At 52.7% G+C, this 115,079-nt stretch carries 85 protein-coding genes; 40 read left to right on the top strand and 45 right to left on the bottom strand.

Annotated features, from left to right (window positions below; translation table 11 throughout):
- Nucleotides 1–163 precede the first annotated feature (163 nt).
- From tmcA to tmcD, 4 genes are all read right to left on the bottom strand, one after another.
- Entirely contained in the window at nucleotides 164–547 is a 384-nt protein-coding gene (tmcA, locus tag B5D23_RS12550) for an acidic tetraheme cytochrome c3 TmcA (RefSeq protein ID WP_078685818.1), read from the bottom strand.
- 63 nt (nucleotides 548–610) lie between these two features.
- Complete coding sequence (tmcB, locus tag B5D23_RS12545) at nucleotides 611–2,035, bottom strand: electron transfer complex ferredoxin TmcB (protein ID WP_348980893.1); 1,425 nt, start codon at nucleotides 2,033–2,035, stop codon at nucleotides 611–613.
- A 36-nt stretch (nucleotides 2,036–2,071) separates the two neighbouring features.
- Nucleotides 2,072–2,734, bottom strand: a complete 663-nt coding sequence (gene tmcC / locus B5D23_RS12540) for a TmcC family electron transfer complex membrane anchor subunit (RefSeq protein ID WP_078685795.1) — start codon at nucleotides 2,732–2,734, stop codon at nucleotides 2,072–2,074.
- An 11-nt stretch (nucleotides 2,735–2,745) separates the two neighbouring features.
- Entirely contained in the window at nucleotides 2,746–4,005 is a 1,260-nt protein-coding gene (gene tmcD, locus B5D23_RS12535; RefSeq protein WP_078685794.1) for an electron transfer complex subunit TmcD, read from the bottom strand.
- Nucleotides 4,006–4,655: 650 nt separating this feature from the next.
- On the opposite strand from tmcD, the gene B5D23_RS12530 reads away from it, so the two are divergent.
- The 13 genes from B5D23_RS12530 (at nucleotide 4,656) to B5D23_RS12470 (ending at nucleotide 23,809) form a co-directional block, all read left to right on the top strand.
- On the top strand, nucleotides 4,656–5,855 hold the full coding sequence (locus B5D23_RS12530; protein ID WP_078685793.1) for a GAK system CofD-like protein: 1,200 nt from the start codon (nucleotides 4,656–4,658) through the stop codon (nucleotides 5,853–5,855).
- Nucleotides 5,856–6,019: 164 nt separating this feature from the next.
- Nucleotides 6,020–7,117, top strand: coding sequence for a radical SAM protein (locus B5D23_RS12525; protein ID WP_159445997.1), 1,098 nt, complete (start codon nucleotides 6,020–6,022; stop codon nucleotides 7,115–7,117).
- A 106-nt stretch (nucleotides 7,118–7,223) separates the two neighbouring features.
- Entirely contained in the window at nucleotides 7,224–8,414 is a 1,191-nt protein-coding gene (locus B5D23_RS12520) for a glycosyltransferase family protein (RefSeq protein WP_078685791.1), read from the top strand.
- Nucleotides 8,414–9,709, top strand: coding sequence for a glycosyltransferase family 4 protein (locus tag B5D23_RS12515; RefSeq protein WP_078685790.1), 1,296 nt, complete (start codon nucleotides 8,414–8,416; stop codon nucleotides 9,707–9,709). Before B5D23_RS12520 ends, B5D23_RS12515 begins: the two co-directional genes overlap by 1 nt.
- Before the next feature lie 10 nt (nucleotides 9,710–9,719).
- Nucleotides 9,720–10,856, top strand: a complete 1,137-nt coding sequence (locus tag B5D23_RS12510; RefSeq protein ID WP_159445996.1) for a glycosyltransferase family 4 protein — start codon at nucleotides 9,720–9,722, stop codon at nucleotides 10,854–10,856.
- On the top strand, nucleotides 10,853–11,452 hold the full coding sequence (locus B5D23_RS12505) for a histidine phosphatase family protein (RefSeq protein WP_078685788.1): 600 nt from the start codon (nucleotides 10,853–10,855) through the stop codon (nucleotides 11,450–11,452). The genes B5D23_RS12510 and B5D23_RS12505 overlap by 4 nt, the downstream gene beginning before the upstream one ends.
- Nucleotides 11,452–12,666 (top strand): glycosyltransferase family protein, encoded by a 1,215-nt coding sequence (locus B5D23_RS12500; RefSeq protein ID WP_078685787.1) that lies wholly within the window; start codon nucleotides 11,452–11,454, stop codon nucleotides 12,664–12,666. The genes B5D23_RS12505 and B5D23_RS12500 overlap by 1 nt, the downstream gene beginning before the upstream one ends.
- Entirely contained in the window at nucleotides 12,663–13,478 is an 816-nt protein-coding gene (locus B5D23_RS12495) for a polysaccharide deacetylase family protein (RefSeq protein ID WP_078685786.1), read from the top strand. The genes B5D23_RS12500 and B5D23_RS12495 overlap by 4 nt, the downstream gene beginning before the upstream one ends.
- Nucleotides 13,479–13,543: 65 nt before the next feature.
- On the top strand, nucleotides 13,544–14,230 hold the full coding sequence (locus B5D23_RS12490; RefSeq protein ID WP_078685785.1) for an ABC transporter permease: 687 nt from the start codon (nucleotides 13,544–13,546) through the stop codon (nucleotides 14,228–14,230).
- Nucleotides 14,231–14,305: 75 nt separating this feature from the next.
- On the top strand, nucleotides 14,306–15,010 hold the full coding sequence (locus B5D23_RS12485) for an ABC transporter ATP-binding protein (protein WP_078685816.1): 705 nt from the start codon (nucleotides 14,306–14,308) through the stop codon (nucleotides 15,008–15,010).
- Complete coding sequence (locus B5D23_RS12480; protein ID WP_078685784.1) at nucleotides 15,007–19,893, top strand: FtsX-like permease family protein; 4,887 nt, start codon at nucleotides 15,007–15,009, stop codon at nucleotides 19,891–19,893. Before B5D23_RS12485 ends, B5D23_RS12480 begins: the two co-directional genes overlap by 4 nt.
- Nucleotides 19,883–21,841: a DUF6785 family protein gene (locus B5D23_RS12475; protein ID WP_078685783.1), complete on the top strand. Its 1,959-nt coding sequence runs from the start codon at nucleotides 19,883–19,885 to the stop codon at nucleotides 21,839–21,841. The genes B5D23_RS12480 and B5D23_RS12475 overlap by 11 nt, the downstream gene beginning before the upstream one ends.
- A gap of 12 nt (nucleotides 21,842–21,853) precedes the next feature.
- Nucleotides 21,854–23,809, top strand: a complete 1,956-nt coding sequence (locus tag B5D23_RS12470) for an OPT family oligopeptide transporter (protein WP_078685782.1) — start codon at nucleotides 21,854–21,856, stop codon at nucleotides 23,807–23,809.
- Nucleotides 23,810–24,301: 492 nt separating this feature from the next.
- On the opposite strand, the gene B5D23_RS12465 is transcribed toward B5D23_RS12470, so the two are convergent.
- Both B5D23_RS12465 and B5D23_RS12460 read right to left on the bottom strand, forming a co-directional pair.
- Entirely contained in the window at nucleotides 24,302–24,832 is a 531-nt protein-coding gene (locus B5D23_RS12465) for a Crp/Fnr family transcriptional regulator (RefSeq protein WP_078685781.1), read from the bottom strand.
- Complete coding sequence (locus tag B5D23_RS12460; RefSeq protein WP_078685780.1) at nucleotides 24,813–27,335, bottom strand: ABC transporter ATP-binding protein/permease; 2,523 nt, start codon at nucleotides 27,333–27,335, stop codon at nucleotides 24,813–24,815. The genes B5D23_RS12465 and B5D23_RS12460 overlap by 20 nt, the downstream gene beginning before the upstream one ends.
- A gap of 152 nt (nucleotides 27,336–27,487) precedes the next feature.
- Between B5D23_RS12460 and B5D23_RS12455 the strand changes: the two genes are divergently transcribed.
- The 3 genes from B5D23_RS12455 to B5D23_RS12445 are packed head-to-tail and all read left to right on the top strand — an operon-like array spanning nucleotide 27,488 to nucleotide 30,449.
- Nucleotides 27,488–29,656, top strand: coding sequence for a SpoIIE family protein phosphatase (locus B5D23_RS12455; RefSeq protein ID WP_078685779.1), 2,169 nt, complete (start codon nucleotides 27,488–27,490; stop codon nucleotides 29,654–29,656).
- Nucleotides 29,653–30,105, top strand: a complete 453-nt coding sequence (locus B5D23_RS12450) for an ATP-binding protein (protein ID WP_078685778.1) — start codon at nucleotides 29,653–29,655, stop codon at nucleotides 30,103–30,105. Before B5D23_RS12455 ends, B5D23_RS12450 begins: the two co-directional genes overlap by 4 nt.
- A gap of 2 nt (nucleotides 30,106–30,107) precedes the next feature.
- Nucleotides 30,108–30,449, top strand: a complete 342-nt coding sequence (locus B5D23_RS12445; RefSeq protein ID WP_078685777.1) for an STAS domain-containing protein — start codon at nucleotides 30,108–30,110, stop codon at nucleotides 30,447–30,449.
- Here B5D23_RS12445 and B5D23_RS12440 read toward each other — a convergent pair.
- Nucleotides 30,397–31,911, bottom strand: a complete 1,515-nt coding sequence (locus B5D23_RS12440) for a PP2C family protein-serine/threonine phosphatase (protein WP_348980892.1) — start codon at nucleotides 31,909–31,911, stop codon at nucleotides 30,397–30,399. The two genes, B5D23_RS12445 and B5D23_RS12440, sit on opposite strands and share 53 nt — an antisense overlap.
- A 166-nt stretch (nucleotides 31,912–32,077) precedes the next feature.
- Here B5D23_RS12440 and B5D23_RS12435 point away from each other — a divergent pair, with 166 nt between their 5' ends.
- Genes B5D23_RS12435 through B5D23_RS12415 form a run of 5 tightly spaced genes read left to right on the top strand, consistent with a single transcriptional unit; the run spans nucleotide 32,078 to nucleotide 35,952 of the window.
- Complete coding sequence (locus B5D23_RS12435) at nucleotides 32,078–32,692, top strand: hypothetical protein (RefSeq protein WP_144012620.1); 615 nt, start codon at nucleotides 32,078–32,080, stop codon at nucleotides 32,690–32,692.
- Nucleotides 32,693–32,703: 11 nt separating this feature from the next.
- Complete coding sequence (locus tag B5D23_RS12430) at nucleotides 32,704–33,663, top strand: hypothetical protein (protein ID WP_078685774.1); 960 nt, start codon at nucleotides 32,704–32,706, stop codon at nucleotides 33,661–33,663.
- Nucleotides 33,581–34,021 (top strand): PqqD family protein, encoded by a 441-nt coding sequence (locus B5D23_RS12425; protein WP_078685773.1) that lies wholly within the window; start codon nucleotides 33,581–33,583, stop codon nucleotides 34,019–34,021. Before B5D23_RS12430 ends, B5D23_RS12425 begins: the two co-directional genes overlap by 83 nt.
- On the top strand, nucleotides 34,018–34,905 hold the full coding sequence (locus B5D23_RS12420) for a hypothetical protein (protein ID WP_078685772.1): 888 nt from the start codon (nucleotides 34,018–34,020) through the stop codon (nucleotides 34,903–34,905). Before B5D23_RS12425 ends, B5D23_RS12420 begins: the two co-directional genes overlap by 4 nt.
- Before the next feature lie 9 nt (nucleotides 34,906–34,914).
- A complete protein-coding gene (locus tag B5D23_RS12415) occupies nucleotides 34,915–35,952 on the top strand; it encodes an acyltransferase (protein WP_078685771.1) in 1,038 nt (345 codons plus the stop codon).
- Nucleotides 35,953–35,993: 41 nt separating this feature from the next.
- On the opposite strand, the gene B5D23_RS12410 is transcribed toward B5D23_RS12415, so the two are convergent.
- Entirely contained in the window at nucleotides 35,994–37,838 is a 1,845-nt protein-coding gene (locus tag B5D23_RS12410; protein WP_078685770.1) for a UbiD family decarboxylase, read from the bottom strand.
- 233 nt (nucleotides 37,839–38,071) lie between these two features.
- On the opposite strand from B5D23_RS12410, the gene B5D23_RS12405 reads away from it, so the two are divergent.
- Nucleotides 38,072–39,178 (top strand): M20 family metallopeptidase, encoded by a 1,107-nt coding sequence (locus B5D23_RS12405; RefSeq protein ID WP_159445995.1) that lies wholly within the window; start codon nucleotides 38,072–38,074, stop codon nucleotides 39,176–39,178.
- A gap of 202 nt (nucleotides 39,179–39,380) precedes the next feature.
- Here the strand turns inward: B5D23_RS12405 and B5D23_RS12400 are convergent, their stop codons facing one another.
- A complete protein-coding gene (locus B5D23_RS12400; protein WP_078685768.1) occupies nucleotides 39,381–39,827 on the bottom strand; it encodes a VOC family protein in 447 nt (148 codons plus the stop codon).
- 161 nt (nucleotides 39,828–39,988) lie between these two features.
- Between B5D23_RS12400 and B5D23_RS12395 the strand changes: the two genes are divergently transcribed.
- Genes B5D23_RS12395 through B5D23_RS12385 form a run of 3 tightly spaced genes read left to right on the top strand, consistent with a single transcriptional unit; the run spans nucleotide 39,989 to nucleotide 43,278 of the window.
- Nucleotides 39,989–40,960, top strand: a complete 972-nt coding sequence (locus tag B5D23_RS12395) for a metallophosphoesterase (protein ID WP_078685767.1) — start codon at nucleotides 39,989–39,991, stop codon at nucleotides 40,958–40,960.
- Nucleotides 40,957–41,304 (top strand): PAS domain S-box protein, encoded by a 348-nt coding sequence (locus B5D23_RS12390; RefSeq protein WP_078685766.1) that lies wholly within the window; start codon nucleotides 40,957–40,959, stop codon nucleotides 41,302–41,304. Before B5D23_RS12395 ends, B5D23_RS12390 begins: the two co-directional genes overlap by 4 nt.
- A gap of 24 nt (nucleotides 41,305–41,328) precedes the next feature.
- Nucleotides 41,329–43,278 carry a SpoIIE family protein phosphatase gene (locus B5D23_RS12385; protein ID WP_078685765.1) on the top strand — a complete coding sequence of 650 codons (1,950 nt, stop codon included), beginning with the start codon at nucleotides 41,329–41,331 and terminating at the stop codon, nucleotides 43,276–43,278.
- Nucleotides 43,279–43,311: 33 nt separating this feature from the next.
- On the opposite strand, the gene B5D23_RS12380 is transcribed toward B5D23_RS12385, so the two are convergent.
- Genes B5D23_RS12380 through B5D23_RS12295 form a run of 18 tightly spaced genes read right to left on the bottom strand, consistent with a single transcriptional unit; the run spans nucleotide 43,312 to nucleotide 66,185 of the window.
- Complete coding sequence (locus B5D23_RS12380; protein ID WP_078685764.1) at nucleotides 43,312–44,727, bottom strand: sugar transferase; 1,416 nt, start codon at nucleotides 44,725–44,727, stop codon at nucleotides 43,312–43,314.
- On the bottom strand, nucleotides 44,727–45,161 hold the full coding sequence (locus B5D23_RS12375) for an ATP-binding protein (RefSeq protein WP_078685763.1): 435 nt from the start codon (nucleotides 45,159–45,161) through the stop codon (nucleotides 44,727–44,729). Before B5D23_RS12375 ends, B5D23_RS12380 begins: the two co-directional genes overlap by 1 nt.
- Nucleotides 45,162–45,899, bottom strand: a complete 738-nt coding sequence (locus B5D23_RS12370; protein ID WP_078685762.1) for a sugar transferase — start codon at nucleotides 45,897–45,899, stop codon at nucleotides 45,162–45,164.
- The gene (locus tag B5D23_RS12365) at nucleotides 45,896–47,386 is read right to left on the bottom strand and encodes a WecB/TagA/CpsF family glycosyltransferase (protein WP_159445994.1); all 1,491 of its coding nucleotides are present in this window, start codon (nucleotides 47,384–47,386) and stop codon (nucleotides 45,896–45,898) included. Before B5D23_RS12365 ends, B5D23_RS12370 begins: the two co-directional genes overlap by 4 nt.
- Before the next feature lie 10 nt (nucleotides 47,387–47,396).
- Nucleotides 47,397–48,593, bottom strand: a complete 1,197-nt coding sequence (locus B5D23_RS12360) for a glycosyltransferase family 2 protein (RefSeq protein ID WP_078685760.1) — start codon at nucleotides 48,591–48,593, stop codon at nucleotides 47,397–47,399.
- Nucleotides 48,593–49,819: a glycosyltransferase family 4 protein gene (locus B5D23_RS12355; protein WP_078685815.1), complete on the bottom strand. Its 1,227-nt coding sequence runs from the start codon at nucleotides 49,817–49,819 to the stop codon at nucleotides 48,593–48,595. The genes B5D23_RS12360 and B5D23_RS12355 overlap by 1 nt, the downstream gene beginning before the upstream one ends.
- Nucleotides 49,820–49,827: 8 nt before the next feature.
- A complete protein-coding gene (locus B5D23_RS12350) occupies nucleotides 49,828–51,234 on the bottom strand; it encodes a hypothetical protein (protein WP_078685759.1) in 1,407 nt (468 codons plus the stop codon).
- A complete protein-coding gene (locus B5D23_RS12345; protein ID WP_078685758.1) occupies nucleotides 51,231–52,520 on the bottom strand; it encodes a glycosyltransferase family 4 protein in 1,290 nt (429 codons plus the stop codon). Before B5D23_RS12345 ends, B5D23_RS12350 begins: the two co-directional genes overlap by 4 nt.
- Nucleotides 52,517–53,731, bottom strand: coding sequence for a glycosyltransferase family 4 protein (locus B5D23_RS12340; protein ID WP_078685757.1), 1,215 nt, complete (start codon nucleotides 53,729–53,731; stop codon nucleotides 52,517–52,519). The genes B5D23_RS12345 and B5D23_RS12340 overlap by 4 nt, the downstream gene beginning before the upstream one ends.
- A complete protein-coding gene (locus B5D23_RS12335) occupies nucleotides 53,728–56,124 on the bottom strand; it encodes a hypothetical protein (protein ID WP_078685756.1) in 2,397 nt (798 codons plus the stop codon). Before B5D23_RS12335 ends, B5D23_RS12340 begins: the two co-directional genes overlap by 4 nt.
- 2 nt (nucleotides 56,125–56,126) lie before the next feature.
- Nucleotides 56,127–57,113, bottom strand: a complete 987-nt coding sequence (locus B5D23_RS12330; protein WP_078685755.1) for a hypothetical protein — start codon at nucleotides 57,111–57,113, stop codon at nucleotides 56,127–56,129.
- Nucleotides 57,114–57,137: 24 nt separating this feature from the next.
- Nucleotides 57,138–59,306 (bottom strand): GumC family protein, encoded by a 2,169-nt coding sequence (locus B5D23_RS12325; RefSeq protein ID WP_144012619.1) that lies wholly within the window; start codon nucleotides 59,304–59,306, stop codon nucleotides 57,138–57,140.
- A gap of 1 nt (nucleotide 59,307) precedes the next feature.
- The gene (locus tag B5D23_RS12320) at nucleotides 59,308–61,098 is read right to left on the bottom strand and encodes an MATE family efflux transporter (RefSeq protein WP_078685753.1); all 1,791 of its coding nucleotides are present in this window, start codon (nucleotides 61,096–61,098) and stop codon (nucleotides 59,308–59,310) included.
- 17 nt (nucleotides 61,099–61,115) lie between these two features.
- Nucleotides 61,116–63,239 carry a polysaccharide biosynthesis/export family protein gene (locus tag B5D23_RS12315; protein ID WP_078685752.1) on the bottom strand — a complete coding sequence of 708 codons (2,124 nt, stop codon included), beginning with the start codon at nucleotides 63,237–63,239 and terminating at the stop codon, nucleotides 61,116–61,118.
- A complete protein-coding gene (locus B5D23_RS12310) occupies nucleotides 63,236–63,742 on the bottom strand; it encodes a serine O-acetyltransferase (RefSeq protein WP_078685751.1) in 507 nt (168 codons plus the stop codon). The genes B5D23_RS12315 and B5D23_RS12310 overlap by 4 nt, the downstream gene beginning before the upstream one ends.
- Nucleotides 63,743–63,751: 9 nt before the next feature.
- A complete protein-coding gene (locus B5D23_RS12305; protein WP_078685750.1) occupies nucleotides 63,752–64,732 on the bottom strand; it encodes a glycosyltransferase family 2 protein in 981 nt (326 codons plus the stop codon).
- A 16-nt stretch (nucleotides 64,733–64,748) separates the two neighbouring features.
- Nucleotides 64,749–65,072: an STAS domain-containing protein gene (locus tag B5D23_RS12300; RefSeq protein ID WP_078685749.1), complete on the bottom strand. Its 324-nt coding sequence runs from the start codon at nucleotides 65,070–65,072 to the stop codon at nucleotides 64,749–64,751.
- Between the two features lie 27 nt (nucleotides 65,073–65,099).
- Entirely contained in the window at nucleotides 65,100–66,185 is a 1,086-nt protein-coding gene (locus B5D23_RS12295) for a two-component system sensor histidine kinase NtrB (RefSeq protein ID WP_159445993.1), read from the bottom strand.
- A 448-nt stretch (nucleotides 66,186–66,633) separates the two neighbouring features.
- Here B5D23_RS12295 and B5D23_RS12290 point away from each other — a divergent pair, with 448 nt between their 5' ends.
- Complete coding sequence (locus B5D23_RS12290) at nucleotides 66,634–66,846, top strand: hypothetical protein (RefSeq protein WP_078685747.1); 213 nt, start codon at nucleotides 66,634–66,636, stop codon at nucleotides 66,844–66,846.
- Between the two features lie 75 nt (nucleotides 66,847–66,921).
- Here the strand turns inward: B5D23_RS12290 and B5D23_RS12285 are convergent, their stop codons facing one another.
- The 3 genes from B5D23_RS12285 to B5D23_RS12275 form a co-directional block, all read right to left on the bottom strand.
- Nucleotides 66,922–68,700, bottom strand: coding sequence for a class I SAM-dependent methyltransferase (locus tag B5D23_RS12285; protein WP_078685746.1), 1,779 nt, complete (start codon nucleotides 68,698–68,700; stop codon nucleotides 66,922–66,924).
- Between the two features lie 319 nt (nucleotides 68,701–69,019).
- Nucleotides 69,020–70,435, bottom strand: a complete 1,416-nt coding sequence (gene gltA / locus B5D23_RS12280; protein WP_078685745.1) for an NADPH-dependent glutamate synthase — start codon at nucleotides 70,433–70,435, stop codon at nucleotides 69,020–69,022.
- Nucleotides 70,435–71,289, bottom strand: a complete 855-nt coding sequence (locus tag B5D23_RS12275) for a sulfide/dihydroorotate dehydrogenase-like FAD/NAD-binding protein (RefSeq protein ID WP_078685744.1) — start codon at nucleotides 71,287–71,289, stop codon at nucleotides 70,435–70,437. The genes gltA and B5D23_RS12275 overlap by 1 nt, the downstream gene beginning before the upstream one ends.
- 707 nt (nucleotides 71,290–71,996) lie before the next feature.
- Here B5D23_RS12275 and B5D23_RS12265 point away from each other — a divergent pair.
- The 4 genes from B5D23_RS12265 to B5D23_RS12250 are packed head-to-tail and all read left to right on the top strand — an operon-like array spanning nucleotide 71,997 to nucleotide 90,160.
- Nucleotides 71,997–73,661: an ABC transporter transmembrane domain-containing protein gene (locus B5D23_RS12265; protein ID WP_159445992.1), complete on the top strand. Its 1,665-nt coding sequence runs from the start codon at nucleotides 71,997–71,999 to the stop codon at nucleotides 73,659–73,661.
- The gene (locus B5D23_RS12260) at nucleotides 73,658–75,775 is read left to right on the top strand and encodes a peptidase domain-containing ABC transporter (protein ID WP_078685741.1); all 2,118 of its coding nucleotides are present in this window, start codon (nucleotides 73,658–73,660) and stop codon (nucleotides 75,773–75,775) included. The genes B5D23_RS12265 and B5D23_RS12260 overlap by 4 nt, the downstream gene beginning before the upstream one ends.
- Before the next feature lie 9 nt (nucleotides 75,776–75,784).
- Nucleotides 75,785–77,104, top strand: a complete 1,320-nt coding sequence (locus B5D23_RS12255; RefSeq protein WP_078685740.1) for an HlyD family type I secretion periplasmic adaptor subunit — start codon at nucleotides 75,785–75,787, stop codon at nucleotides 77,102–77,104.
- A gap of 15 nt (nucleotides 77,105–77,119) precedes the next feature.
- Entirely contained in the window at nucleotides 77,120–90,160 is a 13,041-nt protein-coding gene (locus B5D23_RS12250; RefSeq protein WP_078685739.1) for a beta strand repeat-containing protein, read from the top strand.
- A 73-nt stretch (nucleotides 90,161–90,233) separates the two neighbouring features.
- Here B5D23_RS12250 and B5D23_RS12245 read toward each other — a convergent pair whose 3' ends face one another.
- From B5D23_RS12245 to wtpA, 7 genes are all read right to left on the bottom strand, one after another.
- Nucleotides 90,234–90,794 (bottom strand): RNA polymerase sigma factor, encoded by a 561-nt coding sequence (locus B5D23_RS12245; RefSeq protein ID WP_078685738.1) that lies wholly within the window; start codon nucleotides 90,792–90,794, stop codon nucleotides 90,234–90,236.
- A gap of 4 nt (nucleotides 90,795–90,798) precedes the next feature.
- Nucleotides 90,799–91,290: a hypothetical protein gene (locus B5D23_RS12240; protein ID WP_078685737.1), complete on the bottom strand. Its 492-nt coding sequence runs from the start codon at nucleotides 91,288–91,290 to the stop codon at nucleotides 90,799–90,801.
- Between the two features lie 9 nt (nucleotides 91,291–91,299).
- Complete coding sequence (locus B5D23_RS12235) at nucleotides 91,300–91,626, bottom strand: hypothetical protein (protein ID WP_078685736.1); 327 nt, start codon at nucleotides 91,624–91,626, stop codon at nucleotides 91,300–91,302.
- 175 nt (nucleotides 91,627–91,801) lie between these two features.
- Nucleotides 91,802–92,506: a molybdopterin-guanine dinucleotide biosynthesis protein MobB gene (locus tag B5D23_RS12230; protein ID WP_078685735.1), complete on the bottom strand. Its 705-nt coding sequence runs from the start codon at nucleotides 92,504–92,506 to the stop codon at nucleotides 91,802–91,804.
- Nucleotides 92,507–92,607: 101 nt separating this feature from the next.
- Complete coding sequence (locus B5D23_RS12225) at nucleotides 92,608–93,648, bottom strand: ABC transporter ATP-binding protein (RefSeq protein WP_078685734.1); 1,041 nt, start codon at nucleotides 93,646–93,648, stop codon at nucleotides 92,608–92,610.
- Nucleotides 93,645–94,484: an ABC transporter permease gene (locus B5D23_RS12220; protein ID WP_078685733.1), complete on the bottom strand. Its 840-nt coding sequence runs from the start codon at nucleotides 94,482–94,484 to the stop codon at nucleotides 93,645–93,647. Before B5D23_RS12220 ends, B5D23_RS12225 begins: the two co-directional genes overlap by 4 nt.
- 8 nt (nucleotides 94,485–94,492) lie before the next feature.
- Nucleotides 94,493–95,476 carry a tungstate ABC transporter substrate-binding protein WtpA gene (gene wtpA, locus B5D23_RS12215; protein WP_348980891.1) on the bottom strand — a complete coding sequence of 328 codons (984 nt, stop codon included), beginning with the start codon at nucleotides 95,474–95,476 and terminating at the stop codon, nucleotides 94,493–94,495.
- A 484-nt stretch (nucleotides 95,477–95,960) separates the two neighbouring features.
- Between wtpA and B5D23_RS12210 the strand changes: the two genes are divergently transcribed.
- From B5D23_RS12210 to B5D23_RS12175, 8 genes are all read left to right on the top strand, one after another.
- Entirely contained in the window at nucleotides 95,961–96,842 is an 882-nt protein-coding gene (locus B5D23_RS12210) for a formate dehydrogenase accessory protein FdhE (RefSeq protein WP_078685732.1), read from the top strand.
- A gap of 15 nt (nucleotides 96,843–96,857) precedes the next feature.
- Nucleotides 96,858–97,598 carry a formate dehydrogenase accessory sulfurtransferase FdhD gene (locus tag B5D23_RS12205; protein WP_078685731.1) on the top strand — a complete coding sequence of 247 codons (741 nt, stop codon included), beginning with the start codon at nucleotides 96,858–96,860 and terminating at the stop codon, nucleotides 97,596–97,598.
- Nucleotides 97,599–97,609: 11 nt separating this feature from the next.
- Nucleotides 97,610–98,233: a molybdenum cofactor guanylyltransferase gene (gene mobA / locus B5D23_RS12200; protein WP_078685730.1), complete on the top strand. Its 624-nt coding sequence runs from the start codon at nucleotides 97,610–97,612 to the stop codon at nucleotides 98,231–98,233.
- Nucleotides 98,234–98,322: 89 nt separating this feature from the next.
- Nucleotides 98,323–99,318 carry a GTP 3',8-cyclase MoaA gene (gene moaA, locus B5D23_RS12195; protein WP_078685729.1) on the top strand — a complete coding sequence of 332 codons (996 nt, stop codon included), beginning with the start codon at nucleotides 98,323–98,325 and terminating at the stop codon, nucleotides 99,316–99,318.
- 9 nt (nucleotides 99,319–99,327) lie between these two features.
- Entirely contained in the window at nucleotides 99,328–100,197 is an 870-nt protein-coding gene (locus B5D23_RS12190; RefSeq protein ID WP_078685728.1) for a transposase, read from the top strand.
- A gap of 172 nt (nucleotides 100,198–100,369) precedes the next feature.
- Nucleotides 100,370–100,579, top strand: coding sequence for a hypothetical protein (locus tag B5D23_RS12185; RefSeq protein ID WP_078685727.1), 210 nt, complete (start codon nucleotides 100,370–100,372; stop codon nucleotides 100,577–100,579).
- Nucleotides 100,580–100,610: 31 nt separating this feature from the next.
- Nucleotides 100,611–103,628, top strand: a complete 3,018-nt coding sequence (gene fdnG, locus B5D23_RS12180) for a formate dehydrogenase-N subunit alpha (protein WP_078685726.1) — start codon at nucleotides 100,611–100,613, stop codon at nucleotides 103,626–103,628.
- A gap of 10 nt (nucleotides 103,629–103,638) precedes the next feature.
- Nucleotides 103,639–104,373, top strand: a complete 735-nt coding sequence (locus B5D23_RS12175) for a 4Fe-4S dicluster domain-containing protein (protein WP_078685725.1) — start codon at nucleotides 103,639–103,641, stop codon at nucleotides 104,371–104,373.
- A gap of 519 nt (nucleotides 104,374–104,892) precedes the next feature.
- On the opposite strand, the gene B5D23_RS12165 is transcribed toward B5D23_RS12175, so the two are convergent.
- Genes B5D23_RS12165 through B5D23_RS12155 form a run of 3 tightly spaced genes read right to left on the bottom strand, consistent with a single transcriptional unit; the run spans nucleotide 104,893 to nucleotide 108,902 of the window.
- Entirely contained in the window at nucleotides 104,893–105,612 is a 720-nt protein-coding gene (locus tag B5D23_RS12165; RefSeq protein ID WP_078685723.1) for a response regulator, read from the bottom strand.
- A 15-nt stretch (nucleotides 105,613–105,627) separates the two neighbouring features.
- A complete protein-coding gene (locus B5D23_RS12160) occupies nucleotides 105,628–107,661 on the bottom strand; it encodes an ATP-binding protein (RefSeq protein WP_234985093.1) in 2,034 nt (677 codons plus the stop codon).
- 8 nt (nucleotides 107,662–107,669) lie between these two features.
- A complete protein-coding gene (locus tag B5D23_RS12155; protein WP_234985092.1) occupies nucleotides 107,670–108,902 on the bottom strand; it encodes an ABC transporter substrate-binding protein in 1,233 nt (410 codons plus the stop codon).
- A gap of 222 nt (nucleotides 108,903–109,124) precedes the next feature.
- Between B5D23_RS12155 and B5D23_RS12150 the strand changes: the two genes are divergently transcribed.
- Entirely contained in the window at nucleotides 109,125–110,030 is a 906-nt protein-coding gene (locus tag B5D23_RS12150; protein WP_078685721.1) for a substrate-binding domain-containing protein, read from the top strand.
- Between the two features lie 28 nt (nucleotides 110,031–110,058).
- Here B5D23_RS12150 and B5D23_RS12145 read toward each other — a convergent pair whose 3' ends face one another.
- From B5D23_RS12145 to B5D23_RS12120, 5 genes are all read right to left on the bottom strand, one after another.
- Nucleotides 110,059–110,361: a hypothetical protein gene (locus B5D23_RS12145; protein ID WP_078685720.1), complete on the bottom strand. Its 303-nt coding sequence runs from the start codon at nucleotides 110,359–110,361 to the stop codon at nucleotides 110,059–110,061.
- A 104-nt stretch (nucleotides 110,362–110,465) separates the two neighbouring features.
- Nucleotides 110,466–110,894 carry a hypothetical protein gene (locus tag B5D23_RS12140; RefSeq protein WP_078685719.1) on the bottom strand — a complete coding sequence of 143 codons (429 nt, stop codon included), beginning with the start codon at nucleotides 110,892–110,894 and terminating at the stop codon, nucleotides 110,466–110,468.
- Nucleotides 110,895–111,342: 448 nt separating this feature from the next.
- Complete coding sequence (locus B5D23_RS12130) at nucleotides 111,343–112,143, bottom strand: hypothetical protein (protein ID WP_078685717.1); 801 nt, start codon at nucleotides 112,141–112,143, stop codon at nucleotides 111,343–111,345.
- 88 nt (nucleotides 112,144–112,231) lie between these two features.
- Nucleotides 112,232–113,260 carry an OmpA family protein gene (locus tag B5D23_RS12125; protein ID WP_078685716.1) on the bottom strand — a complete coding sequence of 343 codons (1,029 nt, stop codon included), beginning with the start codon at nucleotides 113,258–113,260 and terminating at the stop codon, nucleotides 112,232–112,234.
- A gap of 474 nt (nucleotides 113,261–113,734) precedes the next feature.
- Nucleotides 113,735–114,121: a DUF3568 family protein gene (locus tag B5D23_RS12120; RefSeq protein ID WP_233815235.1), complete on the bottom strand. Its 387-nt coding sequence runs from the start codon at nucleotides 114,119–114,121 to the stop codon at nucleotides 113,735–113,737.
- Nucleotides 114,122–114,295: 174 nt separating this feature from the next.
- Here B5D23_RS12120 and B5D23_RS12115 point away from each other — a divergent pair, with 174 nt between their 5' ends.
- The gene (locus B5D23_RS12115) at nucleotides 114,296–114,880 is read left to right on the top strand and encodes a phosphate-starvation-inducible PsiE family protein (RefSeq protein WP_078685715.1); all 585 of its coding nucleotides are present in this window, start codon (nucleotides 114,296–114,298) and stop codon (nucleotides 114,878–114,880) included.
- Nucleotides 114,881–115,079: the final 199 nt, after the last annotated feature.

The following is a 115,079-nucleotide window of genomic DNA, read 5'->3' as shown; positions in this document are numbered from 1 at the left end:
CATACGTCCCATACGTCCCATACGTCCCATACGTCCCATAAAGGGAACGACTCCTCTCCCCTCTTTTCGTCAAGCTCTTTTCATCAGACACAAAAAAAGGACGCCCCTTTCGGGGCGTCCCAAGACAGTCTTTCACCTCAGCATCACGCTGAGTTGTCAAAACTTATTTTTTCTGATGGCAACCAGCACACGTCACAGGGCCTACGCCCTTCGCAACGTGACAGGACTTGCACTGCTTATGATAAGCAAGCATCAGTCCGGGCTGTTTGCCCTGATTTTTCAGAGTATGGCACTCGGAGCAAGATGTTCCTACGGAATCCTCGTCTTCGAGCTTCTGTCCATTTTCATAGACATGATGACATGCGGCGCAGTCATCAATCTCTGCTTTTTCGTTATGCATATCATGCTGAAACACTGCTGCCGGGCGCTGGTTCTGGCCAAAGGCAGGGTCTTTCAGCTGCATGATATCTTCCTGTGAAAAGGCTGTTGCCACACAAAGCAGGCCAGCAAGCGCTGCCAAGGTGATCAACAGTCCCAGCTTTTTCATGCTCATGATTGTATCCCCCTGTTGCGGACAGCATCCGCAACTCCTTGCTTGACGTGGCTTGATTTACTCAACAGCCCCAGGCTTTTCCATGAATTCATAGATAAGATCGCCAAGGAACTTCAACTCCATCTCAAGGCCGTAATGATGGATGATGTCTTCAAGCCCGCCATGGCAGTTATGGCAGGGACATACAACCGTATTTACACCCATGTCTTTCACACGGGCAAGCTGTTCAGCCTTAGCACGGTTGGACAGCACGCGCTTGGTTTTCCACGGCGGTCCACAGTTAATGACACCACCACCTGCGTTACAGCAGAGGTTATGTTCTCTGTTCGGCTCCATCTCGACAACACCCTGCGTGAAGGCATTGGCAACATAGCGACCGCACTCATGAAGACCGCGTCCACGAACCGTATTACACGGATCATGGAAGGTCACCTTTTCAGGGAACTTCTCACGGACCTTGATCCGGCCGTCCTTGATAAGCTGCTCAAAGAACTCAAGGGAGTGAACCATCGGAAGCGGTGGCATTTTCCAGCCAAGCCAACGGTTACCCACGTCATACACGCTTCGGAAAGCGTGACCACATTCACCCATAACGATGTACTTGGAGTGCAGGCGCTGAGCGGCTTCATAATGAGCCTTCTTGACGCGACCCATCGTCTCAAAGTCACCGGTGAACATAGCCATATCGGAGTTATCCCAACCGGGTTCTTCGGGCATGGTCCAGTCAAGGCCAGCTGCATGGAAAATCGCAGCAGCCTGATAGATCAGGTGCGTTCTGAACTTCGGCTCAGGGGCAATAACAGAGTACATGAACTCTGCACCATCTTTGCCCACAGGAATACGAATGTTCGGGAACTCGTCTCGAGCTTCGTCTTCCTGCCACTGCAAGGTATCAATCCACTCATCTTCCTTGACCCACATCTGGTTCATGGTCGAAGCGTGGCTGTTTACCGTATCCTGAATGTACTGAGGGGACATATCCAGCTTGGAACAAACCCGGCGTACAGTCTGGAGCATGTAGGCAATGTCGATGCCAAACGGACAATACTGCTGGCAACGGCGGCAGAGGTTACACTCTGTCGAAGAAACAACAGAACACTCACGAATTTCTTCGGGGCTGAGTTTGCCGTTCTTCTTGATCATTTTCCACATGGTGCGCTTGACTTTGCCCACCGGGGAAAACTTAGGATCTTTATCATTAGAGAGATAGTGATGGCAGGCCTCGGAACACAGACCACAGTGCACACATGTCTCCACGTATGCGCGCAGCCGTGCGCCACACTCGCCCTTCACAACCTCATTCACGGTATTTTCAATGCGCTCTGGCGTGAGCTTTTTCATGCCCTCGTCGAGCCCGAGGTCCTCGATGCTGTCGTAGTCGTAACGGCCCTGTTCCCGGTCTTCCCTGGATTTTGCCGCTACCTTCTGTATGAATGTCATCGGGGCTTCGGCCTGTTCAACACTTTCAGTGTTTTCAGCCATAGTCCTTACTCCTTAAAGAAGAATTAGCGCTCAGGTCTACCAGTCCTTAACGTGACGAACTGCGCCAAATTCAGAAGCAGTGTAGCCACGGGTGTAGACAAAGTAGAGCATGTGAGCCAGCCGGGTGAAGGGGATGCATACGAGCATCAGTTCGCCTGCCAGAATGTGAAGCGTTGTCACCAGCAAAGCGCCACCGATCTGATGATAGGCGAGAACGCCAGTCAAGAACGGTGCAGCAACGATTGCGAGGATGACAAAGTCCGATGCGGTGGTGACAAACTTAACCTGAGGCAGAGACAGTCTGCGCCATGCAAAGTACACACAGCCAACCAGTACGAGGATGGCAGCAATGTCAGCCACGTAATCGGGCAGGGTCGGCCAGCTCCAGCCAAGAACGCTTTCCTCCAGAAGCACAATGTGCCCCAGGGTAAACAGCGGAACCAGAACCAGACAAATGTGAAAGACAAAAGTCACAATTGACATGACTGGTTCCATACGGGAATTCACCGAGCGAAAAGGAATAATCCAGTGAGCAATCGAACGGAAAGCATGCTTCCAGCTCCAGTACTCAGTGACATAGGTGTCCTTTTTTGCTGTCAGGCTCAAAAGAGACCAGATGCGCCAAATGCTCCCGCCAAGGAAAACCGCAAAAGCAACCCAGACCAGAGGGCCGCTTACGAAGTTATAAAAACTCTGCATTGCTCTCCCTCCTATCCGGTAATTTCGGACACCGGCACAACGCGGCGGTAGTATTTGTCGTTTTCCACACAGCGCAGAAGTACGTGTGTCGAATCAGGACTAAACACAGGCTGCCAACACTGCTCGAAGCTCCGGCCATATTCTTTGCCGTCGATGGCATAGCTAAACTTGCCACCCTTTTCGATAACAGCACCAACATGCGCACCATCAGCACTAAAGCGAGGTGCATACACCATGTCATACTTGCCCTGCCAGGCCTTGCCATCAACAAGGAGAGACCATTTTTCGTCTTCCTTGCCGACTGCAGCAGCACGCTTTCCGTCAGCACTCATTGCGAGATGCGTCACGGAATCACCAAAGCTTGCGTTCCACGGCGTGCCATCAACAGCAACCGTCCAACGACCAAACTTCGGAGAAACAATAGCGGCGAGATGCTGGCCGTCCGCGCTGAACTGAGGGTGCCAGCACTGAACAAAGGTCGGCCAAATTCCACGGCCATCCTGAGCCAGTGTCCACTGACCCTTCTGGCGAACAGGAGCAACAACTGCCTGCGTGGTGGGGTGGAAGACAGGAGTCCAGACACTCTGGTACGTCGTGTCCCACATCTTGCCGTCAACACATATGGTGTAGTCATACATGCCGCTACGAACTTCTGCCGCAACGTGACGTGCATCAGGGGAGAAAGAGATGCCAAAGACATTGACAAAATTATGGTCCCAGGCCTTTCCGTCAACCGCAACAGAATAGGTTCCTGCTGCAAATTTTTCAGTCTCAGCCTGTCCCATGTCGATAGTCTGGACAGCAGCAGCAGTGGAAGAACCATCGCTACTCATCGTAAAATTGTTTGCATTCGCGTAGAATGTGTCCCACAGCTGGCCTTCCGTTGCCATACCGTAGCGCATGTCCTGCTGGACAGCGCAGCCAATGCGGGAACCGTCATTATTAAACAGCAAATGCCACGCGTAACCATACGGGCCTTCCCATGTGGCTCCATCAACTGCGACATACCACTCGCCCATTGACTGAGCGAAGCCACAGAGACGGCCATCAGGAGAAAATTGCAGGCCCCAAACCCGGTCGTAGGTGTCTTCCCAGTTTTCACCATTGACACAGGCGGTAAACTCGCCCTCCACATTAACTACAGCAGCGATCTTTTCGCCATCTGCACTTGCGTGGAGTTCCTCTATCCATTCATACTTTTCTCTGCAGGAGCCGAGATCAAGAAGCATTTGCTCCCCAGGCTCCCAGTTCCAGCTTGCAGAAACCACCATAGCCCTCCTTCCAACGCCTTGCGGACGTCACTCGGTTGGGGTTCTCCGTTGAGGTTATATCATCATAAGGTTTGCATGCCGTTTTCTGGTTTCCCTTAAACTCCCAAACGAGTTTTTGTCCAGAACATAGCTCATAACTTCTTAAAATAATTAAAATTCCTACTAAAAAAGTGGGTGATTCACCCTACAAATTTATATGAATTTTATTACCTGAAATCATTCGCTTTTTTTCATCCATGTTCAGCCTAAAAATCACTTTTCTGATTTTTCGTACAGGCTTATCAAAAAGGGAAAAAGCCCGGCCAAACACAAATTTTCTTCGCCAAAACCTGCGTTTTTTTCCTGCTCTCAGCAAAAAACGCCGTGCTTTTGTGCCCTCTGGCAACGCACAATGCGCAAAAAAGGCACCACCAGAAAGGAAACACTCACCAGCACACAAAAAAACAGTGATACAACATCACGGCATCTGTTATGATTCACACGGTGCACACTCTTTTCTGCGTTCAAAAAAAGAACGTAATACAAGCTTTTGGAGTGTCCTATCATAAAATGCGCCAGGTGTACAAAATAAATGAATTTTTCTTTGCGTTTTTTCCTGACAAAAATGCAGGGACTGGACGAGTTCAGGCAAACTAGGATAAAACCAGAATATGCCCAAGAATTCCTTTCGCAAACACCACACACCCCAAAGCGCTTCGTCCCACAAAGACTTCCTGCCCCACCCGGAAACAGGGCCAAGGATTCTCTTTTTTAGTGGTGGCACAGCGCTTCGCGAGCTTTCTCAAGAGCTTATTGGGCACACTCACAACTCCGTACATATCATTACATCATTTGATTCTGGCGGAAGTTCAGCCGTGTTGCGAAAGGCCTTTCACATGCCCGCCATAGGGGACATCAGGAACCGGCTTATGGCCCTTGCAGACACCAGCGTCCCTGGCATTGAGCAGACTATTACGCTTTTTGGGCACCGCTTCCCCAAAGAAGCCGAACTCTGGGCGCTGTCTGACGAGCTGGGCCAGCTGTGCAGTGGCACGCATCCTCTCATTGCGGACATCCCAGCGGCGCAAAAAAATAGTATCCGCCATTTCCTTTGCCGTTTCTATGATCTCATGCCAGAAGGCTTTGACCTGCGCGGCGCGAGCATTGGCAATCTCATTTTGGCTGCGGGCTATCTTGAGCACCGTCGCTGCCTTGGTCCAGTCATTGAGCTTTTTTCCAAGCTCATTCACGCCCGCGGAACAGTCTGTCCCGTGTTTGATGGCGACCTGCATCTTGCAGCACAGCTTGAAAATGGAGAAACGCTCTGTGGGCAGCACAAAATTACGGGCAAAGAGTCACCAGCTCCAGACTCTCCCATTTGTCAGCTTTACCTGACATCCTGCCTGGACTCTCTTGAGACACACCCAGCCCGTGCGGCCCAGTCTGCACTTTCCGCCATTGCCGAGGCAGACCTCATCTGCTTCCCAATGGGGAGCTTCTACTCCAGCGTCATTGCCAACCTGCTTCCCGCAGGCATTGGCCGTGCAGTCGCGCAAGCCCACTGCCCCAAAATTTTTGTTCCAAACCTCGGCTTTGATCCTGAATCGTTCCACCTGAGCCTGAGCGAACAGGTGCTTGCCCTGCGTCACTACCTGCTCAAAGACTGCCCCTTCCCCTGCTCCCCCCGCCAGCTTGTCAGCGGCGTCCTCTTCGACTCCGTGAATGAAAGCTACTCTGGAGATTTGTCCCTGCATCAGCTCCAGCAGCTCGATCTTGACCTTTACGACACCCGCCTGACAGCTTCTCCAAATTCGTCGCGCATTTCTGCGCAAATTCTTGCACAAAAACTCATGACGCTCTCTGGCGTCTAAAAAATTTCTTTTTCTTCGAACCCCACCTTTCTCCCGCCAATTCTACACAACAGGGTTTTTGGAATAAAAACCCGCTCTTTCGAATAGTTAAAATGTTGGACATTAGTTCAGGACTAATGCACAACATAAGAATGAGACCAAAAATTTACAGCATAATGTGGAACATGACCCGGTCGTGCAATTTTACGTGCAACTACTGCTACTACCCGCACGACCCTTCCCCTGTGCAGAACCCGCTCCCAGCAGAGACCATACGTTCTTTTCTGGATGCAACAGGCCAGGAATGGACCATTGGTCTCACAGGTGGAGAACCGTTTCTGTACCCAGACTTTGTTCAGCTTTGTGAGAGCCTCACCGAACAGCATCGCATTGCGCTGGACACAAACCTCAGTCTGTCGAAACCGCTTCAGGAATTTGTCGAGCGCATTTCTCCTGAACGGGTTCAGGATGTCTATGCCTCACTCCACATCGAGGAACGCGAAAAACGCGGCGGCATAGACCCGTTTATTCGAAATGTTCAACTCCTGAAAAATCATGGATTTGTCGTCAAGGTGAACTACGTTCTCCACCCCACGCTGATCGACCGCTATCAGCGGGATGCAGACACGTTTGCCAAATACGACATTGAGCTTGCCCCTCGTCCTTTCAAGGGCACATACAAAGGGCGCGACTATCCGGAATCCTATAGCCAGAGGGCCAAAAATATTTTTGCAAAGTCCTCTGACGGCGGGAAAAAGATGCTCTTTAACTTTAAGGGAATCCCCTGCAATGGAGGGCATTCATTCATCCGAATGGAGCCAGACGGAACCATATTCCGCTGTGCAGGCGAAAAGACCGTTCTTGGCCAGCTTCCGGGTGAGGCGGAACTCTATGATGGTCCCCGCCCCTGCAATGTTTCGCGCTGCCCATGCCGGGGACTCGATCACGTCCAGCTTTCCACTTCACAGGAATATCTTGTCAACGCCCTTCGCTATGACCTCGTCGACAACATCCGGCCAGCAGAACGAGAGTATCGCAAGGCCCTTGAAGAAGACGAAAGCAATGCGACAGCAGCAAATAATCTGGGCGTCATTGAATGGGGAAATTCCCGACTCCAGACCGCAATCAAGCTCTTTGAGCATGCCTATGAACTTTGTCCGGGAATCCAGCGCTTTGAACAAAATCTTATTCTCTCAAAGTCTGTCCTGAACGGCGAACCAGCATTTGAGAACCCTAAAAAATACAGTGCCGTCTACGCACAGGCAAACCAGACACACTCGTAGCAAAGGAGGATGAACGGCTCGGGTGTAGACAAGATTTATATGATTCACGTACTGTGCATCACAGTTTTCTTTTTTGATGGAACAGAACAATGGAGCTTAGTGCAGAATGCAGCATGATACATTCAATATTCTAATGTACTCACACGACACATATGGTCTGGGGCACATTCGACGTACCATGGCAATTGCAACGAACCTTCTTCGGCCCGGCGTCAACATACTCATTCTGACCGGATCTCCTATTGTCGGCCGCTTTGATTTTCCTCCCGGAATAGATTTTGTTCGCATTCCCGGAATGATAAAACAAAGCAATACGGTGTATATACCGCATTCCATCAAAGTTTCGCCCAACCATGCCCTGCGTATGCGCACGGACATCATTACGGCGACAGCACAGGCCTTTGATCCAAGTCTCTTTATTGTCGACAAAGTGCCGATTGGTTTGCGAGGTGAGGTTTTGCCCACCCTGCAATGGTTCCGCAAAAACCGCCCGCAGTCCCAGCTCGTTCTGGGACTGCGGGATATTCTGGACGACGCCCAGACCACGCAGGCGGAATGGCACAAAAAGAATTTCAACAGCGTTCTGCGTGACCTCTACGACGAAATCTGGATTTATGGCGAACAACACATGTATGACCCTATCAAGGAATACGCCATTCCTTCTGACATAGGGGCCAAAACCGTCTTTACAGGCTACATTCCGCGCCAGCTTCCGCAGGTCCGCGCCCCCGGAAGCAATGGATGCAGTCATGGCTCTGGAGAATATAAGCGCATTGTGGTCACAACTGGAGGCGGAGGCGATGGTTCCCCTATCCTTGATACCTACCTGTCCATGCTGGAGCAAAACGCAAGTCTGAACCTCGACACGCTCATGATTGCAGGGCCATTCATCCCGCGCACAGAATATGACAAGCTTGCGGCCCGCGCCAAAACCCTTGGTGTTGACTTCCGGGCCTTTACCAACTGCCTTGAAAAAGAAATCGCCCAGGCCGATCTGGTTATCAGCATGGGCGGCTACAACACCGTGTGCGAAATTCTGTCCATGAAGCAGGTTGCGCTCATCATCCCTCGCGACGTCCCCAGAAAAGAGCAGCTCATCCGTGCCGAAGTCATGAGCACTCAAGGCCTTGTGGACTACCTGCCATGGGAAAAACTCACCCCGGACCAGCTTCGGGTCAAAATCCTTCGCTTGCTCAAAAACCCCGAGCACTACCTCGAATCCGTCAGTTCATTCAAAATGACAGGACTCGACGTCATGCGTCACCGGCTCGAACTTTTCAGGAGGCATGTTGCGTAATGTCCCGCTCGTCTGCCACCTCCCTTGGCTTTGTGCTCAAGGGCTTTCCGCGCATTTCCGAGACCTTTATCTCGAATGAAATCAGATTGCTGGAACAGCGAGGCTTTCGCATCCACATCTACTCTATGCGCCACCCGCGCGAAAGCTTTACCCATGAATCAGTCAAAGCGATTCGGGCCAAAGTAACCTACCTGCCGCAGAGCGTGAGTTATGATTTCCCGCGCCTGCTGTGGCAAAACATCTGTCTGTTTGCCCGCATCCCCAAACACTACATCAAGACCGCGCGACTCTGGCTCTCCAGATATCCGCAGGCTCCCAAAAAACATACATGGCTCAAGCACTTTCTTCAGGCAGGATGGCTCGTGCAATGCTCTGCAAAACGCGAAGGCATACACCACTTTCACGCCCATTTTGCCCATACCCCAAGCTCGGTTGCCATGTACGCCGCCTCTTTTTGCGATGTGCCATTTAGTTTCTTTGCCCATGCAAAAGACATCTACACACAAAACCCCATTGCCCTCAAAGAGAAGATAGACAGGGCGAAATTCGTGGTCACCTGCACGGCGTATAACGAGAACTATTTGAAACACATTGCAAAGAATGCAAAAAAAATTTCCTGCGTGCGACACGGAATTGATCTTTCACTCTTTTCGCCCAAATCACGGCCCGCAACGCCTACGCCGCCATTTACCATTCTGACAGTTGCACGACTTGTGCCGAAAAAAGGCCTTTTTGATGTGCTGGAAGCGCTAGCCTTTTTGCGCCAAAAAGGTATAGAGTTCCGATATATACTTGCAGGGGATGGACCACTACGTGCCCAACTCCTGCAAAAAGCAGAAAATCTGGGGCTTGCAGCACAGGTCCTCATGACCGGAACCATCACCCATGAAGCCGTCTGTCAGCTTTATGAAAAAGCAGACGCCTTTGTGCTTGGATGCAGACTTGGTGACAAGGGAGACCGGGACGGAATCCCCAACGTCATTGCCGAAGCAATGGCAATGGGCGTTCCTGTTGCTGCAACACGATTTTCTGGCATCCCCGAACTTGTGGAACATGAAATTTCCGGCATGCTTAGCGCACCGGAAGATCCGCAGGAGCTTGCGCACAATCTTCTTCGGGTACTGACTGACCACCAGCTCAGGGCACAGCTCATCCCGGCTGCCCGCCAGCGGGTTGAACATATGTTTGACAACAGAACACTTATACAGACGCTTGCCGAGGTCTATGAGGCCGGAGGTATCCACCCTGTGGAATACAAGCCGGCGCCCCAGCTCATGGAAGCGGTACAGCATTAGAGACCAGTCCATGCGCATCGCTTTTTACGCACCGTTTAAGCCGCTCAATCACGCTCGCATTTCCGGGGATATTACTATTGCCCGCGATGCTATGGAATTCTTTGTCCGAAAAGGTCACAGCACGTCTGTTATTTCTCCTCTGGAAAGCACATGGCTCTACCTGCGTCCGTGGCGCTGGCCAGATGCCCTTCTGGAATACATGCTGGCCCGCAGCTCCTGTAGCTCTCAGGGACTCAACGCATGGATCACCTATCATAGCTATTACAAAGCTCCAGACATTCTGGGGCCACGTCTCGCGCGCCTAGGACTCCCCTACTTTATTTTTTCTGGTGCCTATGCAGACAAGCGCAAACGCAGTCTCAAGACCCTGCCCGGCTATATTCTCAACAAACGCGCCCTTCTTGCGGCCAGCCATGTTTTCGTCAACAAGCTCCCTGAGCTTGAAACCTGTTCCCGCATCCTTCCCGACGAAAAGCTGACCTACATCAAACCCGGCATCTTTACCCATGAATTTTCTCCCGACATCCTCATGCGCCAGAAGTATCGGCGGGCATGGGGCGCACGCGAGACAACGGTTGTCGTGACCGCGGCAATGATGCGCAAAGGCGTTAAGGCTGATGGAGTAGAACAGGTCATTCGATCCTGCGCAGAGCTGGCAAACAATGGCAAAAAGATTCTTCTTATCGTGGCAGGTGGTGGCCCAGAAAAAGACAGGCTAGAGCGGCTTGCAGCCTCTCTGCTCCCTGGGAAAATGCGCTTTCTTGGCCGCATTCCACGTCAAAAACTCTACAGAATTTTCAGCGCCGCAGACCTCTTTGCCTTCCCCGGCTATAACGAAGGTCTCGGCATGGTCTACCTCGAAGCCCAGTGTAGCGGCCTGCCCTGCGTGGCAACAGACGACGCCGGAGCACCAGAAGTCATACGGGACATGGAATCGGGACTCATTGTCCCTGCCAATGAACCCGAAAGCTTCACCCGAGCCATTGAAACACTGGTCGAGGACTCAGAACTTCGCACGCGACTTGGGCACAATGCACGCGAGTATGTCGTAAAAAATCATGACATCGAAAAATGCTACGCGCCCATGAACACCATCATGCGAGAAATCGTCGAGAACAGCCCCCATAGCTGGAGTCCCCGCCGATGACAGTTTTCCACCTGCTGCGACACGCCCAGACCTCATGGAATCAGCTGCGCCGCATTCAGGGACAGCGCGATATTCCTCTGGCCCCGGAGGGAGAGCTTCAGGCGGAAACGTGGAAACACGCCTTGCAGGAAACGCCGTTTACTGGAGCACTCTGCAGTGACCTGCAACGGGCGGTACGAACAGCACAGATTCTCATTGAAGGACGAGACATTCCGCTGGAGCGAGACCACAGGCTTCGAGAACAGGACTGGGGCGTCTGGGTAGGAAAAACCATTGACGAAATCCGTGGAGAAGAAGGTTTTGAAGTCCGTCGGCAGGAGCAGGCAGCATGGGACTTTCGGCCTCGTGAAGGAGAGAGCAGAAAAGAAGTTCTGGAGCGGACCAGAAATGCACTTTTTGCAGCAGCACAACGCCACCCTCATGGAGAAATTCTGGTCATCTCGCACCTTGGGGTCATCAAGTGCCTGCTCAACGACCTGCTCAAACACAGTTTTTTGCCAGAAGATGGCGACCCCGTTAAAAAATACGGTCTCCACAGTATTGTCTGCAAGGATGGCTCGCTTCACCTACGGAACCTCAACCAAAGGCTTCCCTGATGCGCATATTGTTCTACAGTCAGCATGTACTCGGAGTTGGGCATGTAGCCCGCAGTCTCGAAATCGCCCGTGCCTGTATTGATGCCGGGCATACCGTCACACTCGTCACCGGGGGCGAAGAGCTTCCCCTTCCTCTCCCAGAGGGCATTCTTCACGAAAAGCTTCCCGCCCTGCGTATGGACAGCACGTTCTCCCATGTCCTGCCTGCGCATTATGATATGCCCAAAACCCCGCTTTCAGAAAAAGAGCAGGCCCGGCTTGATGAACTGCTGGCCGAAATCATGGAACAGCGCGTTGACCGGCTCATGAAGATTGCAGGCCGCTTTCGACCACACATATTTCTCACCGAACTTTTCCCCTTTGGACGCCGGGCATTTCGCTTCGAGCTTATCCCTGTGCTCACAGCCCTCCAAAGTGGAGCCTTTGGTCCCTGCAAAATCGTCTGTAGCCTGCGTGACATTCTCGTCGAAAAAGCCGACCAGCAAAAATACGAAGAGCGGGTTCTCAAAATACTGAACCGAAGCTATTCCGGGGTTCTCATTCACTCGGACCCAAACGTTTTTTCTCTGGACGAGACATTTTCCAGAACAGCAGACATACGCCCGCCCGTGCACTACACAGGCTACGTCGCGCCCCGCCCTCGCCCAGAAAAAAGCAGCAGCCTGCGAAAAATCCTCAAAAAAGACGAAAAGCCACTCATTGTGGCCAGTGCAGGCGGAGGGAGCGAAGGCTATCCTCTTCTGAGCACAACGCTTGAGGCGTCAATTGTCCTCAGCGCATCGCTGCCACATACTCTGCGCATTCTTTCTGGCCCGTACCTCGACGAACAGGATTTCGCTCTTTTGCAGGCCAAGGCCAGCACCGCCCCGCACATCCATGTAGAACGCTTTTCCACAGAGTTTCCAGAACTCCTTGCGGCGGCAGACCTGTCTCTCAGTATGGGTGGCTACAATACACTCATGAATCTTTTGGCAGCACAAACCTACGGACTTGTTTTGCCATTTACCCAAAACAGGGAACAGCGCATGCGGGCAGAACGCCTTGCTGCGCGTGGCGTGCTGGAGATTCTCCAGCCAAAGGATCTGGAACCTGATCGACTTTCACAAATCATGCACACGACGTTGCAGGCAACTCAGGCCGGTGGGACGGATCTTGACCTGAGTGGCGCCCGCAGTACCGCAAACCTCTTGCAACAGTTCATGGAGTCGTCATGATCGCTCGACACACACCTTCCGCGCTATGGCAAGCGCCGTGGCCAGGCCTTCAATCTGATTTGGAACGGCAGATTGAAAACGCGCTCGATGCGCACAACACCCCAATTCGGGTATGGTTCCGGGCTGATGATGTGGCAGCCCCCGGCACCATTTGGACTAGCTGCTGCGATGTTTTTCTTCGGCACAGGACGCCTCTCTCTCCTGCCCTTGTTCCTGCGTGGATGTCGCTCGCCCGCTGGAAAACACTCTACAAAGTTGCTCGTGGAGCAGACTGGGGCTGGCACCAGCACGGCTGGCAGCACCGAAACCATGAGCCAGAGGGAGAGCTAAAAAATGAATTCGGCAGCTTCCGCCCTGTTCAGGAGCAGCAGCAGGACATCCAGCGGGGAGTTGAAAAACTCCACAAAACCATAGGGAGTGCATTTATACCTGTATTCACTCCTCCGTGGAACAGGATGTCACAGCAGGCCATTCTTGGTCTCCGGGATCAGGGACTTTCCGGGCTGTCCAGGAGCTGTGGTTCCGCTCCTGCCTGCCCCGATGGTCTGACAGAATTTCCAGTCCACGTTGACCTCCACACCCGCAGGTCACCAGAGGCGGAAAAAGACAGACAGGCTCTGCTCAAGGAATTCGGTGATGCACTGAAAACAGGCACCTGTGGCTTCATGCTGCACCATCAGCGCATGAATGAACACGCGCTGGCCTTTTTGGAAACGCTGCTCACCGTGCTCGGAAGTGACGCCCGTCTTCACACCGTGCACATAGGGGAACTCCTGCACGAAGCACAGGAAAAATGTTCTGTGCTTGCCTGATTTCCCGCTGATGCGCTATCATAAAGAATCTCCAGTATAGACATGATGTTCCGCAGGGATTCTTTATGAAGAAAACACACAACGAGAGTACCGCCAAACCAGTGGACAGACAGATTGTTCTGCCCATGAAAACGGCGCTCAGCATGAGCTTTCGCAATCTCAGGATTCGGTTCATGCGATCTTTGGTCACCACGGTCAGTCTTGTACTGGCCGTGGCGTTCCTGAGCTTTATTCTTTTGCGAAGCAACATAGCCCAGGGCTATCTTTCTGCACATGGGCCATCTGTTCTGGACGAACTGACTCGTGCAGGCTTTTCTGTTGCGTCCGATGCCCAAAGCATTTCCCCCAGCCCAAGAGAACGCTGGATTGTGTTTCTCTCGCTTCTGGTCTGCGCCGTTGGCATCATCAACGCTCAGCTCATGTCTGTGACAGAACGCTTTCGCGAAATTGGCGTCATGAAGTGCCTTGGCGCTCTCGACCGCTTTGTCTTGCGTATTTTTCTTTTGGAAGCCGGAATGCTCGGCGCAACAGGTTCAGCCTGTGGCGTTCTGCTTGGACTTCTTGTCAGCCTTGGGTACAGCCTCGTCACCTTTGGCTCTGCTGCAAGTTTTGGACTTCTTCACCCCGATGCTCTCCTCTCCCTTCTTTTTGCCTTCGCCACAGGAATATTCCTCACACTGGCCGGAGTTCTGTACCCTGCATATCTGGCAGCCCGCATGCGCCCCATAGCAGCCCTTGGATCAGAACACTAAACCCATGTGGAGCCAGCCGTGGCAGAAAAATCCCGGACCATCGTTCGTGTTATCAATGTGACGAAAAGCTTTCGCATGGGCAATCTTGAGGTCGAAGCCCTCAAGGGAGTCGACCTTGAAATCAACTCCAGTGAATATGTGTCGATTATGGGACCATCTGGTTCAGGGAAATCCACGCTGTTTAACATGATCGGCGGACTGGACAAGCCCACAAATGGGAAAGTCTTTATTGATGAGGTAGATATCTCCCAGCTTGATGCCTTTGAGCTGGCATGGCTCAGAAATCGCAAAATTGGGTATATTTTCCAGACTTTTAATCTGATTCCCGTCATGACAGCGCTGGAAAACGTGACCCTGCCCATGACCTTTGCAGGGGTCAACAGCGCCGACGCACAGGAAAAAGGCATTGCCCTTCTCGACGAAGTTGGCCTGCAAAAACGCTATCAGCACCGCCCTTCCGAACTCTCCGGCGGACAGCAGCAACGCGTTGCCATTGCCCGCGCTCTCGCCAATTCTCCTGCCATCATCCTTGCAGACGAACCAACAGGAAATCTTGATACCTCGACTGGCGAAGAAATCATTGCCATGCTCGAAAAGCTTTCTGTGGAGCATGGTGTCACGATTATTTCAGCAACACATGACCACAAAATGCTGGCTGTTTCAGATCGGGTCGTCTGGATTCGTGACGGGAAAGTCGAACGCATTGAGGACCGTCACGCACTGGATATTTCTGTTGGCGGCATCCAGTCACAGGCAGATCGGGAGAGCACAGACTCATGAAGTCCATACTTTCTCTTGCCCTTGCCCTCGCCCTGTTTCTTGCCGTTCCCTTTGCCAAGGCTGCGCCGCCTTCTGCTGATGCGCAGCCCTCAATCATGGAACAACTTAGTGCCATCCCGGACCGCAGCGTAGGCAGCCCCGGTCACTTTCGTGCGGCCGAACTTGTCAGTAATGCTCTTTCCAAAACACTCTCAGATGAACGCAACGTCATCTGCTTCACCCAACATTTTTCCATTCCAGTGCAGCTGGTGGAGCACTGTTCCATCACTCGCGCAGACGGCCGAACAGAGCAGCTTTTCCCTCTGCGGATGAACGCTCTCTCGCCAAGCAGTATTCCTGCCCCAGGTCTCAACGCGCCAGTGCTCGCTGTCGGCAAGGGAGAACTTCGGGACTTCAATGGCCATGATGTGAATGGCAGAATCATCCTCATGGACCTTGATTCCGGGAAAAACTGGCAAAATGCTGCCATGCTCGGTGCCCGTGCGGTCATCTTTACTGACCCGCGTCCCGGCAGGCCAAAAGCTCCCAGAAACGAACTGGAAAAGCTTTTCGAACCGACCCCCATTGATTTCCCCCGCTTCTGGATGCCCTACGAGCAGGCTTCCCGAATCTTTGGTGCGATCAGCCCCAAAAGCAGTTTTCCACCTGTCACGCTGCGCTCCTCCATGCACTGGACCCGTGCCCCTACTCAAAATATTGCCTGTCTCATTCCCGGTTCAGACGAAACACTCAAAAATGAGCTGTGCATCTTCGAAGCATTTTATGACAGCACAGCAGACATCCCCGGCAATGCCCCCGGAGCAGATGAAGCCTGTTCCATTGATACGCTCCTCGCCCTTGCCCACGAATTTGAACGCACCCCACCAAAGCGCTCCGTGCTCTTGCTCGCTACGGCCGGACATGCGCAGGGGCAGGCCGGAATGCGGGAATTTACCTATGCACTAAGTGAAAAGATTGAACGACTTGAAAATGAAGCAGGGGCGCTGGCTCTCCGTAAAGAGCATGCCCTGATCTCGCTGGAACTTTTGGAAGAATTTCGGCCTGAAGAGGACAAAGGCTGGCCAAGAATTGAATCAGAACAAAAACTTCTGCGCGAGGCACTTGGCTTTGTGGTTAAGACACAAACCGATGCCCTCAGTGCAGAACTGGCCCGGCTTCGCCTTTCTCCCGACTTTCCAGAACGCTCGGAACGCATTGCTGCCCTCGCCAAGGAGCGCCTGAACCTGCGCCGCCTGTCGTGGCTCCCTGAAACAGCTCAGCTCTCCACACAGGATAAAAAAATACTGACAAGCCTTATTGCTCCAGCTCAGGAAGAGCAGCAGCGGGAACTTGCAGATGCGACTCTGGAGGAAAAAGAGCTGGGAAGCATCCTTCTTTTACGTGAGCAGCTCGACACATTTCAGATCAAGGCGCTTGTTTCTTTACACCTGTCCAGCCACGGCACAGGCATTGGAGCCTTTGAACGCGGCTGGCTCTATCTGTTGCGCCCCACTATTTCCCGCACCAGATTTTTGAGTCCACTTGCTGCTCTGTTGCGCGAGACCGCCGCCAAACATGTCGATGGCAAGCATTACACAGACATGCTTCGGCCATCACTCCTGGATTCATGGCAGGGATTTTTGCCAGACAAGCCCCAGCTCGGTTCTGAACCCTTTGCCCTGTCTGGACGTCCCGGCATCACTCTTGCCAGCACTCACGATGCCCGCAGCTCATGGGGCACGCCATACGATGAACTCAGCGCGGTGGACATGGAAACGCACCAGCGCCAAAATGCATTTGTCCTGTCTCTGGCTCAGGCACTTGTCTCAGAGCCAATCCCAGATTCAGGAACCACGCTCAAAAACGGCTTTGCGAGCCTGCGGGGACGCGCCAACCTGCTCCGGCAGGGTGAAGTTTTCCCGGATCGTCCCGCAGAGGGCACAAGCCTTATCTGCTTTCAGGCATACTCGCGTTTCCCTGCGATGGTAGACCACGCAGGAAACTTTGCCGTACATGGTCTCGCAGACAAAAAGCACTCAGTACACAAGGCCATTCTGGAAGGATTCCTGTTTGATACAGACACCGGGCGTGCAGTCTGGGCCATAGACAAACCCGCCACGGGCAAAAGCTCTTACCGGGTCAAAATGAACAGGCTGAACATGGAAACAAATCTCATCATGTTCCGCTGCGCCCAGTCCACGTTCTTTGAAATGCTTGATGCCCGGACATTCCACTACGTGTACCGCCCAACGCTCATTGATTCCCGAACCGAATCAACGCCCCTGCGCTTCTGGTACAGCCGTCTGGACACACGCTCCTCCACCCTTGGAACGTTTTTCTTGCCGCCAGAGGTTCCGCTCAAGCTCACGCTTTCCGACACCGTCCTCGACAAGAAAGTTATCCTGCTTAATGCCAGTGCCGAGACTCCAACAGGAAAAGGATACCGGCTCAAAGACTGGCCCGTGGTCACACTCACGCCATACCGGGCCGCAACTGATATGTGGAGCCTGCTCACTCCCCGCATTACGAACCTCGAACAGCGCGGCATTATAGGTGACCGCCTCCGGGAAATGGCAGCACAGGGACAGGCAGCTCTCAGCGCAGCAACACAGGCGTCGCAAGAAAAGCAGTGGGACAGCTTCCTTGATTCCTCCCGCACAGCGCTGTCCATTGCCTCGCAGGTCTATAACGATGTCGATTCCATTCAGAAAGACGTCCTGCTTGGAGTCCTCTTCTACATTGCGCTCTTTGTCCCCTTTGCCTACTGCATGGAGCGCCTTGTCTTTGGCTTTACCGACATCACCAAGCGCATAGCAGGATTCCTCTTTTTCCTCGTCGCCATCATCGCCATCATCTCGCTTGTTCACCCAGCGTTCCAGCTCACGTACAGCCCTATGGTGGTTATACTCGCCTTCTTTATTGTGGGCCTGTCCGTTTTGGTTTCGCTCATTATTTTCTTCCGCTTTGAGCGAGAAATGAAGGAGCTGCAACAGCGCTCAGGAAACGTCAAAACCAGCGGACTCAGCCACAGCTCAGCCTTTGCCGCTGCCTTTATTCTTGGCGTGTCCAACCTTCGCCGCCGCCCCCTGCGCACGCTCCTGACCTGCACCACACTCACACTTTTGACCTTTACCATTATGAACTTCACAGCCGTTCGCTCCCAGACCCGGCAAGGCTGGTCAGCATTTCGCGACGCTGCCAGCTACAGCGGCGTCCTTCTCAAAAACATTGGCTGGAAAGATTTGCCCGTTGAAGCTCTCGGGGCCATGAATGACTTCTCCCAACAGAAATACCGCATTGCGCCCCGAGTCTGGTATGAAATTCTGGATCGCACCCGGGCGCCATCCATCCCCGTACAAAAAGATATTTCCACCACAGCACGTGCCCGTGGCATTGTCGGCCTCTCTGCCATTGAGCCACAGATTTCTGGTCTCGACAAAGAACTGAGCTGCGGGCGCTGGTTCCGCCCCGACGAGCAGTTCGCCGTGATCCTGCCAGACGCAATGGCTCAAGCTCTCGGCGTTGACCTTTCGCGCCCAGAGAGCACAAGCGTCCGCATCTGGGGCATGCCATTTACCGTTGTGGGCTGCATGAAAAAAGGCGGACTGGAGTCCCACCCCGATCTCGACGGCGAAGCCATGACACCAATCATTTATCCATCGGAAGCAGCGACAGTCCTTTCTGACGTCGAGGCCGAGGCTCTGGAAGAAGGTCGGGACATTGCCCGCTACTCCTCCCGCTACCAGCATATTCCAGGAGAAGAGACACTTCTTGTGCCCTACACCACACTTTTGGGCCTTGGTGGAAGTGGCGGCAAGCTCAAGGCGCTGGCCATTGCCGGGGACTCACAGGAAACAGAACAACTCGCCACAGAACTCAGCCAGCGTTTTGGGCTGATGATCTTCCGGGGCACGCTCAGCCCCACGCCATCAACATCGCTCTTCTACGCGGCAACTGCGACAAAATATTCAGGCATTCAGGGCGTCGCCATTCCCATTTTGATTTGTGTGTGCATTGTGCTCAACACCATGATCGGGAGCGTCTACGAACGCAAAAATGAAATTGCCATCTATACCTCGGTCGGGCTTGCTCCCTCGCATGTCTCTTTTCTCTTCATTGCCGAAGCGCTGGCCCTAGGGATCATCAGCATTGTAGCCGGGTACCTGCTCGCACAGGCAAGCTCTGCCCTCCTGTCTGGTACGGCGATCTGGTCCGGCATGACGGCAAACTATTCTTCACTCGCAGCCATTGCCGCCATGTCTCTGGTTCTCCTCGTGGTGCTCGTCAGCACAATTTATCCCTCGCGGGTCGCGGCCAATGTTGCCATTCCCGACGTGAGCCGCTCGTGGAACATGCCGACCCCAGAAGGCGATACGCTCAACATCGTCCTGCCTTTCCTCATTAACCTTAACGAGCAAACCAGTGCAGGCGGTTTTTTGCAGCAGTATTATGCAGCACACGCTGATGTTTCGCATGGACTCTTCTGCACTGACGAAATGTTTTGTGAGCTTCTCCAGCCCGGCTCGCTTCCTCCGTGGGAAGGGCAGGACCTTCACTCGACACAGAGTTGCCTCATGATTCAGCTTCAGGTCTGGCTCGCTCCCTTTGACTTTGGCGTCAGGCAAAACGTCCGCATCACGTTCTGCCCCTCAGATGTCTACAAGGGGTTCATGCAGATACGGCTGTTCCTTGAACGAGAATCAGGGGAAAAGCAGGCATGGATCAATGCCAACAAGGGATTCATCAATGACCTGCGCAAACAGCTTTTGATCTGGCGTTCTCTGGATGATGCTGGTGCAGAAAACTACAGCCACAAACTCAGGCTCTCCACCGCAGAAGAGCTTGCTCACCGCGACGGCTTTCGCATTCGCATAACCGGAAGGGAGCAGGCACATGACGAATAAGCTCCGCCTTCGTGGTCTACTTTTTGGCCTCGCCTTTGGCATTCTCCTGTGCATCCTGACGCCGTGGAATGCCGCAGTCTTGGGAAACACGCCCTTTGGCGGCGGGCACTTTCCACTCGCCCCCTTCTTCCTTATTGCATGGCTCTTCTTCCTCTCTGCCTTGGGCAAAAGGTTCACCGGGCGCGTCCTCTTTTCCGGCATTGAGCTTTTGTGCATATGGCTCGTCTGCACCATATTTACTGGCATCGCCTACGCCGGGCTAACCCAGACATTTTTCGTCAACACCACGGCCCCAGACTTTTTCTCTCGTGATGGATTTCGCTGGACGCAGACGCTTTCCGAGCTTTTGCCACAAGGCTGGCGGCCTGCGAACCCAGACATCACAGAGACGCTCTACAACGGCCTTCCCAATGGTCGAAGCATGGGCTTCATGACACTGCTTTCAAGCATCCCATGGGCACAGTGGAGCATTCCACTTCTTTCATGGGGCAGTTTCATCCTCACGATCTATCTGGTGCTCTTTTGTCTCGCCCGGCTCCTTGGGCATCAGTGGGTCACAAACGAACGCATGAATTTCCCGCTGCTTCGCGTGCCGCAGCTTATGGGTGAGCATCTCGCAGAGGACACTCCAGAACCGTGGATCAGCAACGGTTTTCTCCTCTCAGGCCTTGCCCTGCCTCTCTTTCTCCATGCACTCAACGGGTTACATGCCTACATGCCCTCAGTCCCGGAGATTCAGACGCTCATTCTTGCTGGCGACTATTTCCCCAAATTTGGACTCTTTTCCGGCTTTCACAAGCTCAAACTTTCCATCGTGCTTGCCTTCATTGGCTTTGCCTTTTTTACACCTCGCCAAATCTCATTCAGTCTTTGGTTCTTTTTCCTTTGGGCCGGTCTCCTTTCGGGTATTCTTTCTGTCGCAGGTCTCAATGCCCCAGAGTCCGCGCTTGGCGTCACCTTCGGTCCAGAATTTTCACGTCCAGAGCAGGCACAAAGCATCGGTGCGGCCATCGTATTTGCCTTCTTCATTCTCTGGCTAGCCCGACGGGAACTTCTCGCCATTTTCACGCAGTTCCTCCCTGGTCACAAAGACGTTCAGGCGCCCCCTCTTCTTGCCGGACTCGGCTTCCTTTTGGGACTCTTCCTGCTCACAGGCTGGGGAATATGGTTTAGGCTTCCGCCCCTCACAGCCATTGTACTCCCTCTTTGTGCGGTCATTCTCCTTCTCGTCGTGAGCAGGCTCATTTGTCAGGGCGGTCTGCCCTATTTCATTTTGACCGTTACTCCGCTCGACGCGCTCATTGGCTGCTTTGGCAGCAGCTTTTTAGGTCAGGCCGGGCTTGCAGGTTCTGCGGTCATGCAAAAAGTCCTTTTTGTGGACTTGCGCGAGAGTCTGCTCCCTACACTTTTCCACGGTGAAAAAATCGCATCAGGTCACCCCTCTGCCCGTGCGATGCGCCTTCTCCTCGCTCTTATCATCCCCCTTGCAGCTATTCTCGGTCTCTGCATCATGCTTGCCCTGTGCTACAAATACGGCCTGCGCGACATGAATGCAGACTGGGCGGTTCGCTCCACCCTTGCTGTTCACGAGAACATTCAGCGCATCCTTGATTCACCACCAGCACCCAACAGCTGGACCATCGGCTTCACCATTGCCGGGATGTGCACCATGTTTGTTCTGATTCTCTGCTACTGGCGATTCCCCTGGTGGCCCTTGCACCCCATCGGTTTTTTGGCCGCGTATGACGCAAGCATGCGCATCCTCTGGTTCAGTCTTTTCCTTGGCTGGCTCTGCAATCATCTGTGCCTGCACTATGGTGGAGCCATACTTTTCCGCCGCCTGCGCTTTTTCTTTGCCGGACTCATTCTTGGCGATTTCCTCATGGGCGGTTTTTGGGCACTCATAGGCATTTTCTTTGGTCCCGGTTACAGCATATTCCCACTCTAGACGGAGCGTGGCATGTACGACGACGCAGAACTTCGAGAATATAGAGACCTCTTAAAACCACCCGATCACTTTGAAGACGGTTTTGGCTGGAAAACCGTTATCGGAGCAATTTTCATAGGCTTTCTCATGATGCCGGGCAGCATGTATCTTCAGCTCGTCATCGGCAGCAGCATTGGTCCAGCAGCTCGCTGGGTCACCATCATCCTTTTTGCCGACATTGCCCGCCGTTCCTACACGCAGCTTCGCCAGCAGGAAATTTTTCTGCTCTACTACATGGCCGGAGCAGCCCTTGCGTCTCCATTTCAAGGACTTTTATGGAACCAGTACCTTGTCCAGTCTGATGCCGCGCAGATGCTCGGCCTCACTGAATTCATTCCCGCATGGATTGCACCGCAGCCCGGGAGTGACTCCCTTGTTGAACGGACATTTTTTCACCGCGACTGGCTCATGCCCGTCCTTCTTCTCGTTGGGTCACAGCTCATTACCCGCATCGACCACTTCGGCCTTGGTTATGCGCTTTATCGCATCACCTCAGACGTCGAAAAACTCCCTTTCCCAATGGCCCCGGTTGGAGCACTCGGCACAATGGCCCTTGCCGAATCTACCGAAGACAGGCGCACAGGCTGGAAGTGGCGAGTCTTCTCCATTGGCGGCGTCATTGGTCTTGCCTTTGGTTTTCTCTACGTTGTGCTCCCCGCGCTTTCCGGTCTCATAATCTCCGAGCCTATTCGGCTCATCCCCATCCCGTGGATTGAGCTGACCCGGCAAACCGAGGACGTGCTCCCCGCTGTGGCAACCGGTATTCAGCTTGACCTCGGTCTCGTCTTTATCGGGATGGTCCTCCCCTTTTGGGCCGTCATTGGCGGTCTCATCGGTCTCGTTATTACCGTAATTCTCAATCCGTTTCTTTATGCCCGCGGCATTCTCACCCGCTGGCATCCTGGCATGGAAACAGTGGACACCGTCTTTGCCAACAATCTTGATTTTTACATGAGCTTTGGCATTGGGCTTGGTCTTGCCGTCGGAGCCATTGGTATCTGGTATGCGGCCCGCTCTCTCTTTCGCAAAACTGACGGCCTTGATTTTCACGCCCTTTTCCATCCACCCAAAGGGCGCGGAGACATCAACTTTTGGCTCTCCATCGCCATTTATGTTTTTTCCACGCTTGCCTACATCGGGCTATGTGTCTTTCTCGTGCCCTCGTTCCCGTGGATATTCTTTGTCATTTATGGCTTTGTTTTCACGCCCCTCATCTCGTACATTTCTGCCCGGATGGAAGGAATTGCCGGGCAATTCGTCACGCTCCCGCTTGTTCGCGAGGCAAGCTTTATCGCCGGAGCCAAGTATTTTGGCTATCAGGGAATAGAAATCTGGTATGCCCCGATCCCCATCAACAATTATGGCGAAGCCGCCGTTCAGTTTCGACAAATTGAACTCACAGGCACCAGTTTACGCGGTATCATCAAAGCCGAAATTGTTGTCTTCCCCATTGTGCTCATCGCCTCACTTCTCTTTTCCCAGTTTCTCTGGAGACTCGCGCCCATCCCCTCCTCGAACTATCCCTTTGCTCAGGAGCTTTGGCATCTTCAGGCTCTCAACACGCTCCTCATGCAGACTTCTACCCTCGAAGGCAATTCCCTCTTCTTTCAAGCCCTCTCCGCGAAGGTCGTAGGTCTCGGTCTCGGCCTTGGGCTTCTCGCCTATCTTATTCTCAATCTCATGGGGCTTCCCGTCCTTCTTATTTATGGCGTAGTTCGCGGTCTTGGGCAGAGCACACCCCATGGCCTTATTCTTGAGGTTCTCGGCGCCCTTCTCGGTCGCTTTTACTTCCTCAAGAAGTATGGCAAAAAGTGGCGCCATTATGCGCCCGTCCTCCTCGCAGGCTTCTCCTGCGGTATGGGACTCGCCGGAATGTTCGCTATGGGGTGCACTCTCATCTTGAAGTCCCTCGGGCGATTGGCCTATTAGAACAAGACTTCGTCTCGTGCTCTGCAAGGGGCGCTAGGGTGGGCGGGGACTCTGTCCCCGCACCTCTGCAAGGGGCGCTGCCCCTTGACCCCGCCCAAGGACGAGGCCCTTGGGAATCCCGCTTTCGCCCGAAATAAAAGGGACCGAAATGTGATGAGAGCTACGCTCTCCTCTCCATTTCGGTCCCTTTTTTTCGGCCTAATTAACTGGGCGTGTGTTCTTTTTCTTTGCGCTCCAACCCTTTCTTTTTGAACGCAAGCGTTCAAAAAGAAAATGGTGGCAACGCACGGGAAAGAGAAAGAAGCCGCTTTAGGCAGCCCCAACAAGTTTAAAAGCCGTGCAAGCGAAGCTTGCACGGCTTTTAAACTCGATGAGGATACGTAAGGGAATCATTCCCTTACGCGGGGGCTTGGGGGCTGGCCCCCAATCTTCCCCCACCCACCCATCCAGCACTCACGTGCTGGGGCAGGCCCCCAATCTTCTTCCTCTTACCTATACCAAACTCACGCCGACATTCTGTAACGTGCAAGATTCGCACGTTTGAGCGCTCAAAAGGACATCTTCCCAGTGCACTATTCGCTTAACGAGCACCTTAAGAAAACCGGCACTGCCGCCGTTGGTTTCGAGTAAAACATTAAAGACCTTGTTCCGGTCAATTTCGAGACAGAAAAGCGGTTCCACGACGCGTAAAGAAAAAAGCCGCTGGACGTCACTCAAAAGAGCCATAGCGCCCAAGACCTGCCCTGCCTCTAAAATTCCAATACTGTGCTCGGCCCCATCATCCTTACGTAAAAGCTCACATGATCCTTCAATGAGATAATACGCTTTGTGGTCAAAATCCCCCTGCCGAAAAACACATTCCTGCGGGTCATACCGAACGACGCGACATAAAAGGGCCATTGCCTTAAGGCTGTTAAAAGGGACCGCAGAGAAAAGCTCAATCTCGCGCAAAATTTCAAGATTGCGTTCAAATCCACACTTTTCATCGCCATTTTTGCGCTCACTATCCGTGCATGAGTTCATATAACGCCCCTTTCTTTTCTATCAATTCGTCATAACTGCCGACCTCGACAATTCGACCATTCTTGAGCACCACAACGCGATCATAAATCGGAAGCGTGTCGAGACGATGGACGACAGAAACAACGGTGCTAGTTCCTTTGAAACGCCCCTGCAAAAGGTTGGAAATCCGGGCCTGCGAGGCATTATCCAAAGCGGAGGTCGCCTCATCCAAAATAAGGATAGGCGGATTCTTGAGAAACGCTCGGGCGAGGGCAACTTTCTGACGCTGCCCACCGGAGAGCCGATCTCCCATGGTTCCAACCTGAAACTCCATGCCAAGCGCCACAATGCGCTCCAAAATATCTTCTTCGATGAGAAGCCGCATAACGGCTTCCTGAATCCGTTCTTCTGCTCCGGCTCCTTCTTCCTTGATGCGCCCATATAAAATGTTGTTCAAAATGGAGAGCGCCGAAATGTACTCATTGGGTCGATAGAATGAATAGGCACCGGGGTCTGACTGCGAAAGAGCCTCAGAAAAATGCTGCCGGGCAACGAGAAGCTTTTCCACAAGAGATCGAGAAAGACCTGCCACGCCATGCTTTCCGGGAATGTACGCAAGAGCGAGATCAAGCAAAATTTGCCTGTCTTCGTCAGAGACATCCATCACGGAAGCGTCAGGGTCAGAGCCATGCACACGGGCAAGACGGTCAACAAGATGCGCAGTCTCATCAATACTGGAGCGACTCACTGGCGTTTCGTCAAACAAGGCATCGCCAACGCTGGTGGTCCGCTGCATGTCGATAGTACGAAAAGCGATTTCCGCACCCAGAGCAACAAGCGGCAACTCAATATTTTCTTTCTTGAGAAACGCACGAAAACGCGGACGACTCCCTAAAGTCTCAATGGCGAATTCAGAACGGTTCACAGCTCCAAATACAATATTCTCAGCCACAGAACCATACTGCATAAAACTGTCGGGCGAGAAAAACTCAATATCGCGTGAAAGGTCCGTCGCATGTCGCGTGCTGAAACTTTCGCGAGCATGAATGATGCGCTGTACAAGGTCGGGGTTCTCCTCGGGGTCAATGACGCCCTGCGTTCCAAAACGCAAAACATCGAGGAAAAGACCAACCTGCTGCACAGCTTCAATAAGCCGGTCAAGATCAGGCATCTCGCTCTCTTCCCGACCGCCCTGCAAGCGCTCGGCTTCGCAGGCATACACGAGATTTTCCCGAAGCGTCCCGCTAAAAATAAACGGTTGCTGCGCAACAATTCCCGTATTCCAGACAACATCCTGCCGAGTCAGATCATTCAGTTCCTTGCCGTCAATAAACACCTTGCCGCTGGAATAGGTATAGAGCTGGGCAAGGACGAGAGCGAGCGTCGACTTGCCGCTGCCGGAAAAGCCCACAAGGGCAAGGTGCTCGCCATGTTTAAGCTCAAGGGAAATGCCATCGAGTAAACGGATGTTGCCATTCACGACAAAGCTCACATCATGAAACGAAATATTACCTTCGAGAGAATGCGGTTCGCGCCCCTCGGGGCTGAACTGATGCTCTGGGTCAAGATCAAAGGTTTCCATAACCTGACGATAGCGCACTCGCCCATCCTGATAGGCCTGATAAAACTCAATCAGTTCTTTCCATGGGTCATACAGCTTCTCATACGCGGAAAGAAAAGCGACCAGAGCACCAAGATCAAAATGACCATGAATGGCAAGCCAGCCACCAACGAGGAAAAGTGAAAATGGTCCAAGACTCTGGAAAAAGTTGTTCGTAAACTTAATGCCAAACTTGTAGGCAGAGAAAAACATGTTGTAGCGAAAAAGCCTGTTCACATGCTCAGAAAACTTCTTGCCTTCGAGAGCAACAGACCCGTTTCCGTGTACTTCCTGCACACCGGAAACACTCTCGCCAACCATTGAACTCATCTCACGCATCTGGCGCAGACGCTTCCTGTTGTAGGCATTGAACCGGCGCTGCAAGAGCGGCAAGACCATAAAATCAATTGGATAAATGGCGATTGAAATCGCGCCAAGGAGCGGATTGAGATAAAACATGTACGCACCCATTGCGATGAAGGTGAGTACATTGACGAGAGGCACAGCAATGGCCATCCCGATGAAATCGCCTATTGGAGCAAGCTCCTGAACAATGGAAGAAATGACGTGACCGGGGGAGGTCCGGCGGAAAAAATCAAGAGGCAGGGAAAGAACATGGGCAAAAAGACGGCTTCGGACTTCGACAATGGTTTTTTGCCCGATGAAACTCTGCAAAACGTTCAGAACATACTTGAGCAGCCCTGCCAGAACAACAGCTGAAATATATAATCCGCTGTAGAGAAAGAGTGCCGTTATGTCCTTGAATGCAATGGCTTCATTGATGATTCGCTTTTGCATCTCAAGTGGAAAAACACGGGCACCGACTGTCGCCACAACCAGAACGACGAGGATAGCCTGATATTTGAGATTCTTCCCCAGCACCCAGGAATACAGCGAACGTTGCGTCACCTTTGTTTCGGCCATGCGCTTTTTTCTCCCATGCTATACAAGATATACACAAATCTTATATCATGAGAGGCACAATGCGGTCACGCAGGAATCCATTCCTTGTTTGGGATATCAAGAGCGTGGTATCATTGCAGACTCTATCCCTGTGTTTTGCTTTGTGAGGTCCTATGAGCTTTCGATGGAAACTTTTCCTGACGTCTCTTTTGGTTGCCCTGCTTCCACTCACCATTGTCGCAATACTCAGTAATTCCATACTGCTCCGCGGCGGCGACAAGCTGGCGCTGAGTATAGGAAGCAATCTGGAGCGTCTCATTGGTGAAGAGCTGAGCCAGACTGCGGCAATCCATGTTCGCGATATGTACCGCGCACATGATTCGCTGTCCTTTATTCTTCAGGACCTCAACCGTGATGTGGAAGAGGCCCTGACCGAACCTGAGAGTAAAGACAAGTTTCGCATTTTTTCCGCACAGGACTTTGACAACGCAGACACCGCTCCACCTGACCTTTCAAGCTTCCCGAATTATTACCGAAGCACCATGATGGGCCAACGCATCCCCGTCAAAGTCAGCTTTGCATTCCCATCAATCTACTACCCCGGCCGCGTCAAATCGCCGGATAGACTTCGAGATGCCCAAAAGCTGTATACTCTCACCCCTGCCCTCCGGCATATTCTTGAGGGAACCAACGGCGCTGTTTTCCGCGTTCACATCACGCTCAGAAACGGCCTGCACCTCGCCTACCCTGGGCACGGAGCCTACCCCTCGCACTTCGATGGGCGCTCCCGGCCCTATTACAAAACAGCACAAAAAAATGATGGGACGTTCTGGACAGAACCCCACATCGACATCACGACCCAGCGGGTCATTTACACCATCTGTATGCCCACAAAGGACAGCAATGGCACCTTTCAGGGTGTCGTCGCTCTGGACATCCTTCTCCCCAACATTCTCAAGGATGACGGCATCACAGACCGCTGGTCGAGTCAGGCTCAGGTCTTCATGGTGCTGCTTCGCGAAAAAGAAAATGGTGGAACAGGGCTGAGAATCTATGCTCAGAGACAGGGACAGTCACAAGCCATGCACCACTGGCGCAGCAGCCTTCAGGCAAAGTGGCTCGAAAGCTCTGACCCCGGCGGGCAGGAACAGCTCCTGCGAGAAATGAAAACTGTCAAAAAGAGCTATATCACGCTCCCATACCGGGGGCGCCCCTCACTTTGGGCCTTTGCCCGTGCCAGAAGCTCTACCCATTTTCACATGATTATTGTGCCGCTTTCGGTCACAGAAACCATCCCGAACAAAGCCCGAAAAATCATTCTGGATACCACCCGCCAGCAGAGTACCGCCATCATCATTGCCGTGGCAGTCACACTGTTTATTCTCATTCTCTTCACCACGATTGGGACCAGAATACTCACCAAGCCTATTGAAAAAATTGCTGATGTCGCAAGCCGGATTAACGAAGGTGATTTTGATGCCCGCATTGATTTCCGGCTCAATGACGAACGGGACAGGCTGATTGATGTCCTGAATGAATCTGGTCCAAAGCTTCGGGAACAGGTACAGCAAAAACAGGCACTGGAACTGGCTCAGGAAGTTCAGCAGCGTCTGCTGCCCTCTGCTCCGCCAGAAATTCCGGGCTGGGAACTCTCGGGACTCAGTACGTCCTGCGACGAAACGGGTGGCGACTATTTCGACTATTTTTATCCCTGCCCAGACAGCCCCAAGGCAAGCATTGTCATTGGTGATGTCACCGGACACGGACTGGCCCCAGCGCTTATTATGGCAACCATCCGGGCAGAACTCCGGGCGCTCAGCGCACAGAATCACAGCCCGGCTGAACTCATGGAACAGGTCAATGCCCTGATTAGCTCTGATCTCGCAGGCACAGGAAACTTCATCACAATGTTCTACATAGAACTCGACCATACCAGCAACGAGCTGGAATGGGTCAAGGCAGGGCACGATCCCGCAATTGTGTATTCCCCTGCCTCAGACAGCTTTAGTGAACTGGATGGTGAAGGACTGCCTCTTGGGATTACGACAAACTTCCCCTACGGTTCTCAAAAATCACAGGTTCTGGAGCCGGGAACCGTCATACTTCTGAGTACAGATGGCATCTGGGAAGCACACAATGCCCAAAACGAAATGTTTGGGAAAGACAGGCTCCGGGATGTTCTGCGAAGCAACGCATCCCTTTCGTCCCTGAGCATTAAGCGACGCATTCTGGACGCCATAGATGAATTTACCGATGGGCACCCGCTGGACGACGATGTCACACTTATTGTGATGAAATTCATGGGACAGGATGCGCAGAATACAGAGGGGGAATCCGCATGAAAATGCACTCGCTTCACATCAGCCTCCCCCCAGAGCGCGGCAACTTCGACTCCGTGGTTTCCCAGATCGAAGACTACGCGCGGCAGCACCGCGTCCCGGAAAACGTCATCTTCAAACTTGTGCTTACACTCGATGAACTTGTCACCAACATCATCAACTATGGCGGGCTTGCCCCAGATTCGCCCCCCATAGAAATAGACGTGAGCTGCAAGCCGCAGCACATTACCGTGCGCCTTGAAGATTCTGGAGATGAATTTAACCCCCTAACAGCTCCTGAGCCGGAGCTTGAGACCCCCCTCGAAAAACGCAAAAAACGCATCGGGGGCATGGGTATCCACATTGTGAAGACCTGTATGGAAGAGTTGCGGTACAGCAGAGAAGACGGGAAAAACATCCTGATTCTTACCAGACACTTTTCCGAAGAAGACAACGCACAGCCAAAGGATTGAGCATGAGCATCAGCATTGATCATCAGGAAGGGACAGCAGTCATCAAAGCTACAGGACGCCTCGACAGCTCCAGCGTTGATGATCTTGAAGCGCTTGTAAAAAACGAACTCGACAAAAACGCCAAGCACCTTATTTTCGATTTTTCCGAGCTGGTCTACATCAACAGCTCAGGGCTTCGGGTTCTGGTACTGGCCTACCAAAAACTCTCCGGAGGAGGTGGCAACATCCTTGTCTGTGGTCTCAAAGACTACATACAGGAAGTTTTTAGCATCTCTGGTTATGATAAAATTTTTAAGCTGTTTCCTCAGTGCGATACGGCTCTGGAGAGTGTTCAGAACAGCTAGGGCCAATGCGCAAAACAACGAGAGTCATATCGTCCTCTCGAGGAAAAGAGCCAGTGAATGTATTCAGGGCTTCAATCACAGCCTGAACAATTTCATTGGCTTTTTTGTGTGCATTATTCATGAGCAGAGTCTCCAGCCGTTTCTTGCCAAACATCGTCCCCTCGGACGACCTTGCTTCCCACACGCCGTCGGTCGCCAGCACAATTAAATCCCCCTCCTGCACTGTGCGAGAATCTGCGGTTTCATATTTCCCATCCCGCTGCACCCCAAGAGGCAGGTTGTGACCGCCAAGGTATTCAATTGTCCTTGAACCAGCAGGAATATAGAACGCAGGATCATGTCCGGCACTAACCCAGCTCAAAACTTTTGTTTCTGGCATATACTCCATCAAAAAAAGCGTCATGAATCGCCCAGAGCCAAACGTATCTCGCGCAATCATGGCGTTCACATCCGTGCACAGCTCACCGGGAGTTCCTCCAGCAAAGGCCCGCATCCGCAACAGGGACCGAACCGAAGCCATCAAAAGCGCAGCACCAACACCATGCCCAGAGACATCACCGAGGGCAAAAAGCACTCGCCTGTCCTCGTCAGGAAGTGGCAAAAAGTCATAATAATCACCGCCTGTTTCATCTGAAAAGCGACTCTCTGCGGCAAGCTGACAGCCACACAGCGCAGGGCTGGAATGAGGTTGCAGGCTGGACTGAATCTCACTTGCGACCTGCATACCCTGCACAAGACGCATCCGGTCTCGCAGGGCATCAATCATCTGGTTGGTTCGCCCGGCAATGTAGCCAAATTCGTCACGAGTCATTGCCGGAACCCAGACATCAAGATCTCCCTGACTCACCCGCTCCAGTGTTCTGGTCTGATTCTCAAACAACAAACGAAGATTCCGCGAAAAGGAAAAAATCAAATTCACCAAAAGCAGCACAAACACGCCCATGACCAGACTAATATCGAGGACAACAGAGCGCACAGCATGGGAGCGATCCACGCCAGAACTCTGCACAATCCACTGAATATCCTTGGTCATAACCAGAAGGAGAATACCGGTAAAAAGCAGGAGAGCCAAAAGAGCAACAAGGGCAAAACGCTGCGTGAGCGGGCTAAAACTTCGGGGAAGTTCTCGAAAACTTCCATCATGCGCCAGCTCTTTCAAGAGTCGGCGTTCACGCTCAAGCCGCAGGTCGAGTGCCGCAAAGAAGGCCAGCGACACCGCACCCAAAAGAACCTTTGAACCGCTGGCAGAAAAGGGAAAGCCTAGCACGACCTGTCCATACAGTCCAAAGCCCAGCCCTGCGAGCACAAGGCAGAAGAAATCCAGCATAAACTGGCGCAAGGGCTGCTGCCGGGGCCGGGCAGACAAAACAACAGATCGAAGCAATGCACGGCGCAACACAAAGGCCACACCAAAGCTCACTGCCAGCAAAAAGAGGAGCCTCCACACGGGAAGCGAATCCAAAAACGGTCAGACCCGTCCGCCATACAGCGTCAGGACCAGCACGGAAAAGACATAAAAAAAGACAGCCCTCACAGCCTGCTCCTTGGTCACAGGGTTTCCCAAAGTATACACAATGCAGCAATGCGCTTCCATTTTCTTTGCAAAAAGATTTGCTGCGGGCTACCATATGAATATGCATCGAAAAATTCTTTTTTTCCTTCTTTTGTGCCTGTGTCTTACGTCAACAGCATATGCAAAGAGCGATCTTCCGCTCACCATTGCAGGCATCACGCTTGGAGATCACATCTCAAGCTGTGAAGAAATGTGCGTTGAAGATACAGCCATTGCCCTGCGTGATGAGATGTACATCACAGAGATCAATATTGATCGCGGCCAGCTTCCGGGTGTGCGTGGTGGAACCATTGGTGTGGGCAACTGCTTTGCACCGGGGACCATTGTCCGAGTAAAAATCAAGTTTCAGGACCGCAGCGAAGAGCTGTTTGAAGACCTGCTTGATCTCTACGACAAAAAGCTCGGCAAAAAGCGCACCTGGCAAGGTGATGCCTTTCACATCATTCAGTCCTGGCAATGGGTATTTACTGGGGAGAAAGGCGAAAAGGTCGAGATACTTTTGACTTACAGCCGAAACCCTGAATTTCGTCCCGGCGTTTCCGTCAAAATGACCCTGCGTTCCCTGTATCTCAAGGAACTGGAATGCTGGAAAAAGAAGCACGAAAAGGAACACGAAAAGCATAAGCCCATAGACAAGGCTGTTGATCTCAAAACCTTCCTGCCGCACTAAGGTGCACGAGCATGACGGATTTTCACCGCATCGCGTGGGATGGAATAGAACTCTTTACCCCTGCGGACTGGTCACCAGCCAGCCTCCGAAAGGGGCACCTGTCCCTTGAGTCCGATTCTGGGCCAGCCCTGACCTGCATCTGGAATTTCCAGCAGCCACGCTTTGTCCCCAAGACGCTTCTTCGCCACATTCAGCGACAGCTTTCTGGGGTTTCCCTTTCGATTGCAGATAGCCCAGCTCAAGAATGGGCCGACGCGATGCAGGAGCTGAACCACGCAGGCTTTGAACTCGCCCCTGTTCTTTGGAAAACAACGGCACACAACACAGAGCATGGTCTGGGCCTCCTCCTGCACAGCACAAAACATTCAGCCTCTGCCCTCCTTCTTTTTTTGCCTGCCTGCTCACCAGCCTCCAGTGCCCGCGTCGCCAGCGCCTTTCGCTTTCAGCCAGCAGACGCGACAAAGCATGACTGGGAAGTTTTTGGTATTCATGTCTCCCTGCCTCCCAAGTGGGAGCTTGGCAGCGCATCATTTCGGCCAGGCCAGTTTGAACTCTCCTTTCTTCTGGGGCATGGCATGCGACAAAGCCGCCTCAGTTTTGCTCGCTCAGGCCCAGCGTCCCTGCTTCTGCGACACAGCGACCTCACGACATGGGCACAGCACTTTCTTCAGCGTTATCAGTTCCGCCCCACAGCCATTCATGCAGCTCCACACGGCACCGACCGTCTCCGAGTCAGGGCTGAGCAGGGGCTTCACTCAAAAATTCCGGGCATACCTCGTCGGGGAAGCTCGGCCCACGTCTGGCTTCCTCACTCAGGAAACATGCTTCTCTCGGTCTGCCTCAGCAGCGCAGACACCGCACTTCACCAGCAAATCAACGAGTTTTGCCATGCTTTTTCCCTTTGTACGACGCAAAAAGACAGCACCAGCGCCAGCCCAGAACGCAGCACCAAGCCGGGCACAGGCCCTTGAATTCATCCCTGTTATCAACAGCAGCATAGACGTTGAGCACCGGGACAAAGGGAGCTGCCGCCTGCACTATGAACTGGCGCTCAAACCGTGGTTTGTCCGTGCTCACGAACGCCTCAGAAAAGCCCCCTTTCCGCCACAAAAAAAGACCCTTGAACTTGATGAAATCGGAAGCCTTGTCTGGTCGCTCATCGATGGCAGGCACTCTGTTGGAGCCATAGCCAAAACCCTTGGGGAAACATATGAACTCGAGGCCCGTGAGGCAGAGCTTTCAACGTCCACATTTTTGCGGGAACTTGGCCGCCGAGGGCTTATTGCCCTTCTGCCACCTCATGACCCAAGCCGCAGGGAGCCAAAATGAAACTCTTTCAGCTCTATCCACAAAGCTCACCAAACGTCGCGCCCACCTGCTTTGAAGGACGCGACATTGTTCTTGGCAGCTACCTGACCAGCAGCAAAGACCCTCAAATCAAAACACAGCATCACCCAGACGCCCTTGAATATGTCGAACGCTGGCTCAGCAGCGCAGCCCGCTGCGGCCTGCATACCGTTCTCATCGTCAACAAAGCCAGCGAAAGCTTTCAGGATGGAATACGCGCCATTTTTGCCAAGGCCAGCACCGGATACGGGAGCCTGTACTGTGCCGAGGTCACCCCACGGGGCTTCACTCCCAATGACGAACGCTTTCTTCATGCACTGGAACTGCTCCGCGTATTTCCCTGCGACAAGGTTTTCCTCACCGATGTTGGAGATCTCTTTTTTGGGCGAGACCCGTTTGCCTTGCTCGAGAACCGGGAGCCTGAGGACTTTATTGACCCCACAGCGCTCACTCGCTGCACCAGCCCGACCGAGGTTCGGCGCTGGGGGCTTCGGGCAACATGGCAGGTCAGGCACAGAAAAGGCTTTCGCTATTTCCTGGGGCATGAACCCGGAACGATTCGGGAAAATCCATGGCTTTGCCGCCAGTACGAACGCCTTCAGGGACGAGTTCCGGCAAAGCTCGGAAGCCGTCCAGTCCTGAACTGCGGCATTCTGGGAGGAGACCGAGCTGACATTATTCCTCTGCTCGAACGCTTTGAGGAAGAACTCACAGCCCTCAACCAACGTGAGCGGGCCTGTGATATGGTGCTCTTTAACAGCCTGCTGCGCGAACATGACGAAAAGCAGCTTTTTTCTGGAGGTCTGCTTTCCAGTCCATGGAAAGAGTATCTCCGCCAAGGCCCGTGGTACATTTTTCATAAATAAGGATTCGCCATGTCCAGAAAGACGTCCTACCTTGCCGGAGCCGATGCCGTCAGAACCCTCGCAATTATGGCGGTCGTTCTCCTGCACACGCAGCCCTTTGAAAATCTGCCTGTGCTCACGCCCATGAGCAAAGGCACGGACTTTTTCATAGAAAACATCTGCCGCTTTGCCGTCCCCAGCTTTTTCATTATTTCAGGCTACTTCTTTGGCCGCTCTGCTCAGAGCCGAGGGATTCACACTGCGGCAAAGCGTACCCTCTGGCGCGTTCTTTCGCTCTTTCTGTTCTGGTGCCTCGTGTATGCCGTCATGCCCAAGCCCAAGCTTTTTTTTCAGCATGGACTGGGAGCGTTTTCCATCTGGACCGACTTCACCTTTCACCGGCTCTTTCATGACCCCATCCTCTTTTTCCGCTTTGGCACCACTTTCCATCTCTGGTTTTTCCCTGCCCTCATCTATGCCATTTTGCTCATATGGCTCTTTGGGGCATTCCGCCAAACAAAACTTCTCCTCTTTCTTGCCGCAGCTCTTTACCTTTTTGGAATGCTCGGCCAGTCCTACAGAGTCGTCCCCGGCATAGGTCTCGACATTGACCGCTTTGTTCTTCGCGATGGACCTTTTTTTAGCACCCTGCCCGTTGCACTCGGCTTTGCATATGCCCAGCGCAAGACGCAGCTTCACGTCAACGCATGGGGCCTGATACTCGGAGGAACACTCCTCCAGTTTACGGAAATGATTTTCCTTTTCTCTGTTTTTCAGGCTCCATATGGCGACTATTTCCTCGGCAATATTCCCCAGGCCATCGGCATCCTGCACCTTGTGGTGACGCAACCACACTTTCTGGAAAACACGTTTCTCCCCAAGCTCGGAATTTACAGTCCCGGCATCTATGCGTCACACATCCTGCTCCAGCGCTGGATTGACTACCTCGACAACGTCATCCCGCCCCTGCTCTGGCAATGTGTTTTCCCTGTGCTCGTCTGGGTGGCGAGCATGCTCCTCTGCATTGCCATGAGCCGCTCCAAATGGCTCAAGCGCTTTGTGACATAAAAAAAGCCCCCTTTTCAGGGGGCTTCGTTCTTTCAGAAAAACTAATAGACACCATGAAGTGGTGCGCCCGGAGCAGCCAGCGCATCAACACGCTTTTCTACATCCGGATCAGGATCAAGCGGCGGAGCCTGAAAAGACTTGAGCCGGGCATCAATAATCACAGGGCCGGGAGTACCCCAGTGCTTGCACTGCGTCTCAGCATGAGCGCCATAGATGTCCGTTGCCGGATCAGAACGAGAGAAGCTCACCCACACAAAATTCTCCCAGTTTTTGGCGGCAAAATCGACGTCATCCACAACAACACAAAGCGGCAGACCATCGAGGGCCTCCAGCTGTTGCCCCAGCACATCGGCCAGAGCCTCAAGCTGTGGGTCTTGTACTCCTCTGGCACCCGTATGCTGAGGTCCCTGCACCACAACAATCCCGGGAGCAAAGCAGCGCGGAGCAGTAAAGCCCTCAGCAAGGCGCAAATCACCGGGCAATGCAGAATCAAGTCTGCGCTTTGCAGGGCCAGCGGCCGCCCAGACCAGCTTTGAGCCAGCATTCAGTCCTGTGCCTGAGTAGTCCAGCGTATCTATGGTCGTCTTAGTCACAAAATGCAAATCCCGACGCATGTCTGTGCGCTCCAGAATGTGCCGGAAGAATGACGGCAAATCATGCGCGGACAGGGTTGAGTCGTCTTCACGGGCACCAATAAACAGATACTTGGCAAGCGAGGTCTGCGTATTTCCCAACAGGGCCATGCCGTTCGTCAAAAGTTCCTGTGGCTGCCGTTCCTCGGCATACGGGACATAGCGCTCACTCCCCACAGCCAAAAGCAGTGGGTGCACGCCAGAAGCATCCACGGCATGGACCTCATGCACTCCCGGAAAGACTGTGGGAACCAGCTCCTCTGTGAGTTCATGAATAAAGGTTCCAAAAACTGTGTCTTCCTGCGGAGGACGTCCCACAGTTGTGAAGGGCCAGATTGCACCTTCCCGGTAATAAACATTATCCACATGCAGCACAGGGAAGTCATGCGTCAGGCTGTAATACCCAATATGATCGCCAAAGGGACCCTCTGGCTTTTGCTGACTTCCATACAGGGTGCCACAGATACAAAAATCTGCTTCGGCCAACATGGGGAGGCCGGTACCATTTCGCACCATGCGCATCCGCTTTCCTGCCAGCGCTCCGGCAAACATGAGTTCCGAAAGGCCCTCAGGAAGCGGCATAACAGCCGCAAGAGTCATGGCAGGCGCTCCACCTACAAAAATGTTCACCTTGAGAGGCTGTCCCTTTTTCATGGCCTCAGAATGATGAATACCAAGGCCCCGGTGAATCTGATAGTGCAGGCCGACTTCCCTGTCTTTCTCGTAGTCGTTTCCAGAAATCTGGACACGATACATTCCAAGATTGGAGTTTTTATACCCAGGGGCAGCCGGATTTTCTGAATAGACCTGAGGCAGGGTGACAAACGCCCCGCCATCCATCGGCCACGAAACAAGCTGCGGTAGCTCGGAAAGGCATGTCTGATGGGCTAGAATGGGTCCATCTTTAACGCTCTTGGGGAGTGCACCATAAAGCACCCGGGGAGCGCTACGAAAGGCCCACGGCTTTTTCAGCGCGGCACCGGGGTCTGCCTTGGCCCGAAAAAGAGCCTTGAGCGCAGGGAGGGTATCCCGAAAAATATATCGTGCTCTTTCCATTGTGCCAAAAAGATTCCCCAGCATAGGGAAGCGGGAACCCTTAACATTGGTAAAGAGAAGTGCAGGCCCACCAGCCCGAAAGACCCGACGCTGTATTGCGCCAATTTCCAGATGCGGGTCCAGACTTTTTCCAATGCGAATAAGCTCGCCTCGTGCTTCGAGGTCTTCAACACACTGCTGTAAATTTGTGTAGCCCATTGTTTTCCCAGTCGTGGTTATGGATGTACTGTGCAGGAGTTTTGCCCGAACTCCAGCTCAAAAGCAAGAATCCAGAAGTCGTTGCCGGGTGTACAGAACGCAGGCAACTCTGGCAGGGAGTTTACAGGGGGAATCGAAAAAGGTATGTCAGCTGCCTGACCTCTGGTGACACTCACCAACGACTCTTCGTCACCATCGTATTCCCATCAGGGGCCAAAACACCGAGGTTCGTCATGCAGCTTTCCGAACGCACCCGTCGGGTCCTTGATCTGACGCAGGAGCTTATGCGTTTTCCATCCACAGCATCAAATCCCGATGCCATCAACGCCTGCAAAGAGTTTATCTGCTCTCACCTGCACGGCATGGGCGTTGAGCCAGAATGTTTTACCTTTAATGGCACTCCGTCCATCGCGGTACTCCCCAAGCACGGCTACGCGCCAGTTCTGCTTATGGCCCACTTTGACGTGGTCGACGCGGACAGCGAGGAACAGTTTACCCCGCAGATCAAAGACGGTGCGCTGTATGGCCGTGGCAGCATTGACGACAAATACGCCGTTGCCATGAGTCTGGTTCTTTTTGAAGAACACCTCAAGTCTGTTGTGGCAGACGGTGGCAGCATCAGCGACATGAAATTCGGTCTTCTGCTCACTGGTGATGAGGAAGAAGGCGGTCACAACGGTGCAGGCAAAGTCCTTGCCCGTATCTCCACAGATTTTTGTATTGCCCTTGATGGTGGTGCGCCAGAAAGCATTATCACCAAGGAAAAAGGCTTTATCCGGCTGAAAATTACTGCTAGCGGTAAGGCAGCACATGGCGCCCGTCCGTGGATGGGCCAGAGTGCATTTGATGTCCTCGTCAAAGATTACGAAGCCATCAAAGAGCTTTTCCCCCAGTCCGACCCCGATCACTGGGAACGGACTATGAATCTGGGTATTGTTCACGCTGGCGGTGGCTCCGCCAACAGAGTTCCCGGTTCTGCGGAAGGTGTTTTCGATATTCGCTACACAGAAAAGGACAATCCCGACGAACTTTTGGACGCAATTCAGAAAAAAATTTCGTCCTCAGTCGAAATTCTTGAAAAAGAACCCTTGTTCTTTTCTGGCAAATGCGGATATATGGACCTCCTGCTTGCGACGGCTGGCGAATCGGTTTCGACCGGCTTTGCCCACGGAGCAAGCGACGCCCGCTTCCTGACTCGCGATGGCATCCCCGCTGTAGTATGGGGTGCAGAAGGCGAAGCAAGTCAGCACGGTGCCAATGAGCACATTATGCTCGACTCGCTGGAAGCCCTGACCAACACGATGAACGATTATCTGTTGGCCCTGCGTCAATCAAAATAGATTGCAAGAGAATCGACCTCTCATTGCATATATGCGCACCGTTTCGCTCACGGTGCGCCAAACGTAATCGAATTCCGCCTCGATTATGTTTAGGGTGTATTGGTATACTCCATTTGGGTGCGGGCAGGAACGCTCCTTCCTGCCCGCTTTTCCCAGAATTTTCGTTGCACAGCAGGGTTCTCCTGACTGTGCTTTTTTTGTGTCAGGATTTCATGCCTTCACAGGACAACTCGTCTTTTTCCCCATAATATTTCAGTTCGACAAGGTTCTTTTCCGGGTCCCGGACATAAATCGAAATTCCAGTCCCATGCGCGCCAAAACGATCAATAGGTCCCAGCTCAATGGGAACGTCCCGATCAAGAAGACGCTCCCTCGTGTCAAACCACTCTGCTTTCGACATAGCAATACACAAATGATTCAGGCGGCCAAGCTCAGGAAGCACAGCTAAGGCTCCATCATCCTGCCACATATGCGGCGGGAAAAAGTCCAAAAGCGTTTCTTTGGAAACCCGGACAGAAGGGAAAGCAACTTCGTGCGCCCTGTAGGCCCCTACCCGCTCGCCCGGCAATCCAAGAACATCACAATAAAATTCCAGCATCTTTTCGGCATCCGTGACGTTTATGCCAAGGTGATCAAGTTCACAGCACATCAGTTCACCGCCTTATCCTAAGTTCTCGTCTTCATGTGCGCAGCACAGAAGGACGCAAAATATAAATTCGCCATTGTCGGAATTGCTCTTTAGAGGTTACACTCAAATGACCTTTCAGTGAATATAACCCATAACATTTTCTTTCTCTTTTGGGGACGTCCATGAACCTGACAGATTACCAGCGGCTCATTGACCGACTCGGTGAAAATGCGGGCCGCACCCGACTCGAACTTCAGACAGGGCACTCTGCAGATTTCTACAGTGGCAGTGGACGAACCCGCTTTCACATCGAAAATGTCGAGTGGATTCCCCGGCTCCTCAAAATCGTTTTGGCCTGTACAGGACTTTTGGGGCATGCCCGGCGAAATACCCTTGCCTACAAAACCGTCCTCACGACCCATCACTTTCAAAATCTTCCCAAGGCCTTTGATGGCTTCAAAATTCTCCAGCTCTCTGACCTGCATCTCGACGGCATCCTTGATGGCGGAGAAACGCTCTGCTCGCGCATAGAAGCGCTCGACTACGATCTCTGTGTCATGACAGGCGATTTCCGTTTTTTAACAGTCCATGACTATGACGCCCCGCTTCCAGTGCTCCAAAAAGTCATGGAGTCCATTTCCTGTGAATTTGGTACACTGGCAATACTTGGCAATCATGACTTTCTGGAAATGGTTCCAGGAATAGAAGAACTCGGCATTCGCGTTCTGCTCAATGAAAACGCAGTGTTTCGCAAAGGCGGGCAGGAAATCGCCATTTGTGGCGTGGATGATCCCCACTATTACGGCTCTGATGACCTCAGCAAAAGCCTTCTCAAAACAGAGCACCTGCCGTGGAAACTGCTTTTGTGCCACAGCCCGGAACTTTACGAAGAAGCCGCAGAACTCTTTGATCTCTACCTCTGCGGGCACACCCACGCAGGGCAAATCTGCCTGCCCGGAAGTATTGCCATCATCAGCAACGCAGCCTGCCCCCGGCGTTTCATTCGCGGGCACTGGCACCATGGGAAAATGAAGGGCTACACCTCGCGCGGGACTGGCTCTTCCGGCCTTGCCGCCCGACTCTTTTGTCCGCCAGAAATTACCCTGCACGAACTGCGGACAGCACCAAAGTCAGACCAAGGAGAGACACAATGATCCATCCTTTGACGTTCTTTAAACATCCAGAAACCCCAGCAGTCATGGCAGATGAACGCGGCTTTTTGATTGAAGTCACCTCAAGCTTTTGCGAGCAGTTTCACTGGACTCGCGAGCAACTCATTGGAATGCCCATCACAGTGCTCATTCCACCGGAACTCCACGACGCACACCATCTCGGCTTCTCCAGCTTTGTGACCACAGGCAAGCATTCCATTCTGGAACAGGAGCTTGACCTTGAGCTTATGACAGGCAGAGGTGAACGTCTTCTGGCTTCACATTTCATCGTCGCAGGCGAAATTAACGGACAAAAACGCATCGCCGCACGCATTACAGCACGCTAGATTTTTTGAGGAAACGAGGTTCTCATGGATTTACCACGTCTTGTGGCCGAACTTCGAGGTACGCTTGGCAAGATGGAAGCCGCTCTGGACTCCATCTCGGAAGGTATTGTCTGGACCGATGAGCACTGTAAAATCCAATGGTGTAACGAACGCTTTATTCAGCTGCTGGGACGCCCCAAGATTCTCGTGCTTGGCAAAGACATCACCGAACTCTTTCCCCTTGCCGAAGCACACGTTCCCCTGCCCTATGAGGCACACCCCGCCTGCGCCCTCAAAATGGGCAAACCTGTCCGCCGGGCCATTTTTGAATTCATGTCGCCAAAGCGGGAAGAGGTCAGTCTTGATATTGAAAGCACCATTGTCCAGCTTCCCAATGGAAATGACTCGGTTGTTCTTGTTGTTCGCGATCTCACCCATGTTGAGGATCTCAGCCAGTTTGAGATTTACAAAACCGCCATTGCCGCAGCAGCCAACGCGGTTGCCATTACAAATGGCGAAGGCGACGTTTTGTGGGTCAACCCCGCGTTTAATGCCCTGACCGGGTACTCGCTGGAAGAAATTTACGGGAAAAACCTGACCATTCTCAAATCAGGAAAGACCCCTGACAAACTTTACAAGGGAATGCATCAAAGCATTCGAGCAGGAAAGATATGGCAGGGAGAACTCATCAACAAACGCAAGGATGGGACGCTCTATTATGAAGAGCAGACCATCACCCCGGTCGTAACCAAACGAAATGAAATAACCTATTTTATTGCAATCAAACAAAATATTACCCACCGCAAAAAGACCGAACAGGCTTTGCTGGAAAGTGAAAAGCGTATTCGGACCATCCTCGACAGTGCTCCTGACGCCATATTGAACTGCTCCGAAGATGGCTCACTCATGGGCGCAAACCCCATGTGCTTCACCATGTTTGACTACGAAGATCATGAACTTTTCATCAAGTCTCTTCCTGACCTCATCCCAGATCTTTCGTTACGGAAACTCACTCCAAATCTGGAGAGTGAGGGAATCGTTGCGCGGGGCCTGGAAAGCGTTGGGCACAAAAAAGACGGAAAAGAATTTCCCGTTGAAATGTCCATCAGTTTGGCTCAACTCAACAACTCACCGTTTTTTACAATTGTTATTCATGACATCACGGAGCGCAAAGAAACAGAACGCGAGCTGGCCGAGCAGCAGGAACGCCTTGAAGCCGACCTTGAGGCCGCAGGAAAAGTACAGCTCAGCCTTATTCCAAAGACACCGCCCAGCACAAAATTTTTTCGAATGCACTGGAAGTTCGTCCCCAGTGGGCACATTGGCGGAGATATTTTTAACGTGGTGCAACTCGATGAAGAGCATTACGCGTTCTATGTCGTGGACGTGAGCGGGCATGGTGTCCCCTCGTCACTCATTGCCGTGAGTGTGTCGCAGGTTCTGGAACCCCAATACCTCAGCCGGAGACGTCCGGCGCCTCAGCGCGGCTGGGAAATTCTGCCTCCAACAATTGTTTTGGATTTTCTGGATCGCCAGTTCCCCATGGAGCGTTTCAACAACTATTTCACCATGCTCTATGCGGTGCTCAATGTCCGAACCGGAAAACTGCAATACAGCTGCGCAGGACACCCGCCGCCCTTCCATCTGCAAACAGACGGGACAATCCTTCCGCTCAAAAAAGGCGGTCCGCTCATTGGACTGGGGGGAGCACTCCCCTTTGAGCAGGAAACCATACAGCTCAGCACTGGTGACCGGATTATCATGTATACCGACGGCATTACGGAATACGAAAATGAGCAGGGACAAATGTACGGCGAAGAGCGCTTTATCTCGACCCTGCAAAAAGAAATGACGCAGCCTCTCGAAGACATGATGGAGCTTGTGTATCAGGACATGATGGCCTCCGGGGACAGTCGACCACCAAACGACGACGTGACCTTTGTTGGCATTGAATACACAGGGACTCCTGAGCCAGAGGAAAACGAAAGCGCATAAAAAAGCCGGCCAAATGGCCGGTTTTTTTATGCGCTAAATAAAGAGGTGCCGAGGACTTCGCAGCACGACCTTGAGGTCTTCGCGAACGCTTCGCGTCGCCGCATAATGGCACTCCATAACCCGCTTTTCCACATCCTCCAAAGGACGTGGCGCAAAGGCATGCCACGGGTGCAACAATCCAGCTGGGGCAGTGAATCGAGCCTTGGCCCACTGAGTATGCAGCATCTCTGCCTGTTCCCTTTCCAGAGGCTCAATGCCAACAATTTCAAGGCGCCCTCGCAAGACATCAAAGAGGCCCGGCAACTCACGCAGAACAGGTATCCTGCTCTGGAAAAAACTCCGGCGCACATCCCGCAGCACCCGCTTGCCGTCAAGCTGAGGAGGTAGCTCTTCGCCCACAAGATCACGCACAAAAAACCGACGAAGCCCCAAAGCGTGCAAGACGCCCATCAGAAGGAAAAACGGCGAAAAAAGCAGAATCCCCAACAGGGCACAAAAAGAAGAAAAAATATGACGTTTTTTGGAAACTCGCCCGGTTCCGCCGAGAACAAAGGGATCGGGAACCACGGTGACCGTTTCCTGCGGAAAACTTACCAGCACATTTCCAGAAACCAGCGCATTACGCACTGTGACGTTTGGCCCAATATAACTTCCATCCAGAATGACACAGGAAGACAGTTCCGCCCCATGCTCTACCATGCACCCCGCTCCAAGTACCGCATCAGGTCCAGCGCTAACCTCGCGGGCCAAAACGCTATGACTCCCTACAAAAACAGGAGTTTCAAGCTGAGCTGCTGTATGCACCCGCGCGCCAAGCCCCATTCGGACCCCTTCGGCAGACTCTGTTCCCCGAACAACAAGATCAGGAAACTCCCCTTGCAGTGCCCGAACATTCGCAGCCCAGACATCGCGCAAGCGCCGAAAGACACATGGTGACGTCTCCAGAGAAACACTCTGACAGGTCCCTCCCTGCTCTTCCACAAACTGCACCAGCTGCTCAGGATGCACAGAGGAAAAATCGTAGCGATTCACAGCCTCCCGACTCAGGCAGACAGGCCCACCATCACAGTCAAACCGACGTATGTTGGCCGCCTCTGGAACCTCTGCACACAGCTCTTTCAACGGGAGTGCACCAATCATCAGATGCGAAAACACACAAAACTGCTCTTCGAGCGAACCCGCAAGTTTCAGCAGGACGTCACCGAGCGAGCTACCACTCACGAACTGAACATGCAGCCCAAAGCGTTCTCCGCTCCCAATTTCTGAGCGAAGTTCAAAGGCAAGGTGATCTGGCACAAGCACAAGATCTGTCACTCCGGCATCTGCCAGCCATTCAAGCATATGCACAAGTATGGGACGATTCATTACAGGAAAAAGTGCAAAAGGCCGCTCTTCATAGAAAGGATGCGGAAGCGGCATATCTGGAGCACAAAAGACTATGGCCTGCATCAGGAATCTCCTTTGCGCGGCACAACAGCCAAAAGGCTGTTTCGCCCTTCGCGGCTTTCATATTCCAGCCTGCTGGTGAGCTGGTGGACAATAAACAGGCCTCGTCCCCCATCCTGAGGATTCTCAAAGTCTGGCTCAGGGACCAGCGCCGGATCAAAGCTCTTCCCAAAGTCCTCAAAACACATTTCCAGCCGATCAGGGAAAATACCAAGCTCAATGCGCATCACACCGTGTTTCTGCCCGCTGTAGGCGTGGCGAATAATGTTTGTCGCAAGCTCGGAGGCAATGAGTTCCAAAGAAAAAAGCAGGCTTGATTCACAACAGCCAGACTGCCCAAAAAAACCATGGACAAAAGCACCGATGCTCTCAAGCTGAGTCGTACTTGCCTCAAAGTCCTGTACCGCCCTTTCCTGGAGCTGAGCTTTCTTTTCCATTTAATATGCACCTTTTCCTGTCAAAACAGCTGGCACGGTTTTCAAAAGTATTTTTATATCCCCCCAAAAGCTCTGACTCTCAATGTACGTCCTGTCCAATTCAACCTGTTGCTGAAAATCAAGGTTGCTTCGACCGCCAATCTGCCAAAGACACGTAATGCCGGGCTTCACAATGAGCCGCACCCGTTCCTTCTGGGCATACTGTTCCACCTCGCTCGGCAAGGCAGGACGAGGGCCAACCAAAGACATGTCTCCCCACAGCACGTTGATAAACTGCGGCAACTCATCAATAGAAAACTTGCGGATAACACGACCAATCTTTGTAATACGCGGGTCATCTTTCATCTTAAACAAAACATCGCCTGCTTCGTTTTTCTCCCGAATTTCCTCAAGTACCCGGTCCGCATCCGTGACCATTGATCGGAATTTGTACATTCCAAACAATGTGCCTCGCTTTCCAACACGCTCCTGTCGAAAGAAAATCGGCCCCTGGTCTTCGAACCAAATTCCAAACGCAGTTCCGAGCAGAACAGGAGAAAGCACCGTCAGCCCGGCAGCTGCACCTAAAATATCGAGGACTCTCTTGAGCGCCAGAGTGCTCCAGACCGTCGCCCGCCACAGGCTTTGCTTTCGCCACTTGCGAAGCCGTGCCCGGTACGCTGCAAACCGACCACCTCGTGCGTACTGTCCATACAGGGCATCAAGCTCTTTGCGTCGCTCTTCATCAAAATGCTTCATGACGCCTTCGCTCCAGTCAAATTCAGATAAGCTTCCATCTTGGTCAGGGCAAAAAGCCTCGCCACAGGTTCAGAGAGGGCCACAATATCCAGCTCGATTCCATGCTGAACACAGGCTTTATGCATCAGGATAATCGCCGTCAGCCCTGTGCTGTCCATAAAGTCAACATGGGACAAATCAAGTTCCACGCGATGAACACCACGCTCGGCTTCATCCACAGCCCCCAGCAGCTTCTTTTTCATCGCCTGAAAACTGTCCGCATCAAGACGACCAAGCAGCCGCACCCGCGTTGCCTCGCCCTCACGACCAAGCTCCAGAAGTGAATCCTCGCGCCCAGCCATAACCAGCTTACGCGCCGCAGCCATGCTCTCATGGAGGGGCAAAAAATCTTCCAACCGCCCAAGACGAATAACCCGCATTGCATCTTCAGACGCGGCACCAATGGCAAAGGGGACGTTATTCTTACGGGCCATTTTTTCCAGCGCCACAAGCACGCCAAGTCCCCGGCTGTCCATAAAGGTCACTCCAGACAGGTCAAGCGCGACACCATTCCCCTTTTCCAGCTCCCCCTCAGCGTTATGCGCAATTCCGTCAGCGGTCATTGAATCAAAGCGCCCGTCAACAATGCAAATTTTTCCAGAACCATCTTCCTGCATCCGCATCTCGGAGCGTGTGGAATCCGCTGTTTTTTGCCGCTCCAGAAACGAACGCCGCTCTGCCCGGTACAGGCGGGCAAAAGCCCAAAAGTCACGGAAATACCGACCAAACATGCGCCGAGGTTCCTGCAAAAAGCGATAGAACCACTCAAGCCCGGTCTTTTTCATCCATTCTGGAGCACGACTGACCCGCCCTGCCAAAAAATCAATAGTGGCACCAACGCCAATTGCCACGGGCACCCCAATTTGCGCGGAGTTCATGCGCAACCATTTCTCAGCCTTGCCCGCACCAAGCGAGACAAAAAGAAACTGTGGCCGAAAAGACTGGACTTCCCGAAAAACCGTTTCCTGATCCATTTCCAAAAGCGGCGTAAACTCGGGAGAATAGTGCCCAATACGCAAATCGGGATAACTCTCGTGCAAGCGGCGGGCGGCTTCTTCTCCAACGCCCGGAGCACCACCCAAAAAGAAAATACCCCAGTTCCTGCGCGCGGCAAGTTCAATAAGCCGGGGCACGAGATCAGAACCGGTGACCCGTTCCTTGAGAGGCAATCCAAGCTTTGATGACGCCCAGATTAGCGGCATTCCATCTGCCGTGATGAGATCGGCCATGCGGACAACTTCCATGAACTCCTCGTCCCTGTGGGCCGCAACAACAAAATTCACATTGGCAGTCGCCACATAATGCGGTCGACCGCTTTCGACGAATTCCTCCAGCCTGTCCACGGTTTCGTCCATGCTCAGGTTATCCAGCGGAATACCCATCAAAACAACAAGCTCCCGCTCACGTTCTGGCCGAAACGTCTTCTCATCACGTGCAGAATCAGGCATTGTGCTTTCCTTATTTTCCGCTGTTTGTTTCCGCATTCCTTTGGGTTCTGGTCCACCGAACACCACGAGAGAACAGCATTTTTATGTACACACAAATTTTCCACCCAAGGTAAAACGGGGCAAAGCCAAGTGCGAACCACAAATACAGCGGCGTCTTGCGCAAGAACAGACTGCTTACAACGTAAATGACAATGCCGACCAATCCTGCCAAGGCATAATCGACTGCCACAGGATAGAAGAAAACCGAGCACAGCAAAAACGCCAAAAGCAGCAACACCAAAAGCCCAAGCGGGGGCACCAGCAAATCAAGGAGCGCGTCCAGCGCGACACCGTCACCTTTTGCGGTGCGCCCCAAAAGCGTCATTCCATACTCGCGAATCAGTCCTATCCGACCACTCTCCCATCGTGTGCGCTGGGATTCGGCCTGCTGTCCGCTCACGGGCATCTCGGCCAAGACTTCTGTCTGCGGCACGTAGTACACCCGAACACCTTCCAGCACGAGCTGAAGCGAGAACTCAACATCTTCCACAATAGAATGCGCGGGCCAGCCTCGCTGCATAATCAGCTCCCGGCGAAAGCACATTCCATTCCCTTTAAGCCCCGCAGACGCGCGCAAAGCGCAACGGCCAGCCGGGCGCAAATGGTGAAAGGCTCGAAGAGCCAGCTCCTGCAAGGCTGTGCGCCATGCAGCTCCGGCATTGGAGGTGCCATAATAGGCCTGCGCCGCATACACCGCAGGATCAGCAAAAGCATTGGCCATTTCATGGCAAAAATTCGGCGCAACCTCGGTATCTGCATCAACAATGCTGATGAGATCCCAGTCTGCAAAGCGCTCCTGCTGCGTTCGGAACAGCCAGTCCAGGGCCTGCCCTTTCCCCCGCTCCGCTGGATCATCGCGCACCACAAGATCTGCCCCTGCTTCTTTGGCCCGTTCAGCGGTCTGGTCGACGCAGTTGTCAGCCAAAACCAGCACACCAAAAGAATGCTCGTCATAATCCTGTGCCAGAATCCGCTCCACGGTCTGCCGAATCAGCAGTTCTTCATTATGCGCCGGGATAACAAAAAGGACTTTTGCCGGAATGCTCCGGTCGTCTTCCCCTCGCGGGGGATGATAGAAAAAAGCGCCAACGGTCAGAATCATCAGGTACAGCACGCAGCAGTAAATATACATGCCTATGCTGAAAAACAGGATGTCGAAAATAAACATCAGCGTGTTTCCTCCGCGCCCAAAAGCTCTTCAAAATGATCGGCCAAGGCTCCTGCATTTTTGTCGAGATCGTAATGCCGGAGAACTGCCCGTCGTCCTGCCGCTCCCATCTTTGCGGCCCGATCAGGATGCTGAATGAGTTTCAGCATGGCCTCTGCCAATGCCTCCACATCACTGGGAGACACCAAAATACCACTTGTGCCGGTGCGAATCAGCTCTCCAATGCCCGTAATCTGTGTACTCACACAGGGGATTTCCATCGCCATTGCTTCCATCAGGACAACCGGAACCCCCTCGGCAAAACTCGGCAAAACAAAAAGATGCGCCGAGCGATAGAGTTCACGAACCCGATCCTGACCAACAGCTCCAGTAAAAATCACCTGATCGGAAAGCCCATAGCGTTCCACGGCCTTTTCCAGTGATGGCTTGTCTGGTCCACCACCCACAAAGCTCGCCCGGAACTCCACATTCTGCTCTTTAAGCTTCGCAAGTGCATCCACAAGAATATGCTGGCCTTTAGCCGGGACCAGTCGCCCAACGCATACAATGTGCGCAGGCTGTTCCTCTGGAACAGGTCGGGGAGCAAAGGCGTCTCCATCCACGCCGCAGCGATGAATAGAAATCTTGTCCCAGTGCTCCCGCTCGACGATTCGCTTAAGCTGACTTGAACAATAATGACTGATAGAGCGAATAAAACGGGCTTTTTCGACCTTTTTGGGCAAAAGGTTCTGATCGATATTATAAAAAATATCAGGTCCATGCACGCTTATACTGTACTCAATCTGCCCGCTTTCTGCTGCAATCATGGCAACCGTGGCCGCAGGGTTAGCAAAATGCACATGAACATGCGTCATTCCGTGCTTTTTCATCCAGCACAACAACACCACGGCCTCAGCAAAATAATAGAGTCCCTTCATGGGGCAGCGCGTGCCCTCCCAGCCAGCCGAAAGCCCGGCAACCAGAAGCCGCAACCATGCCCATGAAGACGTCCGCAAGAGTTCCCACTGGGCGCGCAAAGCCTGCTTCACACCGCCATCCTTGATGTACAGCGTCTGCTCGGCTTCTTTTTTTTCTGCCCGAGTCATCACCCCAAGATGCGCCGGGTAGCGAATGGACGCGGTATGCACCTCCACGCCCCGCTCCCGAAGCACCCCAATTTCCCGATGGATAAAGGTGTGGGAAATTCCGGGATATTCGCTTGAAAGATATGCCAGTTTGCGTGCCATGGTTGACCTCATATTATGCGGGTTCCCTGAGGTGCAGGCTCCAGGCTCTGCATCCCGTCCCCGGTTTGCTCCTGTTCTTCAACGCCTTCTGTTTCCCAAATGTGTGGCAGCATCTCCCCGTGTGCCGCCTGCGCGGCCATTGCTCCTGCTGCAAAAATAAAAATCGGGTTAATCATGGCGTTAAGGATATTATCCACAGTGTACAAGATAAGCAGCACCCCCATAATGAGTGTTGCTGTTGCGTGCCTGTCTATCCACATCTGCTTGCCCCACAGACGAAACGTCCTCACCGTGGGGATTAGGAAAAGCCCCAGCATAGCAGTGAGTCCCCACACACCATAATTACCAAGAACAATAATCCACAGGCCATCTGTAGTGGAAATATCTTCACCTTCTTCGTTATACACACGGGCACGCCCCCAGCCGCCCCACCCAAACATGGGCCGCTGCACAGCCTTGTCCAAAAGGATATCTTCGTTCTCGAAACGAAAAATCAGTGAACCTGCCCGCTCTTCACTCACAGCCGCCACCATGTCGCCAATGGCATCCCCAGACCATAGTCCTGTCGAGCGGCAGACCATGTATGTCGGTGGCAGCATCAAAAACATAAGAATAAAAATACTCGTCTTAAACCTGCGACAAAAATACATCAGGGTCAGCCCAATAATCATGAGGCCAAGAGCACCCATCGACTTGCAGAGCACCAGAGTGACGAAAAGTGGTGGCACCAGATACTTCATGGCAATGCCACGAATGTCTGTGACGGCTTTGGTCATCCAGAGCCACACCCCACACAGCGTTGCTCCTGCCATCCACATGCCCACCATCAGCCCGTGTTCCATAAAAACCATAGGCCGGTATCCGCCCATTCGGATGGTCTGAGCAAAATCTGGATGCGGATAAAAACCATAAAACATCCGGTGAAGCTGGGGACTCATGCGAATCTCAAAAAGACAAAGCGGGATGTAGGCAATGCCACCAAGGAAAAACGCCTTCACCAGAACTTCCAGATCACGCGGTGTCGCAAGGTACACGCGGCCAACCAGATACGGCAGGCCCCAGGTTGTGAACTGATTCAAAAAAGCGGAAACACCATCATACAGGCCAAGACCATTCGTGAGCGAGGAAATGGTCGGCGAAACAAGCCACATCCCCATGGGCAGGTCCCAGCCTGTCAGTTTGATATTAAAGAGCCTGTCTGCATCAAAAAGTGTCGCTCCAAGCAAAATTCCAAGACAGGTTGCCGACATTTTGGTGTATTCGGGCAGACCAGAAAACTCATACCGGGCAACAGGCAAAAACATCCACGCACCAACAAAAGCAGCAATCACGGCGGTCCGGGGTGGGAAAACTGCAAAAAGCAGCAGCACCACAGGAATCCACCCGAACATGACAAGGTGCGTTAATGGACTCACTCTGGCCCCCGCCCTTTTCTGCGCTCCAGAGCCTCCTCAAAAAAGGCCAGCATCTGCTCTGCTTTTCTGGGCCATGCAAAAGACGCAGCCTGCTCTCGTGCAGCATCCGACATCTTTCGCCACAGCTCTTCGTTCTCGGCTATCTCTGCCAATCCCTGCGACACGTCATAGCTCAACTGTTCACGGGAATTGGGGGGATACTTATAGCCCGATTCTGAGGTGACATACTCACCAATGCCCCCATGATCTGCGACCACACAGGGCAACCCGGCGGCCATTGCCTCAAGCGCAACCGCTCCACCAAATTCGCGAACAGACGGAAACACAAAAACATCAGACTGCGAGTAATAGTCCGCGGTCTTTTCCTGTTCGATCCAGCCCGTAAAATGAACAGCGTCTTCCGGGAGCTGCTCCGCAGCAAGCTGTTCAAGCGCGGCCCGCTCCGAGCCATCTCCAACGATAGTCAGGCGAATATCTTTGCCTGTTGCTTCACGAGCCATGCGCACAGCCCGAAGCGCCATGTCTGCCCCTTTGTATGGCACAAGCCGCCCCACAAAGAGCGCCTGCAAAACACCCGGACGGGCAAAACCTGCCCGCGGTCCAGAAAGCGTCTCTTCCCGGATGCCGTTTTCAAACATAAGCCGGAGCGAATCATCAGGAAGATCAAAGCGCTCCTGTAACATGCCCTGCGTGTAGCTCGACCCCGCCAGGACCAACTCAGCATTCCTGTAGGTCTCCGCATAGCCCGGAATGAACCGGGTTCCTGAGCGCAGGAAATTAAACGCAGCGAACTCCTTGCGTGCTGTTTCAGAAAAGCCCTCAGGGAATGGCAACCCGCCATTGACAGGACCAAGCACCAAAGGCACCTGCTGCGTACAGGCCTTGACCATTTTGACAGGATAGCGTGGCAGAATTGGCGTCATCGCATGGACCAGGTCAAATTCTCCCCTGAGCACAGGGGCACGGTACATGTCATACGCCTGCCGATTAAAAGACGCATAGACGGGATAGGACAGCGCATGCTGCAAGGGCCAGTTCACGCCTTTTTTTGAGGTTGTCCCATGCACCCAGGCATACCAGCGTCGCACCCATTCAGGCTCTCGAATATACACAATCTTTTGGCCATCCCGGACCTTCTCCAAAGCCTCACGATTGCGGTAATGGGTCACAAGAACAGTATCGCACAGGGCACTAATACTCTTCCAAAAATTATACCCAACAAGGGGAACAGATGCCCATTCCGGGTTGACCTGCTCCATGAGCATCAACACACGAAGACGCTTCATGCTCCCTCCTCTGCGGCAAGGCTCTGCTCCAAAAGCCGAGGGGCCGTGCCATGTTCCACTGCATTTGCCCAGTCCAGCAACACTTCACGAAACGCCACCGGGCACCGAATCCTTTTCCACGCGGCTTCGGTTGTTTCCGAAAGTACGGCATACGCTGCGGCGTCCTGCAAGGATTCCTGAATGCAGTCTGCACACGAGCTTTCATCTCCTGCGGTAAAGAACCGACATCCTTCACCATCACGAAGAGATTCCACAAAGGTTGGATGATCTGACAAAACAGCCGGAGTCCGGGTTTCAAAAGCTTCATAAATCACACTCGGCAGCCCCTCTGGATATTCATGCCGACTGGGCACAACAACAAGCTGTGCCTCGTGCATTTTCTGGAGCACGGTACTGTTTGCCGTCTGCCCCAAAAAATCCACAGAGTCCGCACAGCCCAGCTCCTGAGCCAGATCCATAAACTGCTTTTCATCAGGACCAACACCACACAAAACAGCCCGCACAGGGATGCCGCGTTCATGAAGCAGCACCACGGCGTGCAAAAGTTCTGGGACCCCTTTCTCAGTCAGCATCATTCCAGCATAAAACACAACCGGGTGCTGATGCGTGAGTTCCTTTGGCGGAGAATCCTCTGGCAAATGGGATGCAGGCCAGTCCCACGGAACAATTTTCTCTGGAGTAATGCCCGCAGCTTTCATGGAACAACACGCCGGACGATTATGATTGGAGCACAAGACAATACGCTCATCGTTGAGAAGCGAAACCACGGACTTGTTTCGCAGCCAATTCTTTAGCCCCCCATGCGGGAAATAGTCCGCAAGAAGAGGCAAAACAGGCACACCGTGTTCCACAAGCTTTCGACCAAGACGAGTCAGCACCCAGCCCGGAGCACGCAGAATAGCATGCGTAGGCTCAAAGCTTTTCGCCACATCAAAAAGGCGCTCAGCCGCAATCTCAGCGTCCTTGTGATACTGGCGTCCGTGCGTCTGCGGCTCGTAGTGCCCAGCATAAACAGTGTAGCTCCCGTGCAGGACTTCATACGGTCCCGCATCCAGACAGATGACGCAGCACTCACCATCCTGCACCAATTCATCCACAGCATCGAGGCTGTAAAACTGGGCACGATAGTTTTCTTCACGACCTTCATCGCGAGCCTTGAGGGCTTCTGCATAATCGCCATACTGAACAAGCAGAATCCGGCGTTTTTTCATCGGTCTTCCTCCCAGCTCAAAACAGTCAGGCTATGGGGGGGGAGCGTTATACCAGATCGAACATCCAGTCCGCTCAACTCTTCTTCCTCTATATGCACCTCTGGCCTGTGCTCTGGCTCATTCGAGTCTTCCAGCTTTGGCGCAGCCAAAACAGCCCAGCGTACAAAACGCGGATTGCCTTCCAGATTCAGTTCTGGCCGCAAACTTTCGCGAGGATGCAAATTCACAAGCACAAGTCCTCGGTTCTTCCCATCTTTTGTGGCATAGGCCCGAAGCGCAGGAAATGAGAAGCGACGCAACTCCCGATTCTCTTTTTCTTCTGGCTTGGGCTGCACAAAGTCAGCCAGCCGCAGCATGGGACTCCCCGAGACCTCGCACGCAAGAAGCTTGCCCTGCAAAACCCAGTTCACCATTTCTGCGGCAAGAAACGTTGGACGATAGCGTTCTGCCCCTTCTTTCATGTTCAGGGCACAGCCCCAAAGGCGCAGACGTCGCTGATTGCTTCCCGGATATTCAAACTGTGCAAGCTGGAACATGTTCTGAACCAGCACGCCCCGTTCCATGAGCGAGAGCATCCAGTCCACAAGGTTCACCCCAGCACCAACACCGGTAACCAAATCATTGCACGCCTGTTCCGGGGCATCTCCACCCGTTGGGTGATGGTTCACTTCATACACCGCAAGAGCAGGTCCCCTGCGCTCCTGAAGCGCATCAAGGACATGCCCAAGCTCCCCCTCTGCCAAAGCAAAACGGGGGACAGCAAGCGCAGTCATATACACGGCTTCTGCTCCCTGCGAGGCGATATGCTGACTCAGGTCATGAAGAATATAGGGAGCAATCGCGAGATGCGACGCATGAGGAATGTCTTGTGCAAGGCGCAAAGAGAGGTGGGCGTTCACAGCCTGAGAACCAGCAACACAATGAATTTTCGAATTGGAGTAAGGAGACAGTGCCGCAGCAGAAAACAGACTCTCCCAGTATTCGGCACGCAGATTAAAGCCCGCATGACGATACGGGTGCATGTCGTTCCATGCTTCGTTGCCAACTTCGAGGTAAATGTGCTCAAAAGCAGACGTCCACGGTTCCGGATGTCCGCGCGCAGCCCGAAGCGCGCCCATGCGTGTCGTTTCTGGACCAGCGAGGTACTCAATAAGTCCCTGCATTTCCTGAATGGTAAAGGTGCCGGGCAGGCAGTACCACGGTGAGGTGCCCACGCTTTCGCAGAGCGTCAAAAACTCATGCAGTCCATAGCTGTGGAACCGGGCAACACCTGTACTTTTGGGATGGACAGGCCAGAGCTGACCTGACGGAGCATCAGAGCGCGAAGAGCTGTAGGCCAGCCGGTATTCGCGCGGGCGCAGAATGTTTTCCAGACTACTCCCCCCAAGCTGGAGATAGCGCAAAACCCCGGGCTGAAAACGGCGAAGGGTCCGCAACACATCATCCCGAAACGCAGTGGGATTCTCATCTCCCAGACGCTTACAACTCACTTCATCCAGCACAAGCACGCCGTCGTGCATGCTCATTCCAAGTCCCATAAGCCGCCATGAAAATTCTTTCAGCGAAAATTCCAGCGTATATTTCTTCCACGTGGGCCAAAGCTTCACAGTCTGAAAGCTCGCGCCATGCCTGCCCCGATGCGCAAAATTCCCAAGGTAGACGACCAGCTCACCACTGCCCTTGGCCCAAAAAGAGACACGCCAGTCGCCCGTTGCTTCGGCCCACCGAGAATCTAAAAGAGGTGCAAGGATTCCCGCGCAACAGCCTTTTTTCCGAGCATCAAGAAGCACACTCTGCTGCCCCTTGCTCCCCGGTCGAGGATCTGAAACGCTTTGGACCTGCCCACCATTTTCACCAAAAACCCACCAGCTTCCGCCATGCTGTCCGACATAGCCCAAATCAAGCTGACGAGATTCAAGGAGCAGTGCATCATTGAGGCGAGGCGAAGCAAGGGGGCGATCAAAGCGATACACGGGAAGCGGTCCATTCTTCTCAGCACCAGGAACCAGCTCCCGATCGATGCGCATGATGCGCCGAGGAATTCCCTGAGCAGGCCCGGTCAAAAAGGTTGCCGTTGCCCCCTCAAGAATACCGCCCCATTCTCCAGTCTGGAACCAGTCGGCATACCAGTCCGCGCCCCCTCGTGGTCCCCACGTGATTTGGCGATACAGAACCCCTTCAAAGCCGCCATGTGGAATGCGTTCCTTGGTCAGAACAGCACCAGAATACCAAAAATCATCACCAAGATTGATGCCCAGTCTCTGGACGTTTTCCACAAGAACTGTCTCTGTCAGTTTCACACGAGGAGCCTGCTCTGGCTCATCCGAGCAGGACAAGAGAGCGAGGCTCAAAACACCATAAAAAAAGACTGTAAGACAGCTCCGTATACGCATAGCTACACCACTTTGCATCCCGCCATGTGCCTGTGCAAAAACCGCTCACGGAAATGCTTTTGCAGTCGAGAGCAAATTTTTCCCATCAGCCCCTGCGGATTGACCATTGGACCCTTTGGCGCCATCCAGCCCGACACATCACTGCGGGCCTTGGCCAAAGAACGCACAAGACGCGGCCAGTTTTTGGGCCACATTGCGTCGTGATAATGCAGGCACACGACATCAGACAGCAGCGGAGACTCCCACGCATCCGGCTCTGAGGACCCCACTGCAAAATTATACATATGAGGAAGCTCCCGCATCCTCATACCCAGTCGATAGGCCGTTAGCCCAAGCATAACCTGATCGGTAAAAAAGATGCCTGCATGCTGTGAGGCAAGTCGCGCATCCAAAAGCGTTCGGCAGTCTTCCAGATAGCGTTCGGCAAATCCCGTGGACGTCCGGAAACTAAAGACTCCGCTGTTGTAATAGAGCCGAATTTTTTCCTGCTCTGCCCATGTCGTCACAAAAGGAAGCGCCTCTATGTCTATTCCCATCAGAGCGCACAGCTCCTGCCAGTAGGCATCGTTTTCGTCATCAGGCCCAGAACTTCCCAAATTCTTGTCTGGAGCACATGCGGCAAGGTCTTCTGTCTCAGACAACTCCAGCAAAGAGGGTTCATGCAAAACCAGCACGTCGCTATCAAGCCATGTCAGGACCTCTGCCCCACTCAGCTCCTGCGCTCGCAAAATGGCATGCGGCTTGTTCATGAAATTATTCCACGCATATTCCTCATCCGCCCGAAAGCGCTCATACTGCACATCGAGCTGCTCAAACGCGGCCAGAGTCTTTTTCCCAAGAGGCGGACCAAGCCGGGGCGTCACGGCGATAAAGGGATTTCGTGCAAAGCGTCCCCCAAACCGGCGTAGACTTCCGGCCAAACGCACGCAGCCAATTTCTAGCGGACCAGCTTCGACACAGCAGACAAAGACAGGTTCAGACTGAGACATAGATGCTCCTTCTCGTATCGCGCACTAGATGCGTCGGGAATGATGAACCAGTTTCGCAAGCAGCGGCACACGCGCCACAAATTTTTCCAAACTGCTTGGTATGCGCTTTGCGCCCCAGTTGAGTACGGCAGCCAGTGCCGGGACTTCCAGCATGCGGAACAGCTCAGCAGAAAAACGCGCATTCTTGTAAAGGCTCCCGTCACCCTGCCCCACGAGCACAGCAATATCCGTATGCCGAGCCATAAACTCGGTCAGGTCACTCATGAGCACAGGACCAGAGTCAATAACGATGAAATCATAGCTTTTTTTCAGAGATTCCAGCACAGAAACAAAACGGTTGGCTTCAAGATCCAGCCAATGGCTTTCGTCCACAAACAGAATCCAGATTTTCCGTTCTTCATCGCGCATGATTGCGTCCAAAAACGCCACATCATGTTCGCCACTCTCTTCAATAGGCACGCCCGCCTTGCGATCATGCCCCATGATTTCGGACAAGCCATGACTCACCGAGTTAATCTCGGCCAAAAGCACTCGCGGCGAGTGCATGGTCAGAGCATGGGCCGTGTTCAGGGCAAGGGTTGTCGAGCCGCACTCCCGTCCTGCACCAGAAAAAAGAACAATCTTGGCACCATTTGCGGCGTGCTCGTCATTGAGCTTATCCGCAAGGCTGCGAATAGCTTTGGCGCTCACGTCTGTTGGGCTTTCAAGAGAGACTCGCGCAAAGTCACCATCATATTTAGAAATAGGCCACGAGACCTGCCCATCCACTGCATGCCCCATGTCTTTGGGGCTCCGGATTCGCCCATCCACAAGATCACCAGCAAGGAACACACAGCCCACACTGCCAAAAGACAGGGCAAAGCACATAATAAGCAGCTTTTTGAAGCTGTTTCCAGCCGGGGCAATGGGCGGACTCGCAAAGGTTTGAATAACAACGCGGCTGACTCCGCTTCCTGCTTCTGCAGCAAGGTCACCCAAACGTTCATCAAAACGAAACAGCTGCTCGCGGGCGTGTTCCACCCGGGCGGCAATCCGTTGCGCTTTGAGAATACCCTGCGAAGTCTCTGCAACTTCCTTCTCTGCAATGTTCAGCTTTTCTCGCAAATTTTCTTCTGTACGCAGCGCCGCTTCAAACTGATGACGGGCCTCAATGACTCTCCGGTCCAGCTCGTAATCCCGCTTATCCCCAACAATACGTAACGCGCGGGCAGAAATTCGTTCTTTCAGCTGCGTTTCATAATTCTTCATGGACCCCATGCGGGCCTCAATGTAGCGCCGGTCCGGGTTGCTCGACGTCGTTCCATCAATGGTAGCCCGCATTTCCTGCATGGTCTTGTATGTCCAGTAGCTGATGCTCCACAAGGACTCGTCACCAGCAACCATTTCATCGGCAAGAGACTGAATGGGAAGCTTTCGAATCTGCTCAGCCTGCCCCTTGATGCTCTTGTAGGCATTCTCCTTGTTCAGCAAATCAGCATAAGCCTGAACCCACGCTTTTTGCATCTCGTTCTGCAGCTTGCTGGACAGGTTAAACTGTTCAGTAAACGTACTCGTGCGGACCTTGCTTCCTATGCGTTCCAGTTCGTTGGACAACTCTTCGACGTTCGCAGCAAGCTTCTCCCGTTCTTTGCGAAAACCAACAATACGGGAAGAATCAATTCCCGCTTCTTCCTGCTGCACGCGTTCAGCAAAAACAAGCATGACGGTGTTGACCAACTCCGCCAGTCCTTCGGGAACATTACCACTCGCTCCAAGGGTCAAAAACGTCGTTCCATACACCACCCCTGCGTTCAGTTTTCTGGGCAAAAGCTGAGCTGCAAGTTTGGAATCCTTCACGCCGGGAAGAATATTTTCCTGAAAATTCTCAGGCAAACGCTCCCATGCCTGCTGAAGCGTCTGCTCCGCCATCAGCACCCGAAGCTGAGTCTGGGCATAGTCGCGGAAATAGCTGGAAATTTGGCGCTGTCCAAAATTCGTAATGATTGGAGGAATTTCACGGGTCAAGCGCAAAGAGCCACTCACTTCATAGAATGGCTTGCTCATAATAAACGCCAGCGGTGCAAGCAGCATGAACAGACCGAGACCCAGCACAACAATAACCTTCATGTACCGGGAAATTGCCCCCGGAACATCAAAGGGTTTGCCTTTGCTTCCCATCACTCTGGGAGGACCTAAAGAGGGTGTCTCTGACATGTTAACCTCTCAGCTTTGCCCACAGTCGAGAAAACGCGTTCCGCACCATCCCCATCTCCTCCTGCGTCACAAAAAGTGCCCAAAGGAGAAATGCGGTAACGGTCAAATATCCCAGCCCCAGCCCGCCAAGGACAAACAACGTTGTCCACCGGGAGAACTGCGGAAGCTGGGAAAGCACAAGCCAGACAAGCCCACCACTCAAGATGGGAGCAAAGCCCGGAAGCACGGTGCGGACAAAGTACTCTCGCCATGCAATCCGCAGGGCCTGATTTGTGCGAACAATAAAATAGCAACTTGGCGGGATGGTGCTCAGTGCCACGCCAAGAACTGCACCATAAAGGCCATAGCTCCATGCCAGCCCCGGAATCCACAAAAGTGCGAGGACAAGCTGCATGAGCGTGTATTCAAGCTCACGCCCGGTGCGATTCACACCCTTGAACACCGCAGTGCCCGCTCCTGTCGCCAGATGCACGAGACTCACAATACAAATAACACGCATTATGTGTTCTGCGCCATCATATCCTGTTCCGAGCCACGTATAGAGCAGTTCATTTGCTGCTGCCGCCAAAAATGCATAGAGCGTAAAATTCACCAGATTGATGTGCCGACAGCCTGTGAGGTACAGCTCAACAAGCTTGGGAGACTCCAGATATTCACCGCCGCTTATGAAACGGCGAAGCCATGCAAAAATCTGAATTCCCGGAAGAAAAAGCAGCAACACACTTAGGCACATGGCCCAAAACGACGGTTCGCTCCAGCCATAGCCGCGCTGCTGCCAGTCATAAAATGCCAGCGGAGCAATCAAAAAACAGGACCCAACAAGAGCAAGCAGGCACAGCGCCATATACTTCCGAAATTTTTGCTGCACAGTGGGAGCAGGACTCTCAAGCCAGTCCCCACCAAGGCTTGACGCAGCAGGCAAAAACGGAACAAACGCAGCGCCCGTGATACTCCGCCCCGTGAACGGAAGTTTTCTGGCAACTTCAAAAAGGCCAGTGGCAGAAAGGCCAAGCATGGCCGTCGTAACGATACGGTCAAAGGTTCCAAGAAAAATCCCAAGCACACCAAGGAACTGTACTTTCCCACCAAACACAAACAGCGCGTGCAGGGCTTCCCGGCGCACATAGCGAGGCCCAACCCTCAGGCCCGGAACTTTGCGGAAGGCAAAGAGCATATTGACCAGGACTTCAAAAACCGTCTTGAGAGCGTATGCGTAGAGCACACCCCGAATGCCGTAGCCAAGAGGCAAAAAGACAAAAACAAGGGCCAGTTCCAAAAGAGTCGCCGCAAGCCAGACGGACCGGGAGAGCACGATTTCCTGCATGCCTTCCAAAACGCCCCGAAAGGCCGAAAAAGTCAGATCCAGCAAAAATGCCGCAGCCGTTCCCAAAATCATGAACCCCGCCAGCTCACGCAGGTCGGGATCAATATCAAAAAGGGTCATAAACAGCGGCACACACCCAAGAAGCGCAGCAAAAAGCACAAGGCTCACACCCGTCATCACCACAAGCCCGGTGCTCACCAAGACACTGGCGGATTCAAGATTTCCTTCTGCATTATACTGCGCAACGTATTTGACGTAGGCATTCTGAATGCCAAAAGCAGTCAGTCCGGCGTAGGAAAGGACAATAAAGCACACAGACCACAGACCAAAATCTGCCAGTGAAACATAGGCCAGAATAAAGGGAGTCAGAGCAAGGCGACTTGCCAAAAAGACAACGTTCGCGCCCATCCCCATAATTGACCCTGCAGCGACCCTGCGGCCCAGCGTCTTGGTCTTGCCTGTCCCCATCAGACCTCCCGTTTCAGCTAGTCGTCATCATCATCTGTCTTGAGATCCTGCTGGTCACAATCCAGACATCCCCACCAGTCCTCACGCAGATGTGGCATGACGCCAAAGCGTTCCAAAACATTGGTGCCAAGATCCAAAACGTCCATCATTGGGATAATTGAGCGCATCACGTAGTTGAAGTCCGTCATTGCAGACGAGCCTATGTAGATAACGTCGTTGTCTTCCACGATGTAATTTCTGGAAAAGTCTCCCTTCTCCACAACATCCCGCAAACTGATGCGCCGAATGAGCGGCTTTCCACCCTTGTTGCGCACCAGATAACAGCGGCTCATGTCTGCCCCCTGCGCGGGTCCACCAGAATGCATAATCGCATCCAGCACCGTAATACGACTCTTGAGGCGTATCGCTCCGGGAGAACGGACATAGCCCATCACGTAGGCCACCTTGTCTTCGCTTTCAGGAATATAAATAACGTCGTTGTTCATGATTTTGGCATTAAGCGCCATGTTTCCCTCAAGCAGATCACCAAGATCAACCCACACAATGCGGTCCCGTCCCCGAATAATGGCGCACTTGGACAAAAAGGCTTCCTTGCGCAACAGCGGCAGACCACCGCATAATGCCAAGGCTTCCAAAAGCGTCCCCTCGCCTTCAAAAGTAATCAGGCCCGGATTGGTCACACGCCCCAGTACAAAGGCTTTGTTGTTCGCATAGCGGGACACGGAGAGCCGGACTTCCGGTCGCTCATAAAATTTGCTCAGCCGCTTGCTGATCTCACGGGTGACGTCCTGAATGCTCCGTCCCTTGACCTGCACCATGCCAATGCGCATCACGCTAATGGTCCCGTCCGGGGCCACCCGAATATTACGATCAGAGAGTTCGGGCCGCTGCCAGACTTTGAGTTCCAGAGAGTCCCCTGGTCCCATCAGGTAGGTATTGGGCACTTCCTGCGAAAACGCGGCAATGGCCTCTTCTGTTGCGAATCGGGATTTAATTGCACCTTCGTCAGTCTTAAACTCTCCGACGCTATGCTCATCTGGAACAATTTCAGGCCGAATAGGATTACAGGCACTCAAGGTCACAAGCAGAGCCAAAACCACAAACAGCCCCAAACGCTGCCCGGCTGTGGCCAGCTTTTTCACAGCGTTCTGAAGAGGCTGCCCCGTCAGGATTCCCCACATATAGCGAAACATTCCAAAAATTTGGGGCACAACAACCATTGTGCAGTGCCATGCATATGTTCGCGCCTTGGGCCGCGTAATCTGCTTTTGCGCCATGAACTTCCTGATGGAAAAAATCCGGGGGTACAAAAGGACAAAACCTGCAACGGCAGTGCCCCAAAGCCACGGAGCAGAAAAAAGCCCCAAAAGAAAACACAGCACTGCGCACAGTGCCGCCCCACCACGAGCAAGGATTCGCCCGCATTCATATTTCCAGAAGCTCTCCTGCGAACGAAAATGGCGATGTGTCACAGCGGCATAGCCATAGCCCGTACGAAAAGCCCGGCGCGCCCACTGCGAAAGCTTCGTCATCCCAATATCGTGCATCGTCATGGGCACATCCACATGCTCAATGCTCCAGCCTCGTTCGCCAATGCGAAGCGAGCAGTCCGGGTCCTCGCCAGCAACCAAAATTTCGTCGTAGCCGCCAACTTTGGCCAAAGCCTCACGGCGCACCAGAACATCTCCACCAAATGCAGCAACCTTCCCTGCGGGTGGATTCCACTCCAAATCCGCAATCCAGTTGTACACAGAGGCAGACGGATTCTGTTCTCGACGATTCCCGAAAACAGCCGCGCAACTGTGCTCTGCCTGAAGCAGGCTCATGCCTGTAGCAAGCCACTCCGGGTCCAAAAGCGTATCGGAATCCAAAAACTGAACATAGGGTGCCTTACCAGCCTGCCACCCTACATTGCGCCCGCGCCCGGGGGTCGGCGCTATGCCATGCTCCAGATGCAGTAGCTCAGCCCCGCACTCCAGCGCGATGTCACAGCTCTCATCCACAGAACCACCATCAACATAAAAAAGCCGAAGGGCATCCTGAGGCCAGTGTGAATGCTGGACACTTTCCAGGCAGTCCCTGAGGGTTGCCGCAGCATTCACCCCAATGACGACCACATCTATATTTGCATGCTCTGTCATAACGTCTTCTTTGGGATATTCCGTGCAGGGATTCCAACGGCAATATGCCGCTCCGGCACGTCATGAATAACAACAGCATTTGCCCCAACATCCACGTCATCCCCAAGGGTAATCGGACCCAAGACCTTGGCCCCGGCCCCAATGCTGACCCGGTGCCCAATCCGGGGCGCTGCTGGCTCACGTTCATGCCGCAGACCAACCGTCACGCCATTTCGCACCACGCAGTCATCTCCAAAACGGGCATAGCCACTGATGATAATGTCTCCAAAATGATCGATACGAAAACGGTCCCCAAGCTCGGCCTCACAAGGCAGCTCAACACCAGTCAGAATCTGCACCAGCTTGTAGGCAATCTTGTAGAGGAGCGAAAAAAACTTGCGAACCAGTGAAAAGCGAATCCCATAGCGCCAGCGTCCAAAGCGATAGACGCACATCACCCAAAAGCCCTGCCGAAACAGGTCACGTTCATGCGTTACAAAATCGCTACGGATGTGTTCGAACATGAATGCCCCCTACCACGGGCGCGGAGGAGAAACGCTCCCCCACCGGGTTTCGGCTAAAGAGTGCTGAACGTCCTGCACAATCCCCCACGATTCTGAACGCTTACTGGCGTGCTCCTCACCGGGACGGCAGTGCAAAAGGTATCGCAAAAGGTGCCAGCCAGCCTCAACACTGGCATTGCTTATGACCGAGAACAGTCCATAATTTTTGCGGAAAAAAAGCCATTCGCTCCGCATTCGAAATGAACGGAGCTGCGAACCGGCAGAATCAAACTTTTGATCTTTTCGAGTTCGGCTTGCGCCCCCACCTATGTGAACGACATCCGCCCCCGGCACAAACCACACGCGCCACATGGCCCGGCTTGCCCGCAGGCACAGGTCCTGCTCCTCGTAATACATGAAATACCGTTCATCAAAGAATCCCAGTTCTTCCAGTGTTGTCCGACGAATCACGATAAAGGTTCCCGGCACCCAGTCCACCTGCATGGGGTGCTGATGATCAAACCAGCGATAGTCCCCAGCTCCAAAAAACTTTGAGCTGGCATAACGGGTCGACAGTCCAGACTGATCAAAAAACTTAAACAGCGCGGAGGAAAAACGCCGGGCAGATGGCTCAAGCGCTCCCTGCGCATTAAAAACCCGTCCACCGCACATGCCGACCCGGTCGTGCTCAGGCTCCTGCATAAAGGCCACAGCCTTGGTCAGGGTTTCTCCCTTAAACTCGGCATCAGGGTTTAATAGCGCAATGAATTCACCATGCGACTGGGCATAGGCAAGGTTCACCGCAGCGGCAAACCCAAGATTCGCTCCGGTATCAATGACTGTCGCCTGCGGGAATTCATCCCGAACCATCTGTGCCGAGCCATCGTGCGAATCATTATCTGCAACAATGACCTCCGGCGGATCGCTTTTGCAGGCCTCATAGAGTGAAGCCAGACAGTCCCGAAGCATATTCTGCGTATTAAAGCTGACAATCAGCACGGAAACATTCATGCGCAACTCCCTGTGCTTACACGGCTCCATCCACCTCTGGATAAATATCAAACACCCGATCAAGGCGAGTCAGTTCCAGCAAGGCCTGCACTTCTGGTCCCGGAGCTGCGAGGCGCATGTCACCGCCATTCTGGGCAATACCCCGAAGTGATGCGACCAGTGCACCAAGACCAGAACTGTCCAAAAAGGTCAGCGCGGACAGATCAACGACAAAACGCTGCTGTCCTTCTTTTTCGCCCAGCTGAACGGCCTGCTTGAACTCCGAAACAACACTGGCATCAAAGCGCCCTGCAAGCTGAAGAATTCGAACTTCACCGCGATCCTGAACCGATATTTCCATAGCTCCTCCAAGATTTTGCTCAATGCGTCAGGCCGGGAAATGCATTGCTACAAAAGTCCCTGCTCCTTCCCGGCTTCGTACATGCAGCTCACCGCCATGCTCGCGCAGAATCCGACGGGCCGATGTCAGCCCCATACCAACGCCCTGCGCCTTGGTGGTAAAAAAGGGATCATAAATATAGGGCAAATCAGACGAGGCAATTCCTGTTCCCTGATCGGAAAAAAGAATCACATGCTGCTTTTTTTTCTCATGGAACTGATAGCGAACCCGAACGCGAACATCGTCATCTTTGGCAAAGTCCACACAGTTCATCCCAACAAACAAAAGCGCTTCCTGAACAAGAACAGGGTCCACGTGCAAAAGGCACTGTGGAAAACTTCCGTTGTTCACATAGAGGCGTTTCCCCTGTTCCGCGGCGTAGCGTTCCACACTGGAAATCATGCTCCCCAGCAGGGATTCCAACTCGACATTCAGAGGAGATGGACTTGGAAGCGCTGCAAAACTGGCAACAGCCTTGACTAGCTCCTCAAGGCGCATGGAACCATCCAGTATGCCTTCTGCACGAGGCCGCAGACTCGGTGCAAGATCGGCATTACGCAAAAGCAGGTTAGCGTAGCCGCCAATCGTCAAGACCGGGTTTCGAATCTGATGCGCAAGGCACATCGCAAGCTTTTGAACGCCTTCTTCACGCTCTCGGACCAAAAAAGCCCGCTCAGCAAGCAAGCGTTTCTCCCGGTCAGCAAGCTTTCGAATTTCCGTCACGTCATCAATGAGGACAAGCATCCCAGCCCGCTCTCCCTGCCGCTCCAAATACGAAGAAACCAGCATCAATGTCAGAGTCTCGCCACTGTCACGAAAATATGGAACTTCACGCTTTATTCCATTGGCTCGGCGGGCAATCGTATCAAGAATAACCTGATTAAATTCAGGATTCTTTTCATCGGTCAAAAAAAGCTCACCCCAGCCTTTTCCCGCAACCTGTCCGGCATCCATTAAAAAAATACGCTCAAAGGCCTCATTCACCGTAACGATTCCCCCGTCTTCTCCCATGACAGCGAGACCTACAGGCATATGCATAAAAATTGTCTTCAAAAACAGTTCATCAAGCAGCATGGATACCACCTTTCCCGTTGCACAAGCACAAAGACGAGGAGAAAACTCCTCTATAGAACAGTAGCATTTCCCATAAATTGGAGCAACATGCTCCCGCATCTCAGGCAAAAACATAGCATTTTTCTTCGTGCCATAGGCCAATAGACAGCTTTCTCCCTGAATTTGTATCCTTTTTCTTTTTCTTATCCCCAACAAAGGACAAAGCACTACGACTGACTTTTTCTCACAAAAAAAGCGCACTTTTTTAAAAAAAATTATGCGCTCATGCAGACCTCTTTTTTTCCAATGCCGCTGCTTTGCCTCAAATGTTTTTTTCAAATCGCAAATCCCTGTTCCAGAACATTTTTATTATGAGCAATCCCCCTGTTTTTCAGCCCACCTTGACCGAATTCTTTCACCGCAATAGAGTTGTTGCCTTCAACACCCGAGTTAAGCAAAAGGAGCTGTCATGCCTCGGTACTACGTCAATAATGAGACCACCTATTCTGGGGACCATATCGTTCATGTCGAAGGCTGCGAGCACATGCCTCCCAAAGGGAAGTGCACCTGTCTCGGCGATTACTCCAACTGCTTCGACGCCGTACGCGAAGCAGGAAAGCTTTTCCCGCGCCCTAATGGGTGTCCGCACTGTGCGCGACTCTCTCATGTTGACGCTGACTGACAGCACCATGTTAAAAAAGGCCCCGGTTCGAAACTCGAACGGGGGCCTTCTTTTTTTTGTATATATTCCGAAAAACTATTGTGCCTTCATCAGCTCACGGAGGCTCTGCTTCAATTCCTTGTTCGCCTTAAACAGCTCCACAGATCGCTTCTGTTCCTGCTCCAGCGCGGCAAGCGCAGATGTCAGGTCAACCCGGGGATTCAGCTCCAGAGTACAATACTGCTGAAAACTTCTGCATCTGTTGCCAAAATTGGCCTGCAAAACCTTTTCACAATTCCAACACTCTTCGATCTCTTTCCGGTCATAGCTTAAATTCAAAGCAGACATGAAGGCCTTGAAAATCTCCTCATACCGTAAAGGAGTTCCCTTTTGAGGCACTCCAACAAGATGCTGCCGAATCAGAGAAATCGAGAGTCCACGCAGGACCATATAGGACAGGGGGAAAAGTTCTTCCTGAGAAATCCACTCCTGATCGATGGCCGTGGCCTTCCCATCAACGAGTATCGCATTGCATGGAATGAGATCGTAGAACTTTCCGGGAATATACGCCTTTCCATCCCGCTCCACGCTATGCTCCTTCAGCAACTCAACCCACGGACGCAACGCTTCCACAATATCCTGAATCGTCCAGCCAGACATAGAAATCGCATGGGTCAGGTGAGCCTGCATGGTTTCGCCCCTAAAATACGGCTCATCTTCGAGGACATGTCTAAAGCCTCGCAATGAGCGCAAACGCTTTGCAGGGGGACTCAGGGGCTGACGCCGAACCTGATAGGCGTCATTTTCTTTGACGAACTGCACGACTTTCTGCGTCTCCCGAAGCATGAACTCGCCATAATACTCAGCAAGAACACCGTCAGAAAGGCAGGGCTGAACCTCGTCTGCCCACGCCACAAACAGAAAAGAATTTGCGAGATCCCGTGTCAGTCCGGCTTCATGAAGCCCCGGCCACGCCGCAGGAGCAGAAAACACATACTGCTCAAAGCGAGAATAATCGCGAGCTGCGACATCAGTCAGCAAAGCCTCTGCAGCAAAATTTTCATCATCAATCCCAGCAGGATGGATCATCGCCCGGGGCAGCTTGTAGTCAGGGAGGGGCAAATGCAGCTCGCTCTGCGCAAAACCGCACTCTTTCAGGTAGCGCTCAAGCACTTTTCGGCTAAAGGTAACCGGACCTTTGGGCCTGTATCCGCCCTCAATGCCGTCCATCGCTGTCCCAAGATGATCTTCCCGCGCACCAGCAAAATACTTCAGTCCAAAGCGATTCTCAATCGCCAAAAGCAAGCATCCGCCGGGATTCAGCAGACTCCGGGCCATACGAAGCGTTTCAGCAATCGGGTCCTCACTCTCGCTGAACATTCTGGCATACTCCAGAACGCCAATCAGCGTCACAACGTCAAACTTTTGGGACTGTATCGGTGCCTCAAGAATTTTGTCGCAAAGCACCGTCACGTTTTCCAGTCCCTCACAACGTGCAGCAGCAATGCTAGCCCGCCGGAAACTCCCCTCTAACGCCAAAACATCTGCACCAGCTTCGCCCAAAAACCGCGTTATGGCTCCACAACCACAACCAAGCTCCAGCACTCGTTTCCCCTGCAAAAAATCCCCAAAAGGACGCAAGAGATTGCTTCGCTCAGGACTGAGATGATACAAACTCGGCCAATCGTCACAGGTGGCAAAAAGCTCGTCCGAAGAAACTGAGCGGTCTTTTGCAATCAGTACCCGCTTATAAATCGCTTTCTCAACAGCATCTCCGTCCGAATACGCAAACTCATCATGTCCCTGCCGGAGCCAGACACCCTGAGCTGCCTTAAATGTGTAGTTCTCCTCAATCCAGTCCTGAATCATTCTCATATGCCTCTTCCTGAGTTCTTTTCACAGTGGTCCATGCACCACCCATGTTTGCTTTTCTCTCTCCAAAAAGCTCAACGTTTTTTTGGATCAGTGAGGAATCTAGCAAAAGCCATTCCAGCACCTGACACAGGTTGCAAACTCTAGGATTACAGGATCTTAAAAGACACAGATTATCCGCAACAGCTCCCAAATTCATAAAGAGCACATTTTTTTGACACCTACAGACAGCGAGGCTCCCCACCGCTGAGCACAAAAAAAGGGGAGCCAAAAGCTCCCCTTCCATTTTTCCCAAAAGCCACCGTTCAGGCAGCGAGGCGTTTTAGTCAGCGCAATCAAGACGCTCGGCAATATGCTTTGCAGCACGGCGACCAGCGCCCATTGCCAAAATAACCGTTGCAGCACCAGTGACAATATCGCCACCAGCGTAGACGTTCTTGATGCTGGTTTCACCAGACTCTTCATCAACGTCAATGCAGCCCCACTTGTTGAGTTTCAGCTCTGGCTCATTCTCAAGAAGGACGGGGTTAGGACGGGTTCCAACGGCGATAACAGCAAGGTCAGTAGGCAGCTCGTAGGTCTCGCCCTCAATCGCAACAGGACGACGACGGCCAGAATCATCAGGCTCGCCAAGCTCCATGCGCTGGAGCACGACAGTCTGGAGCTTGCCGTTTTCATCTTCCTTAAATTCGAGCGGGGATGCGAGGCATTCCATAATAACGCCTTCTTCCACTGCGTGTTCAACTTCCTCACGGCGAGCGGGCATAGCGTCCTGCGTACGGCGATACACAATACGCACGGAGTCTGCGCCAAGGCGAAGTGCTGTACGGGCAGAATCCATAGCGACGTTACCACCGCCATACACGGTGACATTCTTCCCGCGAATAACAGGGGTGTCATACTCAGGGAAGCGATACGCACGCCCAAGGTTGACGCGAGTCAGATATTCGTTGGCAGAGAACACACCGATTGCGCTTTCGCCCGGAATGTTCAGGAAGCGAGGCAGGCCAGCGCCTACGCCAACAAAAATCGCCTTGTAGCCATCCTCAAAAAGATCAGAGAAATTGACGGTCTTGCCGCCAACGATGTTGGTCTGGAAATCAACGCCAATTTCTTTCAGAGCGGCAATTTCCTTGGCAACAACATCGTCCTTGGGCAGACGGAATTCCGGGATACCATAGACAAGCACACCACCAAGCTCGTGCAGGGCTTCAAAAACCGTGACCTTGCAGCCTCGGGAAGCAAGATATCCAGCAGCAGTCAAAGAAGAGGGACCAGAGCCAATACAGGCAACCTTTTTCTCTTCGTCGATGAGTGCACAGGCGTCTTCACCAGTGACCATGCCACATGCGGAATCATGAATGGCGCGGTCAGCAACAAAACGTTCCAGCCGACCGATAGCAATCGGCTCACCCTTCGCATTCAAAATACAGTTACCTTCGCACTGATTCTCCTGCGGGCAGACACGGCCGCAAATAGCAGGCAGGCTGTTCGTGGTCTTAATGACAGAGTAGGCTTCCTTCGGATTGCCCTCTGCAAGAGCATGGATAAACTGAGGAATCGGGACTTCGACCGGGCAACCCTGAACACACTTCGGCTTTTTGCACTGCAGGCAGCGCTTGGCCTCGTTGATTGCCATTTCTTCGGTATACCCAAGAGCAACTTCGTCAAAATTGGTGCTTCGGACTTTGGGGTCCTGAGTCGGCATTGGGGTACGGGGTGCAATTTTTTTAGCCATTACTTGTTCTCCTCATGCTGGTGGCGGCCACAGGTGCAGTAGTGATCATAGCATTCCTTTTCCATCGGCTTGAACGCACACAGACGCTTGGAAAGCTCAGCAAAGTCGACTGCATGTCCGTCAAACTCAGGGCCATCAACGCAGGTGAATTTAGTCTCGCCGCCAACCGTCACTCGGCAGGCGCCGCACATACCCACGCCATCAACCATGATGGAGTTCAGGCTTACCGTTGTCTTCACCCCAAAAGGCTTTGTGGTATCAGAAACCGCACGCATCATCGGCACCGGCCCAACAGCAACAACCTCAGCAACGGCCTTGTCTTCCTCAAGGCGTCGCTTGAGCGGCTCAGTCACGAGGCCCTGCTCACCATAGCTGCCGTCATCAGTACAGATGATCATCTCGTCAGAGATTTTGCGAAGCTCATCTTCAAAAAGCAGCAGGTCTTTGCTTCTGGCACCAATGATGGAAACAACATGGTTACCAATATTATGATGGCCTTTTGCAATGTGATGCATTGCGGCAATGCCCGTACCACCGCCAACACAAATGACGGTGCCGTGCTTTTCCAGATGGGTTGCCTTGCCAAGAGGACCACAGACATCAGGAATCATGTCGCCCTCGCCCAGCTCTTCCAGCTGAGACGTGGATTTACCCAGCACGAGGTAAACAATAGTAATGGTGCCTTTCTCTGGATCAGTATCTGCAATGGTCAGGGGAATACGCTCTCCATGCTCACAGACACGAAGGATCACAAAGTTTCCCGGTTGTGCCTTCTTGGCGATAAGCGGAGCACTAATCTCCAGTTTGCTTGTTTTTCCCGGAATCAGTTGCTCTTTTTTGACGATCTCGAACATGTCTTTTCCTCAGCATTGAAAATTCAAGGTCTTGTAAAAACTGCAGACTTTGGGGAAAACCTCTCTTTCCCCAAGCTACAAACACTTTCCGATGCACCCTGTATTCATTCCCTACCACAATACTCAAAATAAAAACCCAGCATTGTAGGCAAGTTTGCTATACTACACTCCTCTTCAAAATCAAGGTCTTCTCCTTTGCTTTCCGCCTTTCAAAGCTACGCCAAGCACATATTCCGTAAAGAAATCCCAAGAAAAGATCGCACATCTCTGAACATTGATCTTTAATTTCGTTTTTTTCATCTCTTTCCCCGTTCTTTCTTTCAAAAAACGCATTCCAACTTTGTGTAAAAATTCCACAATCGTTTTGAGAAAACTCAAATCACGTTTCACAAATATCAAGAAGTCACCGCAAATCCACACCCACCTTGTACTTTGAGGAGTGCCTTTTGAAAAAATATGCTATAGTTGGCGGTGTAAAAATGCTCTCTTCGTCTTCTCCTCACAGGGGGAATACAAAGAAAAGCTTGTGCAGCCAGCACTTTTTTGCTTCAACAGATAATGCTCACTGCATTCTTTTTTTGTCGGTAAGCGTTTTTTGTCGTGGAACTTCTGCTCGCGGCAAAACGATTTTTTTTGAGGACACTCATTTTTGGAAAATCTTCGAAACATATTTTCTGACCACCACTATCAGAAACGAGGATGCTGCAATGCAAAAAACAACTTTGAAAGATGCTGTTTCAAACCTGAAACCAGGACTGGGGACACAGATTGACACTGTGCTTCTCAGCATTCTGGTCAACATCCTGAGTCTGGCAATCCCTATTGTCATTCTGCAGGTTTATGACCGGATTCTGCCAAACAAGGCGTACAATACCGCAACGCTTCTCTTTTTGGGGGCAGCTGCAGCGGTTATTACCGAAGCCTTCCTGCGCTATGCCAGAACTCACGTTCTCTCGCAGTACGCAGAGCGATTTGAATACGCATCTTCACTGCTTGCTTTCAAAAAACTCTTCCGCACCGACATTGCCTCCGCCATGAACATGGGGACCGGTGCCCTGACCCAGCGCCTCAATGACATCAGCAGCATTCGCGATCATTATGCTGGCCAGTCCTATCTCGTTCTCTATGACCTTCCCTTTTCTTTCCTGTTCCTTGCAGCAATCTGGTACATCGGGCGCGAACTTGTTCTTGTACCACTCATCCTCTTTGGTGTCGCCCTGACTCTTGCACTTCTTGCCGGAAAATTTCTGCAGTCAGCATCTCACCAGGTGAGCAGAATGGAAGATCGTCGCATCAATTACATTACTTCCATTCTCAACAGCCTCATCTCACTCAAAAGCCTTGGCGGTGAGCGCCTGAGCTCCCGACGCTTCCGTCACAAGACCAAAAAACTTATCGCCGACCGAACCCGCCTCGACCGAATCAGCCATGCCATTTCTGACGTTGTCGCCATGCTTGGCTACCTGACGACAGTGGCAGTCGTTGTTGTCGGTGCTATTTTTGTTATGCAGGGCAAGCTCTCCACTGGTGGACTGGCAGCCTGCACAATTTTGGCAGGGCGAAGCCTTGGCCCAGTAGTGGCTCTTGTTGTGCTGTGGACCCAGCTCCAGCGCACTGCCGTTGCAGAAACCAGAATTCACGAACTGTGGTCCCTCCCAGAAGATTCCATTTTTAACGCCGACGACAGAGCTGCAGGCCCAAGTTCCGGCGAAGTCCAGCTGAATGGCGTCAAACTTGAACGTGGCGGCAAGCCAATCTCTCTGGATGTGCACCTCGCTCCCGGCGACAAACTGGTCGTAGAAGACAGTGCCGATCAAATCCTGCCTGCACTGGTTGGACTCCTCATTGGCAGCAACACCCCCGCCGAAGGACAAGTTCTTGTTGGCGGCAAGCCTCTCAATGAATTTAGCCGCAGCGCCTACAGAAAAGCTGTGGGATTTATTCCCAGACGGGCCTCCCTGTTCAGAGGCTCCATCATGGAAAATCTGACCCTATTCCAGCCCGCAGAAGAACGCCGGGCACTTGAACTGTCAGAAAAACTTGGTCTCTCGGCCTTTGTGTACAAAATGCCTAGTGGCTTCAAAACCAATGTCGGTGACATGCTTGGTGGTCCCATCGAATCCGGCATTCTCCAGCGCGTTGCCATTGTCCGGGCACTTATTAACAACCCCAAGGTTCTCATTCTGAATGAAGCCGATGAAGGCATCGACCTTGATGGTAAAGAACGCCTGCAAAACCTTCTGCGCGAAATGAGCGGCATTACGGTGCTCCTCTGCCCCGCAGACAGCACCATGCGGCAGGCTTTTGACGAAACCCTTCGCCTGAATGCAGACACCATTCACCGCGTCAAGACCCAGGAGGTTGCATCATGAACTGGGATGTCAGCTCTCTCCAATACCCCTTTTATGAGTCCTCCTGTCAGGCAAACACAGAGTGCCGCACAGAGTTTATGTCTATCTTGCAAAACTCTGAAATCCCGCATTCTGTTTATATGGATGTTCTGTCAGAAATTTTGGCAAACCTGTGCTGGAAAGGCACACCAAAAGAACTTATCAGTACCCTGCCTCTTGGCCGAGCACTGACCTTTGAGGATGTTCGGGATGTTCTGGCCCAGCTTGGCTATGATTCAGAAATCGTTCCGCCCAAAGATCTGGACATGGTTCGCTGGCCGACCCTGCATGTGCCTGTAAATGGCTCTCCTCATGTGCTGTCGCCAACCGATACAATCCCCCGCTCAGGCATTCTGCTTGTTGTTTCGCCACAGGTGGAACCGCTGAGCAAACCGCCGAACACGTCATGGCTTTCATGGACTGTGTCCAGCCTGTGGGGACAAATGTCTGGTGCATTTGTTGCCAGTTTCTTCATCAACGCGGTGGGTCTGGCCCTGCCATTCTTCACAAGATACGTCTATGACCGGGCCATTCCAGCCCGCTCCGTGAACGCTCTTGTCTACCTTGGCATCGGCGTTGGGCTTGCCATTCTCTTTGGTACACTCTTCCGCATTATCCGTTCCCGCCTTTTGACGTATTCCGGCGGGCGTACAGCCTTTTTGTCCAGCGTTGAGTCCATGAAACGCATCCTGTCTCTGCCTCTGGCCGTTTTGACCAGAAGCAGTACGGATTCGCACATTCTTCGACTGCGCGACCTTGAACGGGTTCGTGAATTCGTTTCTGGCGCTTTTGCCACTGCGATTATGGATGCTCCATTTGTTTTGCTCTTCCTTGGCGCCATTGCCTACCTTGGTGGCTGGCTGGTGCTGGTCCCGATCACATTCATTTTCCTGTACGCCATTATCATCCCGTTCCTCACGATTTTTGAAGATCGTGCCATGCGCCGGGCCGCACGGCTGAACGCCGAGCGCACAGCAATTCAGCAGGACTCTGTCGAGCACCTGAAAGACTTTGTTGGTGTTGGTCTGGAAGAATGCTGGTCCATGCATTACGCCCGTATTTCTGTCCGGGCCGCAGCCGCAAACCGCAAGTACTCTCTCGCAGCCTCTACCCTGCGAGTCGTTGCAAAAGCGCTTTCGACCTTGACAGCACTAGCGACTTTAGGGTTTGGTATGATACTGGTCCTCCAAAATCTCCTCACGCCTGGTGGTCTCATTGCATCCATGATGCTTATCTGGCGCACGACCGCCCCAATTCAGGCCTTTGCGACATCCTTTAGCCGCTACTACCAGCTGCGCCACTCTGCCAGACAGATTGACCGCCTGATGAATCTTCAGGGTGAAAACCTTGAATCTTCTCTGGTCTCTCCGCTTCAAGACATTAGTCCATCAGTCACGCTAAACAAAACCGTTTTCCGCTATACCGCAGACCGTGAGCCTGCCCTTGCTGGCGTTTCTTTTGACGTTAACGAAGGTGAAGTTGTGGGCATCACTGGTCCAAACGGTGCAGGCAAAACAACCCTGCTTCTGACCGTTGCGGGACTGCTCCAGCCTCAGGGTGGCAGCGTCCTTATTGGCAACCGGGACATTCGTCAGTTTATGCCAGAAGATTTCCGATCCTGGCTTGGCCTTGTTCCAGAAAACGATCAGCTCTTCACAGGGACTCTCCGCCAGAATCTGCGTGTTGCACGCATTGAGGCAACTGATGATGAGCTTCGTGCAGCCCTCAGTGAAGCTGGTGCTGGCGATCTTGAAGCGTCACTGCCAGATGGTCTGGATACTGAAATGTATACGGAACGTGGCCCACGTGTTGGCTTCTCCATGCAGCAGGCCTTGAGCCTTGCCCGGGCACTGGTCAAACGCCCCAAGATCCTGCTCTTTGATGAACCTACATTCCGCCGCTCCGAACGCTTCTTTGATGCGTTTAAGGCCATTGTTGAAAACACAAATGAAAAGCGGACGATCCTGATCGCTTCACATGACCGCGAAATTTTGGCCATGTGCGACCGGGTTGTTTTAATGGATGAGGGTGCCCCGGTAAGCATCGGAAAGGTAACTCTTCCCGAAACCGTGACCATCAACACATCCAATGCATAAGGATATGTCATGAGTATGAACCCATCGGACAAACATACAAGCATGTTTCTCGAACGCACAGTCACTCACAGGCGCTCTGTTTCTCCCATGCGAATTGTCGTCTGGATTATTGTACTTCTCATCTTTGCGTTCATTATCTGGGCAACACTCGCCCGTGTCCCAGAGGTTGCCCGGACTCGCGGGCAGGTGATTCCACTCGGCAAAGTGCTCAACATCCAAAGTCTCGAAGGCGGGCAGATCGTCTCTTTGCTTGTCTCGGAAGGGCAAACCGTTGAAAAAGGGCAACCCCTTGTGCGCTTTGAGCCGCTCCAGACGGCAACGGATGTAAATCAGCTTGCCTCCCGGACCGCAGCACTTGAGCTGGATGCTGAACGCCTGCGCGCCTTTGTTGAAGGTGGGGAACCGAGCTTTGGTTCATACGAACAGAAATACCCCAAGTTTGTGGACCAGCAACGAAAACTGCTTCGCGCACAGCGAGCTGAGCTGGATGCGGAAATCAGCGTTCTTTCAAATCAGCTCATTCAGAAACAAAAAGCAGTGGAAGCCATCAACAGACAGCTTCCCGTGGTTCGCAAGCAAATTCGGTCTTCGCGTGAAATAGCCCAGACCTATGAAAAGCTGTCAAAACAAAAGATAGCCTCCCGACTGGAGCTTTTGAATGCCCAGCAGCGGGAATCTGAATTCCGTAAGGAAGCAGAAGAACTCGAAGGGATGAAAAAGGTTCTGACCAACGAGCTGACAGAAATTGCAGAAAAGAAAAAGAGCCTGCGCCATAACAGAATTAAGGCAGCAGAAGACGAGAGATCTGAGCTGCTGGCTGAACTTTCTGAAACTTCATCTCGCCTGAGTGAACGCCAAACCTCGCTGGACAAACTCCTTATGGTTTCTCCTGTTGACGGCATTATCAAGGCTCTGCCCTTCTCCTCACCGGGCGCGGTTGTCAAACCCGGCGAAACGCTAGCCGAGATCGTCCCGCTCAACGTGGCACTGGTTGTAGAAGTTCACATTTCACCCCGCGACATTGGTTTCGTTCATGTTGGACAAGAAGCGCGTGTCCGCATTGATACCTTTGACTACTCCCGCTACGGCGCACTTGAGGGCACCCTGACCAAAGTCAGCCCCACAACCTTTACCGGCCCAAAGGGTGAAATCTTCTACAAGGGAGAAGTGACCCCCAAGGCAAGTGTCATTGGAGAAGGAAGCGCAAGAGGAACACTGCTTCCCGGCATGACCGCATCAGCAGATATCGTGACAGGTCACAAGACCGTCTTCCAGTATCTCCTGAAGCCTGTCTTCACCGTAGCCAATCAGGGCTTCCAGGAACGTTAGACAAAGAGGTGCAGTATGGCTGACGAAAAACGCCCCACAACTCCACCAAGCGATAGTGAAGAAACACAACGTCAGGTGGCAGATGCACAATCTCAGGCCCAGGCTGAACAGACTGCAGAACAGGCTGAACAGCTCCGAAGTGAAGAACACCTCACCACACAGGCAACAGGTGGTCTTGAAGAGCAGCCTTTTGGCCGCAAAAAACCTACAGAAACCGCAGAACGCGACAGTGCTGCTGGACTTGGTGAAAACTTTGGTCCGGGGCTTGCTGACGCTGATGGCGGTGCAGGTACTGGCGAGGACGCCGTCGGTGGCGGTGTTCAAAATATTGCAAGCGCCACTCCCGAAGACAATGTGGGCGGAGGCGTTGCTGCTGTTGCCGGTGCTGACCCCGGAGCAGGGCCTGAGGGTTCTGCCGGCAATGCGTTAGGTGATTTTGGAGGCTTTACTCCCGTTGCAAGCCCTGCATTTGTTGGAGGAGGAGACTCAGGCCCTCAAGGTACTGGCGGCCCAGAAACTCCACAAACTCCGGGACAGGACGAGCTTCCCATTGCTCAGGCTCCAACGCTGAATCTTTCGACCGTTCAGGGTGCTGAGGATTCTGCAATTTCCCTGAACATTCTTGCAGCGCTTCAGGACTCGGACGGCGGTGCAGAATCACTGACCGTGACCATTGCTGGCGTCCCTGCGGGAGCTCTTCTTTCTGCCGGAACCGACCTTGGAAACGGCGTTTGGCTGCTGACCGAAAGTGAGCTGGCCGGGCTGACCATCACCCCGCCGCCCAACTCCAATGAAGACTTTGTCCTGAGCATTACCGCGACGGCCACAGAGTCTAATGGCAGCACAAGCAGTGTCACCACGACGCTTCCCATTGACGTTGTTGGCGTAGCCGACACACCGACTCTGGCTACCGTTCCGATTACCGTCCTGGAAGATACGCCTGCAGCGCTGGACATCAGCAGTGCCCTTACAGACACCGATGGTTCGGAGAGTCTGAGCATCACCATTTCAGGTGTCCCTTCTGGCGCCACGCTCTCTGCTGGCACCCAGAACCCGGACGGGACATGGTCGCTCACACCTGCGCAACTGGCAGGACTTGAGCTGAACCCGCCCCTGCACTTTTCTGGCGATGTCACCCTGACCGTTACGGCAACGGCAACAGAAAATGACGGCGACAGTACGTCTATTTCAACGCCGATCACAGCGACATTCACAGCGGTCGCGGATGCCCCCACACTCGCAGTACAAAATGTTTCTGGATTTGAAGACAACCTGATTCCACTCAACCTGAATAGCGACCTCGTCGATCAGGACGGCTCAGAAACGCTTTCCATTGTTATCGAAAACGTTCCTTCCGGGGCCATTCTTTCCGCTGGCACCGATCTTGGTGGTGGCCGCTGGCAAGTTGACCCGGCAGACCTTGCGTCCCTGCAAATTCTGCCACCGTCAAACTTCTCAGGCGACATCCCCCTGACAATTATCGCCACGGCAACGGAAGGCTCCAATAACGACACGGCAAGCACTACCGCGAACTTCAACGTTGCCGTTACTGGCGTAGCCGATTTGCCAAACCTGGCGACTCCTGCAGCTGGTGGCGATGAAGACACACAAATTCCTATCAGCATTAATTCTTCGCTGGTGGACACTGACGGCTCTGAGACTCTGAGTATTGTCATTACAAATGTTCCAGCCGGAGCCACGCTCTCCGCTGGTATCCAAAATCCAGATGGGAGCTGGACCTTAACGCCTACGGACTTAAGCGGGCTTACAATTACTCCCCCTCTACATTTTTCGGGAACTATAGATCTTACTGTCACAGCTATCGCGACAGAGCAGGACGGCGACGTTGCTCAAACAAGTCAACAGACAACCGTCAACGTCTCCGCCGTCGCGGATGGCCCGGCACTCATAGCTCAAGATGTCTCAGGCCTTGAAGACAGCCAGATTCCACTCAACCTGAGTAGCAACCTCGTCGATCAGGACGGCTCAGAAACGCTTTCCATTGTTATCGAAAACGTTCCTTCCGGGGCCATTCTTTCCGCTGGCACCGACCTTGGTGGTGGCCGCTGGCAAGTTGACCCGGCAGACCTTGCGTCCCTGCAAATTCTGCCTCCGTCAAACTTCTCGGGCGACATCCCCCTGACAATTATCGCCACGGCAACGGAAGGCTCCAATAACGACACGGCAAGCACTACCGCGAACTTCAACGTTGCCGTTACTGGCGTAGCCGATTTGCCAAATCTGGCGACTCCTGCAGCTGGTGGCGATGAAGACACACAAATTCCTATCAGCATTAGTTCTTCGCTGGTGGACACTGACGGCTCTGAGACTCTGAGTATTAACATCTCAGGAGTGCCAAGTGGAGCGCTTCTTTCTGCTGGCACTGTACAGGCAGATGGAAGCTATGAGCTGACGCCCGCAGAGCTGGCGGGTCTGACTCTCCTTCCGCCACAAGATTTCAGCGGCACCATCTCGCTGACGGTAGCGGCAACCGCGACAGAACAGGACGGCGACACCGCCACCCGGACCCAGACTCTTGATGTCAATGTCAATGCTGTTGCAGACCTGCCCTTTGTGGACGCTGGCGATGCTAATGCAACAGAAGACATTCCCGTTCCTCTGGCTGACATGTTTGCCCAAACCACAGATATTGACGGCTCAGAAAGCCTGAGCCTACGCATTTTACAAGTCCCTGCGGGTGCGACGTTCAATAACGGTACAGATAATGGAAACGGCACATGGACATTGACTCCAGCAGATTTGCAGGGGCTGACCTTCACCGGACCGCTGCATTTTTCTGGTACCGTCAACATGATACTGGAAGCAACTGCGACGGAACCGAACGGAAGCACCTCAGTTAACACCGACCCCTTCCTCGTAGATATTGCCGCCGATGCTGACGCACCGAATGTCTCGGTACAAAACGTCACAGGCTTTGAAGACAGCCCTATCCCTCTGAGCCTTTCCTCTGCGCTCGTTGATACAGATGGCTCAGAAACTCTGGCAACAGCCATCACTGGTGTGCCCGCAGGAGCAACGCTTTCTGCTGGCACAGACCTTGGTGGTGGGCGCTGGGAAGTCGATCCGGCAGATCTTGGCAGTCTGACAATCACCCCTCCACTGAACTTCTCTGGTGACATCAATCTTGCGCTGGAGTCGACCACCACAGAAATATCCAATAATGACACCGCCTTTAACCGCTCTCCCTTTGTGGTGAGTGTCACAGGCGTTGCCGATACACCAACACTCAATACATTACCAACATCAGGTTCAGAGGATTCACAACTTCCTCTGCCTATTTCCGGTTCACTCTTTGATGTGGACGGATCAGAAACTCTGAGCTTTGTCATTTCAGCTGTCCCGGCAGGGGCAACGCTTTCTGCTGGCACACTGAACCCAGATGGAACCTGGACACTGACTCCAGCAGAACTGTCAGGTCTCACCATCACCCCACCACTGCATTTCTCTGGCAACTTTGACCTCACCGTCACAGCCATTGCCACAGAACGCGATGGTGACGTGGCACAGACCTCTGCTCCGCTGCCTGTTACGGTCACAGGTGTGCCTGACCCGCCTGATGTTGGTGCAGATGAAATCACACTGGGCTTTGAGGACACCTTTATTGACGTGCCCGTGAGTGCCCAGCTGACAGACACTGACGGATCTGAAACACTGGCAACCTTCATCACTGGTGTTCCCACGGGTGCGGTTCTGTCCGCCGGAACAGACCTTGGTGGTGGGCGCTGGCAGGTCGATCCAACAGATTTGCCAACGCTCCAGATTCAGGCTCCGCAGGACTTCTCTGGAACTATCAACCTCCAGCTTGAAGCCACCTCAACGGAAATTGCGACAGGTATTTCGGCAACCTCGACCCAGAATATTGAAGTACAGGTCATTCCTGTTGCCGATCCGCCAACACTGCAAACAACCGATGCCACAGGCACTGAAGACATGACCGTGCCACTGAGCATCAGCAGTGCGCTTACTGATATCGACGGTTCAGAAACCCTGAGCCTTGTTATCTCTAATGTGCCTTCTGGCTTTACGCTCAATAACGGAACAGATCAGGGGGGTGGCGTCTGGTCACTTGCCCCCGGTGATCTTGCTGGCCTGACAATTACTCCGCCTCTGGACTTCAAGGGCAGCTTTACGCTGAATGTTGCCGCGACTTCGACAGAACCCAATGGCGATACAGCGACAACTCCGGGCACCCTCAACGTCACCATTCAGGGTGATGCGGACACGCCAAACATCTCAACGCCTCCGGCTTCTGGGCTGGAAGACAACGCTATTCCGCTGAGCATTACGGCGAGTCCTTCCGATACCTCAGGAAGTGAATCCGTCACAGGCTACACCATCTCCAATGTCCCCGCCGGAGCAACACTCTCCGCAGGAACAGATCAGGGTGGTGGCGTCTGGACTTTGACGCCTGCGGAAATCTCTGGATTGACCATTACCCCACCGCTCAACAGTAATGTGGACTTCAATCTAAGTGTCGAAGTCACGGTTACAGAAGTAGGCGGTGATACCTCAACGGCGACAAGTACCCTGCCGGTTGCAGTAACAGGCGTTGCAGATACGCCAAACCTCGCAGCTGGCAATTCCACAGGAAACGAAGACACGGCCATCGCGCTCAATGTCTCAGGCTCACTTGTGGATACTGACGGTTCAGAAAGCCTGACCTATAACATTTCTAATATTCCAACAGGAGCCACGCTCTCAGCAGGGACCCTCCAGCCTGACGGCAGCTACAACCTGACGCCAGCCGAACTGGCAACGGTAACGATTACTCCGCCGCAGGACTTCAGCGGAAGCTTCGTGTTGACGGCTACAGCGACGTCGACGGAAAATGATGGCGATACAGCATCAGCCACAGACAACTTCTCCATTACAGTCAATGCTGTTGCCGATGCGCCAAGCGTTGTTGTCTCAAATGTTCAGGGTATTGAGGATGTTTCCCTTGGCCTGTCCTACACTGTTTCCGAAACCGACATTGACGGCTCGGAAAGCATCACCAGTATCGTCATTAGCGGAGTGCCAAACGGATTTAGCATTTCCAACGGTACCGATCTTGGTGGTGGCAACTGGTCAGTCCCGCCCAACCAGTCCCCAGGGACCATTACGGCCCCGACGCACTTTAGCGGACAACTGAACCTGAGCATTACGGCAACGTCCACAGAACCAAACGGCGACTCTGCGACAACGACAACGCCCTTCACCGCCACGTTTGTAGCGGATGCGGACACACCCGACATTGCCGCAGCAAACGTAACAGGTAATGAAGATACCGCGATCCCGCTGAGTCTTGCATCATCGTTGGTCGACACTGACGGTAGTGAAACGCTTGGCGTGGTTCTGCAAGGCGTCCCGCTGGACGCAACACTCAATGTTGGCACAAACATGGGCGGTGGCGAATGGGCCATTCCTGTTGCAGACCTTGGCAATGTCACCCTGACACCGGGCCTGCACTTCTCTGGCGACATTCCGTTAACGCTTGTTGCGACTGCCACAGAAAGTTCCAACAATGACAACGCATCGGCATCAGCAAGCTTTAACGTACATGTCGTTGGTGTTGCCGATACTCCGGGCCTCACGGCCTCGCTGACCAACGTTGATGAAGATACAGACATGCCTGTCAACGTCACGGGTACGCTGGTCGACACAGACGGCAGTGAAAGCCTGAGCTATGAAATCTCTGGAGTCCCCAATGGCTTCACCCTGTCCGCTGGTACAGACCAGGGCGGCGGAGTCTATACTTTGACCCCATCGCAGCTCGCGGGCCTGACCCTGACGCCTCCAACAAACTTCTCAGGAAGCGTCAGTCTTAACGTCACCGTTACCAGCACAGAAACAGACGGAGACACGGCAAGCACAAGTACGACCATTTCCGGAAGCTTTGGACCTGTCGCTGACCCGCCTGCAACCACCGTCCAAAACACGACGGGTAACGAAGACACGGCTATTCCGCTGACGCTAAGTGCTGCGCTGACAGATACCGATGGTTCAGAAACTCTGGCAACAGTCATCACGGGTGTCCCGGCAGGAGCAACACTTTCTGCGGGCACGGACCTTGGTGGCGGGCGCTGGTCCGTTGATCCGGCAGATCTGGGCAGCATCACAATCACACCGCCGCTGCACTTCTCTGGTTCCATCAGCCTTGGTCTGGAAGCGACATCCACGGAAACGGCAAACAATGACATGACGACAGTCACGTCTCCCTTTACGGTCACGGTTGTGCCTATCCCCGACCAGCCCAACCTGGCGACACCGCCAGCAACGGGTGACGAGGATGTGCCCTTCCCGCTTGGCATCACGTCCTCGCTTGTTGACACAGATGGCTCCGAAGTCCTTGGCATCACCATCACAGGTGTGCCCAATGGCTTCACCCTGTCTGCTGGCACAGACCAGGGCGGCGGAGTCTGGGAGCTGACGCCTGCCCAGCTTGCAGGGCTGAGCATCAATGCTCCTCTGGACTTTAAAGGCTCCTTCAACCTGACGGTTATTGCCACAGCAACAGAACAAGCCAACAATACGTCTGCAACAAACATCAGTTCCCTGCCTGTGACCATCAATGCAGTGGCAGACGTGCCAGATGTGACTGCCCAACCAGCCACGACCAATGAAGATACCGACGTGGTGCTCGACATCACGGCAATGGCAACAGACACCACAGGTTCTGAAACTATTACCAACATCATCATTGATGGCGTTCCCGCGGGGACAACACTTTCTGCGGGAACACAGACGGCACCCGGTCGCTGGGAAATTGACCCTGCGGATGTGCCGGGTCTGACGCTTTCGCCAATACCGGACAGCAACGTTGATTTCACGCTAACCGTAACGGCCATTGCCGAAGAACCAAACGGAAGCACAAACCAAAACTCTGTGGCTCTGCCCGTTGATATTATTGGTGTTGCAGATACGCCAACCATCAACGCAGATGACGCCACAGGCAACGAAGATACCTTTATCCCGGTTAATGTCAGCGGCATGCTGACAGACGTGGATGGTTCAGAAACCCTGAGCTTCCAGATTTCCAATGTTCCTAACGGCGCAACCCTGAACGTCGGCACAAATCTTGGTGGCGGCGTCTGGGAGGTTGATGCCTCTGACATTGCAAATCTGAGAGTTCGCCCACCGCGAAACTTTAGTGGTGACATTCAGCTCACAGCAACGTCTATTGCCACTGAAAACGACGGCGATGTTGCGACGAACTCTGACACTCTGACCATTACGGTTGATGCAGTAGCAGACCGTCCACGAGTGCGGGCACGTTCTGTAAATGGCACCGAGGACACCGACCTGCCACTTGATCTGCTTGCGGCTGTGACGGACCCCTCAGAAACCATTATCAGCACACAAATCAGTAATGTCCCCACAGGCTTCACTATCGTTGGTGGAACTGACCTTGGTGGTGGCGTCTGGAGTGTGCCTCCAAATGCACTTAACACGATTGAAATTACACCACGTCAGGACTTTAGCGGAACAGTCAATCTCCGCTTCACGGCCATTTCAGAAGACGTCAACGGAGACACCGCATCCCGGGGCCGCAACTTTAACGCAAGTTTTGAAGCCGTCGCAGATACGCCCTCCGTTACAGCTGGTGATGTGACTGGTTTGGAAGACACTCCAATCCAGATGAACTTCCTTGCGGCTATTACAGATATTGACCTGTCAGAAACTCTGACTCTCAAAATCCTCAATGTCCCGGCTGGATCGAGTTTCAATCTTGGTACAGACAACGGCGATGGTACGTGGAGCATTGACCCTGCGGACCTGCCCAACATCACCTTTACGGCACCGCTTAACTTCTCCGGCGACGTTGCGATGACGCTTGAAGCCACAGCCACAGAGCCAAATGGCAGCACGGCGGTCAACACCGATGCCTTTAATGTGCATGTCGTTGGCGATGCTGACACACCAAAGCTGAAATTCACCTCAGCAATGGGGCTTGAGGACAGTGCCATCGCGCTGACAGTCCGGGCAGAGCTTCTGGACACAGACGGCTCAGAGTCACTCTTTGTTGAATTCTCCAATGTTCCGGCTGGAGCAAGCTTTAGTGGCGGATCAGAAACCTCTCCCGGAGTCTGGCTGATTCCGGCAGCTGCGCTTCCAACCCTGACCTTTACGCCTCCACTGCATTCAAACGATGATGTCACGCTCACCATTCGTGCCCTTTCTGTTGAGGCCGATGGCGATCAGGCATACTCCCCGCCGCGGACTCTAAACATCGGCATTAAGGGCGTTCCGGATGCACCCAATGTCACCAGCAATGCCTCTGGCGACGAGGACACATCCATTGCCCTCAACGTAACTGTGACGCCAGAAGATACGGATGGATCAGAAACCATTACCTACATCATCCGAGGCCTGCCCTCAGGCGCATCGATCAATACAGGAACCTTTATTGGAAATGGTCGATATGCCCTGACACAGGCAGAACTGGACAGTGCGGAAGTCACTCCGCCTGAGGATTTCTCAGGCGTCTTCACTGTTACTCTGGATGTCGTTGTGCAGGAAAACGACGGTGCGCAGGCAACATTCACCAACTTTGTTCCTGTCAACGTCGCACCAGTGGTAGATGAACCAACTCGTGGCGGCATTGCCGCAGCACGCTCGTATGGTTCGGCCTCTGGGCCTGAAGACACTGCTATTTCGCTGAATCTTGATCCGCTGGTTCAGGACATCGATGGCTCTGAGCAGGTGCTCTATGTCGATGTCACCAATGTCCCTGCGGGTGCGGTTTTGGCTGGTGGCACAGAAATCAGCCCTGGAGTCTTCCGCTTCACCCCGGCAGACTTTGCCAACGCAACGATCACAGGACCACAGGACTTTGGTGGAACATTTGACTTGTCTGTTTCTGCAACAATCCAAGACGCAGGAACAGTCACGGCTGTTGCGACAGGCCCTCTGCGTGTCAATATTATTCCTGACGCCGACCCGCCGACCATTACAGGTGGAGATGTTTCTGGCGAGACTCGAACCTATATTCCCGCCAACATTTCATCTTCGCTTACGGACACCGACGGCTCCGAAACGCTCCACATCTACATCGACTTTAATGGCGATCTTGATGTCTTCCCCTCTGCGGGGCTGAACCTTGGCGGTGGAACCTTCCTCGTCACCGAGGCGGAACTCGCAAATCTCGAATTCTACGTGTACCGCGACAACCCAAACAGGACTATCCCTGTCACAGTGACAGCCATTGCAACGGACTCCAACGGTGATACCGCAACAAGCACCGACACCTTTAACATTCAGCTGACAGGCGTTGGAGCTCCCGGTGGACCTGATGGTCCTGGCGGCGGAGGTCCTGGTGGAGGTCCCGGCGGCAATAACCCGCCAACGGCAACCATCACACCGCCAACAGGCACTGAAGACAACGCGTTTGATGTGGATATTACTCCTGATTTTGGCAATTTTGGAGCACAGGAATCTATCGTGCTCTCTAACCTGCCGCCTGGAGCCACACCAAACATTGGATTCTTTAATCCATTAAATAACACCTGGGTCATCCCCGGTGATAACCCGGCTCTTTTGGACACCCTGCAAATTACGCCTCCACAGGACTTTGCAGGCCCACTGACCTTTGATGTAACGGTCCTTGAGACCAGCGCCAACGGTCAGAACCAGTCCAACACCTATCCGGTCACAGCAAACATTACACCTGTTGTTGACCCACCACGTGTGAGCCTTGGAAACAGAAACGGCGACGAAGACACACCACTGAACATTGATCTTCAGGTCAACACGACAGACATTGATGGTTCTGAGTCCATCACGTCGGTTGTCATTACCAACCTTCCGCCCGGATCTTCGCTCACAGGTGTTGTGGACCTTGGCGGCGGACGCTTTGAAGTTCCTCTTGGGCAGCTCGATCAGGTCGTCTTTAACCCTCCGCCTCATGACAACGGCAACTTCTCGTTCACGGTTGAAACTGTCGTTCAGGAGTCTGACGGCTCAACTTCGACATTCAGTAATTCAGTCAGTGTCAACATTGACCCGCTGGCCGACCCTGCTCTGGTAATCGTCAACAATGCGAACGGTCAGGAAGACACAGCAATTCCGCTGGTTCTTGATGCCACACTTACAGACACCGATGGGTCTGAACTCATTGCCATTACCATTTCAAACGTGCCAAGCAATGCCGTTTTCTCCGATGGTCATAACAATGGTGATGGTTCATGGACCTTTACGGAAGCAGAGCTTTCAGGATTGACCTTTACAGCTCCCCCAAATGCGAACGGCGACTTTAACATGGTGCTGAACGCTATTACTCGCGAAGTTGGCAACAACGATACCAACACAACGTCCAGAAACTTCACGGTTTCTGTAGAAGGCGTAGCAGATGTAGACATTGTGGATTCGCAAAACACCTCTGGTGATGAAGATACCGCAATCCCCATCACGTTGAGTTACACCGAGGTGGATACTGATGGCTCCGAAACCGCAAGTGTTATCATTACCGGCATTCCCGCTGGTTCAAGCCTGAGTGCTGGAATCGAAGGTCCTTCTGGAACGTGGACGGTCGCAGGTACAGACCTTCCGGGCCTGACCATTACGCCCCCCACACACTTCTCAGGAACCATTAATGCCGTCGCGGAATTCGTTTCTACAGAAAATGATGGAGACACCGACTCAGCATTCGAGCCATTCGAAATTGAGGTCAATCCTGTAGCCGATGCTCCAGACCTAACACCAATAGCCGCAGCAGGAAGCGAAGACGGCAATATTCCGCTGAATGTTGGTGCGGCACTTGTTGACCCCGACGAAGTGCTCGAAGTGGTCATTGACAACCTGCCTCCGGGGGCAACTCTGACGGCAGGCACTCAGAATCCTGACGGATCATGGACACTCACACCTGCTGAGCTTACTGGTCTCGAACTTGTTCCGGCGCTGAACCAGAGTGGGACCTTCTCGCTGGACATCACCGCAACAAGCACAGAACCAGCAAATAACGATAGTGCCACAAGCACGGCCAGCTTGCCGCTGACCATTATTGGCGTTGCCGATCCGGCAACAGTAACGACAACCGATACCAGTGGTGATGAAGACACAACAATCCCCATCACCATCACAGCAGCGCTGCAAGATACCGACGGCTCAGAAAGCATCACGTCTGTGGTCATCAGTAACGTCCCGGCAGGCTCAACCCTGAGTGCCGGAACAGAAGGTCCTTCTGGAACATGGACTCTGAGTGAAGCGGACCTGTCTGGACTGACAGTGACTCCGCCCACAAACTTCGCTGGTGACATGAACCTGAATGTCGCGGTGACCACGACTGAAACTGATGGTGACACCAACGTGACCAACGACACTGTGACCGTCGCCGTAGCGGGGGTTGCCGATCCGGTCACCATTGTCACAACAGATACCAACGGCAACGAAGATAGCGCTATTCCGCTGAGTATCTCCGCGACCCTGCAGGACACCGACGGTTCAGAATCCATCACATCCGTTGTTGTCAGCAACGTCCCGGCAGGCTCAGCGCTGAGCGCCGGAACGGAAGGTCCCGCAGGAACGTGGACACTGGCAGAAGGTGATCTTGCAGGACTCACGGTCACCCCGCCGCTGAACTACTCCGGCACAATGAACCTGAGTGTGGCCGTCACCACGACAGATACAGGTGGAGATACCAACACGACGAACGATTCCGTAAGCGTCGCCGTCAAGGGTGTTGCCGACCCGGTTACACCAATTCTGAGTGATGCTACGGGTTCAGAAGACACAGCAATACCGCTGAATATTGGCTTTGCTCTGCAAGATACTGACGGTTCAGAAACCCTGAGTTCCGTGGTCATTACCAACCTGCCTCCGGGTTCCACCCTGAGTGCAGGAACCGAGTTCCCTCCGGGGCTGTGGACACTGGCCGAGGCTGACCTGCCCGGCCTGACGGTCACGCCTCCGACGAACTACAGTGGAACCGTGACGGTAACAGTTGAGTACAACAATGCAGAACAGGACTTCGATACCAACTTCAACCAGGCAACATTCCAGCTTACGGTTGTGCCGGGTGCGGATGCCCCGCTTCTGACCACCAATTCCGTATCTGGCGATGAAGACACGCCTATCGCACTGGATATTCAGGTTGCGCTCACGGACCCGTCCGAAACACTCGGTGACGTTGTGATCTCTGGTGTACCGACTGGTGCGACGCTCTCCGCTGGCACAGAAAGCAGCCCCGGTGTGTGGGAGGTCGACCCCGGCGATTTGGCCGGACTGTCCATCACTCCGCCTCAGGACTACTCTGGCAGCTTCAACCTCTTTGTTGAGGCCAGCTCGAATGACGGTGGAAGCTCCAGCTCGACCACTGGCGGCTTCTTTGTCACGGTGGAAGGCCAGCCCGATGCTCCAGACTTTGTGGCTCCTGATTCCTCTGGCGAACAGGACACCCCCATTGATCTGAACATTACGGCACAGACGACGGCACCAGATGAAACACTGACCCTGAATGTCGATAACATTCCAAGTGGTGCAACACTCTCGGCTGGGACCCTGCAACCTGACGGATCATGGGATGTTGACGAAGCTGACGTCTCAGGCCTCCAGATTAATCCCCCCAGTGGATTCACAGGAAGCTTTGATCTCGACCTGACGGTTACGGTCTCTCAGGATGGAAACGACCTTGTGCAAACGGACTCTGTCACTGTTGACGTACAGGCTCCAGCTCCGGCACCTGCACCGTTCGCATTCAGCTTTGCGGCGTCGCCATATGCCAGCATGATGTCTGATGCTTCTGACGAAAGCGATGCTGATTCTGGCGGAAATGGCAGCACGGCACCATACGAAAGCAGCATGACGGATACAGAGCCACAGGAGCAGTCTGATCCGACAATGAGCACAGCCGACCCGTCTGATCCTGCTACCTTTGGTGACATGGGCCAGCTTTTGGACGGCGACACAGAAACCGGCACCTCTGACGGCGACGGTGGCGATGATGGACTGGATGATCCCGGCAGTCAGCCTGGCGATCAGGAACTCCCAGAACCTTCGCCCGAAATGCAGGATGAAGATCCGGCCGACGTGCAGGTCAGCACAGACTACGACAACAACTAAAAAAAAGTGGGGCGTCACCACGTCCCCACTTTCACACAAAAAAGCCCCCGTCAGCAGCTCCGCTGGCGGGGGTTTACACGTCTAAAAAATCTTCTGGCAATATTTTGTGAAGGCCCTTGCGCCCTCGAACTAGCAAGGATTCTACGGCAGACACCGTTGTTTCCATTGCCTCGGCAATCTCCGCGTTGCCCAGCTCTTCACGGTGGCGAAGCAAGAGGGCCGTGCGCTGTGTCTCTGGCAAACTTTCCAGTGCCTCCTCAAGCTGACGCAAACGATCACTTACATCAACTTCGACAAAAGGCGTTGTCTCATCAGCCTGCTCTGGGACATGCTCCACTGGGATGGGGCGCTTTCTGCGCATGTGGTCAATGCACAGGTTTCGGGCAATGCAGAACAGATAGCCTTTGAGAGACGACTGCCCCTGATACCGCCCGGCCTGCCGAAAAAGCCGAAAAAATGTTTCCTGCGCAATGTCTGCGGCTTCGGCACCGTCATGCACTGTTCGCCGCGCGTAATCATAGATTCGCGCCTGGTATCGTTCCACGATCTCCCGAAAAGCGCGTTCACTCCCTGTGGCAACCTTGGCCATCAGGGCATCATCGTCCTGCTGCGACAGGCGCGTCCACCATGCCATATGCTTACTTCTTCTGTCCCGGTCCAACGTCACACTGCGGGCAATCCCTGCCGTGACGATGTCTGCCTCGGCGCTGCTGTTCGCCCTGATAATCCCGAACAGCTTCGAGCAGCTGACGGAAGCGGACTTCGCCAAGTTCACGACGCAGATTCTGCAAATGCTGAACAAGAGCTATTGCTCTGCGGCGCTCAAGGTCAGCGCGCTCCTGAACAAAGCGTGCGGATTCTTCAGGCGTGAGTCCTTCTCCAGAAAGCGCATCCTGAAGAAGCGTGTTGGTCATCAAACGCCCCTGCATCCGACACTGGTTGTGCGAGCGGGAAAGCAGCTTATCTGCCTCGGCAACCTTTGCTTTTTCTTCCGCGGACAGCGTCACCCGTTCAAAAGGCTGCTGTGGAGCAGAAAAGCCAAGAGTCCGAAACCCAAACGCAGCAACAAAGCCTATATTCAGGACGACTGAAAGAAGAAAAATCAGTCGGTAAATATTCTTACGATTCATATTCGTCCCCTAAAAGAGCGACGGCGGCTCTTCCTGAAGCGAGGCGACCAGCCCAGAGGTCTGGTACTGCTGATTTACTGGCTGCCCTGCAAAATATCCAAGGCTCATGCCTAGCAGGAGTGCACCCAAAACCGACGCACAGACCAGTCCTCGCCCTGCCGGAGACAGGAACTGAAACCAGTCAAATGCTGGGCGCTGCGTCTCGTTTTGCACACGCTCAAGTGTTTTGCGCGCAAGATCAGATGGCGGCGCATAGGCCGGCATTGCTTTTAGCGCCTGCTCAAGGTTTGTGCGGTTCTCGACGCGTTCCGTCGTCTCGGAATAACGTCTTGTCATAATCACACCTCATATTGTCGGAATAATCCCTTTCACTAGAATAACGCTGTAATCGCCTTTGTCCTGCGCTTTTTGTGCTTTTTTTTCGTGCAGAGTCCAAAATTCCACATATTCCAAGCTGTTCAAACATAAAAAAAGACCCGGCAAAACCGGGCCTTCATTCATTTTTCAAAAACTAGCGCTTAATGGTCAGACGAATCTCTCCCGGACCAACACCTTTAAGCTGGTCGACCATCCCCTCCACAGAGGCAGCAATCATGTCACCCACAAAACCATTCATGGCGACCCGCTTTCCACCGACCTTGAGGCTCAGCTTGTCGCCCTTGCTGGATTTACAGTCAGCAACAGTTGCTCTTCCTGCCACAATCTCGCGAGCCAGTTCTTCGCAACCGGGATTGCCACAGGCACCACAGTCCAGACCGGGCAAGGCAAAACCTTTTTCCAGTACACAGTCTGCGAGTTCGCCAATGTCCGTAAAACGCTGCACGCCGGGAACGTCTATCTCACCCCAGCTCCCCAGAGCCAGCTCTGGTTTGAGCAAAGCAACCTCATCCTCTGTCTTGGGCAGAATAATGCGTGGAAGCCAGCCAAGGCTTTTGCCCCCCTCGACAACCAGCACTTCACCCAAAAGCATCGGCATCAGGTCTGGCAAAAAGCGTTTCCCTTCATAAAATACAGCAGCTTCCTGCTCGGTCAGCCCCGCACAGGAGCCATACACTTCGCGCAACCGAGATGTATCTGTTTCATCCCGGTCCAGCGAATGGCTCGAAAACTTTGCCGCAGCTGCGACCACGCCCCGTCGTTTCAGTTCCGCACCCAGTTCAAGGGCCAGCGTGGTTTTTCCACTCTTTTTGAAACCAACAATACCTACAGCTTTCATCTCTCTTCCTCCAACGCGCTTTGGCTCAAACGCTTTGGCTTTTTGTACTCACTCAAATGCCGGGGAGCAAGCGGGAAAAGCTCAGAGCAAGCCCAATCAGGCTAAAAACAGTGCACGGCACTCGGCGGGAATGCGATCTGCACTTCATCACCGGGACACAGTGAACTTGCCAGCATGCGCTTGCGATCAAGAATGGTCCGGAATTCCAGCCCTGCAACCTGTGCGGCAAGCTCAAAGACAAAGCCCAAATCCTGAATGCCTACCAGCTTGCCCGAAAAATGCGCAAAATGTTCAGGAATCTTGGCGCCTCGCGGATAGAGTTCAATGTCCTCGGGCCGCAGCGCGAGGTACTCCGCGCCCAAAGCAGGCGTATGTTCAAGGGCACAGCTCAAAGCATCAAAATGGGCCATCTTCCCCTCAAATTCGGCAGAGAAGACATTTTTCATGCCCACAAACTTGGCAACAAAAGGCGTATTGGGACGGCAAAACACATCTCGCGTCTCACCAATCTGCTCCAGCTTTCCCCGGTGCATAACCCCTACCCGATTCGCCAAAAACATGGCTTCAGAAAAGTCATGCGTCACCATAAAAAAGGTGGTGCCGAGCGTCTCGTGCAGCTCCTTGAGCACAAGCCGAATTTCTTCACGAAAGTTTGGGTCCAGAGCAGAGAGCGGCTCGTCCAAAAGCAGCACCCGCGGATTGACGGACAAGGCACGGGCAATGGAAATACGCTGCTTTTCGCCGCCACTCAGCCGAGCCACGGAACGGTGTACCAGCCGACGCAAGCCCAGCATATCAATAAGCCGCTCTACCCGGTCGCGTGCTTCCTGCCTGTTTCCTTTGTAATAGCGCAGGCCAAAGCTCACGTTCTGCATCACATTCAGGTGAGGAAACAGTGCATTATCCTGATAGACAATGCCGATTCCACGCTTTTCCGGAGCAAGGTGACTCATGTCTTCACCCTGCACCATCAGCCGACAGCGAGCCTGTCGCACCAGCCCGGCAATGGACTCCAGCACAAGAGATTTTCCCGAACCAGTCGGTCCAATCAGCGCAAAGAACTCGCCTTCTTCCACGTGAAGATTGACGTCATCAACCCGGAATCCCGGAAACTCGATATCCAAATGTTCGAGATGAATCATTCTGCATCCCTCCGGGGCAGGGTCAAAGCGCGCAAAAGCACAAAGAGAACAAGACAAATGGCAATAAGCCACACAGCAACAGGCTGGGAATATTTCAGGCCATATGACGTGAAACGTTCATACATCAGCACAGGAGCAACACGGGGATGATAGGCAATAATGACAATTGCACCAAACTCGCTGATAGCACGGGCCGTGCTCATAATGAATCCAGCCAGCATGTGCCGCCAGCACAGGGGAATCGTCACCCGGAAAAAGGTCGAGGCGCGGCTGGCACCAAGACTGCGGGCAACATTTTCCAAGCGCTGGGGAACGCTTTCAAAGCCGCTTTTTGCCGCATTGATGTAAAACGGCAGTCCAACAAAGCCCATGACCATCATGATACCCGTCGGGCTTCCCATAACGCTCAGGCCAAGGCTCCCAAGCATCTCGCCGAACCAGTGCCCCCGGCCAGCAAGGCTCAGTAGCGCGATACCAATAACCGGATGCGGCAACATGATGGGCAGGTCAATGACACTCTCAACAATCTTTTTACCGGGGAACTGCGTGCGAGCCATCAGCCACGCGAGAGGCGTTCCCAAAATAAACACAACGAGCGAGGCCGACATAGAGGTCCAGATAGACAAGAAGATCGACCCCATAACCTCGGAGTCAGCCGCTGTCTCCATGAGAATTTCCAGACTGGGCTGGGAAATCATCTCGTAGAGCGGCAGCAGGATAAAGGCCAGTACAACAAAGCCAAATGAACAACAGAGCCAAATAAAAAGCCCCCCGGGCAGGAGCTGAGTGCTACGTACCCGGGAGGACTGAACTGTTTCTGAGCTATGAGCGGTCATATGAAACCCTAGTTACGGACTTCAACACGCTTCTGGAGGGAGGCAGGCAGAGCCTTGACCATCTCTTCAGAAGACACGCGAGCCGGGGCAAACGGCGGCTGGCCCATGTCGCGGAGGATTTTCAGGCCGCCCTCAGGGTCGAGCAGGTAATCCATGAACAGGGTTGCAGCTTCACGGTTCGGGGCGTCGTTCAGGAGCGTGATGCCGTAGGTGCAGGACTTGCCTGTACGGGTGATAAACTCGCCGGGCTTCTTGCCAGTCACTTTGACCTTTGCCTGAGCATAGAAAGGATCAAACTTGTAGTTGCCAAGGTTGATGTGGTCATCAAGCTTGACGTACTTGAGGCCGTGCTGGACAGCCACAGACAGGTACTCCCATGCGTAATCCATGTTGCCGGATTCCAGCATGGAAATCAGCTCAACAGACTTGGGACGGATGTTCTTTTTCGGGCGGTTAGCAAGAAGCTTCTCGTAGAGGCCGGGCTTGCCATAAAACTTTTCAGCCAGCTGGAGCACCATCACGCTACGATATCCGCAGGGGTCGATGTTCGGCTCGGAATGGCCCCAGACAACGTCTTTGCGCTGGAGGATTTCGTACCAGTTGTCAGCAGTAATTTCGTCAGCGTAGCGGCTCTTGTCTGTGTAGCAGAGAACAAGCTGGTTGCTGGCAAAACGGATATTGTTGTTGGCAAATTTCGGAACGAGGTTCTTGTCAATAACAGTGAAGTCAGCAGAAGCCATGATGTCGGCAGGCTTGCCAAGCTCGGAGATCATGCGCGCCATTTTGGTGCTGCCGCCAGCTTCGCGCAGGATGTCGATGCCGGGATGAGCTTTTTCAAACTTGTCTTCAATGGCCTTGAACGGCACAGAAAGGCTTCCCGCGTGGAAAATAATGACTTTCCCAGAGGGCTGGGCAAAAGCAGGAACAGCAAGGCTAAGGGCAAAAGCCGTCAGCACTGCCATTTTCAGTGTGCGTCTCAAAAGTGAAATCACGAAGAGCCTCCTTACAGGTCGGTTCGGTAAAAAAACAAAAAGTTATGTAGCCCCGCAATAGCACCACGTGGAAATTTTGGTCAAATTTTTTTCCTTTTTTCCTTTTTCTTGACCCAAGGACACCAAAACGAACTTTCTACACCTAAATAAAACATAAAATAACATGAAATCTGCATAAATAACTTTTATTTGAAACGATTCAGAAAGAAAGAGCGAAAAACACGCGGAGCAGGCGAAAAATCTGCATTCCGCTCTCTCAAAAGTGTCGGGTTCATTGCGCTTTTTCCCCTCCTTTCTTGTCTCTTTTTTTCAAAAAATATGTCTTTCCGAAATTTCGACTCATAAATAACCATAAATAACTCTGAGATACAGCGAACAACTTTTTCGTCGAAGAAAATAGCATGTCACGTCATTGGCGTTTCAGAATCTTTCTGTGTACCATGCTCCAAATTTTCCACCTACACAGATTCAGAAGGGTAAAGATATGACGTTTGATCCTGAGGCACAGTTGCGCCGCCTCCAGTCCCGACTGGCAAAGCTCCGCAAAAGTCAGCACATTCCATCCGAGCTTATTGACCTTGTCGAGGCTGTCCACACCAGACAGATTCGCGCTCAGGCTGAGGCCAAGATCACGCTTCCCGAAACTGTTTCCAGTCCAGAACGAGTTCAGGCAGGTGTCCCACTCGTTTCCCGAGAAGATTTTCCTTTTGATTCCGAACAGGCCGGCACGCTCTTTTCTGAATTCCTAACGCTTTTAAGTAAAAGCGTTGCCCCCATGCAGCAGGCCGTCACAACAATCCAAAAAGCTCTTGATTCTGGAGAACTGCGCACAGAACAAGCGTTCTCTGCGCACCTCAAGGCCGACGAAGACTTCTTTGCACTGTGGGCAGAAAAGACCCCCGAAGCGCCTCGAGTCATCAACTTCCTTGCCCAGTCCTCTCTGGCTCCAAGCCTTGCAGCCGCAGCAGAAGCCCTGTCCTCGCACACCGATCTGACTCTGGCCCAAAACCATGGACACTGCCCCATTTGCGGCAGCCTTCCGTACATTACGGACCTGCACGACAAGGAAGGCTTCCGGTATGCCAGCTGTTCCTTTTGCAACAGTGAATACCGAATCCCGCGCCTCAGCTGTGCTTTTTGTGGAGAACAGGACACCCAAAAGCTGTCCTATTTCAAAGCCGAAGAAGAAAAAGGCTACCGGGTAGATGTCTGCGACAGCTGCCATCATTACATCAAATGCTCTGACTTCCGGGACCTCGACAAGAAAGCCCTGCACCTTGTTGACGATCTGGAATCGCTGAGCCTTGATATTCTTGCAGCAAAAGAAGGCTACACCCGCCCCACTCTTTCGGCTCTGGGATTTTAGACCAAGGATATTCTCATGGAGAGCACGACGTCATCGCAGTCTGACGACAGCCCGCAGCTTTGCGAGCTGCCATGTCAGCAGTTTAAGAAGAACACATGGCATGAGTTCACGGACACCGTGACTCCAGAACACGGTCTGGATGTCATTCTTGATGGCACACAGATCGCATCTCTCACCGCCTTTCCGGACAAGCTCGAACAGCTTGTCCTTGGGCACATCCTGCTCGATCACGGCCAGCCAGAACGCTGCCCAGAGCTGGAAAAGCAGGAGAATGACCGCTGGTTCCTGCGTTTGGTCAAAGATACACGTCCCGCAGCAAAAACCACCGCGCCAAGGCCACTAACAGGGTCAGAGCTTCTGGACTCCATGAGCCAGTTCATTCAGTCAGAAGGGCGCTGGGAAGCAACGGGCTGTTTTCATCGCGCGGCTGTTTTTGACCCGGAAACCCGCGAGTTCCTTGTGCAGACAGAAGATATTGGTCGGCACAACTGTCTCGACAGACTGGCAGGCTGGGCCTTGCAAAATGGACGACGCCTGGACGGGCTTTTTCTTTTTGTTTCTGCCCGGGCCACGGCCTCGCTGGTGCAAAAGGCCATCAATGCAGGCTTTGCCTGCATGATAAGCCGAAGCGCCGTCACCACACAGGGCATTGCCCGCGCACGCAAGGCCAAAATGACGCTTGTCGGCTTTGCTCGCGAGCACCGCTTTACGGTCTTTGATGACCCAGAGCAGCATATCCAGCACGACCACAGCTAAGAGACAGCCCCATGAGCATAACGGTACCAAACGCACTTATTCTGGCCGGAGGCAAGAGTACCAGACTGGGGCAGGACAAGGTTGGTCTTCACTGGTCAGGTTCCATCATGCTTCGCAGGATGATGAATCTGGCCACGCCCTTTTGTGACCAGGTTTTTGTTTCTGGCCGCAACCCGGACCAGCATGAGATTGATGCCCCGTGGATTCCGGATCAGTACACAGGCATAGGCCCAATTGGTGGAATTATCTCTGGTCTTCGGACCCTTGGGACTCCGCTTCTGGTTCTTGCCTGTGACCTCCCCCTGCTCGACAGCGAGAGTCTGACCCTCCTCCTTCGCGAAAATGCCCGTCGTCCCAAAGAAAAAGTGATGACAACATTTTTGCAAAAAGAAACAGGTTTTATCGAGTCCCTTATTGCGGTATACCAGCCTTCCGCACTGGAATGGCTTGAAGAGTCCGCAGAAAACGGAATATATAAACTCAGCAGGGCAATCCCACCCGAAAAGCGCCATCATATTGAGTATAGCGCGGCAAAATCCAATACGTTTTTCAATATCAACTACCCGGAAGATCTTGAAAAACTCAGAGATATTGAACGCCAACAGCTTGCCCTGATTGCGCAAGACCACCTCTGAACACGACAGGGAGAACTGTGATTCTGCCTGTCCCTGTACCGGGCCTGCCTGCACGCAGGCCGAATGAGGCATTGAGGAGTATTAAAGACATGTTTCATGACAGTTATGGCCGCGAGGTCAATTACATCCGCCTTTCCGTTACAGACCGCTGTAACCTCCAGTGCTTCTATTGCCGAACTGACGGGTGCGTAAAATTCATCCCGCACGAAAATGTTTTGAGCTATGAGGAGATGCTGCGACTGGTCAAGGCTGCGGAGAAGATGAACGTCAGCAAACTGCGGCTGACTGGTGGCGAACCATTCGTTCGCAAAGACTTCCTTGCATTTCTCGGAATGCTTAAAGAGGAGTGTCCAAAACTTGATGTGCGCATCACAACCAACGGAACCCTGCTCGGGGGCAAGGTGCCCGCGCTTAAACACCTCGGTATAAAGCGCATCAATATTTCACTCGACACACTCAAGGCCGAAAAATTCAAGGAAATCACCTCGCGTGACTTTTTGCCCCGTGTCGAGCGCGCCATTGACGACTGTCTGCACTATGGCCTAACAGTAAAGATAAATGTCGTGGCAATGCGGGGCGTCAATGACAATGAAATCAGAGATTTCGTCAAACTTGCCAAGGTCCTGCCTGTCGACATTCGCTTTATCGAATTTATGCCCATTGGGGGCTGCTCACACTGGAAAGAAGGCTATGCCATCTCAGCAAAAGAAATTTTGCAGGAGGCCCAAAGCGTGGCCAAGCTGACCCCTCTGGAAAAGAAGAGCAAAACAGATGGTCCGGCACGACTCTATTCCATACAAAATGGAGAAGGCCGCATTGGTATGATTTCTGCCATGTCTGACCATTTCTGCAAGACCTGCAACAGACTGCGCATTACCTCTGATGGCCGCCTGAGGACCTGCCTGTTCTCCGACAAGGAATACAAACTCCGCCCTGCCCTGCGAAATTCGCGACTGGATGATGACCAGCTGCTTCGCATCATGCAGCGCGCCACGGAGAGCAAGCCCCTGGGATACAAACTGCTGGAGAAGCGCCTAAACAGCGCCTCAGTATGTACCAAGGCTATGTCTTCCATTGGTGGCTAAGGGAACCTGATGAACCAAGAGACTCCAAACTTTGAAGAAATTACGCGTGATGAAGCATCTGCGCGCCGCTATCTGCTGCGCTTTTGCTGGAAGAATCATCAACGCTTTTGCCCTCGCTGCCACAGCCGGAGAAACTACCGGCTCAAAAATGGTCGCCGCAGATGCGCCCGCTGCCGCTACACTTTTCATGATTTTAGCAGCCGGTGGATTAACAACTGCAACCTGACCTGCGTGCAGTGGCTGCACATGATCCGACTTTTTCAGGAAGAGAAAACAGCCCGGACCGCAGCAAAAGAGCTTGGAGTCTCTTACAACACGGCCTACAAGGCCATGACCACAATCCGTTTTGCCATTCTGGCCCATGCCCTTGATGCCAAACAGCTTCTTGGACAGAACTCCGTTCTGGGCCTGCACCTTAATGGCCGTATCTTTCGCGGCAACGACACCGCCCCCGTCGAGAACCCCACCCCGGTTTTTGGTATCATGGACCGCGGCTCATGGGCCTTCGTTGACCTCTTGCCGGGCTTTGACATCGAGACCATTCTGCACTTTAGCCTCAACTTCCAGCTAAAAACAGTACGCCTCGGCAACGTCATCTACACTGACCGCTACCAGCGCTATGACACCCTGATCTGTTGCGTGGGCAACGCCCCGGCTTCGGACTATTTCAAAACCGCATCCACAGGCCTGCCCATCGACAAGAATAATCCCGGTTTCTGGGAATTCGTAAGCGCACGCCTCACTAAATTTCACGGTGTTACTCCCCAGCGTTTTCCGCTCTACCTCAAAGAGCTGGAGCTTCGCTACAATTCTCGCCACAAAGATCTCTTCACAATCTTGACCAGTTACCTGTGCGATTTCGTTCCCGAAGTGGAATAATCTTTTTTTCGCAACTGTTTGTAACTGCGACAAAACCTGTCACTTCAAGGCTTACTTCTTCACCAAGAGTGCAAAAGTATCAGCAAGTGCCGTTTCTTTGCCATAAAGGCTTTTGCCTTCTATAGCGGTATAAATGAGGTTTTCTCATAAATTCGCAAAAGGAGGTGAATCCGTGCACACGGCACACACGCCTGCTCTTCCGTTTTCTGGGCTTGGTTTTAGTCTGCACTCCGTTCACGAGAGAGCGCGTTCGCTGACGCTCTCTTGGTGCTACGGCTCTGTTGCGGATAAACCTCTCCCCGGAATGCTGCGAAACGTGACGTACTCGGTCTCGGGCTATGCCCTGCTGCTGAGTTTGTCTCGCGAAACCCGAGGACGCTGATCTCTCTCCACACTTTGAAGGAGTATCTGGAATGAAACGCAGAGAATTTTTGAAGCTCTCGGCCGTAGGTGCTGCGGCGACCGCCTTTGGCGGTCTGGGTGTCTCCCTGACGCCCACCCGAGCACGCGCTCAGCTTCTGAAAACAAGCTGGGCCAAACAGACAACTTCCATCTGCTGTTACTGTGCAGTTGGTTGTGGCCTTATTGTCCACACGGACACCATGTCTCACCACGCCATCAATGTTGAGGGCGACCCCGACCATCCCATCAATGAAGGTTCGCTTTGTGCTAAAGGTGCATCCATCTGGGCACTGGGCGAAAACTCCCGCCGCGAAAAAAACGTTCTTTACCGCGCTCCCTACAGCGACAAATGGGAAGCCAAAAGCTGGGACTGGGCACTGGACCGCATTGCCCGCCGCATCAAGGACACCCGTGATGCCAGCTTTACCGAAAAGAACGCCAAGGGCCAGACAGTCAACCGTTGTAACGGTATCGCTTCTGTAGGCTCCGCCGCACTTGATAACGAAGAATGCTGGGCATATCAGGCATTCCTCAGATCCCTCGGCCTGGTGTATATTGAGCATCAGGCTCGTATCTGACACAGCGCAACTGTTGCGGCTCTGGCAGAGTCGTTCGGACGCGGTGCGATGACGAATCACTGGATTGACCTCAAAAACAGTGATCGAGTTCTTATCATGGGCAGTAATGCTGCCGAAAACCATCCTATTTCCTTCAAGTGGGTACTTCGGGCAAAAGACCGTGGCGCAAAGGTTATTCACGTTGACCCACGCTTTACGCGTACCTCTACAAAAGCCGACATCTATGCCCCAATTCGTTCTGGCTCGGATATCGGCTTCCTTGGTGGCTTCATCAAGTACATTCTTGAAAAGAAGCTCTATTTCAAGGAATACGTCGTCAACAACACCAACGCCGCTTTCATCGTCAAAGAAGGCTTTGGATTCAAGGACGGCATCTTCACAGGCTACAACAGCGAAACAAGCAGCTACGACAAAAGTTCCTGGGACTTTGAGTATGAATCCGAAGGCGTTCCGCGTCGCGACGAGACCCTCAAACATCCCCGCTGCGTTTTCCAGCTTCTGAAAAAGCACTACAGCCGCTACACACTGGATAAGGTTGAGTCCGTTACCGGTACCTCAAAAGAAGACCTGCTTAAGGTCTACTCCACCTATGCCGAATCCGGTAAGCCCGATCAGGCCGGTACCATCATGTACGCAATGGGCTGGACCCAGCACACCGTTGGTGTTCAGAACATCCGTACGATGTGCATCATCCAGCTTCTGCTCGGCAACATCGGTATTGCTGGCGGTGGCGTCAACGCCCTTCGCGGTGAATCCAACGTACAGGGCTCCACTGACCAGTGTCTGCTCTGGCACATCCTGCCCGGCTATCTTGGCATCCCCAAGGCATCCTATGACGGACTGAATGGCTACATTGATACCCTCAATGCCAAAAACATCCGCGGAGCCAAGGACCCCAAGAGTGCTGCATGGTGGCAGAACTATCCCAAGTACATGTCCAGCTTCCTGAAAGCCATGTACCCAGACGTTGAGCCTAAAGAATCCTACGAGTGGATGCCCAAGGTTGACGATGGCGTCAATTATTCGTGGCTGAACCTGTTTGAGCGCATGGACAAGGGCGACTTCAAGGGCTTCTTTGCCTGGGGTCAGAACCCGGCCTGTGGTGGCGCAAACTCCAACAAGACCCGCCTTGCAATGGCCGAGCTGGACTGGATGGTCAACGTCAACATCTTTGACAATGAGACCGGCAGCTTCTGGCATGGTCCCGGCATGGACCCCAAGAAGGTCAAGACAGAGTGCTTCTTCCTTCCCTGCGCCGTGTCCATTGAAAAAGAAGGCTCCATCACCAACTCTGGCCGCTGGATGCAGTGGCGCTATCAGGGACCTGATCCGTGGGGCAACACCCGACCTGACGGCGAAATCATCGCTGAACTTATGGAAAAGGTGAAAAAGCTCTACGAGAAAGAAGATGGCGCGTTCAAAAAGCCCGTTCTCGGTCTTGGCACCAAGCTGTGGAAAGGCGAACATGGCATCTTTGACCCGCATTCCGTAGCAAAACTTATCAACGGCTATTTCCTGAAAGACGTGACCATCAAAGGCAAAAAGTTCCGCAAGGGACAGCTTGTTCCAAGCTTTGCGTTCCTTCAGGATGATGGCTCTACCAGCTCTGGTAACTGGCTCTACTGCCAGTCCTACACAGAAAAGGGCAACATGGCCGCCCGCCGTGACACCACCCAGACCCCAGAACAGGCCAAAATTGGCCTGTATCCAAACTGGGCATGGTGCTGGCCCGTCAACCGCCGCATCATCTACAACCGCGCATCCGTTAACCCAAAAGGCCAGCCGTATGCTCCCCAGAAAGCTGTTATTGCGTGGAAGGATGGAAAGTGGATTGGCGACGTTCCGGATGGTGGCTGGGCACCGGGCAGCAAGTACCCGTTCATTATGTTGCCTAGTGGTCATGGTCATATTTTTGGACCCGGCCGTGCAGACGGTCCCTTCCCAGAGTATTATGAACCAATGGAATGCCCAATTGACGAGCATCCGTTCTCCAAACAGCTGAACAACCCGACCGCACTGCAATTCAAGAAAGAATACAAGGCAGTGTGTGACCCGCGCTACCCCTTCATCTGCTCCACCTACCGTGTCACTGAACACTGGCAGAGTGGTATCATGACCCGCTACACCCCGTGGCTCCTCGAGGCTGAACCGCAGATGTTCTGCGAAATGAACCCCGAGATGGCAAAGATGAAAGGCATCAAGAACGGCGACAAGGTCATCGTGGAAAACACGCGTGGCAAGCTGTGGGCAATTGCAATTGTCACTCCTCGTCTTCGCCCCTTCAAAGTTATGGGTAAAACCGTCCACATGGTCGGTATCCCGTGGCACTTCGGATGGGTTTTCCCCAAGGATGGCGGTGATGCAGCAAACCTGCTGACACCTTCCGTAGGTGACCCAAACACCGGTATTCCTGAGACTAAAGCGTTCATGGTGAACGTGCGCAAGGCATAGGAGGACAAAAATGGAAAAGGCCTTTTTCATAGACCTGACGCGCTGCACGGCGTGCCGAGGATGTCAGGTGGCCTGCAAGCAGTGGCACAAACTTCCAGCTGAAAAGACTCGGAACTTTGGGTCACACCAGAACCCTGCTGACCTGTCCGTGCACACGTACAAACTGGTCCGCTTCAAGGAGCATGTCACGAATGGTCAGGTCGAATGGCTGTTCTTCCCAGAACAGTGCCGACACTGCATGCTTGCTCCATGCAAAGAAGTTTCTGACGAATATGACGAAAGCGCCATCATTCGCGATGAAGAAACTCAGGCAGTTCTCTTTACCGACCGGCTTCAAAAACTCGGCGAAGATGAAAAACAGGAAATCCGGGACGCCTGCCCATACGATATCCCCCGCTTCGACCCCGAAACCGGCATCATGGCAAAATGCGATATGTGCGTCGACCGTGTCCATGCAGGACTCCTGCCTGCCTGCGTTCAGGTCTGCCCCACTAACGCGATGCACTTTGGTGACCGCGAGGACATGATCGAACTGGCAAAAGAAACTCTGGCAAAGGTCAAAAAGACATACCCCCAGGCACAGCTCGTGGATGAGGAAGATGTCAACGTTATCTACCTGACCCAGACCGACCCGGCTAAATATCATGAATACATGATGGCCGACGCCGGCGCGTTCATCCCTAAAGGAATCACAAGAAAAACCCTGTTTGCAAAGCTTCTCTCACCGGCGAAGAAGCTTGTGTAATAGACACTGCTGTACCAGTGTCGCACTCTCTCTTAGCCCGGAGCCTTTGGCTCCGGGCTTTGTTTTTCGTAGAGCGAGGAATGGAGAAAAGGGAACCGGGGCCAGCCCCGGACCCCGCGTAAGGGAATAATTCCCTTACGTATCCTCATCGAGTTTAAAAGCCGTGCAAGCTTCGCTTGCACGGCTTTTAAACTTAATGGGGCTAGCGTCGAGAGCCTCTTTCTCTTTTGCGAGTTGCCACCGGATTGAGGCGCAAAGAAAAAGAACACACGGGAAATGCCCACTAGGCCGAAAAAAAGGGGCCGGATGAAGGGGAAAGCCAAAGGCTTTCACTCATCCGGCCCCTTTTATTTCGGGCGAAAGCGGGATTCCCAAGGGCCTCGTCCTTGGGCGGGGTCAAGGGGCGGCGCCCCTTGCAGAGCACGAGACGGAGTCTCGTAACCCACCCACCCCAAAGCCCTTGCAGGGTTTGGGGCAGCGCCCCAATAAAATAATTCCCCACTCGCTCTTTATTTCATACTAGCCAGCTTGAAGGGCGTGAGTCGCTTCTTCGATGCTGTCATAAATTGTTGCGAAGCGCGTAATGCCCACGGCGTCGAAGACTTTCCGAAAGTTTTCAGAAAGCCCGGCAATGGCGACGTCGACGCCCCGGTCCTGACTCTCAGAGAGGAGCTGAACCATAACGGCAATACCTGCGCCATTGATTGAAGAATTTTCATCAAAATAGAGCACCACGGGATTCCCATTTTCTTCAGCATGCTCATACTCAGAGATAAAAAACGGTTCAGACTGGGCGGTGATGTTCCCCTGTACCCGAATGACCGTTACGCCATCATTCTGCTCAGAGGCGACTTCTTCCTGCTTGCTCTCAGAAAGTTTCAGCCGCTCATTTGCTCGAGAGAGTGCAGCCTCGAGGCAATTCCGCTGTATAGGCTTGTTGATGAAATCCGTGGCATTCAGGTTCAGGGCTTTAATGGCAATATCCATATCCCCGTGTCCTGTGATGACAATAACTTCAGTTTGCGGGTTAATTTCCTTGAGTCGTTTCAGCACATCCAGCCCGTCCATACCCGGCATTTTAATATCCGTCAGAACAATAGCTGGCCGTTCGGCGCTAAACACTTCCAGTCCTTCTTCGCCGCTTTCTGCGGTAAGGACTTCATACCCATAGGCACCCAAAACAAGCCGAAACATAGACAGCGTAGGCTGCTCGTCATCAATCACAAGAATTTTATTCATGTGCATCCTCGTCTATCATTGAGCTTGGGGGAAACTCAGACAAAATGTTGTTCCAGCGCCCAGTTCAGATTCAACGCTAATCTCTCCGCCATAATCTTTGACGATGCCATAAGAAATAGCAAGGCCAAGCCCCATGCCCTGACCGGTCGCTTTTGTCGTGAAAAACGGTTCAAAAATCTTTTCAATCTGGTGGCCTGGAATACCTGCCCCCGTATCTGAAATTGTCAGCAAAACCTGATCATCGTCATACTCTGTATGAATACGAATAACACGGTCAGCAGGTCCGTCCTCCTTGTCTGACCACATGTTGATAGCATCGCGGGCGTTTGACACAAGGTTAAAGAAAACCTGCTGCAAACGGTTTCCGTGTGCTCTGATGAGCGGCAGATGCTCTGCAAGATCGAGGTGAACGCGAATATTCTGCAAGGTCAACTGCCGTGACAGAATTTTCAGTACGGCATGAACCGGCTCGTTCACATTGAGTCGTTCTGGCGTAATATCGGATTTTCTTCCGAACTGCCGGAGGGTGTTCACGATTTCCGTCGCTCTGTCAATCTGGTTCGCAATCTCGCTTGTGACCTGCCGCAAGTCAGATTCAGGAACCTGCTGTCCCCGCTCCGCCATCATGGCAAGATAGTCACTGCCCATGCGAATGGCATTGAGCGGCTGATTCAGCTCATGAGCAATGCCCGCAGACATTTCGCCGAGCGTTGTCATCTTGCTGGCCTGCACAAGCTGCGCATCTTTTTCTATAATATCAGTAATGTCCGTTGTAGAGACAATCATTGCCTCCCGGCCACCGTAACGCGTCCGACAGGCGTGCATGTTCACAAACAGCGGCTGACCATCCCGCCGATGGTGAATAATCTTTGGGAAAAACTTCCGCTCACCGGGCTGTTTTTCGCCTGCAAAGCGTAATAAATCCTTTGTCTGCTTTTCGTCACTCTGGAGAGCGTCAAAACGCATTCCAAAAAGTTCCTGCGTGGAGTAGCCATACGTCCCCGTACACCGGGGATTGACGTCCAAAATATCAAGCGTCACAGCATCGACGACAAAAACGGGATCTGGACCGGAATCAAAAAGGGTCCGGTATTTCGCCTCGGACTCGCGGACCTTGTTTCGATAGAGCCGCACAGAGCGGACCATGTACACAAAGGAATCCGCAAGCTGAAGGACCTCGTCACCAGTCTGCCTGTGGCGGATAACACATTCGCGACAATACGCAGGCTTAACGGGCGGCGGACTGTCGGGAGAAAGTGACCCCATAAACTTGTCGACGTGCCAGCAGGGCAAATCTGAGTTGTGATACGCAGGACATCGCTCATACTCGCCTTCCTCGGACAGGACATCATCATACTGCCGACCAAGGTCGAGCTTAAAGTTCAAATTACCGCGAGAAATCTGATCGGCCATTTCAATGAGCTTCTGGATTGGCATCGTAATGTACCGCGAAATCTTGTGGCTAATCCAAAAAATAATGGTCACGACAAGCGTGATAAACCCAAGAAACATGGCCCGCAGCCGCCCCACAAGCGTATCAATGTGCTGCTTGTTTAGGCCAACGTGAACCGTGGCAATGCGATAAATTCCTTCCTGCATGGGCATGGCAATGTCCACGGCCTTGCGCCCCTGCACCTCAATTTGCCGAATCTTAGACTTTATATCGCGCCCCTCAGGAAGAGGGTTTGCCATACGCAGCGTTTGCGGAAAAGGTCGAGTAAAGGTGTGTGCTACCACCCTTTTTTCATTATCAATGATAAAAATATATGAAACAAGATCCCGCCGCTCACCTTCGAGGCGCTCTCGAAAAAGCAACGCGGTCAATGCTGGAATCTTACTGTCCAAAACTGACTTTCGTCCCTGCTCTGCAACAGACTGCGCAATGGCGACCCCTCGGTGCTCCAGTTCGGAAGTCAGACTTTCTAAAAGAATTCCTCTGGCAAGCAGTGCAATTGCCGCACTAATCATCATAATGACGGCCAGAATAGAAAAATAAATCTTGTTTTTCAGGCTGATGTTACGAAAGCGCTTCATGAATATTCTTTCCATGACGTCCTCTACTTCTTCCTGCGCTGAAGGGCTTGCCGTAAGGCATCCCAGTCAGTCACAGCCTCGCTTGTTCCATCCTGGAGCAAGATAAAATTGACCTCATCAAGCCCCTGATGATCGACCTGACTAAAGCTCAGAGCTTTGCCGGGCGCAACAGACTGGTTCCGAATTGTCTCAATAGCCTGAATAAATGTGGACCGGGAAAGGTCAGGACCAGAACGCCTCAGCCCTTCCACAAGCACCCGAGCATTCACATAGCCCTCAAACCCCACAATATCCGGGACTTCATCCGGATAATACTGAGCAAGAAGCTGGACATATTTTCGAGCATACGGAGCGGCTTCTCCAGAAGGCAAAAACGGAGGAGGCAAAACCTGCGAAAGCAAAAGCGTTGCGGAGACACCTTTGAGACGCCGCGCCATCTCGTGCGCGCCCACAAAAGAGTCACTCAAAAAGACCGGATGATAGCCCATTTCGGCGCATCCTCGGATAAACTGAGTGCTCGGCCCCGGAGTTCCGATAAGCACAACAGCCTCAGCTCTGGAATCTGCAATTCGCGTCAGCGCAGCCTGCAAATCTGGACGTTCTCTTCTGTAGGAACCGGACGCAACGGGTTTCATCCCATAGCGACGCATTGCCAATTCGACACCTTTCAGTCCATCAAAACCATAGGCATCATACTGATATAAAATAGCGATACGGGAAAAGCCGAGCGAAGACACGAGGCGTCGGATACTCTGCTGGCTTTCCTGAAAATAGGAAGGACGAATGTTGATAATGTATGGCACAAAGGGCTTCCGTAAGGCATCTGCGCCACTGTACACACCAACAAGCGGAATCTGGGCCTCTTCCACGAGAGGGATAATTCCCACGGTCGTAGACGTCCCAACATAATTGAAAAGACAAAAGACTTTATCTTCAATGATAAGCTTCTGCGTGTTGCTTACACACAGAGTCGGATCATAGGCATCATCTTTAATAATGATCCGTATTTTTCGACCATGTACTCCCCCTTTACTGTTGATATGCTTGATGTAACTCAACGCACCACGCAAAGTTTTCCTCCCAAGAAAGCCGCTTTCGCCTTCCAGAGGGAGTGAGGAGCCAATAAGTATTTCATTTTTTTTGATTCCCTGCTTCTCTGTATTGTGAGCATCACCAGAGGTAAAACTCTGGCATCCCACCACAAGGAACATTGTAAAAAAAAGAAATAAAAAAGAGAAATAACGACGAAGGTTCACAGGTCCTCCTTCTTCTTTTCGCTTCTGCACAATGCTTTCGCAAAAGCTGGCAGAAAATAGCACACTCCCCCCGCGGGTCAAGAATATTGCCTTGAGACACAGATTTTTCAGCCAAAGAGGCTTTCTCCTGAACTCCCAATATTGCAATACACTGTGTTCCCAGCTATTGTGCCCCCGAATATATATCATTTCAGGCTGCTGAAGAAACGAAAGGATATGAGTATGAAAAAACTGCTCTCGACAAAAGAAGTTGCCCAGTACCTTGGGGTCAACGAAAAGATGATCTATTCACTTATTTCCGACAAAGGCCTCCCTGCCTCCAAGGTTACCGGAAAATGGCTTTTCCCTGAGCATCTTGTCGAGCAGTGGGTCGAAAACAGAACAATCAATTATCCTTCAACCATCCAGGCCAGCAGCCTTCAGGGCCTTCTGGTTATTGCTGGCTCCAATGACCTGCTTTTGGAAAAGGCACTCAGCCTCTATATGAAACGCTATCCCGACGAGGTCGCCGTCTTTGGCAACCTTGGGAGCATGGGCGGCATCAAAGCCCTGCACCGGGGCGTTTGCCACATGGCCGCCAGCCATCTCGCGGAACAGGACGGAAAAGAATACAACTTCTCTTTTGCTGCAGAAGAGCTTCGGGAGCAACCTGCTGTCGTCAACTTCTGTCGCCGAAGGCAGTGCCTGTACCTCAAGCCCGGAAATCCTCAAGGCATTACGGGCATTGCAGACCTCAAAGGTGGGCAGCTTCGCGTTGCCAACCGCCCGAAGAGCACTGGCACCCGCCTGCTCTTCGACAGCCTGCTCAAGGAGCACGGTATTTCCCCTGCGGACCTGCCCGGCTATGACGACGAACGGGCCAAACACATGGATGTCGGTCTCGAAGTCCTTTCTGGTCAGGCCGATCTTGGTCCCGGAATTGAAGCCGTTGCCAAACTTCTTGGTCTTGACGCCATCCCCATCGGCTGGGAGCGCTTTGATTTACTTATTCCAAAAGACCGCTTCTTTGAAAAGCCAGTCCAGCAGTTTATCAATATGCTCACGGACAGTGAATTCAAAGAGCTTGCGGAAACGCTCAGTGGCTACGACCTCACTGAAAGCGGAAAAATGATTTTCCCTGATGCATAAAAAAAAGCCCCGTCAATCGGGGCTTTTCTTATTTCTTTGTATCGTCATCCGACGAACAGCGCTCAAGAACACCTTGCGAAAAAAGTTTTTGCAGCAACGCTTCATCTGCATCCTGATTCAGGTATGCCTGGGCGTCCTCGAGATTTTTAAATCGTAAGCAAAAATTCCGACCACACGATTTTTCATAAGTGTCCATGCGGAGTACGTACCCGTCTGAATCACCCAGATACAGCTCATAGTTGTAGACCGTACTCCGGTGTTCATCCCACACCTTTTCCTGCGACGCTACCGACAGCAGCTCACCAAGTTCCACGTCAGAATTACTGGCCATTCTCTCAGCCTCCTCTCTCAAAGGTCTCTGCTGAGTATGGCACAAAAGAAAAAAAGGCGGAAGGCACTGCATCCTTCCGCCCATAAAATCGTAGTCAAAAAGAACTACTTCTGCATGTCAGCCTGAACACCCTGGATCAGCTTCATAGCTTCCTGCAGCTTGGCGGCCTGAGCCTCGTCTTCCATCTGACCACCGAGGAAGTTTGCTTTCTGAGCCATCTCGTCAAGCATGGTACCAACAACCATACGGCGGGTCTGGGAAGGAAGGTCTTTCAGCGTTGCAAGGTCAGTTTCCATAGTGGCAATCTGGTTCTGGATGCCGGGGATAACGGAAACCTGCTGATTCAGACTGGTCAGGTTCTGATTCAGTCCGAAGAAGAACACAACGAGGAGAACAACAGAAAGAATAGAAACGATCAGGGCAACCTTACCCATATCTTTCTTTGTTTTTTCCATGATCTCAACAGCTTCCGGTGCTGGCTCGGTAACAACAGAAGGCTTGCCAATGTGGCGAATCTTTTCAGCAGCGCTCATATTAATCCTCCAATCTATATATCGTTCAGGAAAATTTGACTGTAACGAGCCATACCTATACGGCATGGCGCGCACTGTGACAAGGCGAAGAATGGGACAGTAACTGCTTGTGCAATGATTTTATTGATAAAATTTTCAATATACTTCACAATTTCCAGCTTTGTAAAAGGAAAGTTTGCTCTCTGTATCGTTGTCTTTTCTTCTCCTAAATCACGCACAGATGCAGACGTTTTTTTCTTCACCCTCAGCCATTAACGGCAATTCACCCTCTTTTTTCCTGTCCTCTTTTTCACTTACATTGACCTGCGATCATCATGAAAAGAATATAAGCGGTTCTAACATCCTCAATCATATGGGAATTTTTTCGCAACATACAATATTTTCCCAAAGGGCCAAAAAAAGGCGTGCCACCTCGCAGTGACACGCCATAAATTCATGCAGAATTTCCCTAGTTTTTCCAACGCCCCTTGTCGAAACGGAATATTTCCGTAACGCGCCGGGTCTTCACCTGTCTAAAGGGTCCCTGGGCCACGCTCTCACGCGAATCACCACGGGCCTCAAAGATTTCCTCCCGGTAGCGAAGTATCCCCACGTAGGGACAAATCCCAGAAGGACTTGGTTTCACTTTCATACAGAGATTAGTCTTTGGAACAGAAACAAAGCTTGCAACCCACACCCCACTTTCTTGCCGGATATTCATCTTGGAGCGGGTAAATCGAAGGTTACGGCTTATCTTCTCCACCCAGAATCCAGCAAATTTTTCAAAACGTGTTGTGGCAGCCTGAATAGTTGCCTTCCCCTTGAGAGGAGCAGGACGTTTTGCCTTTGCGTGGGTTCTTACCTTGTGACTATAGGTCTTCTTTGCGACCTCAGCCTTGGTCGGGAGCTTTTTCTTGAGAGACTTTTTGGCAGGAGACTTTTTTTGAACTTTGGAAGCTGTAGCAACAGCAGGAGCAGGAGAGGCAGATTGAGGTGTCGTCGCGACTTTTTTCTCTGGGCTAGGCTCTGGTGCTAATTTTTTTTCTTCAGGAGCTTTCTGCTCCGAAGCTTCTGGGACTGCTGGCGGGACAGGAGGCACCTTTTTCTCCGTCACAACCTGAGCAGGTGCGGGCTTCTTGGGGACACTCTGAGCCGTTTGCTCTGTCTTCCCAAAGAATTGCCACGCAACAATGCCTGCTACAACGATCACGGCAGCAAGCACGCCCCATACGACACCGGGTTTTGAATGTACAATCTGCTTTTCAGTCACATGCTCTCCTTACCCGGTCAATGGATTTTGAGCAAGAAAAAGAGCCGTGGGCTCTCAATGAAAACCCACGGCCCGTAACGGTTTTGACTTATTCGAAGACGATTTCAACACGACGGTTCAGGCGACGGCCTTCCTTCGTATTGTTGTCGTACTTCGGCATACTTTCGCCATATGCCTTGGTGCTCAGCATGTTGCCATCAACACCGTGATCAACGAGGTACTTCTTCACAGAGTCAGCACGACGCTGTGACAGGCCCATGTTGTATTCTTCGGTACCGATGTTACAAGTATGACCTTCAAGGATGACGCCAGCCATGCCTTCGTGCTTCTTGATCAGCTCTGCGGCCTCATCAAGAATAGGCATCATGTCAGGACGAATCTTTGCAGAGTCAAAGTCGAAGTTGATGCGCAGGGGGATAACCTCTTCGTCGTCAACCATAACTTCGTCAAAGAAGACGCGCTTGACAAAATCCTTCATGGCGTCGTCGTTGCACAGCAGATCAGGGCCGTACACGGACACGGAGCAAGGATTCAGTGCTGCGATGTCATCAAGAGTCTTCTGACCTTCTTCTGTGTCTGCAAAAGAAACAACGTGGATGCACATTTCACCGGGGTGATTGGCATACAGCTGACGTGCTTCTTCAACAGGATCCATGCCAAGATTGTTTTCGCCGTCAGACACCAGAATGATAGCATTCTTTTTCTTCATGTCTGTAATAGCGGAATCAAGCTTGCCCATGTCACGACCAAGAGCGGTCAGACGGTTGGAAACTGTGTAACCAGTGTTGAGCTTATCAATGGTGCGACCCATGATATCTCGGTCATATTTGCCACCAAGCATCCATTTGTATGGGGAGCTGGTGTAGAAACGTGCTTCATAATCGCGGTCCGGTACGTTTTCGTTGAACCGCTGCAGGAAATGCTTTGCAAGCACGATCTTCTCTTCACCAAGATCCTGATGCTTCATTGCCATTGAGCCGGAATAGTCCTGGAACAGGGTGAAGCTATCTGCCTTAGGCACAAGCTCTACCCGTGCACTTGCGACGCTCGCAATGCACATCAGGAACACGCCGACGAATGCCAGTGTGACCAACGATTTCATTCTCATCCGAATCATAATGTCTCACTCCTCGTTCTTTGTAATTCATCCTCGGCGACGCCCTAGGGAGACGCCATTGCCAGACACGGCTCCACTCTTGGATTCTACCAGAAATGCAATTCTATTCAAAGGGGAACATCACTTTTCTGTCGCTTCTCAGAAGATGACGGTCGGCTTTTCGATTTTCTTTCTGACCGCATTTTGCACAGAACATTCCAAAGATTACAGCGAGATGGATATCTGAGTTCTTATATTATACGTAAGATTCCAAATTCATTCCATCTTTAAAATTTTTCTTGGACATGAATTTTTTCAGATACTTACAAATATTTCTTCTTTTTCTGTTTTCTTTTCATATTTTTGTGCAATCCTGCGCACATCTGTGCAACTGTGCAATTCCCTCCACTTCTTCCTTACTGCACAAGATTGCACACTTTTTTGCACAAAAAAAGCCCCTCACCAACTATGAGGGGCTTCATTCTCTCTCTTTTTCTACAGACTACGGGCTATCGCTTCATGGATTCTCCGTGATGCAGCCTCGTCTCCCAGCACGCCAACGCGAACACTGATTTTCGTCACTCGTGGATTTTCCGATTTCAACGAAATCCAGAAACGTCTGTCCTTATCATGGCCATTCACGGAAGCACTACTCAAATTCAGTACCCGGTCATTCACCTTTAAGTTCAGGCGACGAGCAGCACGCACCGTTGCTTCGTAGCTCGTATCAAGGCTTGCATTATACGTCCGTACAAGCTGCCCCGTTGTATACACGTACGTTCCTCCACCTGCTACAGCACCTGCAGCAAGTACTGCACATCCCTGCTGCAACGGCAACGCCAGAAGCAAACACGCCATCATTAATTTTTTGAAAATATCCATATCTTTCTCCATGTCCTCCAATTTTCACAGGAGTTCTTTGCTTTTCCTCAAGCTATAAAGGCCTCCGCCAGATCCTGCAAGCGCATGCACCTCGCATTACGCCTCTTTTCTCTCTTGCAAGTTCACGCTATAGTTACACCATACTACGATCCCCCACTCAGGAGGTTGGCCCCGATGCCGAACAAAAGAATGCGCGTCTTTCACGGTGAATCAGAAGGCTTCGACACTCACTTTCTCGGAGAAGAACCACTTATTATCTTCCTCTCCAAAATAATCCGTCAAGCTGTCCGCGCCCTCGCGATCCTCATGACCCTCGTTATCGTCTGGGGCGTCTTTGACGTCCTTCTCGTACTTTATCAGAAAATTAAGGAGCCGCCCTTTTACCTCCTTAACCTGAACGACATCCTGGACACCTTCGCCGCTTTTCTCGCCGTCCTCATCGCTATCGAAATATTTCTCAACATCATCTTATATCTGCAGGATGAAGTCATTCACGTTCGGCTCGTTCTCGCTACTGCGCTTATGGCTGCCGCACGAAAAGTCATCATTTTTGACTATTCAAAGGTCTCCTCTGAGTACATCTGGGGAACAGGCGCCGTTATTATCGCCCTCAGTGTCAGCTTCTGGCTCGCTGAGAACCTCCTCGAGTGTTCTTCTCACCCGAACGACACCGACTGCGTCGTCCCTCCTCGCCCTCCGCTCTTTCGGCCAAGCAAGTCTAAAACTCAAAAGAAAGAAAAGCCTCAGGCTGATGAGTAAGGTATAGAAGAGCGTGTTATTTTTTTTAGGGTGGGTGGGGTGATACGAGACTCCGTCTCGTGCTCTGCAAGGGGCGCCGCCCCTTGACCCCGCCCAAGGACGAGGCCCTTGGGAATCCCGCTTTCGCCCGAAATAAAAGGGGCCGGATGAGTGAAAGCCTTTGGCTTTCCCCTTCATCCGGCCCCTTTTTTTCGGCCTA

The sequence above is a fragment of the Desulfobaculum bizertense DSM 18034 genome (assembly GCF_900167065.1).
GTDB lineage: Bacteria > Desulfobacterota > Desulfovibrionia > Desulfovibrionales > Desulfovibrionaceae > Desulfobaculum > Desulfobaculum bizertense.
This window is presented reverse-complemented; position numbering and strand designations above follow the sequence as displayed.

Bases quoted from the DNA above. Each gene is read 5' to 3' on its own strand.
- tmcA (WP_078685818.1), bottom strand. From the start codon at position 547: ATGAAAAAGCTGGGACTGTTGATCACCTTGGCAGCGCTTGCTGGCCTG.
- tmcB (WP_348980893.1), bottom strand. From the start codon at position 2,035: ATGGCTGAAAACACTGAAAGTGTTGAACAGGCCGAAGCCCCGATGACA.
- tmcC (WP_078685795.1), bottom strand. From the start codon at position 2,734: ATGCAGAGTTTTTATAACTTCGTAAGCGGCCCTCTGGTCTGGGTTGCT.
- tmcD (WP_078685794.1), bottom strand. From the start codon at position 4,005: ATGGTGGTTTCTGCAAGCTGGAACTGGGAGCCTGGGGAGCAAATGCTT.
- B5D23_RS12530 (WP_078685793.1), top strand. From the start codon at position 4,656: ATGCCCAAGAATTCCTTTCGCAAACACCACACACCCCAAAGCGCTTCG.
- B5D23_RS12525 (WP_159445997.1), top strand. From the start codon at position 6,020: ATGACCCGGTCGTGCAATTTTACGTGCAACTACTGCTACTACCCGCAC.
- B5D23_RS12520 (WP_078685791.1), top strand. From the start codon at position 7,224: ATGCAGCATGATACATTCAATATTCTAATGTACTCACACGACACATAT.
- B5D23_RS12515 (WP_078685790.1), top strand. From the start codon at position 8,414: ATGTCCCGCTCGTCTGCCACCTCCCTTGGCTTTGTGCTCAAGGGCTTT.
- B5D23_RS12510 (WP_159445996.1), top strand. From the start codon at position 9,720: ATGCGCATCGCTTTTTACGCACCGTTTAAGCCGCTCAATCACGCTCGC.
- B5D23_RS12505 (WP_078685788.1), top strand. From the start codon at position 10,853: ATGACAGTTTTCCACCTGCTGCGACACGCCCAGACCTCATGGAATCAG.
- B5D23_RS12500 (WP_078685787.1), top strand. From the start codon at position 11,452: ATGCGCATATTGTTCTACAGTCAGCATGTACTCGGAGTTGGGCATGTA.
- B5D23_RS12495 (WP_078685786.1), top strand. From the start codon at position 12,663: ATGATCGCTCGACACACACCTTCCGCGCTATGGCAAGCGCCGTGGCCA.
- B5D23_RS12490 (WP_078685785.1), top strand. From the start codon at position 13,544: ATGAAGAAAACACACAACGAGAGTACCGCCAAACCAGTGGACAGACAG.
- B5D23_RS12485 (WP_078685816.1), top strand. From the start codon at position 14,306: ATGGGCAATCTTGAGGTCGAAGCCCTCAAGGGAGTCGACCTTGAAATC.
- B5D23_RS12480 (WP_078685784.1), top strand. From the start codon at position 15,007: ATGAAGTCCATACTTTCTCTTGCCCTTGCCCTCGCCCTGTTTCTTGCC.
- B5D23_RS12475 (WP_078685783.1), top strand. From the start codon at position 19,883: ATGACGAATAAGCTCCGCCTTCGTGGTCTACTTTTTGGCCTCGCCTTT.
- B5D23_RS12470 (WP_078685782.1), top strand. From the start codon at position 21,854: ATGTACGACGACGCAGAACTTCGAGAATATAGAGACCTCTTAAAACCA.
- B5D23_RS12465 (WP_078685781.1), bottom strand. From the start codon at position 24,832: ATGAACTCATGCACGGATAGTGAGCGCAAAAATGGCGATGAAAAGTGT.
- B5D23_RS12460 (WP_078685780.1), bottom strand. From the start codon at position 27,335: ATGGCCGAAACAAAGGTGACGCAACGTTCGCTGTATTCCTGGGTGCTG.
- B5D23_RS12455 (WP_078685779.1), top strand. From the start codon at position 27,488: ATGAGCTTTCGATGGAAACTTTTCCTGACGTCTCTTTTGGTTGCCCTG.
- B5D23_RS12450 (WP_078685778.1), top strand. From the start codon at position 29,653: ATGAAAATGCACTCGCTTCACATCAGCCTCCCCCCAGAGCGCGGCAAC.
- B5D23_RS12445 (WP_078685777.1), top strand. From the start codon at position 30,108: ATGAGCATCAGCATTGATCATCAGGAAGGGACAGCAGTCATCAAAGCT.
- B5D23_RS12435 (WP_144012620.1), top strand. From the start codon at position 32,078: ATGAATATGCATCGAAAAATTCTTTTTTTCCTTCTTTTGTGCCTGTGT.
- B5D23_RS12430 (WP_078685774.1), top strand. From the start codon at position 32,704: ATGACGGATTTTCACCGCATCGCGTGGGATGGAATAGAACTCTTTACC.
- B5D23_RS12425 (WP_078685773.1), top strand. From the start codon at position 33,581: ATGCTTTTTCCCTTTGTACGACGCAAAAAGACAGCACCAGCGCCAGCC.
- B5D23_RS12420 (WP_078685772.1), top strand. From the start codon at position 34,018: ATGAAACTCTTTCAGCTCTATCCACAAAGCTCACCAAACGTCGCGCCC.
- B5D23_RS12415 (WP_078685771.1), top strand. From the start codon at position 34,915: ATGTCCAGAAAGACGTCCTACCTTGCCGGAGCCGATGCCGTCAGAACC.
- B5D23_RS12410 (WP_078685770.1), bottom strand. From the start codon at position 37,838: ATGGGCTACACAAATTTACAGCAGTGTGTTGAAGACCTCGAAGCACGA.
- B5D23_RS12405 (WP_159445995.1), top strand. From the start codon at position 38,072: ATGCAGCTTTCCGAACGCACCCGTCGGGTCCTTGATCTGACGCAGGAG.
- B5D23_RS12400 (WP_078685768.1), bottom strand. From the start codon at position 39,827: ATGTGCTGTGAACTTGATCACCTTGGCATAAACGTCACGGATGCCGAA.
- B5D23_RS12395 (WP_078685767.1), top strand. From the start codon at position 39,989: ATGAACCTGACAGATTACCAGCGGCTCATTGACCGACTCGGTGAAAAT.
- B5D23_RS12390 (WP_078685766.1), top strand. From the start codon at position 40,957: ATGATCCATCCTTTGACGTTCTTTAAACATCCAGAAACCCCAGCAGTC.
- B5D23_RS12385 (WP_078685765.1), top strand. From the start codon at position 41,329: ATGGATTTACCACGTCTTGTGGCCGAACTTCGAGGTACGCTTGGCAAG.
- B5D23_RS12380 (WP_078685764.1), bottom strand. From the start codon at position 44,727: ATGCAGGCCATAGTCTTTTGTGCTCCAGATATGCCGCTTCCGCATCCT.
- B5D23_RS12375 (WP_078685763.1), bottom strand. From the start codon at position 45,161: ATGGAAAAGAAAGCTCAGCTCCAGGAAAGGGCGGTACAGGACTTTGAG.
- B5D23_RS12370 (WP_078685762.1), bottom strand. From the start codon at position 45,899: ATGAAGCATTTTGATGAAGAGCGACGCAAAGAGCTTGATGCCCTGTAT.
- B5D23_RS12365 (WP_159445994.1), bottom strand. From the start codon at position 47,386: ATGCCTGATTCTGCACGTGATGAGAAGACGTTTCGGCCAGAACGTGAG.
- B5D23_RS12360 (WP_078685760.1), bottom strand. From the start codon at position 48,593: ATGTTTATTTTCGACATCCTGTTTTTCAGCATAGGCATGTATATTTAC.
- B5D23_RS12355 (WP_078685815.1), bottom strand. From the start codon at position 49,819: ATGGCACGCAAACTGGCATATCTTTCAAGCGAATATCCCGGAATTTCC.
- B5D23_RS12345 (WP_078685758.1), bottom strand. From the start codon at position 52,520: ATGAAGCGTCTTCGTGTGTTGATGCTCATGGAGCAGGTCAACCCGGAA.
- B5D23_RS12340 (WP_078685757.1), bottom strand. From the start codon at position 53,731: ATGAAAAAACGCCGGATTCTGCTTGTTCAGTATGGCGATTATGCAGAA.
- B5D23_RS12335 (WP_078685756.1), bottom strand. From the start codon at position 56,124: ATGCGTATACGGAGCTGTCTTACAGTCTTTTTTTATGGTGTTTTGAGC.
- B5D23_RS12330 (WP_078685755.1), bottom strand. From the start codon at position 57,113: ATGTCTCAGTCTGAACCTGTCTTTGTCTGCTGTGTCGAAGCTGGTCCG.
- B5D23_RS12325 (WP_144012619.1), bottom strand. From the start codon at position 59,306: ATGTCAGAGACACCCTCTTTAGGTCCTCCCAGAGTGATGGGAAGCAAA.
- B5D23_RS12320 (WP_078685753.1), bottom strand. From the start codon at position 61,098: ATGGGGACAGGCAAGACCAAGACGCTGGGCCGCAGGGTCGCTGCAGGG.
- B5D23_RS12315 (WP_078685752.1), bottom strand. From the start codon at position 63,239: ATGACAGAGCATGCAAATATAGATGTGGTCGTCATTGGGGTGAATGCT.
- B5D23_RS12310 (WP_078685751.1), bottom strand. From the start codon at position 63,742: ATGTTCGAACACATCCGTAGCGATTTTGTAACGCATGAACGTGACCTG.
- B5D23_RS12305 (WP_078685750.1), bottom strand. From the start codon at position 64,732: ATGAATGTTTCCGTGCTGATTGTCAGCTTTAATACGCAGAATATGCTT.
- B5D23_RS12300 (WP_078685749.1), bottom strand. From the start codon at position 65,072: ATGGAAATATCGGTTCAGGATCGCGGTGAAGTTCGAATTCTTCAGCTT.
- B5D23_RS12295 (WP_159445993.1), bottom strand. From the start codon at position 66,185: ATGCTGCTTGATGAACTGTTTTTGAAGACAATTTTTATGCATATGCCT.
- B5D23_RS12290 (WP_078685747.1), top strand. From the start codon at position 66,634: ATGCCTCGGTACTACGTCAATAATGAGACCACCTATTCTGGGGACCAT.
- B5D23_RS12285 (WP_078685746.1), bottom strand. From the start codon at position 68,700: ATGAGAATGATTCAGGACTGGATTGAGGAGAACTACACATTTAAGGCA.
- gltA (WP_078685745.1), bottom strand. From the start codon at position 70,435: ATGGCTAAAAAAATTGCACCCCGTACCCCAATGCCGACTCAGGACCCC.
- B5D23_RS12275 (WP_078685744.1), bottom strand. From the start codon at position 71,289: ATGTTCGAGATCGTCAAAAAAGAGCAACTGATTCCGGGAAAAACAAGC.
- B5D23_RS12265 (WP_159445992.1), top strand. From the start codon at position 71,997: ATGCAAAAAACAACTTTGAAAGATGCTGTTTCAAACCTGAAACCAGGA.
- B5D23_RS12260 (WP_078685741.1), top strand. From the start codon at position 73,658: ATGAACTGGGATGTCAGCTCTCTCCAATACCCCTTTTATGAGTCCTCC.
- B5D23_RS12255 (WP_078685740.1), top strand. From the start codon at position 75,785: ATGAGTATGAACCCATCGGACAAACATACAAGCATGTTTCTCGAACGC.
- B5D23_RS12250 (WP_078685739.1), top strand. From the start codon at position 77,120: ATGGCTGACGAAAAACGCCCCACAACTCCACCAAGCGATAGTGAAGAA.
- B5D23_RS12245 (WP_078685738.1), bottom strand. From the start codon at position 90,794: ATGGCATGGTGGACGCGCCTGTCGCAGCAGGACGATGATGCCCTGATG.
- B5D23_RS12240 (WP_078685737.1), bottom strand. From the start codon at position 91,290: ATGAATCGTAAGAATATTTACCGACTGATTTTTCTTCTTTCAGTCGTC.
- B5D23_RS12235 (WP_078685736.1), bottom strand. From the start codon at position 91,626: ATGACAAGACGTTATTCCGAGACGACGGAACGCGTCGAGAACCGCACA.
- B5D23_RS12230 (WP_078685735.1), bottom strand. From the start codon at position 92,506: ATGAAAGCTGTAGGTATTGTTGGTTTCAAAAAGAGTGGAAAAACCACG.
- B5D23_RS12225 (WP_078685734.1), bottom strand. From the start codon at position 93,648: ATGATTCATCTCGAACATTTGGATATCGAGTTTCCGGGATTCCGGGTT.
- B5D23_RS12220 (WP_078685733.1), bottom strand. From the start codon at position 94,484: ATGACCGCTCATAGCTCAGAAACAGTTCAGTCCTCCCGGGTACGTAGC.
- B5D23_RS12210 (WP_078685732.1), top strand. From the start codon at position 95,961: ATGACGTTTGATCCTGAGGCACAGTTGCGCCGCCTCCAGTCCCGACTG.
- B5D23_RS12205 (WP_078685731.1), top strand. From the start codon at position 96,858: ATGGAGAGCACGACGTCATCGCAGTCTGACGACAGCCCGCAGCTTTGC.
- mobA (WP_078685730.1), top strand. From the start codon at position 97,610: ATGAGCATAACGGTACCAAACGCACTTATTCTGGCCGGAGGCAAGAGT.
- moaA (WP_078685729.1), top strand. From the start codon at position 98,323: ATGTTTCATGACAGTTATGGCCGCGAGGTCAATTACATCCGCCTTTCC.
- B5D23_RS12190 (WP_078685728.1), top strand. From the start codon at position 99,328: ATGAACCAAGAGACTCCAAACTTTGAAGAAATTACGCGTGATGAAGCA.
- B5D23_RS12175 (WP_078685725.1), top strand. From the start codon at position 103,639: ATGGAAAAGGCCTTTTTCATAGACCTGACGCGCTGCACGGCGTGCCGA.
- B5D23_RS12165 (WP_078685723.1), bottom strand. From the start codon at position 105,612: ATGAATAAAATTCTTGTGATTGATGACGAGCAGCCTACGCTGTCTATG.
- B5D23_RS12160 (WP_234985093.1), bottom strand. From the start codon at position 107,661: ATGGAAAGAATATTCATGAAGCGCTTTCGTAACATCAGCCTGAAAAAC.
- B5D23_RS12150 (WP_078685721.1), top strand. From the start codon at position 109,125: ATGAAAAAACTGCTCTCGACAAAAGAAGTTGCCCAGTACCTTGGGGTC.
- B5D23_RS12145 (WP_078685720.1), bottom strand. From the start codon at position 110,361: ATGGCCAGTAATTCTGACGTGGAACTTGGTGAGCTGCTGTCGGTAGCG.
- B5D23_RS12140 (WP_078685719.1), bottom strand. From the start codon at position 110,894: ATGAGCGCTGCTGAAAAGATTCGCCACATTGGCAAGCCTTCTGTTGTT.
- B5D23_RS12125 (WP_078685716.1), bottom strand. From the start codon at position 113,260: ATGATTCGGATGAGAATGAAATCGTTGGTCACACTGGCATTCGTCGGC.
- B5D23_RS12120 (WP_233815235.1), bottom strand. From the start codon at position 114,121: ATGGATATTTTCAAAAAATTAATGATGGCGTGTTTGCTTCTGGCGTTG.
- B5D23_RS12115 (WP_078685715.1), top strand. From the start codon at position 114,296: ATGCCGAACAAAAGAATGCGCGTCTTTCACGGTGAATCAGAAGGCTTC.